A 110,783-nucleotide genomic window follows, 5' to 3' on the forward strand; every position below is an offset into this window, starting at 1 on the left:
TAAAATGTAGCTAAAGCGGCGAGAGTAATAAAATTGCGAGTGAAAATCGGCGCGTGAATCTTTTATTAATTTTATTTTCAACAACGCTCTTTTGCATAACTACGCAAAAGCACACAGTAAGGAATTGCAATGAGCACACAATGGCACACATTTAAAAGTAAAGTTGAGCACTGTTTATGTCCGCCGGGCGATGGCGTTTTTACGGTTAATACTGCAAAAGAACGAAAAGCGGCGCTGCGTATGAAACTGTATGGGCAAGAAGATAATGTCGATACGCTATGGCGTGCATCACTCGATACACTTAGTCAAAGTGAGCATAAAGCGGTGACTTTAGGCATTAGCTCTGACTGTGGTGGTGGCATTTTACGCGGCGCCAATTGGGGGCCGTTGTTTTTACGTTCAGCATTGATTGATCAGCAGCCTCAGGCAAAGTCGTTTGATTTAGGTGATGTAAGGGTTATTCCACATTTATTGCATGATAAATATTTAAACGACGCGACTATCAGTAATTGCCAACAGGCATTATATGATAATCCAAGCAGTGAGTATTATGTCAGCCCGTTGTCTATCACTGAAGATGTATGCGATAGCTTTTATGCAACGTTTACTGATAAAGGCATTTTTGGTATTGGTGGTGATCATTCAATTAGTTACCCGTTAACTAAAGCGTATTTGAAGGCAAAGCGTGCGCAAGGTAAACGCACTGCGATTATTCACTTTGATGCGCATACCGATTTACTCGTTGAGCGTTTAGGTATCGATTTATGTTTTGGCTCGTGGTGCACGCATATTTTAGAGTTTTTACCTGCACCACATCATCTGATCCAATTTGGTATTCGTTCAAGCGGTAAGCCAAAAGAACACTGGGAATCTACCTTTGGCGTTAAACAACATTGGGCCCATGAGATCATCGAACGAGGCGCACCGGCAATTGCCGCAGAAGTCATTGCTCAGCTTAAAGCTGATAATGTTGATGAACTCTACGTCAGCTTTGATATTGACGCCCTCGATGAAGAGTTTGCATCAGCAACAGGCACACCCGAAGGGAACGGTTTAACGCCGCAGCATGCTTTGGATATCTTGGTTGCTTTGGCTGATGAATTTCCGATCACTGGCGCTGATATGATGGAAATTGCCCCATTTACTGACAGTTCACTGATTGGTCAATCGAGTTCAGATACAACGCTTAGAGAAGGTGCAAAAATTTCAGCATTTTTAATTAATGCCATGAACCGCGCATAGTCAATAACAGTTAATATAAGCAGCATGCTGAGGCATGCTGCTTTTTTAATTCACAAATCAGCTATTTGCCGTTATATTTAATTTACATCAAGAGAGGCTTAAAATAATAATCGGTGGGGTAAGAGTGGCTAAGTGGTGTTATTTTTTATTAATAATCTTAAGTAGTCAAACTGTAGCTAAATTAAACATAGTTACAGAAAACTTTCCGCCTGCTCAATATATTGATGAAAATGAACAGCTTGTTGGCTATATCGCTGATAAAGTTCAAATGGTGTTAGCTTCTTCAACACTCGATTATACAATTTCAGTGCATAGTTGGAGTACTGCATTTAATATGGTACTGCGCGATCCGCAAACGTGCATTTTTTCTATGGCGCGCTCAACTTCTCGTGAAAAGCAATTTATTTGGATTGCAGAATTAGCACAGTTGAACACTTATCTTTATGCTTTGAATTCGAAAAGCATCGTTATCGATTCCCTAGAGCAAGCAAAGCAATACCGAATTGCGGTATTAAAAGATAATTACAGCCATCACTTTTTATTATCACAGGGCTTTGAAGAAGGTGTAAATCTAATGCTGATGAATAGTTTTGATAATATTTTTAAAATAGTTCAAAGCCGTCAAAGCACTATCGATATCGTCGTATTACCTGAACAACGCGTTAAATTTGAACAGTCTAAAAGGCAGGTTACTGACAAGTTAACACCAATTTTAAGACTCAAGATCACGCAACCAGCACTGTATTTTGCTTGTAACAAAGCGCTAGATAAGCCAACTCAAACCAAACTCAGCAACGCATTCAACGCGTATCAGTAAGCTTTTATTGTTGGTAATGTACTGATATTTAATTACTTTTAATATTAATTAAATTTAAATTGCCCAACCTTTAAAAGGGGTTATAATCCAGCTGCTTTTGCTTATAAAAGCGCTTATTTTTGGAGTTATAAATGGGTGACTTAATCGGGATTGGTTTATTAATCTTGATCAGTGCGTTATTTGCTATGTCGGAAATCGCCATCGCAGCATCACGTAAAATTAAATTAAGAGTCATGGCGGACGAAGGCAATGCTAAAGCGGCTGCAGTATTAAAGCTGCAAGAGCAACCCGGTGCTTTTTTTGCCATGATCCAAATTGCCCTTAATGCAATTGCTATTTTAGGCGGTATAGTGGGCGAACAAGCGCTTTCACCTTATGTTGAAAGTGTACTTGTGTTGTTTTATCAAGGACCGTTACTTGCGCAAATTAGCTTTTTACTGTCGTTTTTGACAATTACTTCATTGTTTATTTTATTTGCTGATTTATTACCAAAACGCTTAGCTATGATCCTGCCAGAGGCTGTTGCGGTTCGCGTAGTCACGATTATGCGTTGGGTAACGTATGCATTAACACCGTTGGTATTGTTTTTTAATGGTGTAACTAATATTGTTTTACGCTTATTCAATGTGCCGGCAGAGCGTGAAGACATTGTAACTACCGAAGACATAGTCGCAATGATGGATGCAGGCGCAGAATATGGTAGCTTACAACAACAAGAATATGATTTAATTGGTAATGTATTTGATTTAGAAGCGCGCTTTTTATCGAGTGTAATGTCACCTAGAGATCAAATAGTCTACTTTGATATTAACGAAGCCAGCGATGGTATTTCGGGCAAAATCATTGATCATCCACATAATCATTTTTTGGTATGCAATGGCAATTTAGATAAATTAATTGGCTCAGTTGAATCAAAAGATATTCTTCGCCAAGTGCTCAAAGGCGATGCAGCGAATATTAACGACGAAATGCTCGAAAAAGAGATTTTTTATCTACCAGAAACACTGAGTTTGTCAGAGGCATTAAATGCCTTTAAAGGCGCAGCAAAACCCTTCGCTGTGGTGGTAAATGAATACGCACTTGTCGTGGGAATTGTGACAGTTAAAGATCTGATGAAAGGCTTTATGGGAGATTTGATCACCCATAATGGTGATGAATTAATTATCGCACGTGATGCAAATTCATGGTTAGTTGATGGTTTAACCCCAGCCGTTGAGTTGGCAAAAGTACTCGGTGTGGATGAATTTCCAGATCAAATGCATTATGAAACTGTTGCCGGATTTTTAATTTATACCATGAAGCGAATTCCTAAACGAGCAGAATATATTCAATACGCAGGTTTTAAATTTGAAGTTGTGGATGTTGAAGGGATCCGAGTTGAACAGTTATTGGTGTCTAAAATACTACCGGTAGAACCAGCCTTATAATAAACGTGAGGCGCTATGCGCCTCATTATTTATTCAAAAGCGCCTTTTATTATTGCAAAGCCGTGCTCAACCATATGAATGCCATTACTCCATACATGTTGTGGCGCTAAAGTGTTGCTATCAAGTAAAACTAAGTCGGCGTCTGAGCCTTTGCTAATAGTGCCTTTTTTAATCCCCAGTACATTAGCGGGATTAGTGGTTATGGCCATTAATGCGTGCTCTATACTCACCTCATATTGACGTATAGCTTGTTGGAAAGCACCTAACAGAGATGCTTCTTTACCAATTTCAAGCCCGAGCAAATTAAATTGCTCGTCAAATATTGGCAGGCTGGCATGGCCATCTGAACTCATAGTCAATTGTGTTGGCTTAACATTGTGTGTTAAACAGTAAGCTAACGCTTGCGCGGCAGCATATTCGCCATGGGCAAGATCATACTCAGTTGTGCTGGTGGTAAAATCAATTGTACCGCCGGCTTCACAAAATAAAATCCCAGCGTCAAGCAGCGCTTTATTTCTATTCATGTGTGTTGGATAAAACTGACTCAATGAAATATCAGTATTTTTATCAACCTCATGCAGAATCGCTAAGTGACTATTAACGGGGCCGACATGAATGCTCACGGTGCCTTTTTTTGCGCTTAGCATGCCGGCGACTTTTGCTTCTGCTGCCAGCTCTGCGAGTTGTTGAACGGTGGGTTGGCTGCTACGGTGATCTGAAATCGCCACTTCGCCTACGCCAATAAACTCGTCAATATACATTAGGTCATTTGTAATACTACCCGTCAGTGTTTTAGCGGGTAAGTGATAAGAGCCAGTATGGCAAAATACATTAAGACCAAGCTCTTTTAAGCCTTTCGCTTTAGCAACTAAGTTGGTTAGTGTGCGACTGCTTGAGTCAGTGCCCAGCGCTGCAATAACGGTTGTAATACCTGCTAAGGTGGCATCAGTTAAGTTCATTTCTGGCGTTCGACTAGTAAAACCTGCTTCGCCGCCACCGCCTGTAATATGGACCAGAGAGTCAACAAAGCCTGGTACTAGAATGTTTCCTCGGCCATCGATAATCTTTACTTCGGTATTACTTTCTAGTTTGATCTCGGTTCGAAAATCAATCACTTTAGAACCAGCGATGAGTACATCCATCTGCCCTTGAGGGCTTGGAGTATAAAGGTTTGCACCTCGAATTAATGTCAACATAGTGAAGTCTTTTTATTGATAATTGATAAAATAAGCAAGAAATATGAAGCCGCTTGCTAAAGTAAATAATGCTAAAGTGAAACGCCAAATAAAGGCTGCCCATTCGCTCCAATCAAGCTTTACAATACCTAAGCAACCGATCAAGCTGGCTGAGGTTGGAATGAATATATTCGTTAAGCCATCGCCAAACTGAAAAGCTAATACCACAATTTGTCGTGAGACATTGAGTAAATCGCCTAATGGAGACATCAGTGGCATAGTGATAGCGGCTTGGCCGGACCCTGAAGAAACAAAAAAGTTAAACACACTTTGAAATAATAACATTCCCCATGCCGCAACAAAGTCTGGTACCGCAGCGATACTACTAGCACTATGATAAAGTAATGTATTTAAGGTTGACGGTGCATTTAAATCACTGCCGCCAAGTAATAATACCACCCCTTTGGCAAGAGCGACTAACATAGCTGCGGGCAACAATTCTTGTGCACCATGTTTAAATGCATCTGCACTTTGGTTGGCTGTTTGTTTATTAAAAATACTGGCTATAAAAGCACTGATCACACCAATACAAAAAAACTGTGCTGCGAGCTCTGGAATATAGTATTGGCGCGCCATCACACCCCACACAACCCAAGTAATACCCGTTATAAAAGTAATCAAGATAAGTTTATCGGCGGTATCTAATTTTATATCAGTATGGGAGTCGCTTTGCGCGGTGTTAATGGTTCTGATCGAGTTGGCATAACGTATAGTAAAAAATAAACCAAATAGTGTAAACACAACCCATGCGATCATTCTAAAGCCAGCACCAGAAAAAACTGGTATTTCAGCAATAGATTGTGCAATTGCAATACTAAAAGGATTCATCCAAGACGTTGCAAAGCCAATTTGTGTGGCAACATACGTAGTTAAAACCGTTACTTTGGCATCATAGCCGAGCTGTTTCATGATCGGTAGTAAGACAATACAAAAAGCAATGGCTTCTTCGCCCATACCAAATACTGCGCCACCTAACGAAAATAACACAAATAATAATGGTAGAAACAGCCATTCAACTCGCTGAGTTTTATTGATAAGCGCCATAATACCGTTATTAATTGCGCCTGTTTTCATAATGATACCGAACGCGCCGCCGGTAATTAATATAAATGCCATGACACCGATGGTTGCGCCGTACTTGTCACCCGATACTAAACCTTCAAACAACACATTTGCCAGGCCAATTTCACCGCCTTCAGCAAACAGCGGCGTTTGCTCGCTTACAGCCACTGTTTGGTATTGAGAAAGTTCAACACTGTGGCTATCTTTTTGGGCGTTAAACATCCCAGGAGTAATAAACAAGGTTGCCAAGTAGGCAATTAATGCAACTGATAACAAGATGATACTTGCATCAGGCATAGTAAATTGTTTGTTTTTCATAATTTCACTTTTCGCAAAGAAATAGGTTGCTTAGACTAAGCCGCACACCTGCTTATTTTAACACGAAGTTTATTTGAATAAGTGACCTTACTCTACAAAGCAAAGCCACTTAGTACAATTTGGATGGTGTTACGCACAGCGACTAGTGCTGCGCGTATAATTTTTAGAAACGATAGCTGACACTAAATGTATAACGCGCGCCATAAGCATTATGGTTTATAGAATCAAAACCACGACTTGAGCCGTATAGCTGTGGCGGCTCTTTGTCAAAAATATTATCAATGCGCGCTCTTAAGGTAAGGGCTTTATTTACGTAGTAACCTGCAGATAAATCCCATACGAGCCAATCGTCAACTTGATGATTACCTTGTGAGTCAAGTTTACCTAAACTTTCCAGTTCATCAATTTCACGGCCTCGAAGTCCTTCAATGTCATCATCATAGCTGCTGGTGTAATTTGCGCCAAGGTTCAGGTAGTAGCTTTGAGCTTCCCAATCGATTGACATGCGACCGATGTTTTCAGGGTAGCGATACGTGCCAACTAACTTTTCAATTGCATCAGACCCTGGTTTACTGCGCTCAAATTCAAGATAGTGCGTGCCATCAAATGCAAAAGTTAAATCGCCACCTGAAAGCCTAAAACGGTGATCAAACTTAATATCAATCCCTGCTAATGTTTGTGTGCCGGTATTTTCAAGTGGGATAACATGGTCACGAAATAATGGTAAAAATAGCTCATCATCACGTGGGTTAAACTCGGTAATATAGTTATCTAAAATTTCATTTAGATTGGCACCATCTTGCTCGATACTTAAACCACTATTGTCATAGACACCACATAACCTATTATCGTAAGAAATACCTTGTTGACCTTCTGGGACAATACCGCAATGGCGCAGTGATGCATCAGTAATGGCACGATCTAGCACCGCAGTCATATTAGTATCAATCACTTCTTCGTGATCAAACTGCCAGTAATCAACGGTTAGGTTAGTATCAGCGCTTGGGCTCCAAGCAAAACCAACACTAATAGCTTCTGATTCTTCTGCTTTAAGATTTTTATTTCCAAGCTCGAGTGAGTTAACACTTACCTCTGTTCCTTGGCCCATACAATAAAGATCAGATACTGCTTGGTTAGCACCGCAATCGAAGGTTGATTGAGTGGTTCTTAATTTAACACCAGCTTGCGTAAGAGAAGGGGCACGGAATGACGTAGACCATGAGCCACGTAACACTAACGAGTCGTTAGGACGATAGCTTAAGCCTATTTTTGGATTAAAGGTGCCGCCAAAATCGTCATAATGATCGTAACGTCCTGCCGCCTGTAGCTCAACTTGATCGGTCAATGATACACTTATTTCTGCGAACGCCGCGTATTGAGTGCGATCAGCCTCTGATAAGCTCGAGCCAAAACCAAATACATCCACTAAGTAGCGGTTTTCAGGGCGTGCTTGCGAGTCAAGTGATGGAATGTCAGTTAATTCTTCACGGCGAGCTTCAACTCCAAATGATGCATAAGCGGGTAAATCATTAAAGGTGAATAGCTCACCGTTAAAGTTTGCATCCCAGCCGTATACGGTGCTTTCGCCACTGCGTGTTGGACGTGCCTGTGCCGTTGCTAAAACCGCATCGTTGGCGGCATCGCCTTGCACAAATGGATTATAAAATGGCAGTAAATCGCCTGATACACAGTTAAGGTTCGCGCCGTCGTAGTTTGCTAATGTACCGTCTGAGCATAGTTCACCAGTAATGGCGGCATGAAATTGATAGCGATTGTAAATACCATCAATGGCTTCTTGCTCAGAGCTTGAGCGAGAAAAGGTTACGCCTGACTCCCAGCTCCAGTCACCAACATCACCTGCAAGGCTACTCACTAAGCGGAAGTTTTTAGTTTCTACTTCGACAGTACGTGGGGCATTAAAACGCGCATCAAAGCCAAAGCCGTAAACTTCGCGGCCAGCTTGCGTATCAAATTCAAATGGGTCAATAAACACTTGATCCATCAAATCATTACTGCCATCTGCATTATCATAAATGAACAGCGCATCTTCTAAAATGAAAGGACCATCTTCATCATTTATTTGATTAATCGGTGAGGGTGACGAGTACGCTTTTGCCTTTGTTTGGCTATAGAAAAAGTCAGTATGCCAATCAACACCGCCTAAGCTGCTATTGAACATAAAGCCAGTCGATAGACTCTCAAATGGCGTATCCAGATAATCGTCTTGATTTGGGTAATAGGCACAAATGTCTTCACCAAATTCAGTTGTAACTAATTCAGTCTGGCAATTTGGCGCTGGCAATTCATTCCCATCACGCGAGCTGTAATAATAAATATTTGGCGCGTTTTCAAGTTTTGGTAAGTATGAATAACTATTCACCAGTGGTGATGATGCAGTGAAATCTCGATCGGTTGCTTTAAATGCGTTACGGTCAAAAATATCGGCAAAAACCGTTAAGTTACTCTCACCAATTTTTGTACCGTATACTAGGTTAAGTTGTTTTTTACCTTCATCATGACTGTTAAAGCTGTTTGCGTAGGATGCGTTTACTTCAGCGCCTTCAAAGTCATCTTTTAAAATATAGTTAATTACACCTGCTACGGCATCTGCACCGTAAACCGCTGATGCACCGGTTGCAAGAATATCAATGCGCTCGATAGCTGCAAGTGGAATTGAGTTCACATCGACAAAGTTTTCCGTGCCAGCGGCAAATGAACTGGGCGCAACACGACGACCATTAATCAGTGTTAATGTGGCTGATGGGCCCATGCCACGTAGGCTTGCTGCAGATTGTCCCGCAGGTGTTGAGGTGGATGTGCCACCGCTTTCTGAAGTGGAAAAAGTGCCGCTACCACCTTTGAACACGGATAAATCCTTTAGTAATTCGTGAATCGTGTTGGCGCCAGAGCGTTTGATGGCATCTTGGTCTAATACCGTTAGTGGAATCGTTCCTTCAAGATCGACGCCTTTTAAACGTGATCCGGTGACTTCTACTCGTTCAATGTTTTCAGCTTTAGTGTTTTCTTGCGCATACAAAAAAGTTGGGCAAAGCACTGCGCTTATTGCCGTTGCAATTGTTAATTGACGAAACATATTGGTTTACCTTTGTCTTTATTTTAAGCACAGGTGTACTGTACAGTGCTTATTTTTTGATTATTTAGACAGGGCCGTGATCGATAGACACAGTTAGCCCCTCACAGAGAATGTGAGGCAGTGGCTACTCGTCAAACCACTCCGAAAGGTAGTGAGGAGAGTAGAAATATGTACACAGCGATGTTGCGTTTTTAAACATAATTCCAATCCAAAAGGTTTTTGACAAAGCTAGTATTTGGGTGCTAGCTTACTCGCGATTTAAAAGTTCCTTATTTTTATAGCAAGCATAAAGTTTTACTGCAAGCTATTTTTTATCATTTTTTACATGAGTATAACATTATGGAAAACTTTCGGGAACATCTTGCAAAGAGCCCTAAATGTGGTTTTTTTGCTGCTTTTACACTGGTAATGACCGCTTTTTCGGCGAATATATCTGCAAATCAAACTGAGCAAACCTTGCTGTTAATTGGTGGCGCATTAACGACTTGTTCAAGTTTAAGTCCTAAAAATTGCATTGAAAAAACATCATTAATAGGAAAAAAAGCGAATCAATTTCAATTGACGGGCAAAGCACTAAAAGAAATAAAAAGCCAATGGCCTGATGATAGTACTAATAACCGCAATGAAACCTTGCGGGTTTTATCAAAAATTGCCAAGCAACAGCCTAATCTTATCGATAAAGGGTCTTTGCTATGGGCTTGGCGGGATTTAGATAGCCGCTCGCTCAATAATTTAACTGATCGAGAATATAACTTTGTCACTGATATGCTGGAAGTGGCGGTTGTTGATGCTAAAGGCCAGCGCATAAAAGAAACGGTGCAAAGTAAACAAAATAATGAGCCGGCTGCTAATGATATAGTTAATTTTATTTCTGCAACAGCTAAAGTAAATAGTAAACAGCCGAGCTTATTAGCTATCACAGCATCGAGTCGCGACCCTTATGAATCGGCTGACTTTTACGAAGGCTTACTGGATTTTGATCGTATTAAAAGTTCATGGCTGGCATTAACTCCGGCATTAGCGCAAGCAATCACAACTGGGCAATGTGAAAAGCTAGCGCAATTTCGCCAGCAAAACATGCAGGTGTTTAATCGCCACAAAATCTATCCTGACCGTATTCAAGCTGAGCAACAACTATGCGACGCGGGTGTTGATAATTTAGTTGCAAAAATCGAATCTGCAACAGGTATTATGCTCAACGGTGGCGATCAAAGTTTAACTCGAAAAGTGTTATTTGATGGTACGGGCAAGCCTTATCCATGGACCAATGCTATACGTTCACGTCCGCTATTGGTAGGTACAAGTGCAGGCACAGCCATTCAAAGTGGTGGCAGTAACCAGTTTGGTAGTGTTGCGATGATCACTAATGGCACTAGTTTAGCTGCATTGCGCGATGGTGCGCACGCAGTTTCTGCACCGAGTGAACGTTGTGAAGATGATTGTAATCAAGGGCTAAGCGCAGATACATTAACCTATCAAACTAATGGTGGGCTGGGCAGCTTTAGTGCAGGTATAGTTGACACCCATTTTAGTGAGCGAAATCGCACTGTGCGTTTAGCGACATTGCTTGCAAAAACAGGGCAACAGTATGGCTTTGGTGTTGATGAAACGACAGCCTTGGTGATCATAAAATCACAACTGAGTACGATTGTGACAGTGTTAGGTAAGCATGGGGTAGTGCATTTAAATAAGGGCAAAGATAAATACAGTTTTGATTATTCATTTTGGCCAGCTGGTGCAATTATAGATGTAACACCCCAAGGGTACCAATTAAGCCAACGTACTATAGACAGTGCTTTGCCTGCAATCAAAATACCACCTTTGCCAATGCAGCGTTTCAATAACATACTCACCGATGCTAAATTGCGCTCGCTTACTCAGGCAATGTGTTTAACTAATGAGCAGTCAGCGGTAGGTCAGCAAGATGAGTTTATAGTGACTTTAAATGCCAGCAAAAATACCCAGTATCAGAGAATAAGTCCAAGCAGTTATGGCTGTGCAATTGAACGACTTAGCGTTAATATTACGACGATTCAATGATGCTTTGATGTAGAGCTACTGTTACTCACAGTAGCTCTTCTTTAAATGACAAAGTAATGTGTTAAATTGTCAACAACACCAATTTGGATATATTAGCTACCCATTTCCCCTCAAATCTCACAACCGATGATTGAACATCTGCTTGCTGTGTCGCTTTTCGTTCCAGACGTACAAAATGACTATTTTTAATATTTACTGCAGCTGCATTGTTATGCTCATTAAAGATAAAATTAACTCTTTTTGTACCTGCAATTAGCAATCGAGTTGTTCTGTTTTTTAGCTCACCGTCAAGTCTTTTTACATCACTTTACATGCTCTTAGATCTTTTAAAAATAATTCTCAATTAACATTGGAAAATGTAATAATTTAATTTAGAATGATCGTTCATTCTAAATTAAGGGTAGTTAACATGCAGCGTTCTCGCGTCGTTCTTTTTACTGTCACCGCTTTGGCAAGTGCAGTTGCTTTATCCGGTTGCGATCAAACTCAGCAGGCGAATGCGCCTGCTGCGCAGCCAGCTCCTGTTGGCGTAATTACATTAAAAAGCCAACCATTAACACTTACTAAGGAGCTTCCAGGGCGAGTAACTGCGTCTCAAGTGGCGCAAATTCGTCCTCAGGTAAGCGGTATCATTCAATCACGTTTATTCACTCAAGGTGCTGAAGTCAAAAAAGGTCAGGCTTTATATCAAATCGACCCAGCTACATTCGATGCGCAAGTAGCAAGTAGTAAAGCTGCTATTAGTAAGGCACAAGCAAGCATTGCTAATGCAAAAGCTAAATCAGATCGTTATGCTGAGTTACTAGCAATAAAAGCAGTCAGTCAACAAGATTTTGATGAAGCAGACGCAAGTTATAAAGGCGCGCAGGCTGATTTATTAACAGCTCAAGCGCAGCTTAAAACCGCACAGATCAATCTTAACTATAGTAAGGTTTCATCACCTATTAGTGGTCAAATTGGCAAATCGAACGTGACCGTAGGTGCTTTGGTAAGTGCTAATCAAGCAACCGTATTAGCAACCGTCACTCAGCTTGACCCAATTTATATTGACCTTACCCAATCAAGTAGTGAGTTGACTCGTTTGAAAAAAGCGATTGCTAATGGTGAGCTTGATAAAGATCTTACTGCGCAATCAAAGGTTGAACTCACTATGGAGGATGGCTCTGTGTATCCGCACACTGGCACTTTGCAGTTTTCTGAAGTAACTGTAGATCCAGGTACTGGCTCAGTAACGTTACGCGCCAAATTTCCAAACCCTGAAAAGCTACTATTACCAGGTATGTACGTCAGAGCTGTGGTTGTTGAAGGTGTTAAGTCTAATGCTATTTTAGTGCCGCAACGCGGTGTTAGTCGTAATAGCAAAGGTGAGCCTACAGCTATGGTGGTGAGTAAAGATAATACTGTTGAAGCGCGAGTATTAAAAACTGACCGTACAGTAGGTGCTAACTGGTTAGTGACAAGTGGCTTGAACGACGGCGATCAACTAATTGTTGAAGGTTTACAAAAAATAGCACCGGGCGCACCTGTTAATGCAGTGCCTGCCGAGTCAGCTACTAAAACTCAATAACGGAGTATTTTAATGTCGAGATTTTTTATCGATAGGCCAATTTTTGCATGGGTTCTGGCCATTGTTGTTATGTTGGCTGGAATACTTGCAATAAGGAGCTTGCCTGTAGCGCAGTATCCTTCAATTGCGCCGCCAGCCATTACTATTAGCGCAAGTTATCCTGGTGCGTCAGCACGCACACTTGAAGATTCAGTAACCCAAGTTATTGAACAAAAAATGAAAGGTTTAGATGGCTTGTTGTATATGTCATCAACTTCTGAATCCAGTGGTACAGCAACACTGACACTGACGTTTGATGCAGAAACTGACCCTGATATTGCACAAGTACAAGTACAAAATAAGCTAGCAACAGCTACGCCGTTGTTACCTGAAGAAGTACAACGCCAAGGTGTTGTTGTTGCTAAGTCATCATCTAGCTTTTTACTGGTAGTGGGTTTTGTGTCGCAAGATGGTAGCATGACCAATATTGACATTGGTGATTATGTGTCATCAAACGTGCAAGATATTGTAGCGCGTGTTGATGGGGTGGGCGAAGTACAATTGTTTGGCTCTCAATATGCAATGCGTATTTGGCTCGATCCGGCTAAGTTACAAAGCTATAAACTAACACCAGCGGATATATCTGCGGCGATAAAAGCGCAAAATGCACAGGTATCTGCAGGTCAACTTGGTGGAATGCCGGCGATAGCAGGTCAACAGCTTAATGCGACCGTTACCGCGCAAAGTCGATTACAAACACCTAAGCAGTTTGAAGATATTTTAGTTAAAACCAACAGTGATGGCTCTGTAGTTCGCTTAGTCGATGTCGCAAAAGTAGAGCTTGGTGGTGAAAACTACGGCGTGGTTGCGCGCTTCAACGGCAAACCAGCATCTGGTTTAGGCGTGAAGCTAGCCAGTGGAGCGAACGCCTTGGATACAGCGCAAGGTGTAAAAGATGCACTTGAAGAACTTAAACCATTTTTTCCACAGGGCTTAGAGGCGGTTGTTCCTTATGACACCACTCCTTTTGTTGCATTATCAATCGAAAAAGTAGTGCACACCCTAATAGAAGCGGTTGTTTTGGTATTTGTTGTAATGTACTTATTTTTACAAAACTTCAGAGCAACTATTATCCCAACCATTGCGGTACCTGTCGTATTGTTAGGTACGTTTGGTATTCTATTTACTTTCGGGTATTCAATTAATACCCTCACGATGTTTGCGATGGTATTGGCTATTGGTTTACTCGTAGATGATGCGATTGTTGTTGTAGAAAACGTTGAACGTTTAATGACCGAAGAAAAGCTTTCTGCGGTTGAAGCAACGCGAAAATCGATGGATGAAATTAAAGGGGCACTGGTAGGTATTGCTATGGTGCTGTCGGCTGTATTTATTCCGATGGCATTCTTTAGTGGCTCTACTGGGGTTATTTATCGTCAGTTCTCTATTACCTTAGTGTCGGCGATGGGGCTGTCGGTACTGGTTGCGCTTATTTTAACTCCCGCACTGTGTGCTACGTTATTAAAGCCTAGTCATGTACATACTGATGGTAGCATTATTGGTCGTTTTTTCTCAGGCTTTAATCGTGGTTTTGATAAAACCAATAAAGGTGCGCAAGGTTTTGTTGGTCGTATGATTAAACATTCCAAGCGTTACTTACTAAGCTATGCATTAATTGTAGCTGGCATGGTGGCTATTTTTTCAAGCTTACCAACTGCATTTTTACCTGATGAAGACCAAGGTATTTTGTTTAACCAAGTAATGCTTCCTGCAGGCTCTACTACAGAGCAAACGCTTGAAGTGGTTAAAAAAGTTGAAAACCACTATTTAGAAGATCAATCTGAAGCTGTTAGTTCAATTTTTACGGTAACGGGTTTTAGTTTTGCAGGCTCTGGGCAAAACTCAGCAATTGGTTTTGTTAGCTTAAAGCACTGGGATGAGCGCCAACGTGACGACCTATCAGTGGGAGCCGTTGCAGGAAAAGGCATGGGGTATTTTTCAACGATTAAAGAGGCATTTGTATTTGCTTTTCCACCTCCAGCGATTGTTGAACTCGGTACCGCAAATGGTTTTAATATGTTTTTACAAGACCGTGTTGGTTTAGGCCATGATGAGCTATTAAAAGCGCGTAATCAGTTATTAGGTATGGCGAGTCAAAGTCCAATACTTGCAGGCGTTCGCCCTAATGGGCAAGAAGATATGCCTGAGTTACAGCTGGATATTGACCTTGCAAAAGCAGAAGCGCTGGGTGTGTCGCAAGGTAATATTAATAGTACACTTTCGACGGCGTGGGGTAGTAGTTATGTGAATGACTTTATCGACCGTGGTCGCGTTAAAAAAGTATACCTGCAAGGTCAAGCCGATGCGCGAATGGTGCCTGAGGACTTAAATAAATGGTATGTGCGTAATACAAACGGCGATATGGTGCCATTTTCAGCATTTGCTAGTTCTTACTGGTCTTATGGTTCGCCTCGTTTGGAGCGGTATAACGGCTTTTCAGCAATGGAAATTCAAGGCAGTGCAGCACCAGGCTACAGTACAGGTCAAGCCATGGATGAAATGGAGCGTTTAGTTAAGCAGTTACCACAAGGTATTGCTTCTGAATGGACCGGTATTTCATATCAAGAGCGATCAAGTGGCGGTCAAGCGCCGTTGTTATATGGATTATCACTGTTATTTGTATTTTTATGTTTAGCTGCGCTTTATGAAAGTTGGTCAGTACCATTTGCAGTAATGATGATTGTGCCACTGGGTATTTTTGGTGCGATTATGGCCGCCTTTATGGGTAATTTATCAAACGATATTTACTTACAAGTGGGTTTATTAACCACTATAGGATTAGCGTCAAAAAATGCCATTTTAATCGTTGAGTTTGCGATTCATAAAATGGATGAAGGCTTGAGTGTAGTAGACTCGGCCATTGCGGCTGTGCGACTTCGCTTACGTCCTATTTTAATGACTTCAATGGCATTTGTGTGTGGTGTGCTTCCGTTAGCTATCGCCTCAAGTGCAGGCTCAGGTGCACAAAATGCATTAGGTATTTCAATTATTGGTGGAACACTTGCCGCCTCGTCACTGGTTGTTATTTTTGTACCTTTATTTTTTGTTTTAGTTCGCAGAGCATTCTCAGACAAAACTAAAACAACGTCACAGGAGCAATCATAATGACATTCAAAACGTTAAGCTTAGCGAGTCTAAGCGTATTTGTGCTCAGTGCTTGCCAAATGGCACCTCCGCGTGAAGATATCGTGTTGCCGGTGCCTGATAGCTACGCAATACAGAGTGAGCAAGGTAATACAGCTGATTTAAGATGGCAGCAGTTTTTTGCGAATGAAAAACTGCAACACTTGATTGAGCAAACATTAGTTCATAATAAAGACCTTAAACTTGCCGCACTTAATGTGCAGCAAGTTCGTGCGCTTTATCAAATAGAAGACTCTGCCTTATATCCGTCAATCGATTTTGCTGCGTCGGGCACGCGTCAGCGCTTACCGGGAGACTTAACGTCAACCGGTAATGCACAAATTAGCGAGAGCTACAAAGCTACCGTGGGAATGACCGCGTATGAGCTCGATATATGGGGCAAAATTCGTAATCAATCTGATCAAGCTCTGCAAACTTTGTACGCGTCAGAGCAAACTCAAACGAGTGTAAAAATTAGCTTAATTTCTGAGTTGGTAAGTGCGTGGCTAAATTACGCTGCTGATAAAGAGCAGTTAGCGCTTGCTACGCAAACCCTAAAAAGTCAGCAGGCATCACTGGCGTTAACCGAAAAAAGCTATGCACTTGGCGCGGCATCAAAGTTAACGTTGGCACAAATTGAGAGCACTGTAGCCACCGCAAAAGTTGATATTGCTAACTATCAGCGCTTGTTAAAGCGTGATAAAAATGCCCTTGATTTATTAGTAGGTCAGCCGGTTTCAGCGCAGTTGTTACCTGTTGAGAGTTTAGATGAAGTACTAAATTTCCCGACCGTGCCTGTAGGCTTACCATCCGAGTTACTTGAACAACGTCCTGATATTAAAGCAGCAGAGTTTCAGTTATTAGCTGCTAACGCTAATATCGGTGTTGCAAAGGCGGCATTTTTTCCAAGTATTAGCTTAACGGCTAATGCCGGGAGTGCGTCGAGTGATCTAGATAATTTGTTTTCAAGTGGCACTGGCACTTGGAGCTTTATGCCATCGATCACGATACCGATATTTAATATGGGTCGTAATCAAGCAAACTTAGATGTTGCGCAAACTCAGCAACAGATTGCGCTAACAACCTATGAACAAACGATTCAACAGGCATTTAAAGAAGTCTCTGATGCGCTTGCCGATAGGGAAGGCTATATGCAGCAGCTAAGTGCGCTTGAAGATCTGTATAATAGTAATCAAGTGTCGTTTACACTCTCTGAAGCTCGCTTCGAAAAAGGCGCCGATAGCTATTTACAAGTGCTGGATGCACAACGTAATTGGTACAGTGCTGGGCAACAACTCATTAGCGGTAAAAAAGCCTATATTACGAGCCAAATTAGTTTGTATAAAGCGGTTGGAGGCGGTTGGCAACGATCGGCTCAACAGAGTGAATAGCCATTAGGCTGCGCCATTGTATAGTTTATCACTAGTTTATTAAGTTCTTTGTGGTAACCGACAAAGTTGATGTCAAAGGGCATATAAGCTAGTGATAATTATTAGGTTAAAGAAAAGCAGTGCTTTTCGGAGTTACTATGAAAGAAAAATCTAAGAGACAAACCGACCCTGCACTTGTGCAAGCACGCCGTGAGCAAGTGCTTAGTGCTGCGGCCGATTGTTTTAGACGAAAAGGCTATCATGGCGCAGGAATGGCCGAGATCTCAAAGACCGCAGGGATGAGCGCAGGACATATTTACAATTACTTTGCCAGTAAAGAAGCGATCATTGAATCGATTATAGAACAGGATATGGAAAAACTGTTCTCTATTTTTCAGGAGTATGAAGATCAACCTGGTGACTTAGTAACGATTTTACTCGATGGTTTAGACCACGCAGTGGATCATCATACTGATGTAAACCAAGGTGCACTGGATTTAGAGATGTTCGCTGAAGCTGCGCGCAACGATAAAGTGGCAGAGCAGTTGCGAAAGTCTGATTGTTACGCCAGAGAGAAAATGCGAAATCTTTTATTGAGTGAACGCAGTTTGATAAAAGACCTTAGTGCAACTGAACTTGAAAGTCGTATCGAAGTGATGTTTGCAATGATAAATGGGATTACCATACGTAAAACCCTGAATCCACATGTTGATAAAGCCACGCTATTATTAGCGCTTCGCCCGGCAATGCGGGTGTTGCTCATACCGTTCTAATTAGAGCCGAGGCCTTAAGCGCAAAGAGGTGTCGTTTAATCCTCTTTGCTGCGTTATTTTGGGGCTTAAAGCGTAATACCTTAAATTATAAGTTAGGTATATTTTAGTTTGTTCAGTAAATGATTCTTCACGGCTGGCCACTCTGATGCAATAATTGAATAAACAACAGTATCGCGAATCGATCCATCTCTTGTTATTTGATGGCTGCGTAAAATACCATCTTGTTTAGCGCCTAGCCTTGCAATTGCCTTTCGCGACTGTTGATTAAAAAAGTGTGTTCTAAACTCAACTGCAATGGCATTGTGAGTATCAAATAAATACTTCAACATCAAAAGTTTACATTCAGTATTTACAGGACTTCTTCGTACAGCCTTGGCATACCATGTGTAGCCTAGTAATGCGCGCTTATGCTGTGCGTCTACGTTATAGAATCGAGTTGTGCCAACTATTTTATGGCTACTATTACACCTTACGGCGAAGGCGCTATTGCCGTTTTTGGCTTCAATAATTGCCCGCTCAACATAACTGTGCATTTGTTCTGGCGAAGGAACATTGGCATACCATAATTTCCAAGACTCTCCATCAAGCACCGCATGTTTTAATTCATCAATATGATGTAAGCTTAACACCTCAAGCGTTATAAAGTGCCCAACCAATGGCATTGGTTTTAACCACTGCATATATTTCCCTTACTCCTAGGGCCATTGTTTAATATCTCAACGTTTTGTACATAGAGATGATCCTATAAGGATTCAATGATAGCAACTTACACATTGAATTTTACAATTAATCTGTTGATTTCAGCTATAAATCAATAAACTCAAATCCGCTCCATTGACCACTGTACCGCGATTATTGCGATGGCGAGTGAGCCTGCAGGCATCACCCATTTTTGATACCAGTGATAGTTTCTTGCCCAAATAAGGACTGGTAATGTAACTGCTAATATAGCCAGTTGGCCTATCTCTACACCTAAATTAAATGCTAGCACGCTGAGTAATTGATAGTCACTGGATAGCCCTAATTCACCTAATACACTCGCAAAGCCCATGCCATGCAATAAACCAAAGGCGAATGTGACCCAACCTAAACGCACAACTAATGGCCAAATATTGTTAAGAGCTGCAAACAACACCGATATAGCGATTCCCAATTCTACCCAGCGACTGTTAGGTGTAACTAATTGCATTGCAGTGGCGGTCAGAGTGATTGAATGCGCCAAAGTAAATGCGGTAACTATCCATGCGGTTTGTTTGAAGATCGTGACTTTTGATTCTACACCTTGCCATTTTGCTGATTTTTTTACTAATACACAGGTAAGCAACAATGCAATTAAAAATAAGATATGGTCAAGTCCGAGCCAAATATGCAGCACTCCTTGGTAAACATATTGATTAAAAGTGGTGAGGTAATTGCTTTTAGTAAAATCAAAAGTTTGAAGGGCATTATTTTTACTCATCACGCGAGTTTGTTCATTGATAGTGACAATTGCTTTATGATTGGCATCAGTATCGAAAAATGCCTGATAATGAAATGCTATGGCGCTGTGGTTCGTGTCCAGAGCTGGGCAGGATAATTGCAATTTAACAACCACATAGGGTTGATTAAAATGACTATCAAGTTGCAACGGAGCGTCGCTGGTAAGCGTACATACTTGCTCGTCCGCTGATGTTACCGTCAGTGAGGTCAGGACAAAATCACTTATGGCGCTATGTTTTGCACTGATCTCATGCCATGCGATAGCCCCATCTTGGTTTAAATCAAACGCCACCTGTTGCTCTAAATCGGCAACGTTGATTTGCCAACTACCTGTAAAATGGCTGTCATCAATTGCGTTTAAATTAATATAGCTGGTACTTAATTGGTGTGCTTGAGCTGTTCCTTGCAACATGAAAAATAAACACAGGTTACAAAAAAACGCAGTTACAAATGCGTTCATAAAGAGGCTCCTTGTGCACGTGTAAGTAGTTGCTGATCGGCATCAAGCTTGGCTTGTTGCCAATTTATTTTTGCCCAGTATAGGGCTTTTTCTGGCTGTTTATTGATGTCTAAATAATAGTGAGCTAAATCACTGGCATGGAAACTGTCTTGGCGTAATTCACGCAGCGCCACTCTTTGCGCCATTAAATTTTGCCATTGCGTCAGCGAGGTATCGTTGTAGTGTTGCTCTGCAATTGCTAAGCGCAGCAACAAGGCATCCTCTAAATTTTGTTTTTCATTTACCAGTGCGGGCAAAGTGTTAAGCACTTTTTGATAATTCCCTTGCGCTAAATAAATATCTGCCCATAACACTACAAGGCTGACTGGGGCTGTTTTTAATGGCAATGACTGGATATGAGCGAGCGCTTCATTGGGTTTATTGAGTCTCAGTGCCATTTCAGCCAATATATGGCGGGTATTATCGCTTTGTTTATTACTTGTAATACTGTTTGCTAAACTTTGATAACTTTGTGCTAATTGACCGTCTTGGCTTAGTACATCAAATGTACAGGTATTAATTACATCCATTGCTGTTAGAGCCAAGAGTTTTAAGCATTGTTGTTTGGCGGCTTTAAAGTCACCTTGAACCATTAGCATATTGGCGCGTAATAGATGGGTGTTAACATGGTTAGGATCGCGTTTTAGTACTGCATCGGTGATTGCTAAGGCTGCTGAAAATTGATGTTCACGTTGTAAAACGCGTGCATACATGTAGCCAATTTGTGGTGTGGGAGATTGCGCATAGCGCTGCTGTAACTGGTTTTTTAATAAGCCTTGGCGAAGCTCAGTTTGACCTACTTGTTGGCTATTTATCAGTAACGTCATTAATTCGTCTTGATTAAGGTGTGCGGTATTTATTGCGCGGGCTTTTGCGATGATCTCGTCATCTGCTGGCGTATAAGGTTCAGCCCCTGCATTAACAGAGATCAATAAACAAAGGTAAGTAAAAGCACGGGTGATCATAGCATTCTCCTTAAAAAGGCCATCCATGGCCTGCAAGTTTTATTGTGTGATTTAGTTGTTACCTAACAAATCGTCAAATGTGGCATTTTCATCCGCATTTGTGAATGTACGGCCGTTCACACTCAGTGGCTTATCGGTAGCCGCTTGGTTAAATGCTGCACGGCCTAGTTGTGCAAAATCGACTTCAAGTGCTTCAATAGTGATATCAACCATTGCGGTAACTTGGCTGTTTACCCCATCACTGACTGCAAAGGTAAAGCTATCAGAGCCAGTCGTTTCAAGGTTCGGCGTATAGGTGTAACTACCATCACTATTAACCACTACCATGCCTAGCATTGGCTCAGTAACCAGACTGAAGGTAAGAGTATCTCCTTCAGGATCAGAACCTTGTAGCATGTCTTCAATTACAACTTCGGTTTGTGTGGTTACCATATCAGCTGTTGCTATGGGTGCTTTATTTACCATCGGTGGTATCTCGACGGTGTTATGGTCGTCATCATTGCTACAGCCGCTTAGTGTAAGCGCAGCGAGCAATAACCCAAGATGTGATAATTTAAAATGTTGCATGAGTGTTCTCCTTATTTAGACCCTGCAAGTGGAGTTGCTAGATATGGGAAGCTTGCATCCATCATCGTAGCGTTCACTGGTGCACCATCAGTAAATGGTACGTTACCTACACTGGCATCATCAGATGTGCACAGGCCTAAATCAGTATTTGTACCATTTACTGGAATTGGATAGCATAAGCGACCCATTACCACACGTAGCGCAATATCAACTACATCATCACCAGGACGACGGCCATTTGGGAAACCCGCTAAATCATCGCCAGCAACACCGAATGCTGATTGATCTGCTTGTGCTTTTGCAGCGATATTGGTATTTAGACGCAGCATTTCAGCGCCTGTAACAGTGGCCAATTGATTAACGCCTGGGAAACCAGTTAAAAATGCAGTTACTAAGTCATTACGTGGAAAATTCGTTGGTGCAAGGGTCGCTAGATTTGCCCCTAAGGTGGTGTTAACCGCATCTTTGAACAGAATATTTAATAGCTCTGGTAAAGATGGGTGGGTAACATAATCAATAAATTGACCATCGTCTTTAGGCTGTGAACTTGAGAAGGTATCTTTGTCTTTTAAACCAATTACCAGCTCATTAACAAGTGGATTACCTAAACGAGATACTTGAGTAAGCGCACCACCGTTTACCGCATTGTTCGCAAATTTAGCATTTGGGTTTAAAATACGCGCCTGTGGTAAGCTAGCTGTAGTCCATGTGCCAATAGTGCCATTGCCATTACCAACTACACAGCTTTTAGGTACTTCAATAGCAATTGCGGTCACATTTTTATCTGCTAAGTCATCATTATCTGCCGATTGTGTAATGCCTCCAGGGAAGCCCTCGCCATCACCTGCGCCCGGCGCACTGTCGCCTTCTACCGGCACATAGTTCACTAAGTCAAAGGTTTTGCCTAGGTTCACCACGAATGGATCTTTACGTTGGCCAACAAATACTTTTGCCATACCGTCACAGCCCGGGATCGCTACTTGATATACAAATTGCGCTGCGTAGCTTTTATAGCCATCCATCGATGAAAACGTTTTATCGCCAATATAATCAAGTGGCTTGTGGAATTCATTACTGCTGGTCATGGTATTAGTTAGCATGGTTTTGCTACCTGTACGCTGATCACCTGCGATCATCGTCATAGTGTATGATTCGCTAAAGTTAACTGCGGCATTATTGCCAGCTGCAACACCACCAACATTTTTAAGTGGTACAGCAACGGTACGTTGGTTGCCTTCAGGGCCAACGGTTAATGCAACGCCTTGATTGTCATTAGGCAGCATACTTTTGAAGTTAAAGGCGAAACTAATATCTTCAATCGCATCGCCATCGTTATCAATATGGATGCTGTAGGTTGCATCAGGATCCATGGCAAAATAGTTAGGTCCACCATAGCCATCTTGCAGTGGAATATAGTTTGCAATCAGGGTGACATAATCACCACGGCCTTGTTCATAACTGTTAAATGCATAAAAATCTGTTGAATCTAAAGTCGGGAAACGACTGATATTTGGAGCTTCACGGTGACTTGACGCCTCTGATGGGGCGCTTACTAAGGTACTGCATACTACAACTGCTAATATTGACGGAGTTAAAGCTTTCATGACTTTGTCCTTTAGTTTTAATAAATAGTGGTCATAGTTAATAACGCATGGTGGTCGTAATTAGATGCAAAGAAACGTAAATAAAGTTAATAAAATGTCTTTTTATTTTTATTGTTTTGATTTTAAAACAATAAAAAACCAGCTTGCGCTGGTTTTCAACTATCTTTTATTGCTTTACTACAATAAAATTAATTCAGTAGTGTAAAGTACTTCGCTAGGTAAGCCGTTTGGTGAGCCACCTATTGGCTCTATACTAATTGCTAACAGGGCAATATCTTGCGCGTTAAAACGTGCGTCTTTCAATATTGATTTAACGCCATCTTTAGGAAGTAGCCCTAATGATATTGGTATATCTTGCCCTTTTAAAATCATCCACAGCTCATAATCTTTATCCGTCCTTGCCGTAAGCTGCTCGCTGGCTTTTATTGATAAGCCTTGCTCGTTGATATCAATAAACCATAATGGTTTTTCGCTGGCATCTTTAAACAGTGCAATTTGCTGAGTGTTTTGCCCTACAGGCGTTTGTGGCTGCCAAATAATCAAAGCTAATACTACACAGGCTGCGGTAGCAATTAACGACCACGCTTGCCAAATACCAGTTTTAGGTTGAATAACATTGTTCGATACTACTTGCTGTGGGTCAATACGTTGTGAAATTGCTTCCCAAACATGGCTATCTGGCGGCACAGATTTAATTGAGCTGGCTAAATTATTTAAATGTTGCTCCCACATCCAGGTCGCCTCTCGAACACGATTTGATGAGAGCATCAAACGTTGAAAGCGTTTGCGAGCAGAGCCTTTTAATGTTCCTAACACGTATTCAGCCGCCAACATATCGATGAGTTTTTGATTGTCATAATTCATAACGTTAAGCACCTTTGCAACTGTTGCAGGCCGCGTCTGATCCAGCTTTTTACTGTGCCAAGCGGAGTATCAATATGATCAACTAACTCACTGTGAGTCAAGCCTTTGTAGTAGGCTAAGTGGATCGCCTGTTTTTGCTGTTCATCTAGTTGCTCTATACAATCAACGAGTTTACTTTTATCTTCGTAATCAATAGCTAAAGGTGAGTCAGTTAAATCATCTGAGATTGCTGAGTCGTCATCTAGGGCTTGCTCTTTACGGACTTTATGATAGCGCAAAGAGTCTAAGCTACGATAACGAACAATGCTGATCATCCAGCTGATGACAGTGCCTTTAGTTACTTGATAATCAGATGCATTGTGCCAAATTTTCACAAATGCATCTTGTAGCGCTTCTTCAGCATGTGCACGATTGCTTAACATTTTTAAGCTGATCGCAAACAGCTTTGCACTTGTGGCATTATACAATTTAGCAAATGCCTGTTTATTGCCCTGTGCGGTTGCACTTAGTAGAGGTAATAATTCGTCGGTTTCCATAAAGTTCCTATTTTTATTGTCAGTTGGTAAACGTTTCAGGATGTAAATTGGATGCAAAAAACCAACTAAATGATGGGTGCTTACTATTATTTTCATGCTTTTCCACCAGTTAGCCTAGCAGCAAAATACGGCTTATCAAGTTGAGAAGCTCCGTCGGCTATTTGGTAGCAAGGTTTTACAATCGAAGTTTTGAAGTGATTAATGACTCTTTTAAGTAAAACAATATGGCTGACAAAATTGAAATTTTACCAAATTGCAAAAAAATCCCGTTGCTTACAATAAATGCCTTGTTTTAGTTATGGTTAAACGGTGCATGAATGTCATACAATGGGGTAAAAGTAGACCACATAAGAGAGATTAAAATGGCCGCATTCGGTACCGTATTTATGCCGCAGATGATTCAAGCACGTTTTACTGATAACGCTTGGAGCGAAAGCTCTGTTGTTCCGTCAGATAAAATTGAACTTCATGCTGGTGCACATGTTCTTCACTATTCAAGTACATGTTTTGAGGGGTTAAAAGCATTTCGCCATGAAGACGGCTCAGTTTATATTTTCCGTATGGACGCTAACATTGCCCGCATGAAACAAAGCTCGCATTTATTAAGTTTACCTGAAGTTGATGGAGCCATGCTTGAAAAGATGATCATTGATATTGTTCGCCAATATGCTGATGAAACGCCGTTACCACCGGGCTCTATGTATATTCGTCCAACTCATATCGGTACTGAAGCTGCAATTGGTAAAGCGGCTGTGCCGTCATTAAGTTCATTATTGTATGTGCTATTATCACCTGTTGGTGATTACTTTGCTGGTGGCGCGACTGCGCTGCGAGTATTGTTAGAAGAAGATGGTATGCGCTGTGCCCCACACATGGGTATGATCAAAAGCGGTGGTAACTACGCTAGCGCATTAGCACCCATTACGGCAGCACGCTTGCAACATCAAGCCGACCAAATTCTATTCTGTCCAGGCGGTGATGTACAAGAAACTGGTGCCGCAAACTTTATTTTAATTGATGGTAATGAAATTATTACTAAAGCGCTAGACAGCACCTTTTTACATGGCGTGACGCGCAGCAGTATTTTAACCATCGCTAAAGATTTAGGTATGACAGTATCCGAGCGCAATTTTACAGTCACTGAATTACTTGAGCGTGCTGCAAAACCGGGTACTGAAGCTGCTTTATCTGGCACTGCTGCGGTATTAACCCCAGTGGGTACTTTTATTCATAATGATAAAGAATACAAAGTGGGCAGTGGTGAAGCAGGGCCAACGACAATGCGTTTGCGCCAAGCCCTTAACGATATTCAATGGGGTAAAGCACCAGACACCCATGGCTGGTTAACCAAAATCGACGTGTAAAGTTAAACGATATGTTTTTATAAAAAGCCTAGGTTATTTATAACCTAGGCTTTTTTATGGTCTAAGTTATTTAATAATCTATACTTTCAACTGTGTAAGTTAGCTGCAAAGGTGTGTAAAAATAACGTATGTAAACACAGCAAGTATCACTAAACTAATCAGTTGATATCTTAATGCTATGAAATATATATGAATATTTATTTCTGTGAAATTTTATTAGTGGCGCATAGATTGCATTTCTATTTGGGTATAACTAACGACAAAAGGAGCGTTTATGTGGGCCGCAATAAGTTACTTATTATTGGCAATTGTATTTATCATTATGGGGTGGCAGGTTAGTCCTAGCTATTTTTCGCTGCTATTCTATTGGACGGCTTTATCTTTATTACTGGTAAGCGGTGCCTATTTTTTTAATATTGCAAAAATTTTTCGTAAACGAGAAAACGGTGTTATCCCGTTTTACATTCGTTGGGCTTTCATACCTTTTTTATTGGGGGCACAAGTTTATAACGCGTGGAGCCGAAAGCACGATAAAGTACCGCCATTACAACAAATTAACGAACACTTATTTTTAGCCTGTCGGTTATTCCCTTCAGATATAGATACTTTAAAAGATAACGGTATTACCGCGATTTTAGATGTAACCTGTGAATTTGATGGACTTGAATGGTCATCAACACAAGAAAACATAAACTATTTAAATATCCCTGTGCTTGATCATCGAGTCCCAACACGTTCGCAGCTTAATCAAGCGATTAACTGGATTGCCCATCATATTAAAGATAATCGTCGAGTGGTGGTGCATTGTGCGTTGGGTCGTGGTCGATCGGTGTTTGTGATGGCGGCTTATTTACTCAGTCAAAATAAGGAGGCTGATGTACATCAAGTGCTTGCGCAAATAAAAGAAACACGCGAAACCGCTAATTTAAATAAACACCAACTACGTCAACTAGTTAAACGCCATAGAAAGGGTGAGTTATTAATCAAAAATAAAGCGGTATTAATTGCTAATCCAGTTTCCGGCACTAAGTTATGGCAGCAAAAAGAGCATTTAATTGTTGCGCGTTTATCTGCTTATTATAACTTAAAAGTGATGATCACATCAGTCGAGAAAAATGGGATTGTGTTGGCCAAACAAGCGATAGCTGATAAGCCAGATATGATCATCGCCTGCGGAGGCGATGGCACAGTGGCAGAAGTGGCAAGTGTTTTGGTAAACACAGACTGTAAATTAGGTATTATCCCATTTGGCACAGCCAATGCTCTAGCACATGTTTTAATGGGAATTAAGTCAAAGTTGATCCCTGTGGAAGTAGCATGTGATTTGATTATTGAAGGGCAAACCAAGCAAATGGATACAGCATATTGCAATGGTGAGTTAATGCTGCTGTTAGCAGGGATTGGCTTTGAACAACACATGATTGAAAAAGCCGATCGGGATACTAAAAACGAGCTTGGTCAGTTCGCATATTTACAGGGCTTCTGGCAAGCTTTAGGCGAACAAAAAGCCCAAGATTTCACAGTACAGCTAGATGATAACGAGCCGCAGCAAATACATACCAATAGTTTAATTGTCGCTAATGCTGCACCTTTTACTACTTTACTAGCGCAAGGTGGGGGACAGCCTGATCACTATGATGGCTTGCTCGATGTTAATTGGCTTACTCCAAACCAAGACGCATCAGCCAATGTATTAAGTATTGCTGAGCTGGTATTTAGCAGTATTACCCAAGCACATTTTGCGATTAATTCACATCATACCAATGCGCGCCGCGTTGCAATATCGGCGACTCAGGAAATAAAATATGTACTTGATGGTGAAGTTAAAAGTGCTGATAAATTGATCATTGAAATTACTCCGCAATCACTGGCGGTGATCTGTGCAGAGCAGGTCGAGTAACTGAACTTGTTGCGCGTTATAAGCTATAACGCGCAATGGCTGTTACTTCTTTTTAATACTAGGCCACACAAAGCCACTGTTTTGCGGTTGTGCATCGACACAGTTATCGAGGTATAACTGCTCGACCTTGGTACGAGCCCAAGGTGTTTTACGTAAAAATTTTAGGCTCGATTTTACACTTGGGTCTGATTTAAAACAGCGAATATCAACATGCTCACCCATCGCTTTCCAGCCAAGTGTTTGCTCGAGTTTTACTACTATTTGTTCGAGTGTAATGCCATGTAACGGGTTGTTTGCTTGCTGATTCATAATTCACTATTGCTTGATAAAAGTCGCTGCTATTGTAACGTAACTGTGCGTTGATACCAATTCTATTAATTAACGCGAATTGTTTTAGGAGCGGTTGGGTAAATAATTTCATTTTGCTCGTTGAGCATTAACCAATTTAACGCGCTATTATTGTGATGAGGGTTTTTTGCTGCACAAATCACCCGCACATTAGCCATTATAATAATCGCACCTTCGCTGTAGCGTTGATCTTCAAACCAACAGAGTTGTTGCTCGCTAACTATATTTTTTGCGTCAAGAAACAAGGCTGGTTTTTGATTATTACTGAAACTATTAGCCGAGTAAATTACACTGATAAAACAGATGCCTATAATCGTTATAATTCGCATATTTAGCCTTTGCATTAAAAAATAACTACACTAAGCTTATACCTAAGTTATCCCAAAATACTAGTTTCAGTTGCAATTAAATGCGTTTAAACCAGCCCACTTAGGGTTTTAGGGTGACTTGGCCATAAAATGTGTTAGGGTAAAATCCACAAAAATAATTTTCTAAAGACAAGGTGAGCACATGCAATTTAAACAAACGATGATTGACGAATTTACACTGTTAGCAAAATTTCCATTAACCAGTAAAATGCAAGGTATTAAGTTACATAGTGATGCTGATGAAAGCTTATTAAGCGCGGCACAACGATTGTTTGATAAAGGTATTATAGATAGCCCAGATGGCGGTTACTTAACCGATCTGGGCTTAGATCTGATAGAGCACGTAACCGTGCTACACAGTGCGTTGGGTAATTAAAAAATATCAGGCTGCATCCGGTTGGTTTTGTGGTGCAGCATCAATAAATGCATCAAGCTTGTTACAACGTTCATAAATGGCTGCTATTTTCGGATACGCAGTCATATCAACGTTAAAACGATAAGCATTAAATACTTGCGGCACTAAACACACATCAGCAAGGCTAGGTTTATCACCCACACAATATTCATTTGTATGATCAAGTAGCTGTTCAATTTTTTCAAAACCAACCTCTACCCAATGACGATACCAGGTATTTTTGATTGCATCGTCAGCACCAAGTTCACCGCTTAAATATTTCAGTACCCGTAGGTTATCAATAGGATGAATATCGCAGGCAATGGCATAACATAAATTACGGATCTGGGCTTTTTGCCAGGCATCACCAAATAATAGTGGTGTGTCGGGGTGTGTTTCTTCAAGGTATTCTAAAATTGCCATCGATTGTGCGAGTACACCGTCATTGGTTTCCAGCGCAGGTAATAACCCTTGCGGGTTTTTATCTAGGTATTCAGGTGCTTGTTGCTCAGATTTTAGTAAGTTAACAGTTACTAACTCATGCTGAATATTTTTTAAATTAAGCGCAATACGCACGCGATATGCGGCAGATGAACGAAAATATGTATAAAGTTTCATGGTTCAATTATCCTTGTGGGCCACTGTAGTGTTTTTTAATAGTACGCCAGCAGTCAGTGTAGTTAGGTTGGCGCTCTTTGCCTTCTAATGCGTATTTTGTTGGTGAAATAACGTAACGTGATTCAAACATAAACGCGAGGGTATTTTCGTAGCGTTGCGGTTCAAGCTCTGCGTTAGAGGCCTTTTCAAATACATCAGCTTCTGGGCCATGCGGTGACATACAATTATGTAAACTCATGCCTCCTGGTACAAAACCGTGCTCTTTGGCGTCGTACACGCCTTCAATTAAGCCCATAAATTCACTCATAATATTGCGGTGATAATAGGGTGGGCGAAAAGTGTTTTCTGCCACCATCCAGCGTGGAGGAAAAATTGCAAAATCAATATTAGCAACGCCTTCTGTGCCTGATGGGGATGTCAGTACTGTGAAAATAGACGGATCCGGATGATCAAAGCTCACTGTATTCATTACATTAAAACGTGCTAAATCATATTTATAGGGTGCACTGTTGCCCGTCCAGGCTACAACATCTAAAGGGGAGTGGCCTATATCACAGCGGAACATATTACCGTTGAACTTAGCAACCAACTCAAACTCACCTTCTTTATCTTCAAAGGCAGCAACAGGGTATTGAAAATCACGGTCGTTAGCGTAGCCGTTGGCTCCCACTGGGCCGCGCTCAGCTAACACATAAGCATGACCATAATTTTCACAGATATAACCACGAGCAGTATCAGAGAGCAAAACGACTTGGAATTTAATGCCACGCGGGATCACTGCGATTTCACCCGCTTTAATCGTTAAATTACCACATTCTGTTTTCAGCAGTAACTGACCTTGCTGCGGCACAAATAACATTTCGCCGTCGGCATTATAAAAATAACGATCAGTCATTGATTTATTCGCTACATAAACATGGATGCCAATTCCTGTTTGGCCATTGGCGCTGCCGTTTGCAGCCATAGTGATCAAACCATCAATGAAATCGGTTGGTGTGGTTGGAATATCAATTGGATCCCAACGAAGCATTGTAGGTGGAGTCGGGACTTCGGTAATTGGGGCGGTGCGAATTAAACCGTTATCAATTGCGCTGTAATCACCTTGGACAACCGATGGGCGAATACGGTACATCCAAGTGCGGCGGTTATCAGCACGCGGCGCGGTAAATGCGGTGGTACTAAATTGTTCAGCGTATAAATCGTATTTTACTTTTTGCGGGCTAAACTGCCCAATAGGCAATGCGCCAGGCAGAGCTTCGGTTTCAAACTCATTGCCAAATCCTGTCATATATTTTAATTCGCTGGTCATCACTCGACTCCTTTATGTTTTACTGTAAGATACTCTCAAGTGAGACTAAATTCAAACATCGTGCTTTTTGTCACTGTACATATTTATGGACACTTAAACATGATTGTAAATTAAGAGGACATAGCCGTTATGGCTCTCGATTTAGAGACATTTTTACCTTATCGTCTGGCTAACTTAGCCAGTAAAATGAGTGAACAGTTTGCACCCGTATATCAACAACAAAGTGATTTAAGCATTCCTCAGTGGCGTATTTTGTTTAATTTAGCCCAGTTTGGACAAAGCAACGCGAAAGCATTGTGCGAGCAAGCAGCAATGGATAAATCCACGGTATCGCGTGCTATTAAGGCATTGATAGATAAACACTATGTAGTGAGTTTAATCGATCCAGCAGATAAACGCGCCAGCTTGTTAGCGTTGAGTGAGCAAGGGTTGGGCTTGTATCAGCAATTAGCCCCAGCTGCTTTAGCGTGGGAGAAGAATCTGTTGGATGTTTTAACTCAAGCCGAGTATCAAACCTTGCTTAGTTGTTTAGATAAGTTAACTAGTAAATTAGATGAATAAAACAAAAAGCCCATCAAAAGATGGGCTTTAAAATTAATTTAATTTGTAAGTTACTTTAGCAAATTAGAATGTGTATTTAACACCTACACGCATTTCCCAAAGTGACGGCTTAGTTTCTACACTTGCACCTGCTGGATCATTAAAGCTGGTGTAAACGTATTGACCATTAACAATTTCAGTCGTTACAGCGTTTTGTAATGCGCTGCCGCTTTTCAGCACGCCCCAATCGTCATTTAGCATGTTACCGATATTTTTGATAACAAAGTATGCTGAGCCTTTTTGATCATCAGTAAAGCCCATAAATTCTTGCTCAACTTTGAAATCGAACGTAACCCACCAATCACCATCAATGCTGTTACGGTTATTGATTTTACCGCGAGTTAGGCCTTCGCTTTCAACCCACTCATTAAAGGCTGCTTGATCAAAATCTGCACCATAAACAACTTGGCTGTCGTCAAGTGTTGGTACATACAATAATTGACGAGCAGCATCGTTGTATCCCATACCACCTGATCTTGAGTCAAATCCATATGAGTAAGGTGTTGTTTGTTGTGCTTGACCAAATAGGTTGAACTTAGTCTCGTAACCATCAAATAACTCATGGCTATACGCTAAACTCATCGTAAAGCGGTGCGGAATTTCATAGTTAGATGTTGCCACACCTGGGTTTTCAGAATCAGACACCGCAACGTAATGATAGTTAGAAAATGCTACAGAGCTAGTCATCGGGTTAACATCTTTAGACACTGTATATGCATAAGAAAGAGCAAAATCGATGCCATTATCAAATGACTTGTTCATTGCAAGAGACAGAATATGCGAGTAAGCATCATCGCCTTTAACATTGGTTAACAAGAAGTCTGAACCACCATTGTAAATTGGGCGACCATCTGGCGCTACACCAGTTTTTTCATATGCTAAGTTTTTAACAATGGCTGAATCTTGCTTATCGGTATAAAGGTAGTCAACATTAAACACATAATCGCTTTCAGTGATATAAGTACCACCTAGTGAGAATTTCCATTCTGATGGAATTTCAAAGTTAGGATCCGTCACATTTACATCAGCATCAGCACCACCTTGGCCTACTTTATCATATAAGCCTTGTGGAATATCGTAACCAGGTTGACCTGCGCCATTGAATGCTATTGCATCAGGACCAAGGATTTGGATATTTCTTTGATTAACTTGAACATTACGAACACCATCGTTTGAATAGCTGTTAGAAATCCATACGTTAGGGTTACCACCTGAATATAAGCCAATACCGCCGCGCAATTCTAACTGATCATTATATATCCAGTTAACACCTAAGCGTGGTTGAAGTAAGTCAACCCCATCAAGATTTTGGCTATTTGAATAGCCATAACGTTCTTCAAAGTTAGCATTATAAGTTGGTGTATCATCACTGGTATACCAGTCATAACGAAGACCTGCAGTAAATGTTACATCATAATCAATAAGTGCAAACTTATCTTGGAAATACACTGTATTCAGTGCATATTTGAATTCACCCGCGGCATCATCAGGATTTTGGCTTGAAGCGTTACCATAGTAAATTCTGTCTACAAAGCCGCTTTCAAACTCTTCAATAGAACCAAAACGGTATTCACCTTCATTATGCTGTACAAATAAGTTGAAAACATCAAGCTCTTCACGCTCATAGCCAAATGATAGCTCATGGTCTTCAAGGTAATATGTACCACCTAATTTAAGTGATAAATTATCATACTTAAGTTTGTTCGCTTGGCGAGAGTCATCAGGACCCATGTAAATATCAATATCACCAGTATCGATTCTAAACTCACCAAAACCAGATGCTGCATCAAGTGAATTTTGACGATTATCAAGTTTTGAGTAACCTACGCGAACTTCAGTTGAAAAGTTATCAGTCCAATCTGAATATACTGATGCTACGTAAGATTGTAGCTCAGCACCACGCTCATAAAAATGATTAGATAAAGCGATTTCGCTAGAATCTGCGTCTGACTGGGCTAGGCTGAAGCCGTCGTTATAGTTATAAACAAAGCTTGCACGGTGAGCTTCGTTAATATTCCAATCTAGCTTAACTAAGATTTTTTCATCTTCAACTGGCATGCTAGGTACCATAGTACCTGGGTCATAATTATATTTATCGATAGCAATTTGGGTAACGCGATCAATAGTTGCCTGATCAATTCGACCGTTAGCAAATGGCGTATAATTAAAAATTTGTGCGCCTTCAAGCTTCTCATAAGAAGTGAATAAGAATAGCTTATCTTCAATAAGAGGAAGGCCTACGTTAAAGCCGTAACGTTTTTCTGAGTAATCACCAAGCTCTTGTTTCTCGCCTTCAATTGAGTCACCTGACATTGAGTCATTGGTATAATCATAGAAGAAACCACCAGTGATTTCGTTGGTACCTGACTTTGTTACGGCGTTAATGTTACATGAAGTAAAACCACCATATTGAACATCAAATGGTGCAAGTTCTACTGCAACTTGTGCAATTGAATCAAACGAGAAAGGCATTCTTTCAGTAGGGTAACCACTTGAGTTTAAGCCAAAGTTATCGTTCATACGAACGCCGTCAACAGTTAAGCTGTTAAAACGTGGGTTACCGCCGCCACAATTGATAGCACCAGCGTTTGTTTCATCGATATAGATACGTGGATCAGCGCGAATAATATCTTTTAAGTCACGGTTAATAGCTGGTTTGTTTTCTAAATCATCTAAAGTGAAATAAGCAGCTGGACCTGTGCTGCCTGATTGAGCGCTAATTGGCGCGCCACTAACAACGATTTGTTCCATTTGTTGCGAGCGAAGTGCAACAGTTACTGGGTAAGTTTGACCAAGTGTTAAATAAACATCATCAAGTTGAGTATCTTCATATTTATCAGAATCAACAATGATTTTATATGGGCCGCCTACGCGTAAACCTTTTGTAGAGAAGTTACCTTGTTCATTTACTGTTGTTGTTTTTGTTGAACCAGAAGGTAAGTGGATAATAGTAATTTGAGTACCAGTGGCTGGGTTGCCATTTGGACCTGTGATTTGGCCTTTTACAGATGATGCAGTTTCATTTGCAAACGCTGCGCCACTTACGCCAACACAAGCTGCGATAGCAAGTGAAAGTGCTGTTTTGCGTAGTTGAATTTTCATTATTAATTTCCCGTGTAAGGTGTAATATTTTTTAGTTTTGGTATTAATTTGCTCGGATTTTCCAAGCAGCTAAATTGTACCCTATTATTTCATTACAAATAAGTTACATTGCACATAAATTTGTAATAAAAGTAGTTTAGAACAAAATTGCGGTTTTTCGAGCAATTTAGTACCCATGGGTCAATTTACTCATTAAATATGACAAAAGTATGAAACCCAGTGCTTTATGCATAAAAAAACCCGCTAAAAGCGGGTTTTACATAGAGTTTTAAAAATTAGAACTTGTAGCTGATACCAATCTTAGCTTGCCATGTTGATGAGCTCGTTATTTGGCTATAGTTTCTTACATCAGCTCCACCAAAGCTATTATCAATAATATAGCGTCCTTGGTCATCAAGACCACCAAAATCATAAATAGATTGGTCTGAATAGCCCAAGCTTTTTTCTATACCCCAATCGCTATTAAGTAGGTTAGCGAAATTATCAATCATAAGGTATAGCTCGCCACTATGGCCGTTAGCAAAGCCAGGGATTTCTTGTTTAATGCTGATGTCCATGGTGGTAACCCAAGGCTGCGTTCCAGTATTTTTACCGATAATGCCGCCACGTTGAGAGATACCTGCGCGGTCTAAACGCTCTGCTAATTGTGCCCAATTCATTTCAGAATCAGCCCAATTGACATTCGCGTCATCAGCACCCGTTGGAATATAGGCCAAATAAGCACTGTTGGTAAATAAAGAACTTGTGTCGCCTAAGTGAGCATCTTTATACATATTCATTGTATAACTAAATGGACGACCAGAACGGCGTTCAAAATACATATTAAATTTAGTCGCATAACCGGCAATAAATTCAGCATTGTAGCCTAAGTTAATTTTGAAACTATGCTCAACTTCATAAAAGCCACGTGCTGCCACATCTTGGTTACGATTAGCCGTAATATTGTGCTTATAGTTACCTTCGGCTTGCGACGCTGATCCAACAGAAGACTCAGTAACATCTTGATGAGCATAACTTGCAGAAACAAATAAACCGTTATCCCATTCTTTAGCAATACCAGTAGAGATAATGATAGAGCGACCATCGTCGGTTGAATTAGTCATTGCAATATCAACATTATCTTTCAATGCACCACTGTAGATGGTTTCATTAATTACACGCTCGCCGTCAGCAGCTAAACCAATAGGACGGATAGAGGTATTATGCCATACAGCTTCATTTTCTTTTTTGTGGTAAGCAATTTCGGCCTGCCATTTAAAGCCATTACCTAATAGTTCAGAATCAAATTCATATTCAAAGCCAACTTGGGCACGAATACTTGAAGGTAGCTTGAAATCAGGATCAATGTAAGCGGTGCTTCCAGCGCCTTGCACTAACGAATTTTTAATAACATCAGGGACCTGAGTGATATCTGCTGGGTTATTTTGGTAGTAGTCGTTTATTACACTATTTGGTGCAGAAACGAGGGTAATACCATCTTTTTGAAATGAGTTGTTATACCAGACATTTGGAATGCCACCTTGGAAACGACCAATTCCACCGTTGATAGTTAATGCTTCAGTTGCATAATATTTAAAGCCAACTCGAGGTAGAATAATATCTAAACCATCAAGGTTCTCTTGATTACTAAAACCATAGGTGCTTAGAAAGCTTTCATTAAGAGTCGGTTTATCATCAGATGATAAGCGCTCATAGCGAAGGCCAGCTGTCACTTCTAAGTCATCACTTAAGTAAAAAGTATCTTCAACGTATAAAGCAAATTGACTACGTGTAGCATCATAGGCGGTATCTGCTGAATTATTAGTGTACGCATTTTGATATGAGAAGTTGTATGCACTCACTTCGCGGTTAGCAAAATTTTCTAGACTAGTGAATTTCCATGTACCTAATGAGTTTTCAGCAAAGAGGTTATATAAACGAAGTGACTCATATTGAGCCCCAAAGTTTATTTCGTGCTCGTCCATTAGATAAGTTGCATCAAACATCAGTGTTAAGTTTTCAGTTTCAGATTTGTTCGCATGGCGATATCTATCAGTACCAAAATTAAAATTAGGGCCATTTCTGCCATCTTCTTCTACGGTAATGCTGCCTAAGTTAGAGCGAGTAATACTGTCAGAGGTTACATCTTTATAGGCAATACCAATCTCTGTTGAAAAGTCTTCAGTCCAATCAGAGTAAAGTTTAGTGGCAAAATTATTAAACTTAGTAACATATGCATATGTATTTGATTTTAAGACTACTCTATTTCCACCTTTACTCTCATTTTTCTCAGCTTGATCGTCTTGCCACTGGTATGTGAAATCTATGCGATGCTCATCACTGGCATTCCAACTAAGTTTAACCAATAAATTTTTATTGGTGTCTTCAGGAGCCCCGGCTAATGAGTCTGTTAAACCATATTCGTCATTTAAAATAGCAATAAAACGATTGTAACTGTCTTCGGTTATATTAAATTCATTTGCAGCACCAGAATCTTTAAAGCCATACTCTAAATCCTGCTCACTTGACCACTGTGCGTAGTTTACAAAGTAAAACAGTTCATTTTTAACAACTGCGCCACCGACATTAAAACCAAAACGTTGTTCAGTTTGAATCGGTTTTACTTTATTTGTTGAATAAGTTTTATAACCGGCTTCATCAGTACCTCTTTCGTTAATTGTTTGAACATCGCCGGCCATATCTGGTGTAGATGTTTCATAGAAACCTGAAAATTTGAATTCGTTAGTACCAGACTTCGTTACGGCATTTATTGTACCGCCGCCAAAGTTACCTTTAGAAGCTGAAAAAGGTGATACGTCTACTGAAACTTGCTCTATTGCATCAAGTGAAACAGGAGGTTGAGACGTTGGGTAGCCCTTAGGATTCAAACCAAAGTCATCGTTTTGACCAATACCATCAACAGTCAGGCCATTAGTACGAGGGTTGCTCCCCGCAAACGTTAACTCGCCATTACCATTGATACTTGCTAAAGGATTTAGACGGGCAATATCTTTAATGTCACGGTTAAAGCTTGGCATATTTCTGATTGTATCTTCGCCAAATGTACTGCTTGAACCACCAGATTGTTGAATAATTTTATAGCCTGATACTTCAATTTTTTCGATGTTAGCTGCTTGAAGCTGAGAATTAAGACGATATGTATCGCCCAGCTCTAAATATATATTTTCAAGCATGGTATCGGTAAATTGGTCTGAATCAATAAACACAGTGTAAGGGCCGCCAACACGTAAACCATTGGCAATAAAGGTACCGCTTTCATTGGTTGTTAATTCGCTTACAGTGCCAGTTGGTTGGTGAATAACTTTAATTTTCACATTTGCAGCTGCAGTGCCAGAAGGTGTAGTAATTTTACCACGCATAGCGGATGAGGTATCTGCTGCCATTACGCTTGTAGAAACACCTAAGGCTAGGATCACAGCCCCAGTTAATTTCGAAAGGCGAAGCTTATTCATTTTGTTGATTCCCGTGGAAAGTTAAGGTTTATTACTTGTTTGTGTTAGCTGACATCTTAAGTGCCTTTGCTAACGGTTTTGCTGAACTATCAAATAACGTATTTAATAATCCTGCTAATCGAATACCGGCTTGTTGTAAGCGAGTTTTAATAATCGGTGTATTTTCGTAAATGTAGCTAAAGCCAATCTCGTCATTATTTAGCTTGTATAGTTTGTCAGCTAAATTGTGTGACTCTGTTACCCATTGCTCTGGTGAACTGGCTAGGTACTCGGTAATTATTTCTGCATTATTTGTATCAATAAACTGCGCGAATTCAGTGAATGATAGGTTCTCATTTTCGATTAATTTAGTGTCCCACAATGAGTGCAGGTTGGTTGGCTGGCCAAAAAAGGTAACGTTAACACGGTTACCACCTCTGTCTTCTGCACGTCCTGCATGAAACGGCTGATGGCTATCGCCAACCAAATGAACAAGAAAGCGTAAGCTAAAACGTTTGGCATCTATTGAGCTGTTTTTGTTTTGTAGTGTATCGATGGCAAAATACATCCCTTCAAGAATGTTGCTTACATTATCTTTATTTAAATTTTCATCGTGGCTGTGAGTAAATGTAGTTGAGTTGCTTGGCGCGTTAATGTAATGCCAACGAGAAGATTTTTTTTGCCAAAAAGGACTCGGATCAGAGCGCATTTCATCAGCCCAAGTAGCAATTTGCGCTAGGCTTTGCCCTTCTAAAAGTGCTTTAAGCTCTGCTTTAGTTGCGTCTGTTATGTGATTTTCGGCAATTTTACCGACAATTCTGTGGCCATTTTGTCCCCAAGCCAATACATTTTGTGATGATAAAAGTACTGCGCCGACTAAAAGATAACTAAATCCATGTGTAATTTTGCGTAACATTTGTGTTTTCCTCAATGATCTTATTTGGCAAGAGCGGCCTCTTCTATGGCGCGAATTGTCCTGATTTTGAGATAAATAGGAAGGACTCAAAGAAATTCATAATTTCCCATTGATAGTTCTTTTAATTCATAAGCTTAACTGTTTTGGGTAAAATTACTTGTTGTAATAAGTAATTTAAATTGGTCAAATAGGAGGATGAATCGTTTTGGATTGTTGAACTTTTGAAAATTAAACAGCTGCTTTTGCAACACAGCTTCTTTGTTACTGTTTTGTTACTGTTTTTTTTGTTGGTTTGGCTCAGTGGCCAGCTGAGTGTGGTTACATCAACGGGTACCTTGAAGCCTTTAATTGAAACATCTAGTCGTTGTCAGACGAGGGCAACAGAAAACCAAGCGCAATTAATTGTCTATGCCTCGTCGCAAAAGGTCGCTCGTTCTTTAATACAAAACCTGTGTGAAGATCCCGTTGTAGCAAAACAATATGGCGAAGTGATCGCTTTATGGGGTTACCGTACTGCCGATAGCATTGAGTTCATTGGTAAAGGTATTGCTGATTTAATTTTAGCAAAAAACAACATTATGTCAGCCTTCAAAGCTGAATCGACCTATAACTACCAGCCTGTGGTTGGCTTTCCAAGTTATACTGCGTTTTTTATTTCAGCTAAAGAAAAGCCAAAAATTAACAAGCAATACTTTTTGGGGAAACGGATTGGCTTACTTGATTATCCTACAAGCCGATCGGGGCATATACTACCTAAACAAAAGTTTAAAGATTTAGGGATCAACCTTGAAAATTTAAAAATTACTTACGCCAGTTCACATAATGAGCTTAGGGAGTTATTAGCCAATGGACAGGTTGATTTAATAGCCTCTTTTTGGAAGGAAGCAGATCAGGCGCATTTTTCTAAAAATTATATAACTCCAATCAGCGATAATGTAATAGGCACACGTTGGTACTTTAAAATGCAGCATGAGAACACTGATTTGCTGTGCGCTATCCAATCTCAATTAATCCAATTATCTAAGCAGCAAGTGTCGACTTATTTTAATCATGTTGAACCATACTGGCATTGTTCAGCGGGTAAAGCTGAATTCTTAGGAGAGCAACGTGATGAATAATAAGCGCTTGTTTGGCGTGACACTGCTTATTTTTAGTGCGGCGCTATTGACGTTTAAACTCTCTAGTTATCTGCAGCAGGCGCAACATAACGATTTAATAATGGCTGATATTGAAAACCGAATTGCACTAGATTTACCTCGGTTAGACTTATCAAATCGTTTTTTGAAACACTCGGGTAATCATGATGCTATTGTTGGTTATCTAAAACGTTTGAATATGCAATTGATACAACAGCCAATTCAAGTTAATACCATCAATGATGTCTCACTGGCATTAACAAATAATGGCCGCGAAAGTCGGATAGAGTATCTTGAAACAAGTGATCAAAAAGTTGCGATTACATTTTTAATTGAGACGCGTTGGTGGCATACAAGCGATATTTATACCTTTATTGTATTGTTATTATTGGCTTTTTTATTTTCTAAGTGGGCTGAACTTATTAACCGAACATCGCTGAAACACTTAGCATTAAAAGAACAAGTAGAGCAACTTCCACTGATTAATGTACAAGTGAAACTAGTGATTGATTTGCAAGATAAGGTTTTGGCTATTAATGATAACGCTGAGATAAAAGCTGGCTTAGCTAACAAACCACTGTGTTTTTACTTGGCTTTAATCGAGTTTTGCGTTGAGAATCCGGACGTGACACTTAATCAAAACAAAGATGTGCCGGATGAGTTAATTGAACTTGCTAATAAGTATTTTTACCGATTAACACAACTTGGCCATACTATTCGTAAACGGCCTAATTTTACTAACAGTCTAGAAAAAACCTTGAGTGAAATTAGGGCTGCATTGGATGAGGTACTTATTGAACACTCACAGCTGAAGGAAATATATTACCCTCCTAAGGCACATGGTGAAGGCTCTCGGTCACGGTTACATAGTTATGGTTTATCGAATATCAAAGCAGATGATATAGAGGTGATAGGCAAATAACCTTAACCTGGTTAGTGAGTTAGTTCAGAATAAAAACCTCACACTGCTAATACTTAAACTGTGTGAGGTAAGCTCTGATTATTTAGGAGCAAATTCAATGGCTTTGACTGGACTATTTTCAATAAAGAAGCGTTTTAATGCCTGTGCATCTGTTTCGTCAGTGCTGACAAATCCTTTATGATTTATCAGTATCGGGTAGCCGTCACCGCCAGATGCATTGTAGCTATTAATGCTCATGCGATAGGTTTTGTTTTTATCCAAAGCTTTGCCGTTGATCATCACTTTAGTCAGCGCATTATCGTTACGCTCGAAGCTTAATTTGTGGTATTGCAAATAAGCACCAGAATCCGGTGGGAAACTAGTTACAGTCTCAAGGTAATCCCAAAGCTCTTGGCCTTGCCAATCAATATACGCGATGCGATTTTTAAAAGGGTGTACTTTTAAAATATCTTTATAACTAACTGCACCTGCAGCAATACTATCACGTACGCCACCGCCACTGATGATACCAAAATCGGCGCCAACAACATTCATTTGTGCTTGCACAATAACGCGCGATAAGTTGGTTTGTTGATAACGAACTTTATTGCGATCGCCCTCAAGCTTTGCATCAACATAACCAATTTCACCTTCAATTTGTTTTGCACCTTTGGCTTGGTAATCAGCTAAAAATGTTTTTAAGGCAGCGTCTGGTTTGATGTATTCGTTGGCAAGCTCAGGCTTAATTGAACCATCAGCTTGCGTTTTATCAACGTATAAGTTAACTGGCAATAATTTATAATCTAATAAGGTTAATACGCCGTTTTCTTGTTTAAACTCGGCTTTGCCGACATATTTACCCCATTCATGAGCTTGCATTATCCACGTACCATTTTGTTGGTCTGGTTTACATGTCATACCGGGTTTAAAGTTATCGTCATTTTTATTTTCGCTTGCCATGCACACAGGTTCTTGTGAGTGACCGCCGATGATCATATCAAGGGTATGAGCCGGTAAAGAGCGGGCAAGGGTAACATCGCCAGGTGCATTTATGCCATAATTCGCATCAACATAATGACCCATATGAGTTACTGCAATCGTGATATCCGGTTGATATTGTGCTTTGATTTTCTCAGCTAAAGCTTGGGTTACTGCAACGGGCTCTTGAAATTCAAGGCCGCCGATATACTGCGGGTTGCCTATTTTAGCGGTATCTGTGGTTGTCAAACCAATAACGGCGATTTTCAGCCCCTGTTTGTTAAAAATCTTATAGGATTCGAAGGCATTTTTACCGGTTTTTTTATCAATTATATTAGCCGAAAGAAGCGGGAAATTTGCCCACTGCTGCTGTTGTTTTAAAACACTCAGTGGATTATCAAATTCATGATTACCAATCGCCATCGCATCGTAACCAATTAATGACATTCCTTTAAAATCAGGCTCTGCAAATTGCAGGTCTGATTCTGGAATGCCTGTATTTATATCACCACCAGATAGAAGTAGCACTGCGTGACCTTGTTGCTGCGCATCAGCACGTAACTGGTCGATTAAGGTTTTACGTGCAGCCATACCGTATTCACCTTTTTCGTTATGCCAAAAGCGGCCATGATTATCATTGGTATGTAAAATGGTGAGATAGTGAATATCTGCTGTGTCAGCTTGTTGAACGGAGGTTTGATGATTACTACATGCAGTAATGCTTAGTAATAGGAAAAATGAAAGTAATATGCGCATAATATGACCCGTGTTGTCAGTGTTGTGCTATTTATTAAGCGCATAGTTTAAACTAGTTTTATTGCAAAATAACGTAATTATTCTATTTTAATGTCATCTTGGAAATTTAACTTTCCAGTTGCCGCTAATTGACGTCGCTGTAACTCTTGTTCTGCTAATGCTGATTTTTCATGGTTATTACCCACCATCCAGTTTAAAAAGCTTGCCGGTAACTTAGTGTACGCCTCTCCTTGGTGTAAGCCAAAATCACAGATGTGTTGCTCTTCATACGACATAGTTGTTAATCCTGTTGTGTGTGTTTTATTGTTATAAATAATACTAACAAAATAAACTCGGCTATTAAGACGATTTCGTTTTAAACAAAATTTATTTATAACGTGAGTGAATAACAAGATAATGTAATTACATGTAATTTAAATGTAATCAATTCGGTTTGATTTGTTTAAAGGTACGTTTTGCTATCGTAATCTCCACAAGAGTTCTTTATTATTTGCATTAAATTCACATCACCACAACATTCTTCAGGATAGATATAATAATGAAAAAACTATTACTGTGCGGTTTGTTAACCGCAACCTCATGTGCAAGCCATGCCACTGTAGTTGAAATGCAAACTTCACAAGGCGCTATTAAGGTCGATTTGTTTGATCAACAGACTCCGAAAACAGTCGAGAACTTTTTAAGTTATATACAAAGTGATGCGTACAACCAAACCGTGCTCCACCGTTCAATCAAGGACTTTATTATTCAAGGCGGAGGCTTTACTTTTACCGATGATTTTAAAGCGATCACAACGTCACCAGCTGTTGTGAATGAGCCAGAACTATCGAATGTAAAAGGCACGATTGCCATGGCAAAAGTCGGCGGTGATAAAAATAGCGCCACCAGTCAATGGTTTTTTAATCTCAAAGATAATAGTGCAAATTTAGATAAGCAAAATGGCGGTTTTACCGTATTTGGTCAGATTACAGCAGATAGTTATGCAGTGCTTGATAAGATCTCTGCTTTAGTGCATTGCGGTGAAATACCGGTAGTTAATCTCACTAAAGACCAATGTGCAAGTGCAGATACTACGCTGACTATTGCTAATTTAGTGTCGATCAATAGTGTTGTGGTACTGGATAATGATCCAAATTCGTCAGTAAATTTATCTCCAAAAGAAAATACGCTAATTGACGATCCAACTCCAACTCAGCCTGATGATGGGGATAGCTCAAGTGGTAGTATGAGCTGGTTACTACCATTATTATTGCTTGGCTTTAAACGCCGCCGCGCAGCTTAAAGATATATACTTGCTATCGGGTTATGTGTCCCGATAGCAAACGTAACGCTTTAGAGTGCAAATACCCGCATTACTAATAACACCCACATAGTTAAAACCAGTAAACAGCCAAGCAAAAAGCTATAATAGCGAGGTTTTACGCTATTGCTGCCTAAATGAATAATACTGTGAATGACGCGCGAAATCACAAAACCCCAGGCTAAAGTAATAAATACATAACCCGCTGCATTGAGCTGTAAAGCAGCTAAACAGGCTACAAAAAATAGCACTGGTATTTCAAACTGATTAATAAAGTTTCTACCGGCAATATGTACATCATCACCCGCATTATTTAATTGCATAGTGGCAAAATCTTGCATAGTAATCGTTTTGTTACGCGCCGCACTAAAACGGCGGCGGCCCATGACTACCATTACCGTAAAAGTGAGTAGTACCTGAGAAAACATCGCGAGTAATACATATTTTTCCATTAAGAGTCTCATTTGATAAATAACCTAGCTTTAAGCCTAGCAGTTTGTCTTTATAATTCACAATGTGTTACAAAGTATTTAGAAAAATGATTGCAAGCGTTTTGAATTTTACCGATCATTCAAACAACAAATAAGTATGGATCACATTCTCAATATGAAAAAAATAATTACTTTAAGCGCTATTGCTTTAGCAGTATTAAGTGGCTGCGGCACTACCACCACAGCGGTACAGCAGCAAACGTCATTACTTTCAGATACGCTGGTAATAAGTCCCAACGATACTCGTCAATATAAAACCCTTAAACTTGCGAATGAGATTGAAGTAATTTTAGTGTCGGATCCAACTGCTGAAAAATCAGCCGCTTCATTGAGTGTGGGTGTTGGTTTATTACATGATCCAATCAGCCAGCAGGGAATGGCGCATTATTTAGAGCACATGCTATTTTTAGGCACAGATCGTTACCCAGATACCAAGGGTTACTCTGATTTTATGACTAAAAACGGCGGCGCCCACAATGCTTATACATGGTTAGATATTACTAATTACATGTTTGAAGTAAATAACGATGCTTACGATGAAGCATTGGATCGTTTTGCTGACTTTTTTAAATCCCCTAAGCTTTACCCAGAATACACCGATAAAGAAAAAAACGCAGTAAACGCCGAATGGTCAATGCGTCGCGAGATGGATTTTTTTGGTCAGTTTAAGCTTGCCCGACAAATGATGGGCGATCATCCAGCTAATCGTTTTTTAATCGGTAATCTTGAAACATTAGGTGATAAAGACGGTAGCTCTCTACATAAAGAAACCGTTGATTTTTATAATAAATACTACTCTTCTAACATTATGAAAGTAGCAATGATTTCAAATCTACCACTTGCGGAAATGGAAGCGAAAGCACAAAAATACTTCGCTGATATTGAAGATAAAAAGATCGACAAACCAACTGTTACCACAAAGCTAGATTTTGATAACGTAGGTGGAAAACGCGTTCACTACGCGCCGAATGAAGACGTAAAAGAGTTACAACTTGATTTTACTATTACCGATAACAGCAATGAGTTTGCCGTTAAACCTAACCGTTTTGTAGCATACTTATTAAGCAATGAAATGCAAGGTAGCCCGGCGCAAATTTTGCGTGATAAAGGCTGGGTTTCACAACTTTCAGCCGGGGCAGCACCAACCCAATATGGTAATTACGGTGCGCTGACGGTTAATGTGCAATTAACAGACGAAGGCATGAAAAACCGTGAAACGATCGTTGCAACAATAATGCAATATATTGATTTGATCAAAAAAGAAGGTGTAGATAGTAAATACTTTAATGAAATTCGCACTTCACTTAATAATGAATTTCAATTTTTAGAAAAAGGTGATGAATTTGGCTATGTCAGTAATTTAACTGGTAGCATGCAAGATTATCCACTAAACCACGTTATTAATGCGCCTTTTTATTATGCTAAGTTTGATGCAGCTGCGATCAACAACGTACTTGCGCAACTCAATGCTGATACTCTACGTATTTGGTATACCTCACAGCAAGAGGAAACTGATTCGCAATTGCATTTTTACGATGGTAAATACCGCATTGAAGATATCAGTGATGCTGAAATTGCCAGCTGGAGTAAGCCTAGTCAGTTTGCCTTAGCATTACCCACGGTAAACCGTTTATTACCAGAGAGTTTTGCGATTAAAACAGCACAATTTGCAGAGCAAAAACACCCTAAGCTGGTATATGATAAAAATGGCGTAAAAGTATGGCGTCAAGCGAGTCAAAACTTTGCCGAGCAACCGAAAGGTTTGGTCGAAGTTTACTTAAATACCCCAGATGCTCTGACGGATATCAAAGCTAAAGTACTTTATTCAGTATGGTCTGACTTATTTAATTTACAACAAAGCAAGCTAAGTACCGAAGCTGCCGTGGCAGGTATGAGTGTTGGCCTTGAAGCAAGTAACGGACTTATCCTTTCAATGAGTGGTTTTACCGATAAACAAAATGTTTTACTCGCGCAAGCACTGACAAATATTGATGTGCAAGTAACTGAGCAAGGTTTTGCTCAAGCGCTTGATCGTTACCAACGTGATTTATTAAACGCCCAAAAACAATTCCCTTATTATCAAGCATTTGGTGAGTACTCTAAATTAATACGAACAGGCAGCTTTGACACCGATGCACTGATCAATACGGCAAAAGCATTAACCATTGCAGATTTTGAGCAGCTTAAACAGCATACCTTTGCTAATAACGAAATGCGGGTGTTCACTTATGGTAATTATAACCAATCAGATGTTGAAGCGATAGCTAAAGAGTTAACGGCAGTTTTACCAGCGGCGCATAAAAGCACTGAATTTGCGCGCAGTAAAGCGTGGTTACCGCAACCAGGCGAAACGATTGTATTGCAAAAAGATATTGATGTGGCTGATGTAGCTATCATTGATATGACCGTACACCCGATTGCAGGCTATAAGCAAAAAGCGCAAGCGCAAGTCTTACAAGGTCACTTTAGTACCGTCGCGTTTGACAAGTTACGTACTGAAGAGCAATTAGCATATGCGGTTGGTGGCTTAGCACGGCCAATTGAAGATTACTCAGCGATTGGCTTGTTTATTCAAACCCCAGTAAAAGATGTAAAAACCATGCAAGCGCGTTTTGAAGAGTTCAAAATGCAATATGCAGTAGAGCTTGATAACATGAGTGAAGAAACCTTCGAGCAGCTTAAAAATGCCGTATTAGTGTCGCTTAAACAGCAGCCTAAAAATCTTAGCGATGAAATGGGCCCACTGATTGGCGATTGGTATCGTGAAAACTTTGATTTTGATTCAAAGGATAAGTTAATCGCTGAAGTTGAAAAAGTCACGCTTGCAGATATTAAAGACTACTACCAGCAAACTATGTTAAACCCACAAGCTGCGCGTTTAAACGTACAGCTTCGTGGTAGCAAATTTGCCGACAAACCGTTTGCAGATTTACCAAAACAAACATTGGTAACAGACTTACGAGCACACTTTAATGGCATTAAATTGCAAAAGTAATTTAGCACATTGAAGCGTTGAAAAAGATCAAAGCCCAAGCGATTTGCTTGGGTTTTTTTATGAAAAAATAAAAATACAGCGAACCTTTTACATTGCTAAACCGTCTTGTAGAAAAGATATTAAGGAGAGGCATGAATTCGACGCAAATAACGCTTGCTGTAATTAGCGCACAGCAAGGGGATGAGGCAGCTTTTAACTCATTATGTACTTATTTGTATAATCCTAGTTTTCTATTTGCGATGAAACTTTGTAAACAGAAAGACTTAGCAAAGGATATAACGCAAGAAGCGTGGACTGTGGTAGCAAAAGACATTCGTAAATTAAAAGAACCAAGCGTGTTTAAAGCGTGGCTATTTAGAGTGGTATACCACAAGTTTGTTGATGTCACCCGTAAAGATAAGTACATAGAAAGTTTTCAGCCGGATAAGCATGAACAATCAATAGATACTACACATTTTAATGAGCAATCTATTGATTTAGCAAAATTAATAAATAACCTGCCAGATAGTGAGAGGCTCAGTGTTTATTTGTTTTATTTAGAGCAAATGTCAATTAGCGACATTGCTTTAATAACAAATGTTGCTGTTGGCACAGTTAAGTCACGTTTACACCGAGCGAGAGCACAGCTGGTAAAATGGTTGAGTGAATAATTGGAGAGAGTGATGAATTTAGATGAGAAAATAAAAGAGAGCTTACAGGCTGAACAACACAATTTGGAGTCTGTTTTAGAGACTGATTCTGGTTTATTCAAACAGTTTACACGTATATATCGCGGAAAAATGCGCAGTTGGACAGTTTTAGGTACGATGTTGGCTTTTATACTCACGGCAATTTTTATACTATCAGTCTATCAATATTTTAATGCTGAGCAGATAGCACAGCAACTGTTTTGGGCTGTGTGTTTTGTAAGTAGTCTAATGATGCAAATTGCCGTTAAACTCTGGCTGTTTATGGAGATGAATAGGCAATCTATTATTAAAGAAATTAAGCGAAGTGAATTTGAAATAAGGCTGATGCTCAGTGAACACTCAATTTCAAAGATTAAAAACTAAGTTTTAATCTGAACGTTAAAAGGAAGTTTCATGAAATACATAACTTGGTCTTTGTTGTTATTGTATTCAGTATGTAGCTACAGCAGCAACTCATTTGCTGATGATTTTGTAAACGCTGCAAATGATAGAACAACACAAAGCGTGCGCTATGACGGCGCTTATCAACGCATTGCCTATCCAAATGGCGATGTACCTGCCAATATTGGCGTATGCACAGATGTGATTATTCGCAGCTACCGAGCACTGGGTATCGATTTACAAAAGTTAGTTCATGAAGATATGCGCGATAATTTTTCAGTCTATCCATCAACAAGAATATGGGGGCTTACTAAACCCGATAGTAATATTGATCATCGTCGCGTGCCTAATTTACAGGCTTTTTTTAAACGCCACGGTACAGTACTGCCCATAACTAATAATGCTCAGACCTATAAAGCAGGCGATATTGTCACGTGGATGCTGCAGGGCAATTTGCCGCATATCGGTATCGTGGTAGATACATACACTGCAGATAACAAAACCCCATTGATAGTGCATAACATAGGCGCAGGGCCGCAACTTGAGGATGTACTGTTTCGTTATAAGATCACCGGCCATTATCGGTATGAGCCAGCCGTTAATTGATTGCGGGTATCTGGAAACATTCAGAAAAGCCAGCATGGTTTGCTAAAAAACCGAAGTGGCAGGGCAAAATTTACTCAGCACAGATAAACAAAGTAAAAATACTTGAGTTAACGAAATAGCCTAATTTTACGACTCTTTAAGGAGCGTTAAATGCATCAGAGTGTTAAACAAAAATTTACGATGTACCCTGAAAATATCGCGGTTGTATTACATGAGATCAGAAGTCTGATTTTGCAGGTAGCTGTGCAGGATGGCATCACTGAACTTGAAGAAACACTCAAGTGGGGAGAGCCGAGTTATATTTCAAAAATAGGCACTACCATTCGTTTTGATCACAAACCAAAATCAGCTGAGCAATTTTGTATTTACTTTAACTGTAAAACTAAACTTATTGAAACCTTCAAAGAGCTTTATGGTGATACGTTTAGCTATGAAGGTAACCGTGCTTTGGTGTTTAAGCTTAATCAAACCGTGCCAGTTAAAGAGCTAGCCCATTGTATATCGTTGGCTTTGCGCTATAAAAAAATAAAGCACCTGCCATTGCTAGGTGCTTAAATTTAAGAAGTTATTGTCCGGCAGAAAGAGCAACAGCGCGATATAAACTCCCGCCTACGCAAATCTCGCGCTGACAATAGTTATTTGGCTCTTGCAGCGCGAGCCCCATGCAGTTTTTTATAGCTGTCGATCAAACGCTGATGACGATCTAACCCTTCAAGTTGCATATTGGTTGGAGTTAAACCGTAGAACATCACATCACCATTGATAGAGCCGACGACTGCATCCATTACTTTTTGGCCAAACATGCGGGTGAAGCTGTGAATGTAGTCTTCAATTTCTAAGTCATCATTTAGCGCAACTTCTAAAGTCGCGTGCATTGCTTGGTAGAATAACCCGCGTTCAACAGTGTTATCGTTAAACTGTAAGAAGGTTTCAACCAGTTCCATGGTCGCTTCTAAATCGCCTAATGCTAAGTAAATTAGCAGCTTTAGCTCAAGAATAGTTAACTGACCCCACACGGTGTTTTCGTCAAACTCAACGCCAATTAAGGTGATGATATCGATGTAATTATCAAGCTGGCTGTCTTCTAAGCGCTCAACTAAGTCGGCAAGTTGGTCTTCATCTAAACTGTGCAGATTTAAAATATCTTCACGGTATTTAAGGGCTTTATTGGTGTTATCCCAAATTAAGTCTTCGACAGGGTAAACTTCTGAATAATCAGGCACTAAAATACGGCATGCGATGCCAAGATCTGAAAATTCAGCAATATAAGCTTCTTTACCTAAGGCTTTTAAAATACCAAATAAGCTAGCTGTTTCTTCTTCATTAGTACCTGAAAAATCCCATTCCACAAAGTCATAATCGTGTTTAGCACTGAAAAAGCGCCATGAGATCTTACCGGTTGAATCAATAAAGTGTTCAACAAAGTTTTCAGGTTCAGATACTGCCATGCTGTTGAATGTTGGTTTAGGTACGTCGTTTAAACCTTCAAAGCTGCGACCTTGTAATAGCTCTGTTAAGCTACGTTCAAGGGCGACTTCAAAACTTGGGTGTGCACCAAATGAAGCAAATACGCCACCGGTTTTCGGGTTCATTAACGTTACGCACATGACAGGGAATTGCCCGCCTAGAGATGCGTCTTTTACAACAACCGGAAAGCCTTGCTCTTCTAAGCCTTTAATACCGGCAACAATACTAGGATATTTAGCAAGTATCGCTTCTGGTACGTCTGGCAATACCAGTTCTTGCTCGATGATTTGGCGTTTAACAGCACGTTCAAAAATCTCAGATAAACATTGTACTTTGGCTTCGGCAAAGTTATTACCCGCACTCATGCCGTTACTTAAAAACAAGTTTTCAATCAAGTTTGATGGAAAGTATACAGTTTCGCCGTCAGAGTGACGCACATATGGGATCGAGCAAATACCTCGCTCAACATTACCAGAGTTAGTGTCGATAAGGTGCGAGCCACACAGCTCATCTTCAGGGTTGTAAATGCTCAAGGTATAGTCGTCTAAAATACCTTCTGGTAGTGAGTCATCATCAGTGAGCTGAAACCATTTTTCGTTCGGGTAATGAACAAATTCGCTGTTGGCAATTTCTTCACCAAGGAACTGGTCATTGTAAAAAAAGTTACAGTTTAAACGTTCAATAAACTCGCCAAGGGCTGAACATAATGCGCTTTCTTTGCTGGCGCCTTTACCATTGGTAAAGCACATCGGTGATGCAGCATCACGAATATGCAATGACCAGACGTTTGGTACAATATTACGCCATGATGAAATTTCAATCTTCATGCCTAAGTCAGCCAAAATCGCAGTCATATCAGCAATGGTTTGCTCAAGCGGTAAATCTTTACCTAAAATAAAGGTGTTTTCGCTGCCTTCTGATTTTGCCATTAACATGGCTTGCGCGTCGTTATCTAAGCTTTCTACGGCATCAATTTTAAATTCAGGTATGGTTTGAATAACACGCTTTACGGTACAACGATCAATAGAGCGTAAAATGCCGGTGCGGTCTTTTTCTGAAATACTTTCAGGGAGTTCAACCTGGATTTGGAAGATTTGGTTATAACGATCTTCAGGATCAACAATGTTGTTTTGCGCAACACGAATACCGTCAGTCGAGATATCACGGGCATTACAATACACTTTAATAAAGTACGCAGCACATAAAGCCGAAGATGCTAAAAAGTAGTCAAACGGACTTGGCGCAGAGCCATCGCCTTTGTAACGGATTGGTTGATCCGCAATGACTGAGAAATCGTCAAACTTAGCTTCTAATCTAAGATTATCGAGAAAATTAACTTTAATTTCCATTGAGTTGGTCCACCTTCGTGCGCACTAATAAGTAAGGCCAATAGGTGTTTGCGCCAGACTTTGTCAGTGTATTTTCATTTAGCTGCAATTATCCGCTTTTTAAGGGAGCACATACAAGTAATAGTCGAGGTTAATTAAAATAAATGCTATTTGCAGCGCATAAATTGGTAAAAGTCACGTGGTTCGCTGGTTTTGAACTCTTTATGAGGCTGTAAACTTTATACTCAGAGTAAGCCTAAAGTTTTTACAGTAAGAGGTAGAAAAGGTCGTGAACTCCAAATAATTTAGTACTAATTAATTAAATCGATTATCACTGATGTTTTAATTTTGTTGTTATTTTGTAATTAATTTGGGGCGGAAGCTTAGGTATAGTAGGCAAAATTTTCATCTGTGGTCTAACTTTAATAATGCATATTGCAAAAGACTAATATCATAAGGTAACGCAGATGATGAAAAAGCTGTATTGGTTATTAACTGTAAATTGCATCCTGTTTACAGGTGCTTCTTATGGCGAGATCAACTTATCAGGGTTTACTAGTATTAATGCTGGTAAAGTTTTATCTGGAAGTGGGGTCCCGCAGTACGATATACCACCTACTTTTTTGGCCGATTATCCAATAGTATCGTCTTACGACGAAGATGTTTCGTTTAAACCAGAGAGCTTATTTGGGCTACAAATTAGCGCTGATTTAGCTGATGGACTATCGGTGACAGGCCAACTAGTTGCTCGAGGCGCTAATGATTTTGATGCAAAAATTGAATGGGCTTATCTCTCATATGAGATTAATGAAAATTGGACTGTTCAAGCAGGTAAAAAACGATTGCCCCTGTTTTATTATTCGGATTTTTATGATGTAGGTTACGCCTATGTATGGATGCGTCCGCCTGCGGATAATTATACGTGGCAAATATTTAACTACAACGGCGTAAATGCACTATACAGCGGTGAAATTGGTGATTGGTCTGTAATGGGCAACCTTTATTATGGAGAAGAGGATGATACAGAAAATAAGCTCCTTAGTGAGTTTTTTTTCAAAGAGCCAACACGTGAAATTTGGCGTGATATGTTAGGTGGGGTATTGCAATTAAATAAAGAGTGGTTCGAAGTTAGATTAACCCATATGACTTACAAAAATGAGCGCTACCGTAGTGGTGAGCGAGTATTATTTGACGGTGAAACTAGCCGTACAGGTAAGTTTTATGGTGTTGCAGTTAACTTAGACTTTGAAAGTTTATTTATATTAACAGAGTTAAACCGGTTGGATTTGAATGGCAACCTTGACACTTCAATGATTACGCTAGGTTACCGTTTAGACACAATTACTCCTTATGTTTCTTACTCTCAATTTAAAGAAGATGCCGATGATGGTGAACAGCACAATACAACGTCAGTCGGAATACGCTGGGATTTTCATTCTTCAGCGGCTTTTAAAGTCCAGTTTGATAAAGTGAATGATAAATCATTTGATTTAGCTGTTGCAGGTGATAGTGAGTCGATCACACTTGGCATTGACTTGGTATTTTAAGGAATACGCTATGATGTTGTTAAAAAAGATACTTTTACCACTTTTATTGCTTAGTTGTTATTCAGTAAACGCGGAAGTAGTTGTTGTTGTTCATCCTACAAATAATAGTAGTTTTGATCAATCTGAGATTTCAAAGCTCTTTTTAGGCAAGGCCAAATCATTTTCTGATGGCAATCAAGCTGTTCCATTGAATCAAGAGGAAGCCTCTACAGCACGCCAAGAGTTTGATGCGAATGTTTTATCAAAATCAGGTAGCCAGTTAAAAGCATACTGGTCAAAGCTTATTTTTACAGGTAAAGGCTCGCCTCCTAAAGAAGTGACTAATGATGCAGAGGTAATTGATTTAGTAGGTAAAAATCCAAGTATGATTGGTTACATTAATGCTGCATCGCTAACCGATTCAGTGAAATCGGTTGGGAAGTTTTAGTAATAATTTAGATAAAAACGCAAAACGTTAAAATCGATTACAGGAAACTGTAATCGATTTTTTTTAGATTTATGCACCTTAAGCAATCACTAAAAACCCGACAAATGCACAGGCAGCTGCGATGAGTGTATAGGGCAATTGAGTAATTGCGTGACTCATTAAGTTACAGCCTGAACCTTGGGCTGCAAGGACAGTTGAATCTGAGTAAAAACATGCTTGGCTACCAAATGATGAGGCAGATAACAGCGCACCAATCACCAGCGGTATATTTGCATCAACCGCGACTGCCAGAGGCATCACAATAGGAATTGTTACCGCAAAAATACCCCAGCTTGAGCCTGTAGCAAACGCCAAAATTGCCATTGCTAAAAACACCACTGCAGGTAAATAGCCTGCGGTCATGAATGGGCTTAAGGAATCAATTACAAACTGTGGTAATAGTAGTTGGTCGCACACATCTTTAAAAATAAATGCGGCGATCACAGTTCCTATTGCTGGCAACATGCTTTTAAAACCATCGAGCATTTTTTCAATCATTTCGGCAAATGGCATTAGCTTTTGCAGCATATAAAATGGAAGCGTCACGGCGAATGTCGCTAATAACCCTTTGTATACATCAATGTCAAAATACACAGTGAACGCAACGAGCAATAAAATAGGCAGTAAAAAGTTGTACAGTTTGCCGTGGCTGTCTGCGCTTTCAAAGCTTTCTTCAACGGCTTTTACTGCGTATTCATCGGCAGTTTGCACTTCGTTGTACTGTGCAGGATCTACTTGCGGTTGTTCTTGCATTGCCTGTAATTGGGCTTTTTTCATCGGCCCAAATAAAGGGATAACACCAAGTACCACTAATGGCACAAGTAACACGGCAAACCATGCATACAGCATATAGGGGATTGCTTGAATATACACGGCAATACCTTGGCCTTCGACGGCGATGTTGTTATCAACCAATAAGCCACCAAAAAATACTGCCCATGTAGACAGTGGTACTAATACGCAAATTGGCGCTGCGGTAGAGTCAACTACGTAAGCAAGCATCTCACGGCTAATTTTGAATTTATCGGTAATGCGTTTCATGGTTTCACCCACGGTAAGCGCATTGAGGTAGTCATCAATAAAAATAACGATACCAAGTAAAAAGGTCATGAGTAAAGATGAGCGTGGGCCTTTACAAAAACGCAGCGCAAAACTACCAAATGCTGCTGCACCACCGGTTCGCACTAGTAATGCGATTAACGCACCAAAGCCACCACACACTAAAATAAGCCAGCCGATTGTTTCATCTACCATTACTTTTAATGATGCCGCAGCAAAGTTGCTAAGCATTTCAACAGGATTTAGCATAGCAAGGCCAACAAGGGCACCGATCAGCAAAGATAAAATAGGACGACGTAGCACGATCGCCAAAACCACCACTACAACTGGCGGCACAAGACTTAACGCAGAAGGTTCGAGCATTTAAGTATTCACAAAATAAAAAGCATTTGAGTAATTGGCTCAAACTGCTTAACAAAAACAAAGAATGTTAGCCCAACGGCTGATATTCCAAGTCACTGCTTTTGCACGCAGAAGTCACTGTTAGGTTTCGCGGTGGGTTTAGCACAATTGCGACACAGTAAAATGCGTTGGCTTGGCGCCAGACGGTGCAGGGGATGCATGCCGCTATTGTTATGCCGATAAAAACATCAGCGGGAAAATAATCTGCAATTGCGTTCGAGTCAATAAAAACTTTTAATTTAGTTAAAAATTCTTAATAGATGAATATTAATGCTTGCATTGTTTAGGTGAAACACCAAATTTTTGCTTAAACAAACGGCTAAAGTGACTGGGGTTGGTAAAGCCAAGATCGTAGCAAACTTGACTTATTTGTTGTCCTGATTGTAGAAGTTGGCGAGATTTCTTTAATCTTAGCTGTTGTTGCCACATGGCCGGACTTTGCCCAAAGGCGAGCTTGAATTGCTGGTAAAATTTACTACGGCTCATGCAGGCTATTTTACATAAAGTATCGATATCTAAAGTTTGATTAAGATGTTCTTTAATAAAATGCAGGGCATCGGTTAATGGGCATGCAATAGTTTGTTGGCAATTGGCGAGCATTAAATCGCGGCTTTGTTGTTGTAATAATCGAGTGATTAACTCATTTACTGATAGATCAATTAGATAATGACGATCTTGCTCGTTTTCGCTAAATAACCCAATCATCCGTTCAAGTAATTGTTGGGTTTGTTGATTGTGTTGGGTATGCACCAGCTTTGGAATGTAATGAAAAAAATCATCGCTGCTTATTTGCTGCTGCATATTTAGCGCGTCAGCTACTTGGCTGATTTTATCGCGGCTAATTTCGATAGCCAAACAGGTGGTAGGTTGCTTCATTGATGCTTCTGGGAAGTCGATTAAAACCCCTTGTTCGGGTGCTAATACAAATGATTGCTGGGGTAAAAACTCTTCATGGTAGTTACTGTCAGCAACGTGCATCACTTTTTTACCGCTGATCATGCCGCAAAACAGCAGTTCGCTGGAATGCAGTGCTACTTTTTGTGCGTCTTGGTAGGTGTCGTAAATGCTCAGCTCGGCGTTGTCTGAGGCAAAAGTAATTTTATTTTCGATCAGTACATCAACCGCTTGGCGCTTTTTAGTCAGTTTTTCAGTCAATAACGTGGTATTCATTTTATTTCCTTTAAACACGACCAACAGAGTTTGGACGCACAGACATGTTTTTTGGACAGCTAATCAAGTTTTTATGCTTCTTATAAGCTAATGTCAACAGGTGACGGATAAATAAACAACAATCTCCCGTCAAACTTAGTCAATTTGATTAAATTTAAAAAGCAACATTTTGAATAAAGGACACACACAATGATCTATGCAAATCCTGGCAGCGACGGCGCACTTATTAACTTTAAATCCCAGTACGGTAATTACATTGGCGGACAGTGGGTCGAGCCTGTAAATGGTCAGTACTTTGATAATATTAGCCCCGTTAATGGTAAAGTATTTTGTAAAGTACCACGCTCTGATAAAGCGGATATTGAACTTGCCCTTGATAAAGCCCACGCTGCAAAAGCTGCTTGGGGTACAACTTCAGTAACGGCTCGTAGCAATATATTATTAAAAATAGCTGATCGGATAGAGCAAAACCTTGAGCTTCTTGCAGTTGCAGAAACGTGGGATAACGGTAAAGCCATTCGCGAAACATTGGCGGCAGATATCCCACTGGCGGCAGATCATTTTCGTTATTTTGCCGGTTGTATTCGCGCCCAAGAGGGCAGTATTGGCGAGATAGACGAAACCACAGTCGCGTATCATTTTCATGAGCCACTGGGCGTTGTTGGACAAATCATTCCGTGGAACTTCCCAATTCTAATGGCCGCATGGAAACTCGCACCAGCGCTTGCCGCAGGTAACTGTGTGATACTCAAACCGGCTGAACAAACACCAGTATCTATTTTAGTGTTGATGGAAATTATTGGTGATTTATTGCCTGCAGGCGTGCTTAATGTAGTAAATGGCTACGGTAAAGAAGCGGGCGAAGCGCTGGCAACCAGCACGCGTATAGCTAAAATTGCTTTTACCGGCTCAACTCCTGTTGGCTCACACATTTTAAAATGTGCCGCTGATAACATTATTCCATCAACGGTTGAGCTCGGTGGTAAATCACCGAATATTTTCTTTAACGATGTAATGGAAAAAGACGATTCCTTCCTAAGTAAAGCCATTGAAGGCGCAGTACTTGCGTACTTTAACCAAGGTGAAGTGTGTACTTGCCCATCGCGACTATTTATTCAAGAAGATATTTACGAGCAGTTTATTGAGCGTATTTTAGAGCGCACATTAAAAATTAAACGCGGTAACCCGCTTGATAGTGAAACCATGGTAGGCGCACAAGCGTCTAAAGCACAGTTTGATAAGATTCTCAGCTATATTGAAATTGGCAAAAAAGAAGGCGCACAAGTACTTACTGGCGGCAATGTAGAGCAACTAACAGATGAGCTAAATGGCGGTTATTACATTCAGCCAACGCTGTTAAAAGGCACTAACGATATGCGGGTATTCCAAGAAGAAATTTTTGGCCCGGTGATTTCAATGTCGACCTTTAAAGACGAAGCCGAAGCACTCGAACTGGCTAATAGCTCTGAATTTGGTCTAGGCGCAGGGGTATGGAGCCGCAACATGAACCGTGCTTATCACTTTGGCCGCAAAATAGAAGCAGGCCGTGTATGGACCAACTGTTACCATATGTATCCTGCACACGCTGCGTTTGGTGGTTATAAAAAATCAGGCATCGGCCGCGAAACCCACAAGCTTGCGCTTGACCATTACCAACAAACTAAAAATTTATTAGTAAGCTACAGCGAAGATCCGCTCGGCTTCTTTTAAATAAAGCGGTTAAGCTTAAACAAATAATTTTTATGAGTAATGAAAGCGCTGTATTGTTGCAGCGCTTTTTTACTTTTCTAAAGCACTGCGCTTTATATCCTCAAACACCTGTAATACCTTCCAAAATGCCAATTAAAACAACACCAAGTCCTCTTTTTATATTTTTCGTGAAATAGAAGTAACCGATTGAATCAAAATAGGAATTCGACTGTGGTTAGTACATCAATAAAAAATAAATTAAAAACGAATTATTCTTCAGGCTCGTTAGGTTTTTATAGAGGCTGGAGTGCAATCTAAGCTGCTAAAAATTAAATCCCAATTCCTTGAAGTCATTTAGATATTTTGAGCTCTTATATGCGCAAAAATATTGAGTTTGCAAAAAGCGAGGCGGAGCAAAAGGATCCCTTTGGGATGTCATATTTTATGAAAAAGATGATGAATTTGAATATATTTATGCAAACATCTTTTAATGTCCTAAACTTTGTGAGGCTAGATATGCACTGTCTTAGGCAAAGATATTTATGCCTGTTGCTTTTTCGTTTTACCCAACACACTTAAATTTAATGAGTTTAATGAGTTTAATGAGTTTAATGAGTTTAATATAGCAATGAATTAAGTTGTTTGTTAAAACACTTTGAGTGTAAGTATGTTATCGGCAGTACTATGTGCGATTATTTTACTATTTTTTGAACAGCTGAGGAAAAGTATGAGAAGAATCATACATCTAACTTTAATAATTTTATTTTCTACGATCTCAATGTCGGCGTTTGCAAGTGCTGATGTTGAAATAAAAAAGATCGCTTCAGGAGTGTGGGTTCATACCTCATATTATACATACCCAAATGGAGTAAAATTTCCTTCAAGTGGATTAATAGTTCAAGATGGGGAAGGCGTTGTTTTAGTGGATACTGCTTGGGGAGAGCTTGCTACGTTAGAACTCATGGAGCAAATTAGAACGAAGATTAAACTACCGATTAAAACATCAATAGTAACTCATGCTCATGGTGATCGGATTGCGGGTACGGATGCTTTAAAATCAAAAGGAATTCCAGTTTATTCGCATCCTCTAACGCAAAAATTTGCTACTGAGTATGGCTTGCCAGTACCAGATCAATCTTTAGAAGCAATTATTTCACCTGGAAGCATGGTTAGTTTAGGAAAAATTGATGTTATTTACCCAGGTCCAGGTCATGCAATGGACAACTTGATGATTTGGTTACCACAAGAAAAAATTCTGTTTGGTGGTTGTGCCGTTCGCGCTAAAGGAGCAACCTCTTTAGGCAATACTGCACATAGTGATATTGGTTCATGGCTTCAGGGAATGAAACATATTAGCCAGGAGTATAACTCTGCACAGATAGTAGTCCCAGGTCATGGTGAGCTAGGTGATTTTTCATTAATTTCAAACACATTAATGCTTTTAAGTGAGTCTGCGCAATAAATATACACTAATAATCACATAAAAGATCTCGTCAAGCTCTGATAGAGCGCCTTTTATGTGGGGAGAACGTAGGATTATCCTTTATAGGAACTAATCTTACGCCTCCTAAACTCATTGGTTAACTTTTTTAAAGCCACCAAAACCAACCTCTTACTGTCATCTAAAAAATACTAAACTACGTTTAGAGCTATCAACTTATAAAACTACTAAATAATTTAGCAAAAAAGTAGAAGTTAAAGATTATCAAATTATCGAAAATTGCTGTAAATGAAGATGACCAGGTTGCTGGAGGTTTAAACTTTGCTTAGGAGCTTTATAAAATGAGCAATCATTTTATTACCTAAGGTAGGCTAAGCACTTTGGTTGGATTATTGTTACCAAACCTTTAATCAGGTGAGGTGATGGGGCAGCTAGCAGTGAATATAGTATGCTGATTGCTCCAGCAAAGAAATTCAACAAAGAGCCTGCACAAAGAAATGCACCTTGATACTATATGTCTAATGATAATGGATATAGCAAGTAATATGTGAGGTTATAGCAATGAATCAATTAACTGAAAAAACGATAGCATGTCCTTATTGTGGTGAGAATATTGACGTGCTGCTCGATCCGGCAGATGTTGATCAACAATATATTGAGGACTGCCAAGTCTGTTGTAAGCCTATTAATTTTTTGGTTTTTGAAAATATAGATGAAGAGCTTTCAGTGACGGTTTTTAGTGATGACGAAGCTTATTGACTATCTTTATAGGCACTTACACTCAGCAAGGTTTGGGCAGTATGTTTAGCTGCAAAGCAATGCAGTAATATATAAAAGAGTATGACTAACCAACATAAAAAGCGCTGCAATTAATTGCTGCGCTATGGTTGCATTACTTAATGGTTATTAACGGTCTAAGTTCATTACTTTAGTCCATGCCGCAACAAAGTCTTCTACAAACTTTTGCTTTGATGTATCAAAGGCATATACTTCTGCAACTGCACGCAGCTCTGAATTTGAACCAAAGATAAGGTCAACTGAAGTGGCTGTGTACTTTTGCTCACCTGATTGACGATCAAAGCCTTGATAAATCCCCGCATCTGATGACTTTTTCCAAACCGTAGACATATCCAATAAATTAACAAAGAAATCGTTATTTAGAGTGCCTGGCTTGTCAGTAAATACGCCGTAGTCAGTGCCTTTATAGTTTGCATCAAGCGAACGTAATCCGCCTACTAATACCGTCATTTCAGGCACTGTTAGATCAAGTTGTTCTGCTTTATCTATTAGCATTTCAGTTGGCGATTTGTAGCTTTGTTCAGCATCAAAGTAGTTTCTAAAGCCATCGGCAGGCAGCTCTAATAAACTAAATGCATTAACGTCAGTTTGAGCTTGCGTAGCATCGCCACGGCCAGCATTAAACGGTACGTCTATTGTGTAGCCTGCATCTTTCGCTGCTTTTTCAATCGCAGCATTACCAGCTAACACAATCAGGTCGGCCAGTGATACTTGGCTTTTACTAAAGAAACTATCATTAAAGTCGGCTTGAATCGCTTTTAATACTTTAAGTACTTTTGCAGTTTCGGCCGGATTATTTACCGCCCAATCCTTTTGTGGAGCAAGCGCAATGCGTGCACCGTTGGCACCACCGCGCATATCGGAATGACGGTAGCTTGCAGCAGATGCCCATGCAACACGTACTAGCTCTGATACGCTAAGACCTGAATCTAAAATGCTGGCTTTAAGCTCTTTTACTGCGCCAGCATCAATGTTTGATTGAGTCTCTGCTGAAATAGGATCTTGCCAAATTAAGTCTTCTTTAGGAACTTCTTTACCTAAGAAGTTACGTGGTGGCCCCATATCTCGGTGAGTCAATTTGTACCATGCTTTAGCAAATGCCAGTTGATACTCTTTAGGGTCGTTTAAAAAGCGTTCAGCAATTTTGCGGTATTCAGGATCAAATTTTAACGCTAAGTCGGCCGTGGTCATTACTGGTGCGTTAAACTTACCTTTAATATGAGCGTCAGGTACAACGTTATGTAACGATTCATCCGTTGGGATCCACTGAATGGCACCCGCTGGGCTGCGAGTTTGTTTCCACTCAAAGTTAAGTAGATTGCTAAGGTACAGTGATGACCAGCGAGTAGGAGCTTGTGTCCATGCGCCTTCTAAACCACTTGATACGGTATCTTCAGAGTGGCCTTTACCACATTTGTTTTTCCAGCCTAACCCTTGTTCTTCAATGCCTGCTGCTGCGGGCTCTGCACTCACACAATCTTTAGGTTTGTGCGCACCATGCATTTTACCAAAGGTGTGGCCACCTGCGATAAGTGCAAGAGTTTCCTCGTCGTTCATGGCCATGCGAGAAAACGCCACACGAATATTTTTAGCTGAACCGATTGGATCAGGTACGCCTTTAGGGCCTTCAGGATTTACGTAAATTAAACCCATGTGAGTTGCACCCAATGGGCGTTCTAATTTGCCGCTGGCATCTTCACGGTCGCTGGCAAGCATTTCTACTTCTGGACCCCAGTAAACCATGTCTGGTTCCCAGTCGTCAGTTCGGCCGCCGGCAAAACCATAGGTTTCAAATCCCATGTTTTCTAGAGCAACGTTACCGGCTAATACGATTAAGTCTGACCATGAAAGTGCTTCTCCGTATTTTTGTTTAATAGGCCAAAGTAGGCGACGCGCTTTATCTAGGCTTACGTTGTCTGGCCAGCTGTTGAGTGGTTCAAAACGTTGTTGACCGCCACCAGCACCACCGCGGCCATCAAGCGTACGGTAAGTACCTGCGCTGTGCCATGTCATACGGATAAAAAATGGCCCATAGTTACCAAAATCCGCCGGCCACCAATCTTGAGATTGTGTTAGTAGGGCATCAATATCACTTTTTACTGTGTCTAAATCTAGGCTATTAAATGCCTTGGCATAATTAAAGTCGGCACCGTAAGGGTTTGAGCGTTCATCATGATCACGCAGAGGTGAAAGGTTAAGTTGATCTGGCCACCAAAACTGGTTTGTTCTGGTTGCGCCCATTTTAGCTTCACCCATGCCAACAGCACCTTGTGGCTTTGACATTTGTGGTTTTTCTTGGCTAACAGCGGTGCCAGATATAAGTGCCATACTTATAAATCCAACAAGCGCTTTTTTATTGAATGAACGGTTTTTCATTGTCAGCTTCCTTAAAGTTAACGAATTTCGTTATACAAAGCGTATTACTACTTTAAACAGAGATCTCAATCGCTTTAAAAATTATTGAGTTGTAAATTTGTTTGCTCAAGTGAGGCTTAATCAAGCCTGAATAACAAAGCAATGAAAAGAATATAGCATCGGGCTGAAATGTGTGTGCGAAATAAAGCGATTACTACAATCTATAAATGTGATTGATTTTGTTGTAGTGATTAGATAAATAGATTGTTTTTACTTAAGACGGAGAGAGTAATACAGATAAAAAAGCCCAGCCAAAGCTGGGCGACTACAAAAAATCTAGTGCACTTTAATTAATTTACTCGTTATAACACCTGAGGTCATTGACCCTGATACGTTTAATGCGGTGCGTGCCATGTCTATTAATGGCTCGATTGAGATCAGTAACGCGACTATCTCAACCGGTAAGCCCATGGTTGGTAATACAACCAATGCAGCAAACGTTGCGCCACCACCTACTCCGGCAATACCAAAAGAGCTTATAACAACAATGCCAATTAACGGTAAAATAAATTCGAATGTCAGCGGATCAATTCCTACGCTGGGCGCTACCATCATTGCCAGCATGGCTGGGTAAATACCGGCACAGCCATTTTGGCCAATAGTGGCGCCAAAAGAAGCCGATAAGTTAGCTATAGCAGGCGGCACTTTTAGCTGGTTAATTTGTACATCCACATTCATAGGAATAGAGGCTGCTGAACTACGCGAGCTAAATGCAAAGGTCAGTACTGGCCAAATTTTTTCAAAGTAACTCTTAGGGTTCACACCAACTAGGCTAAGTAATAAACCATGAGCAATAAACATTAATAATATAGCGACATAGGAAGCCACAATAAACGCCAGTAAATTAACAATATCATTGCTACTTGAGTTTGCCACAACGCTTGCCATTAACCCTGCGACGCCATAAGGCGTTAGCGCTATCACCATTCTTACTAAGTTCATTACTATGGCTTGTAAGGCGTTAACACCGTTGCGAATTGGATCTGCTAGTTCGCTACGTTCAAGCATCACCTTGCGTGCGGCAATCCCCACAAGGACACCAAAAATAACGACGGCAATTATAGAGGTTGAGCGTTGGTTACTTAAATCAGCAAATGGATTTTCTGGAATAAAGCTCAATAGCATTTGTGGCACACTTAAATCAGCTACATTAGCTGCTTTACCCTCTAGCGTGCTCATTTTTGCTGCCTCACGGGTTCCCGAAACTAAGCCTTCAATACTTAAATTAAAGCCATAGGTTACGGCAATACCAATTAAGGCTGCAATTGCCGTAGTAAAGAGTAAAACAGCAATACTAATGAACGATATTTTGCCCAAAGAGCCTTGGTTTTCTAGTTTCACCACGGCGGCAATCATAAACACCAATACCAATGGCATGATGATCATTTTTAATAGCCCAACATAGCCTTTACCAACAACACTTACCCAACTTAAAACGTCATTAATAGACTCCGGGGAGTGGGAAAATAAAAATTGTAAGGCTAAACCAAAAGCACTACCAACAACTAAGCCAAATAAAACAGTGCGAGATAAGGTTTTACTTTTTTGCGAAAAAAGATAAATCGCAAACAGCAAACCGACAAATAATGCCAGCATTAATAAAACAGCAAGCGACATAACATCCTCTTTAAAGCTGTGAATAAGCGCGGCACTTTAGCGTTTTGTATCGGGTTACGAAAATACACTTTTGATATGCTATAGAACAAATTGATATGTGCTAATAATATTTGAGTATAAAAAATACTATTGCACACAAATATAACCGTTGAGCTTCTATTTAAAGGTGCTAATAATGAATGCTAAATTAAGCAATGATAAAAACAGTATGAATGGACTTCTTTGGTCGTTATTTAGATCTTAATAATGTGTTTATTCGTATCAAAAAGTTGTATTCAAAAGAATTTTTCCTAATTATTAATTAATAGTGAGAACAGAGATGTTGCGATCAGTTGTTGGTTTAATGTTTTTTATTTTTTTAAGTGGGTGTTCGAGTCAATACCCAAATCAGAACTTAGTCGGTAAACAGTTTCCAACTATCAGTGGTGAAAGCTTGGAGCAACAGCAATTTACTATCCCTACAGACTTTAACAACGCACAGACATTACTGTTAATTGGGTATAAACAAGATAGTCAATTTGATATTGATCGCTGGCTTATTGGCTTGGATATGAGTGGCATAAACGTCACCGCTTATGAGTTACCCACAATTCAAGGCATGGTGCCGCGTATGTTTAGTACTTTTATTGATAGCGGTATGAGAAAAGGCATTCCTAAAGAACTGTGGGGCGGGGTGATCACTATTTATAAAGACGGTGATGCAGTACAAGCGTTCACTGGTAATGAAAATCCGAATAATAGCCGCATCGTATTAATTGATGGTAGCGGTAAGATTATTTACTTTTATGATCGGGGTTTTTCGGTTGCTGCATTAAATGAACTAAAAATGGTGATAGATAAAAAGCAGTAATACCCTGTAATGACCCAAACATGGGCTGCATGTTTGGGTCATTTATTTTTAACTTAAGCTGCCTCTTACTCCGTTATTTTTATCAATCATTTTTGTAGCAAGGATAGTCACTGTAACCTTGCTCAGTGCCGCCATACATGGTGGCTGCATCGGCTTCATTTAATGGCCATTGATTTTTTATGCGCGCTGGTAAATCAGGGTTTGCGATAAAAGGGCGACCAAAAGCAAATAAATCACCGTAGCCCTTAGCTAACATCGCCACCGCTTTTTCAACGGTGTACTTACCAGCGTAAATAATACGCCCAGAAAATTCAGCTCTGACTGCTTGATAAAATTGCTCTGGTAAATCAGGGGCATTGTCCCAGTCAGCTTCTGCAATTGAGAGGTAGGCAATACCGGCTTGTTCAAGTACTTTAATTGCTTCAATGTAGGTATGGTGCGGGTTTGATTCTACTAACCCTAAATAAACACGGGTTTCATCAGTACTGCTAAATAAGGGCGCAAATCTAACCCCTAAGCGCTCAGGGCCTACTACGTCACTTACTGCCGCGACAATTTCTTTTAAAAAGCGCAGGCGATTAGTAAGAGAGCCGCCGTATTCATCATCTCGTTTATTGGTGTGCTCAGAAATAAACTGATTTACTAAATACCCATTAGCACAATGCAGTTCTACGCCATCAAACCCCGCTTCTAGCGCATTACGGGCAGCTTGTGCATACATGCCAACAAGCTCTTTTACTTCATTGGTTGTTAAAGCTTGTGGTTCACTTGGATCGGCTAAAGCGCCTTGAGCCGGTCCTGTTTCAATAAAGACTTTAACGCTATCAGCTGTTAGAGCTGAGGGAGCAATAGGTTTGGCTTCATTAGGCTGTAAGCTGGTGTGTGAAACGCGGCCAACATGCCAAAGCTGGGCAAAAATAACTCCACCTTCTGCATGTACTGCATCAGTTACTTTTTTCCAACCAGCTATTTGTTGATTAGAATGAATGCCCGGTGTCCAGGCATATCCTTGTCCTCTTGGTTCAATTTGAGTGCCTTCGGTAACCATAAATCCAGCACTAGCACGCTGTGCATAATATGTGGCCATCACCTCGTTGGGGATATTGCCAGGAACCGTGCTGCGTGAACGTGTAAGTGGCGGCATTACAATACGGTTTTTAAGCGTGTGTGGGCCTAAATTGATTGATGAAAATAGACTGTCGATATTTTTGCTTGGTTGACTCATTTTAATACCTTTTAAATTAATAATGCTGTTTAGCGCCAATTACAATGCTGGTGAGCATAGGGATTAAAAGGTACAATTTGAAACAATGCTTTTTTGTTTAAGATACAATTATGAATGGTATATCTCGGCTTGATATAAAACAATTACGAATATTGAGTGCATTACTTAAACTAAAAAATGTGTCGGATGTGGCACGCAAAATGGGCTTAACCCAGCAGGCTATTAGCGAGCAGCTGCGAAAATTGCGAGACTTATTTGACGATCGGCTTTTTATTCGCCAAGGCAATACAATGGTTGCAACACCTAAAGCAATTGCACTAGAGAAGCCCATTAATCAAATATTAACTCAGGTAGAAGCGTTATTAATACCTAAACAATTTACCCCAAGTAGTTACAAGGGCGTATTTACTATAAGTGCGACTGATTACGCTATAGCAGCTCTTTTGCCACAATTATTAGAAATAACAAGACGCGAAGCGCCAGGATTAAAGCTGATTATTCGTGACTTTGCCTCTGATAATGTTAATCAATTAATAAGTGCAGGAGAGCTGGATTTATTAATTAGTTTTCCTGAATTTATCCCTGCAAACTTAATCTATGACACATTATTTGAAGAACAGCATATTTGTATTGCAGGGAAAGACACGGTGTTTTCTTCATCGACATTGAATCTTGCTGAAGTGGCGGCACACCCTCAATTAGTGGTTTCGGCGTCCCGTGCTAACTTACGAGGCTCTCACGACCAATGGTTTGCTGATAAGGGCTATGCGCGCAATATTGTAATGTCAGTGCCTGGCTTTTCATTTGTCCCCGATTTGCTTTGCAGTACTGACTTAATTGCTTTTTACCCATCGCGTTTACTGCCAAACGCCAAAGTGAAACAGCTTGAGGTTGAATTATTACCACCGCCATTTAAGGTGATTGCTGCATGGCATCCACGTTCAAATAACAGCGATATTCACCAGTGGTTAATAGCGCAATTAAAACGGATTTAGTGACTATTTAATTAGTTGACGAATATCGTTCCCTGTTGGTGCCTCATGGGCACGTAACGAAAAGGCGGGTAATATCGCTAATATATGGTCAAATATATCTGACTGAATATTTTCATATTCACCCCAATTAGTTGTATTGGTAAATGCATAAATCTCAATGGGTAAGCCATTTTTAGTTGGCTCTAGCTGCCTTACCATCAGTGTCATTCCCTGATGAATATGTGGGTGATGTTTTAATAGCGCGACTAAATAATGACGAAATGTGCCAACATTAGTGAGCCGGCGACCATTTAAAGTACAGCTCATATCTATTTTTTTCGTGGTATTTTGCTCGTTAATAGCCGGTAGGGTAATTTCGAGGTAGTGACTTAATAAATCTGCTTTTTTCAGCGCGGTGATTTCTTGTTCATCTAAAAAGCGCACACTGCTCATTTCTATGTGAATACTCCGTTTTATGCGCCTGCCACCGGATTCTGACATACCGCGCCAGTTTTTAAATGAGTCAGAAATTAGCGCATAGGTTGGGATAGTGGTAATAGTTTTATCCCAATTTCTTACTTTAACTGTGGTCAAGGCTATATCAATCACATCGCCATCTGCGCCGTATTTGGGCATTTCTAACCAATCACCAACCGCAAGCATATTGTTTGCTGAGAGCTGAATACCGGCCACCAGCCCTAAAATAGCGTCTTTAAACACCAGTAGCAGTACAGCCGATAGCGCACCTAAACCACTGAGTAATATTAACGGGGATTTATTCATTAATAATGAAATCGCTAAAATACCGGTTAATACGCTGGCGATCAGTTTAATTGTTTGTAAAAAACCACGTAATGGAAAGTGAGCTGCAATGGGTTGTCTATCAGATATCGCTTGAAAAATATTGAGCAAAGAGAACAGCGAAAGTAGTGCAAATAAAATGATCCACTGATCAGTAAACATCTCAATGATATGTAAAAAAGCCGTTCCTTCGGGAACCCAGAGCCTTGCTTGTATAACAACCACAGCACCTTGTAAAACAAAGGAAATATTACGTGTTAATTTAAGCGCTAAGTCGGCAGGCGTGTGGGTATCGGTTTGAACAACTTTATCACTAAAGCGGCCTTTAAGTAGTCGTTTTGAAACTGACCTTAAAATGAGGTGCAATATGAGCGCAAATAAGCCAACCCAGCACAGTACTAATATGTCGTACCATAAATACGCACTCCCAGGAAAATAAAGACTAAACCATTGCAGTAAAAATTCTCGCAGCTGCGATCGTATTTCAGTCATTTATATTCCCAAGAGATTTATTTGCGTGAGTTTCACTATTTAATGAAATCTAGTTAAGCAGATGGGGCGTGAAAAGTCTATTTAAGCCGCGCTTAAATAGACGTTTTAGAAATAATATTTATATTTTATTTTCAGCAAGTTGCAGAGTTAATTCCTCAAAAATACTCGGATCGTCAATGGTTGATGGAATTTGCAGTTCTTCACCATCAATAAGTTGACGTAAGTTTTTGCGTAAAATTTTACCTGAGCGTGTTTTTGGTAAGCGTTCTACACACATAATATTTTTAAGACACGCAATAGCGCCGATTTGATTACGCACGGTTTGCACCAATTGCTGTTCTACTTCTTTATGCGAGCCATGAAAATCATTTTTTAACACTACCATGGCCATGGGGTTTTGACCCTTGAGCGCATCATTAATACCAAATACGGCACACTCAGCAACTGCTGGGTGAGCGGCTACAATTTCTTCCATTTCACCAGTTGATAAACGATGCCCCGCGACATTAATTACATCATCGGTGCGGCCCATAATAAATAGGTAGCCATCATCATCAATATAACCGCCGTCGCCAGAAAGATAATAGCCTTCATATTCACTTAAATAACCGGCTTTAAAGCGTTCGGTATTTTGCCAAATAGTGGGTAAACATCCTGGTGGTAAAGGCAGCTTAATAACGACTGCACCTTGTTTATTGGGGGCGCATTGGTCACCATTCATATCTAAAATACGTACGTCAAACCCAGGAGTAGCAACCGTTGAACTGCCTGCTTTTGTAGGCAGGTGCTCAATGCCGACAGGGTTACAGGCTATCGCCCAGCCAGTTTCGGTTTGCCACCAATGATCAAGTACAGGTAGGCCTGTTTTTTCTTTGAGCCAATCGTAGGTGGGGGGATCTAAGCGCTCGCCTGCTAAAAACAAGCGTTTCAGACTTGAAGTATCGTATTGTTTAAACCCATCGGCATTGGGGTCTTCTTTTTTTATCGCTCTAAAGGCCGTTGGTGCGCTAAATAAAGCCGTTACTTTATACTGTTCAACCACACGCCAAAATGCACTGGCATCCGGGGTTCTTATTGGTTTACCTTCAAATAAAATAGTGGCGCAGCGGTACATAAGCGGGGCATACACTATGTACGAATGGCCTACAACCCAACCAATATCCGAAGCGGCCCAAAACACGTCACCAGGTTTCATTCCGTATACGGTTTCCATGCTGTAATGCATGGCAACGGCATGGCCGCCATTTTCACGAACAACCCCTTTGGGAGTACCCGTTGTGCCTGAAGTGTATAAAATATAAAGCGGGTGATCGCCACTTACCGGAACAGGATCAACGCCAGTAGCTGTTTGCATTGCAACAGCCCAGTCAATATCACGCTCAGGCATAAGTGGTGCAGTTACTTGCTCTCGCTGATAAATAATACAATGTTCTACTTTATACGAGGCTGATTCGAGGGCGTTATCAAGTAACTCTTTGTATTCAATTACGGTATTCACTTCTACACCGCAAGAGGCACTGAGTACTAACTTAGGCTTGGCGTCATCAATTCTTACGGCAAGCTCATGTGCTGCAAACCCGCCAAAAACGACCGAATGAATAGCGCCGATGCGAGCGCAGGCTAACATGCCAATTACGGCCTCGGGGATCATGGGCATATAAATAACCACGCGGTCGCCTTTTGTTACGCCTAAAGACTGCATTAATCCTGCGAATTTAGCGACTTCTTGTTGCAGTTCAAAGTAGCTGTAGCTGCGCGCGGTATTGGTTACGGGTGAGTCATAAATTAACGCTGTTTCATCGCCATGGCCGGCAATAACATGCTGATCTACGGCTAAAAAGCAGCTATTAAGTTGGCCATCGGCATACCAGTGATATAAACCGTTTTCATCTTGTGTGTAAGCTGTTTCGGGAGCCTGGTACCAAGGGAGGCGTTTACTTTGCGATAACCAAAACGCTGCCGGGTTTTGTTTAAACTCGTTGTAATGTTGTTTGTATTCACCTGACATAAAGGCTCCTGAGCAAAATTTAATATAACTTTATTTAGGGTCTGTTGACCTTTGCAAATTAAAGCTTGAAAGATCAACAGACCTTAAAACTAAGCGCTTTTTATCAGGAGTGATATTCGACTATGGTCGGTTAAATAATAAACGGATTGTGTGGTTTTTAGCTAACGCTATGGTTTATAACGAACTAACGACTAGTTTGATGATTTAAATGAGGTAACATATAAAAATGATGAACTATTTAATGTGGTAATAATGAGTCAAGTTGTCAGAGTAGGCGTTGCAGTGATAGTAATGCATGATAATAAAATTTTACTCGGTGAACGGTTAGGCGCACATGGTGCAAATACCTGGGCAACCCCTGGGGGGCATTTAGAATTTGGTGAAACGGTAGAGCAATGTGCAGTGCGTGAAGTCGCTGAAGAGACTGGGCTTACTGTTACTAATATTCGTAAACTCGATTTTACCAACGATATTTTTAGCGCTGAGAACAAGCACTATATTACCTTATATGTACAGGCAAAGTATGAAGGTGGCGAGCCTGTAAATAAAGAGCCTAACAAATGTTTACAGTGGCGTTGGTGCGATATAAATAACTTACCTTCACCTTTATTTACTTCATTAAAAAATTACTTAACACAGGGTGTTTTACCTACTCGATACTAAAGGCGCGTTGGAATAGGGAGTTGCCATTTATTTAAAATTTGTTGGTATTCACCGCTTTCTTTTATCGCGTTTAATCTATCAGTAATAATTTTCGCTGTTTGCGGGTTAAGCTGCTTACTTGCTGCAAAGTGAAGAGAAGAAGGTAGCTCATCTAAATGTATACGCTTAGTAATTAAGCTTGGGTCGAGCCCTGTTCGCTTTAACTCGTTTTCAAGTGTGAGGGTGTTAGTCACCACAAAATCGATACGATTTTTATACAGCATTTTCCATAGCTGCTGGTAGTAACTCACTAAGACTAGATTCTCATTTTCAGTAAAGCCTTGAGCTTCTAGATAAGCCTGTGCAGAATAACCGCGAATAGTGGCTACTTTGTATTTTTTGGCAAAGTTTAAGTGAATCACTTCATCGTTATGACTACGTAAACTTACTAGGTATGCATCTGCAAAATACACTTTCCCCAGCCACTTAAACTGGCTATTTCTGTTTGGAGTTTTTAACAGTGACAGCATGATTGCATTAGGATTGGCTTGTTGTTGTGGAAACATACGCGCCATCGGCATTATTTCAAATTTTGCAGTTAAAGCCGTACCTTTTAATACTGCTTTAGCGATATCTACTAAGGCGCCCTGCGTTTCACCTTGAGGGTTTTTAAAATGATAAGGCGGTAAATCTTCAGCGATGAAGGTAACCGGGTTTGCGTGACAGACCGCACTATAAAAAACCAATACAAAAACAGCTAACACCAAACGCATAAATAATTGTCTTTAAAGCAACACCATAAGGTTAGTGTAAAGAAAGTTAGTAAGAAGGTATACGACAAATGTATTTTTTGAGTAAGCAAAGTGTTTAATTATTGTTTTTTATGAATTGGCGAGGTGAGCAATGATACCAGCGCCTAAAGGCACGATTAAAAGAGCTTTGATCATTAAACCCCAACATAGTTGCAATACTGCTGAGCGAATAATGAGGAATATAAGTTAACAAACGGCGTTTTTGCTCTTGCTCAAGAAGATCACCAAAATTGGTGTTTTCTTGCTTTAGGTGGCGTTGCACTGTGCGCGGGGTCATATTTAAAGCACTAGCCGTTCTGATCAGTGAGCAGTCCTGCAAATCGTATTTAGCCATTAAAATATGATTAATTTTTTCTGTTAATAATTGCTGACTTTTAAACTGGGATAGCTGTTGCTCTGACATTTGCTTAAGCACAGCGTTAATCTGGGAGTTATCGGTTTTAAAAGGCAGGGTTAAGTAACTACTTGGAAACTCTACTTGATTAAAGTTAGCGCCAGCTTTTACTGGGCAATTAAACCATTGCGCTAATTGTTGCAACTCACTATCTGAAAAACGTGCTGTAAAATAAACGCAACTAGGCGAAAGCTGAGGATTAAGTAGTTGGCGTATAACACTTACCCACGCGGTCATATTTCGTAATACGGCCTGTGGGCTGCACTGTGGGTCTGCTAACCAGGTTACCTTGCAAAGTGTTCGTTGCTGTTCAAACTCAGCACGCCCTATGTTGGCCACTAAACTGTCGTAACTCAGTAATGCAGTAATGGCAGTGGCTAGATTAGTACTCGATTCAATTAAATACCCAAGTACACCAAAATCAGCGGTACGTATTTGTTTTCCTAACTCAAACCCAAATAAGGAGTCGTTTAGCGTTTGCTGTGCATAACTAAGCAGCGCATTGTAGCTTTTTAAGCTAATACGTGGTGCTAATTGTTGTGTTTGCTTATTTGTATATTCATCAAATTCAATGGTAGTTAGTATCTCTTGGCTATCTAATTTTTTGCTTTGAAGATAATCCAAACAGCTAGAAAAGTAATGATCGGCTAAGGTTTTCATTTGTCGCCTAAAGCTAAAAAATAGTCATCTAATCGCAAGTTTGCCATGCAATATTTTTATATGCTAGAGATCTATAAAAATAATAGGGGGCACACAATGATTGAGATAAATGTTAAACATAGTGTGGCAGCAACGCCTGAACAATTACGCACCTTATTATTAGCGCATGCTGATTTGGGGCGCTTTTTTAATGCGCAGTTTAAAGTGTTAACACCGCAAGACTCGGGTGAAATAAGTGGCGGAAAAGGCACTATTAGACAAATAAAAATGCAAGGTACAACATTTAAAGAGCAAATAATAACGGCCGATAATAGCCACATTAGTTACCGTATTTTAGGGGATACACCCGTTGCACAGCACCGTGGTGATATTTACTTAAAAGCCAATAATGCTCAGCCATCACTCACCGAGATCAGCTACCATATTCGTTGCATTGCGCCTTTGTGGTTACCCAATTTTATACTGGCTTTTTTTATAAAAAAAGATGTTAGCCAAGCACTTAAAAAAATAGCCAGCTATTTTCAGGAGAAACGCCATGAGCATTGAAATTATTTTATTGGCACTGAGCCCTATTTTTTTGCTGTTTGTAGGGTTTGAGTTTATAAAATTTAGACGTTACTACGATATAAAAGACAGCTTAGCCAACGCGTTACTTGCTTTATTACATCAAGGAGCTGATGCCATTGCGTTATTATTATTAATGCCGTTTTTTTATTGGCTGTATCAGTTTCGACTATTTGATATTGAATTGACAGTATTTACTGTATTAGGCGCTTTTTTACTGCAAGACTTTTTATACTATTGGTTTCATCGTGCATCACACCATATTCATTGGTTATGGGCCGCTCATGTAGTGCATCATAGTTCTACTAAAATGAACTTTACCACGGCATTTAGGCAAAGTTTAATGTATCCGCTGGCGGGAATGTGGCTATTTTGGTTGCCGATGATATTAATAGGCTTTGAGCCTGTGATTGTTTTTGCTGTGGTGGCACTTAATTTGGCTTATCAATTTTTTGTACACACTCAAGTGGTAAAAAAGCTCGGTTGGTTTGAAGCATTATTTAATACCCCATCGCATCATCGGGTGCACCACGCTATAAATAATGGCTACTTAGATAAAAACTTCGCTGGTGTTTTAATTATTTGGGATAAATTATTTGGCACTTACGTCGAAGAAGATGAAAACAAACCCTGTAAATACGGCATTATTGGCCAACTAAACAGTAATAACCCGATCAAAATTACCTTTCATCAGTGGCAGTATTTATTTAAAAGTACCTACAGGGCAAACGGGTTAAAAGCTAAATTAAAAGTAGTATTTGGTTACCCAACAAGCTCTCAAAGTAGTAATAAGTAAGCCTATTTTTTATATAAAAAAGCCAGGAGCAAATAGCATCACTCCTGGCTTATCTCACAGTAAAATTTAATTATTTGGCCGTTGTGATCACTGTATCAATTAAGTGTACAACGCCATTGCTAGTGTAAATATCAGTGGTTGTTACATTGCTGCCAGCTACTTGTAGTGATGTAGCCGGTAAGCTTACTTGCCACCAAATATCGTTCACAGCTTGACCATTACTCTGACCGGCTGCCGTATCACCTGAGAAGGTATATAAAGGGCGGCCAAGGTAAGCTACTTGCATGCTGTCATCTGAGCGAGCAATCAAGGATAAACCCGGAATATTTTCGATAGACGCCGCAGTGCCTAACACGGGTGGCCACGTTGTTGCACAAGTTGCTTCACATACGCTCATTGCTTCACCTAAGTCGTTATCAAATACATACACCGTTTTACCTGGCATTGCATCGGCCATACCCGTTACTAAACGATTATTAGTTACATCATAAGCTACGCTGTCTGTTGCTGTATTTTCGGTACTGGTAAAATCTACCACGTTTACGCTTAGCATATTCTCAGCAAGTGTAGTGACCATTTTACCGTTAGCAGCAAACGCATCAGTACTACCTACTTGGGCAGCTAATACATGTTGAGTAAGTACGCCAGTAAGTGCAGTAGTGTCAGCTAATAAAGCATTTAAATCAGCGGTAGGAATTTTACTAAATGCCGCATTTGTTGGTGCGAATACCGTAAACGATTTAGTGGTATCGTTAAACGTATCCACTAACCCTGCTGCTTGCAGTGCAGTTACTAGTGTAGATAATGCAGATGTTTCTGTGGCAACTGTTGCAATAGTTTTGGTCGGTGTGCCTACTTCAGCGGGTGGCATAATCACTTTGTTTAATACATGAATAACGCCGTTGTCAGCAGTTACATTCGCTGTAGTTACCGCCGCATCATTAATAAACAGTGAGCTGTCTACATACGATAAAGCAGCCATATCACCATTTGCCATTTCAACTTTGTTGTTCTCGCTGTTTGCAATGGTGGCTGCTGCATCAGATAGTACATTTGCATCTGCTACTACATGGTAAAGTAAAATATCACGAAGCGTGTCGGTATCTGCCAATAAAGCGTCAATAGTGTCTTGACCAAGGGCAGCAAATGCTGCGTCAGTAGGTGCAAATACCGTGAATGTGCTGGTTGGATCGCTAACCAATGCGTCTAAACCTGTTGCTGAGAGTGCGGCGAGTAATGTAGTAAAGCTGCCATTTTCACTTGCAACATCCGCAATTGTGCCAAAACTCTCTGGTAGGGCAACGTCAGCAACAATCACAGAGTCAATTACGTGAACAATGCCATTAGTTGTTTTTATATCAGTTATTACCACATTAGCGCCGCCAAACATCAAGATGTTGGTGTCTGCGTTAATTGAAATAGGTAAAGTATTACCAAGCAGTGTTTCAGCTGATTGACCGTTTAGAGACATTGCGGTTACTGAATCAATAGAGCCAGTTAACACATGTTGTTTTAGAATATTGCCGAGTACATCTGGATTAGCTAATAGGGTGTTTATCATTTTGCTACCAACAGCTTCAAATGCAGCGTCTGTTGGGGCAAATACAGTATACTCCTTTGAATTATCAGACAATGCAGCTGTTAAACCTGCAACATCAAGCGCTGTGAGTAACGTACTAAAATTACCAGCTTGTTGCGCTGTTTCAATAATATTTTTCGTTGGCGCAGTTTCAGAAACTTCTTTAGGCATTAAAACAGCATCAATGACGTGGATAATACCGTTATCAGTTTCAATATCAGTCATGGTAACGGTGCTTGTGTTTACTAACAGCGTATCGCCATTTAAAGATAGAGCAATATTTTGACCATTGACAGTTGCAACCGTTGTGCCTGCGAGGCTAATTGCTGTTTGTGCATCAACACTACCTGATAAAACATGATAGGTTAATATTGAACTAAGCTTGTCAGTATCAGCTAATAAAGCGTTGATTTTGTCTTCACCTAGTAATGCAAAAGCCGCATCGGTGGGAGCAAATACTGTGTAACTATTCGTTGCATCATCAAGAGTCTCGTCAAGACCTGTTGCTTCTAAAGCTGCAACGAGTGTAGTGAAATCATCAGAACTTTGTGCAGCATCAAAAATGGTAGTAATTGGTTGTGGGTCAGTACTTACAGGTACGTTATCATCGTCATTACAGCCTTGGATCAGTAACAAGGGAAGTATGACTGCGCATAGCTTAAATACTTTATTCATAATTTTTCCTTTAATTGAATGTTACAGTGTTATAGCTGTGTGAACATTACGTAAGGGAAGCTGTAACTGATCAAAAAAAGGCCTGTTATTTTTTGTTTTGGGATATCGTTAAGATTTTATTAGACTATTTAGAAAAAATTCAGGTTACTAAGGATTTGGCGCCCCTAATAAAAATAAATACGCTGCAGATATACACGGATGAAGAATACACATTCCTAAAGCGCCAGTAAAGTCATCAACACTGTGCTCGATGTAATAACCATAAAATATGATGACAGAGCTTGCAAGAAAGCCAATGGCAAAGCTGTCGGCTAGGCGTATATTGATAAATAAGTATTGCTACTATGACTCTTCGGGAATGACATAAACTAGACAATAAGGCCTATCAAAGCTGCTGATACCATGATAGGAATTAATAATTTTGGATTGACGAATTTTAATAATAAAAATTTACTTTTAGCGCGCACATCACAAACCATAGCCCTCGCATTTAATAGCACAAAACAGATGTTGTTAATGTTATATAAATTGCAATTTATGTATAATGCAGCATATTTCATATGTTAAAAGTTATTAATGAAGGTAATTTATGTCCAACTGTTTGCACTTGGCAATACCGGCAGGTGATCTCGAAAAAGCGAAAACATTTTATTGTGACGTACTTGGCTGTAAAACGGGCAATAGTGAAGCAGGGCGATGGGTAGACATTGATTTTTGGGGTAACGAGTTAACGCTTCACCAAAGCGAAGAGCGCTTACCAACGGTACGTCATGATGTTGATATGGGCGCGGTGGCAGTCCCTCACTTTGGCATTCATCTATCAGAAGATCAATTTCAAGCTTTAAAAACGCGCATTGCGGCTGCTGGTCTCGAATATTTAGATAAACCATACCGTCGTTTTGTTGGCAATGAATTTGAACAAGAGACGTTTTTTATTGAAGATCCAAACGGCAATGTTTTAGAAATGAAAACTATGGTAAACCCAGAAGTCTTATTCAAAAAAGACGAGTAATGATTATGCGCCTAAACGATTACTTTAGGCGTTTTCTCTTGTGTAGGTTTGCTTAGCCTGCGCGTTTCGTAATGACTTTTTTTGATACATTGCTTCATCACCGGCTTTTAAAACCTCATCTAAATTTTTAGGCGCTTCGCTATAGTTTATTTGCCCTACGCTTGCGTAAATAGCGATGGTGTTGCCTTGGTGCTCTAAGCTAAGCGCATTTAACTTTTGTTCAAGAGTCGCAACTCGTTGGTTAATTTTATCTTTGCTGGTAAATAATGCCATAGCCACAAACTCATCCCCGCCTAAGCGTCCAACCGCATCTTCACTGCGCATATGGTTATTAATCAATTGCGCTACTTTGCTTAACACTTTATCGCCAACATCATGGCCATAACTATCATTTATTACTTTAAAGCGGTCTAAGTCTATATATAAAAAACACAGGATACCGCCTTGTTGAGCATGTTGAGTTAATAAGTCGTTTGCTTTTAAGCTCCAACCGCGACGATTATGTATATGACAAAGGGGGTCGTAATTAGCGTGTCGTTCAGCCTGTTTTTTTGCATAACTGAGTCTTTGTATTCGCTTGGCGACGGCGATGGCCAGTAGTAATGACTCAAGAGTAAAAGCAATCACAAACCCATAACGTTGAATAAAAGGGCTGTATTCGGTGAGTAATATTCTAAAAGTCATACTAATAAATACACAGCTTAAGGCTATAAAAACTAAGCCTGCCTCATTCACACCTTGCTTAGCTTGCACGGCTGAGAGTATAAAAATACTCATTACAATCAATAATGATAAGTAGCCTGTAATCGCTGAGGTGATATCAGCAATAGCGGGTAAATCTAAGGCTACTTTTTGTAAGCACAAGGTAAGTACACATAAAGCGGCAATTTTTAAAAATTTACTCACTTTTGGCCAATATTGCGGCAATTCTAATATTGCGCACATAAACCAAGTCGCACTTAATACGGTTAAACCAATGCTTAATGAATAAAGATTTCTGATAAACTCAGAAAACTGATTTTGAGCAAATAAATAGGGTTGACCTTCTTGTAAAAAGATAAAGCTAGCAATACAAAAAAGGTATGCACCATACTGTTTGAAAATAGCATCTTTAATACCATAACCTATTATTAGTACATAAAAAATAAGTGTGGCACACAAGCCATAAAACACTCCGAAAATTAAATTATATAACTGAACTCTGCCAATAAACTGTTGTGTATTTAGCCATGTAAAACGAGGAGTGTAGTTATTTGTTACTGTTACAATGAGCTGCGCGTTAAAGCTGCCTTGCTCCATTAAAACGGCTATCTGATTCGTTTTTAAGGGGGTCTTTGATACGCCATCTTGTTGCCACGAAAAACTCTTAAGTGCAGGACGAGTAAAAGTGAATACACCACTTTGGCTTAGGTTACATACTAATTCAAATTTGTTAACCCCTTTTTCTAGTCTTATGTCTGATGCAACACCTTGCAACAAGGGGGTTGATACATTGTTTGCAATAGCTGTTAAATAACAGTTATCTTCAGCGAAAGCTGCGCCGCTCAATAGCAGAGTAATAAAAGCCAATATGATACCGTTGAACCTGAGGAAGCGGGAGCTTGGGAAGAGGAAGCTATTCCTTATTTTCACGGTAGTATTGCGCATAAGTGAGACATAAAAATAATAATTACCTCATACTAGCAAAGCTAGTTTGCTTTACTAGTAAATATTGATAAGAAATAGTGACCTAGGCTGCAGTTAGTTGAACTTCGACTGGCTTCGGGTTAAGTTGTTCTGATAAGTTATTGCTTTAAAATAAACTGGTAGTTTTTTACTTGCTTGAGATCGGGGGGTTGATCACCCTTGGTGGATCTAAAGTAATTGATCGCATTAAAAAGGATTTTCATGAAAATAAAAACAACAATAGTTAATCGTACTTTATTATGCGCTTTATTAATTGCGCCTACCTTAAGTGTGGCTGAATTACCGGTTTCTCCTCAAACCCCAGAACAATGGCGCAGTGTTAGTGAGCGTGATATTGAAGCCGCTTACGGCATATCGGTACAAAACCACCCTGGTATGTTTGATGTTAACAACCCAGCCTTTCCTGAACTATTAAAGCAAGCAAAAGCAGAGGCACTTGCACTGTCTGCCAAAGCGAGCGGGCCGCAGGTTCATATTGCGGCAATTGCGCGTTTTAGTACTGTGCTACAAGATGGTCATGCAGGTGTGTTTTCAAGCGTTGAACGACCTGCTCGTCGTTGGCCTGGTTTTAGTGCCGTTTGGCGGGGTGATGCATTAAAAGTGTATTACAGTGAAACAGATAATATAAATAAAGGTGATGTGATAAGTGGTTGCGATGGGCAAAGTACCGAGACTTTAATGCGACAAAGAGTGTTTAAATTTCATGGACAGGTTACACAACCTGGGCATTGGTGGCAGCAAGGTTGGCGGTTACTAATTGATGATGGTAACCTATTTTTAACACCTCTAAAAGAATGTCAATTTATTAAAGCTAATGGGCAAGCTTACAGTAAAACCCTTGATTGGTCTGTTCGGCCAAAGAGTGTAACTAAGCATTTAACACATGCCTATAATGGGGATGAGCTTACAACCGATTTAACTTGGCCTGCGCAAAACATAGCGTGGATTGCTATGCCCAGTTTTGCAAATAACGATAAGCAAACTCATGATTACAATAACCTGTATAAAAAAGTGACTGATCAACGTACTAAGTTACTCAGTGCAAAAACGGTGGTTTTAGATCTTCGTCATAACCAAGGTGGCTCGTCTTATTGGAGCTTAAAGCTTGCAAAAGCGTTGTGGGGTGAGCAAGTTGTTGAACAAAAAATGGATAACTACTCACAAAATAGCCGAGTTTGGTGGAGAGCGTCAAAAGATAATACTAACTATGTTAAATCGTTAATTGAAGTGGTGAAAGAGCAACCTGAAGTCCATAAAGAGATTAAAGAAATAGCTGCAGGTATGGCAAAGTCACTTGAAAACAATAAGCCATTTTATATAGAAGCAAAGCAAAGCAAATCAAATCAAAGCGAAAATACATCGCTAGTGAGTGACTTTAAAACACAGGTTTTTGTTATTGTGCCGCCACAGTGTGCAAGTGCCTGTCTTGGCGCCATTGATGTATTTAAGCAGTTTTCAAACACTCAGTTATTTGGCGCGCCAAGCAGTGCTGACTCATTGTATATGGATGTTCGACTAGCCGAGTTACCCTCAGGGTTAGGTAAAGTTATTATCCCTAATAAAGTGTATGTTGATAGAGCAAGAGGAAAGGGTGATTACTATAAGCCCGATATTGCCTATAACGATATTGATTGGACAACCGATAAGCTATTAGAAAAAATTAAACAGTTATAAAAAAAGCCGCTCAATGAGCGGCTTTGACTTTTCAACTATAAGGGGTAATCAAAAACTGTGTTTGGGCAATGTATTAATTGCCCATAGAGTATCTAACGCCAAAGGCATAACGAGGGCCGTATTGAGCCGCACTCAAGAACTGACTTTCGAAACGGCTAAATGAGCGCTCAGTTTCGTTGGTTAAGTTTACACCTTCAAAGAATACCGTTGTGCTTTCGTTAACTTCATAGTTCACACTAATATCCCACTGCAAGTACTCTTTCGCGTATTGTGGAGGAGCCGTAGCACCTGAATCAGGTAAACCTTGTGCAATTAAGTATTCATCACGCCATGCACCAGTTATTTTAACTGACAAACCATCTTTCTCATAAAAACCTTGTAGGTTTGCAGAGTCACTTAGGCCAGCCAATACAGCTTGAGACGCAAGGTAGTAGTTATCGTACTCTACATCACCATCAACAACGGTGGCATTGAAGCCCGCACCAAAGCCCGAGTCGCCAAACAAGTGCTGAACAGCAAATTCAAAACCGTTTACTTTACGTTTTCCGACGTTTTCAGGTGACTCGATAGTCCATTCAATCAATGGATCGGTTGCTGGGTCTGGTAATATGCGGTCGTTTTCACCAATGCCCACACCATTAGCTACAATTTCATCACGAATTGCAGTATCAGTTGCTTGATCTCCACGAGCTTCAATGGCGGCTACGGCGTTGTTCCAACGCTGACCTAAATACACATCGTGTAAGCCTTCAAAGGTGGTTTTTATATTAGTTTTATCGATCCAGTCATCCACATCTTTCCAGAATAAGCCAATTGCAGCATAGCTGCCTTCGCTGTAGTAATACTCAAGGCTTAAATCTAGATTAGTTGATTTAAATGGCTTTAAATTCGGATTACCACGGCTACCGCTTCTTGAGTTTAATTTAGGTGATGGGGTTAAGCTTAAATTTCCAAGCATATCACCGAGTGTTGGTCTGGTGATTGTTTGACCCCATGAGGCGCGAGTCACTAAGTCATCAGTAAGATCAACTTTAATATCAATCATAGGGAGTAGTAAGTCGTATTGGCCTTCATAGTCAACTTCAACAAAGTCCCCACCGCTTGCGAACTGGGTTATCCATTCTGCACCGCCAGCCCAATACACTTGCTCAGCCACTCGGCTTTTAGCTGGGCTTACAATATCAGTTTCTTCATAGCGAAGGCCTAAGTTTACAAACACGTCGTAGTCGCTAACGTTAAACGCCCAGTTGCTAGAAAGATAAACGCTAATGGTTTCTTCTTCTACCTCATTAACAGGGAAGTTATCAAAGTTACCAATTTGATATACATCACTGCCAACTACGTCTTCAGTTAAATAAGCACTTTGACGAGCAAACGCTTCATCAAGATCATAGGTATAAGCATAACCTGGCGCTACGCCATTAGGACCAAATGAAAATTCGTCAAGGAATCCGCTTAAATCAACCCTTTCGAACATCGCATCCGGGAAAATTTCAGCGAAAGTACCATTACCAAAACCGGGTGAATTCGCGTTATTAGAACCGCCCCAACCGCTGAGTGTTTGCTTGGTATAGGCTGCGCCAAATTTAACGGTTTCAAGACCAATATCGGTATAGGTGAATAACTTACCATCTAATTGTACTTGAGAAACTTCTGACTCCCCCGGCGTTCTAGTGAAAATACTGAAGTTAGAACCAATTTGATTTGGGCTTACTTCTTGTGTGCCGTTGTTCCAATTAATATTAAAACCCGGTACATCCCCTTCGCGGAAAGAGTATTCTTTAGTAGAGAGATCTGCTGAGCCTAAAATAATACGGGCATTAGAGTTTAAGCCAGGATCTTTACCGTTATCAGTGGTGGTTTTTGAAGTATGCGCATCAAAATTAAAACTTAGGTTTTCTGTTGCTAACCATTCAACATTAATACCAGTTGCTTTTGAGTCTACTTCAGCAGTTTCACGAAATGCCGTGAATGAGGCATCATCACCAGCTGAGTTGTAGTAAATGGCTGTGCCATTTTCATCAAGCTCGTATGCATTTGCATTACCGCCAAATGAGCCGTTCCAAATACCCCACGATAACGAATTATTACCCGTTGTGGCTTGCGAAATTGTATGGTCAAGTGTGAAGGTTAAATTATCAGTAGGCGCAAATTGGAATGTTGCTTGGGCATTTAAACGCTCACGCTTAATATCATCTTTTGCAAAACTTACTTCTTGTGGGAAGAAGGCTGCTGATATGTATTCGCCTGAAATAGGTTCGAAAAATTGTTTCGCTGGGTTGCCATCCGCATCCATTGGACGATTATCAATAATATTTTCTGCATCAACCGATAGGTTAGGGTTAACTAACCAAGAGCGTACATTCGCAGACTGGCGTTGAAAGTCACGGCGGTGGTATGAAAAGTTAGCTGAAAAACCAAACTTTTCGTCAGCGAAAGTATTGCTGTAAATACCTGCAATTTCAGGTGTTACCTCATCACCTTCTTCTACCGATGTATCGTGAATGCCTTTAGCCATTAATGAAAAACGCTGACCCGGCTTTTGTAGAGGTTTAGCGGTAACAATATTTACAGTTGCACCAAGGCCACCTGTTGGTGTATCTGCACGCGCTGTTTTCATAACTTCAAGTGAACTAACACCTTCAGATGATAAGTTCTCAAAGTTAAATGAACGTGTAAAACCGGTGCCCGCCATTTGACGGCCGTTAAGTGTTACAAGGTTAAATGATGGGCCAAAACCACGCACTGTAATTTGGCTACCTTCACCATTTGAACGACTTACTGATACACCCGTAATACGCTGTAGCGATTCAGCTAAGTTAGTATCTGGAAATTTACCCATTTCTTCAGCAGAAATGGCATCGACCACGCCAGATGCGTCACGTTTTACATCCATTGAACGGATTAATGAACCGCGAATACCTTTTACTTCAATAACTTCTAGTTCAGGTTCGGCAGTATTTTCTTGCGCAGCATAAGCGAAGTTAAATGTGCTTGCAGCGATGATAAGTGATACAGAAGCCGCTAATTGGCTTTTTTTAAACTTATTTGTGTTCATAATTGCTCTGCTTTTACTTAATTTATTACGGTAAGTAGGCGCTTATAATTTAGCACCTACCACTGAATTAGGGTTTATGGGTTAGCGATAACGACATTGTCGATACGATAAACTGCACCTTCACCTGTTCCCCATGCTGGGAAAACCATCAGTACATTGATATCGCTAATGTCCAAACCTGCATCAAATAATGATTGCACTGTAAACGTGTATGTTTGCCATTGCCCAATAACCGGTACTTCACCTTCAACGCTTTGTGCAAGTTGAAGTTCTACCGCCGTTGCTGCACCTGTTGACTCGATTTTGAATGTCCATACTGAGTCAGGATCATTTGGTGGTGTCACCATTTTCATTTCAAATTGCACAACACCATTTGCTAATATTGCTGATGCATCAAAAGAAACACCTTCGTCAGCTAAAAAGCCCATTACTGTTGGTGTAGCACCAATGACAAACTCAGCCACTGTGCCATGATCAGCATCGTCAGTGTCTTCAGTCGGTGTAGAGCCACCACAACAGTCCCAAATACTCCACTGATCTGCCGCAGTGTCTTGGAAGATGGTAATTTCGTTGCCTGCTGGTGATGCTGCGCTCGGATCATACATTTTAGCGTTATCTACACGGTAAACTGCACCTTCGCCTGTACCCCATGCTGGGAAGATCATCACAACGTCAATGGCACTTACATCTAAACCCGCACCGGCTAATTCTTCAAATGTGAAGGTGTATGTTTTCCACTCACCTGCAACAGGTGCATCGCCTGCATCTGTCAGTGGAACTTCTACTGCGGTATCACCTTCATTAGATTCTATTTTCATTGTCCAAACAGCCGCTGGATCATTTGGATTTGACATCACTTTTACATCAAACTGTAGTACACCATTTTCTAAAATACTTGTTGCATCAAATGGTTTACCACTACCACCGGCTGAGGTGCGAGTGTTGAAACCCATTACAGTAGGGGCTTCGCCAATGCTGAACTCTGCGGTTAAACCGTGTTCTTCATCGTCCATTGCTTCAATTGGCGTAGAGCCGCCACAACAATCCCACATTGGCCAATCTAAGTTTTGTCCGTCTGTGAATAGGTCTACAGATGGTGATTCACCGACATCGCCTTCAATAGCAACATTGGTAATTAAGTACTCAGCGCCTTCACCTGTTTGCCATGTTGGAAATACCATTAATACATCAATGGCACTTAAATCTAAGCCTCTTTCTTGTAGTAAAGAAAGTGGGAATGTATAGGTTTGCCATTGGCCTGTAACCGGTGTTACGCCTTCATTACTATCGCTAAGGGCTACATCGCCTGTATTAGGACCACCATCACCCGCTTCGGCTTTTAATAACCAAGTAGTTGAAGATGTTGGAGGAGTAACTACTTTCATATCAAAAGTTAAACGACCATTAAATTCAAGTAATGGTGAAGCATCAAACGGAGATGATGTCCCTGTAAAATCGTCAGGAAAGTGACCACCACGGGTAGAGAAACCTAATACGGTACCGTTATTATCGTTGATATTAAATTTAATAACGTCGCCTTTATCAGCGTCGGTAATGGTTTCTGGTGTGGTTCCGCCACAGCAATCCCAAGCGATCCAGTTTGCGTTTAAGCTACCATTGAAAATATCAAGGTTTTTTGCAACGCCATCACTTGGTGGAGTAGGTACAGGGGCTTTACCTTCAACAAGTGCATCTTCTAAGTTATCGTAACCTGGGCGTACTGTTTCACAACCCTTACCTGTGGCTGGGTTAGAGGCACATTCATAAACACGAACGTAATCAATCTCAAAGCTTTGACCTTCTGCAAATGCTGCAGCGTCAACGCCTAAGTTATTTACGTTTTCCGGCCAATCACCACCAACAGCATTGTTTAAAATAAGATAAAAATCTTTATCAAATGGTGCTGTATCCCAATGAGTTGTTAGCTCGCCGCTACCTTGTTCAAAGTATTCAGCAAACCAGCCTTTATGCTTTAAGCCAACAGCTTCATCTTTTGAATTGTAACGAACTTCAGAGCGACGTTGAGTGGCGTATAAATAGCCATCTACGTACCAGCGAATCTCACCTTCTTGCCATTCAATCGCGTAAGTATGAAAATCGTCTGCAGGATTCATCCCTTCAGGGAATGTATACGCTTTACCAGAGTTCGAGTTGTTAGGCCATTCACGACCATAGTGAAGTGTGCCATGAATATTAGCTTCAACGGTGCCATCTTCAGCAACTGTTTTTAAATTTACCGCTTCTAAAATATCAATCTCACCAGAGCGCGGCCAAGTACCATATTCTTCATCGGTTGGCATCATCCAAAATGCAGGCCAGCTACCTTGTCCAGAAGGTAATTTTGCACGCATTTCAAAACGACCATAAGTAAAATCTGCATTGTAACGGGTGTTTAAACGGGCTGATGTGTATGGTTTTTCTGCACCTTCATCTGCAGGTAAGGCGACTATGTTTAGTACACCGTCTTTAATGAAGGCATTTTGTTCACTGTCGGTGTAACATTGTTTCTCGTTGTTACCACCACCGGCACAATTTAATTCAAAGTTCCACTTGTTAGTATCAATACTAGTGCCATCAAATTCGTCACTCCAAACCATTTGCCAATCAGAAACAGGCTCTTGTGGATCGACTTTTGTGAAGTCAGATTTTGTCTCGGCACTTCCACCACAGCCAAATAGCATGGTCATGGATATTGCCGCAACAAGGCGGCTTACTTTGGTTGTTGTCATGTTCATTAGTTGAACCCCAGTATCGACAAAGAGTTAAAAGTACTTCGTTGTGGTTGTTATTGTGTCTACAAGCGAAGTTGTAAGCGCTTACATTTATCAATGTGTGTGTTGTAAGCGCTTACATAGAGTATGCTAAGGTTGTAATTTGGTCAACAACAGACTGCTTATTTTTTTAACTTTAAGTTTACATTACCTGCTTTTTTAGTTTTAAACTGAAAAGTTATTTAATTTTTAAATAACTTCAGAATAGCAATATATTAATGGAGATAGAGTTTTAGTCTAATAATATCAGTGAGTTGTTATTTTTTAGTGCCATCAAAATATTAAAAGTGAATCCACATGCTAATTAACAATATTTTTCTGTTATCGCTCAAAGGTATCTAATAGTAGGCATTTATGTTTATTAATTGGTTTTCAAAGGTCAGCGTTGAGTAATCAAATCAGCAGTTAATAACTTTAACAGCTGAACTGCCTATATATTACTCTAGTGGCTTTGAGCCTGCTTCTAAGACTTTTAACAATACAGTTTTAAAGCGCTTAAAATCTTCAATATGGGGTAAATGACCTAAATCAGTCAGTTCAAATAGTTGGCTGTGAGGAATTAATGCCGCGGCTGATTTACCTAATTGATCGTAGCGGCCAAGTTCATAATCTACTCCTTGTTTCTTCCAGTTACGGCCAGGTCCTGTTCTGTCTCTTGTACCTATAATTAGTGAAACAGGCATGGTGAAGTTTTTAAACTCGGTGATAACGGGTTGAGTAAAAATCATGTCGTATGTTTTTGCGTTAACCCACGCTACTAGCTCTTTATCTGGGCCTTGAATTTGTCCGGTGATAAAATTCGTCAGAGCAGCAAATTGGTTATTCCATTTTCCGTCATAGTAATTTTTTTGCTGGTATGCTTTTACCCCAGCAGGTGTTTTAGCTAACTCATTTTTATAAAAAAAGTTAGTGTCTTTGTAATCAACATATTGCAGGTAATTTTCAAGGCCAATAGGGTTGAGTAAAATTAATTGTTGGGTTGTTTGTGGATACATAAGCGCAAAGCGACTTGCTAGCATACCGCCCATAGAATGACCCAATACAATTGATTTATTTATATTAAGTTGGCTCATTAAAGCATGGGTGTGACTAGCTAAGGCTGCAAAAGAGAACTGATAATCTCGTGGTTTAGATGATTTTCCAAAACCAATTTGGTCAGGTATCAGCACGCCATAACCGAGTTTTTGTAGCAATAGTGCAGTTTCAGTCCAGTAATGAGCGTTAAAGTTTTTACCATGCATTAAAGTCATAACGGGTTTACCAGCCTTTGCAGGTAAGTAAATATACGCCATTTTTAACGACAGCCATTGTGAGTCAAGGTTAAAATAGTCAACGTCGAAATCGTAATTATAGTTGCTTAATAATGCGTCATAACTCAGTGGTTGCGGCGCTTGTGCATTTGCAATACCGAAGACAAAACATAAACTTAATAGCCATATTCTATACATAAGATCCCTCAATGATTTAAATTAAATCTGTCAAAACATATCTTCACATACTAAGCGAATAAACTCTAAAATTTAATACTATAAGTTAAGGCTTCCTTTGCTTATTCATCGGTAACCCTTATTGAGTATACGCTTTAATCTGCTTCGGCCACGAATCTGTGTTGGGTGATGAAGTATAAAAGGCACGGTTAAATCGTAATAATAAAAAGCCCAGCATTGTTGCTGGGCTTTATTTTTATAGCTTCTTATTCTAGAAACTGTAACTCATTGATACCCACAAGCTGCGTGCTTTTTGGGTGGTATTGTAATCAGATGTACATTCGTACTCTTCCTCTGAGGTTGCTAATAAGCAAGTACGGCTTGATAAGTCGTCATCTAACAGATTATTAATACGGGCATTTAATGCTAGGCTATCATTAATTTTATAACTTGCTGCTAAATGATATAGATCATAGGCTTTGTAGTAGAGCTTTTGTGTTTCAGGGCCCTGTGGACCAGACACATTTGCCGTACCACGGTAACGATCGCTGCGGATTTCAGAAATAAGTGAAATACTCAAATCATCCAATGGTTGCCATGCAAGCGTTAAGTTATACATATTTTTAGGTGTATTAACTAAAGGTAGTCCTTCATCACGGCCACTTTTCACTTCACTATCGGTGTAAGTAAAGTTCCCACGTAGTGACAACTGTTCAATAATCTGCCAATTAGCAGCAATTTCAACACCACGAGTAGCTGATTTATCTACGTTAGCAGCTTGCGTAAAGGTGGTGCTACCGATGCCAGCCCAACCTGCGCCAATTTCAACACAAGGTTCATCAGCTATGGCCACTTCACAGTTTGGTAAGTTATCTTGGTTAATGATTTTGTCTTTAAAATCATTGTAAAACACCGTTACGTTACCACTAAAACTATCACTGCCATTAAAGTAAGCAGCCATTTCGTAGTTTACACTGGTTTCTGGTTGTAAGTCTGGCGTGCCAACAAAAGGTTTAGTACCTTGGCCACCAAAACCTGTAATACCAGAGAATAGTTGGTTTGGCTCTGGGGTTTTGTAACCTGTGCTGATACCACCTTTGAAAGTCCATTCATCAGCAGGAGAGTAGGCTAAATAAGCGCGAGGACTAACTTGTGAGCCAAAGATATTATGATGATCATAACGAGCGCCGAAAGTTGCAGTTAGATTTGTGGTAATTTCCCAGTTATCTTCAGCAAATACAGCTGTTTGACGATGATCTTGAGTCGTACCTTCACGGAAGCCATCCCCGTACATACCAAATACACCATCTTCCATTTCGGCATCAAAATATTGTGCGCCTACTACAAAATAGTGGTTATCTATATTTGATTCAAACTTAGTATCAATAATTAAGTTATCAAGTTTTAGTGTACGCATTGGGCGTGGTAAAAAAGTCTCATCAAGTTGAGCGTAAATTGCATCCGTTAGTTCTGGCTTGTCCATGCCTTGATCTTGTACTGCTTGGTCCCAAATGGCCTGCACACCTAAACGCTCTTGTACATTAAGAGGTAATGAGCGACCAAAGTTTTCACTGCTGCTTTGGGTAATGCTGCTGGTCAGCGTACCAACATCGTATCGACCAACATGTGCAAATACAAATTGCTCACGTTCAACACGTTGATATGGAGTATAACCAACGCGTGGCTGTACAATGCCTTTGCTAACACGCCATAAACTGACTGGGCTATCTAACGTACCTGTTTGACCTTCGGTGTTATCGTAACGCTGTTTGGCTATGTCGTACTCAAAGGTGATTTCATTCTGATTATTGATCAGGTAGTTTATTGTTGCGCCGGCATTCCAGTTACGTGCTGCAACGATTTTTTTATCGCCAAAGCTACCATCATCAACCCACATGCTGCCATCTGGAAGTGGTAAACTTTCGCTGTAAGTTGGCTCACTTTCTTGACGGTCATAAAAACTACCACGGATCCCGTAAGTTAATCCCTCAACGCCGCTTGGTCCGGTCAAATATATATCGACTTTATTATCGTTACCGTATTGATCGTCTTGTTGGATATTACTGCTTACCGTGACGCTACCATGGGTGCTATCAAGATTTTTACGAGTGATAATATTGATTACACCACCGATTGCATCAGCGCCATATAAAGTGGACATTGGGCCACGAACGACTTCAATTCGCTCGATAGCCTCAAGTGGCGGCATATACATAAATTGGCTGTTACCAAAGTTGTTTGGGCCTATATTACCTACGTCACTTTGACGGCGGCCATCAATAAGCACTAGAGTATAGCTTGCGGGTAAACCACGCATGGTAATACTAATATTACCGTTTTTATCTTGTCCGGCACCAACATCGATACCTTCGATATCACGAAGCGCATCAGCAAGGCTAGTAAATGGCTTATTTTGTAGATCTTCGCGAGAGACAACTGAGACACTTGCAGGTGCATCTATTAATTTTTGCTCATAACCAGAAGCGGTGACAACCATCACTTCCATATTTTCAGCTGTGTCATCATCAGCAATAAGTGTTGTTGATGTTAATAATGCACTGATCAGTGAGGCCAGATAAAGCGGGCGGGATTTCATTGTACTTCCTTCATGACAAGAATAAAGATTATTAATCTAATAAGTAACCAAGGTGGGTATGATAACAATTATCAGTTGTATATTCAATTGCGAAATATTTACATTCAATGAATGATTTTCATATTAAATAAATGTGGGGATGGAGCATGAGCATTAAAAAACCCAGCGTTTGATGCCGGGCTTAGTTAATTTAAGAGTGTTTGCTTAGCCAAGTATTGACCGTGTTAGAGGTGCCTAATAAATGCAAATGGTATAGAGTTGTTGCTATTTAGAGAGCTTTATAAATTAAAGCGGGCACATATAGCAGTTAACTCATCGCATCATTATACTTTTCGGCTAGACTTTCTTTTTGACTTTCGGTTAGCGCTTTACCGGCTAGTTGAAATACTTCATGCTCTTCTTCAGCGAGATGATGATGTACAAGATGATGTAATTTTTTAGCGGTCACAAGCCACGCTGGTGAGCTCATATCAGTTTCTTCAAGTTGCTCAATCAATTCATCAAGTTCATGATGCTCTGCAATACTATGACGGGCTTTTTCATGGGTTAAATCATCAAACATCAAAGGATTGTAGAAATAACGCTCTTCAAATTTAGCATGTTCTACTAACTCATGTTTTAAATTATCCATAAGAGACTGTCTATTCGGTGACTCCCCCTGGGTTTTTATCAGCGCATCGACAAGCGAACGTTGTTTATCGTGATCATTACGAAGTGCTTCAAAAATATTCATGGGTTTTCCTTGCTTTACTCATTAATTACAATGAATACTGCAAGACGGAAGCCAACTTTTAAGTTGTTGTAATATATTGATTTAATTTTTATATTTTAGCTTGTTAGGATGTTTTCTTGTAAAAATTACCGAGTTAGGTCTTTATATTACATCCATATACATTGTTATTCAAAAGCAAAAAGGCCAACATGAATGTTGGCCTAAAAGCATATTTACACAAAATAAGAGAGTTATTTATTGGCGTCTTTTACCGCTTTTAACTTGCCTGCATGGTCAATCTCGAATGCTGGCATGTCTTTTTTGCCGTCAATTAAATAGTTATCCATCCAACGCATTAAACGTAAACTGTAATCATATTGCGCGGCTACTTTACGGTTACCATGACCTTCGCCTGGATAGTATACAAGGCGTACATCTTTGCCTTGTACTTTCATATAACGGTACAGTTCCATTGATTGTGCAGGGTGTACGCGAGGATCATCTTTACCATGCATGATCAGTAATGGTGTTTTAGACTGGCCAGCCCAGTAAATAGGGCTGCGCTCTAAATACCACTGCCATTTATCCCATGGGTATGAACGTGCATGCACAAGATTCATTTCGTTGGAAATATCAGTAGTTCCAAATTTAGATAGTTGGTTGGTAACACCTACAAACATTACGCTCGCAGCAAAGTGTTCAGTCAATTTTGTTGCGGCCCATGCTGATGCATAACCACCATAAGAGCCACCCGTAATACCAACACGTTTAGTATCAACTAAGCCCATTTCAACAAGATGCTGTTTAAAGTCAATTAAGTCGTCAAACTCTTTACCTGCATAGTCGTTTTGACCAAGCTTTGAATAATCAACGCCTTTACCTGTAGAGCCACGGTAATTTGGGTAAAAGACAGCATAACCACGTGCAGCCCCCATTTGACCTGGGCGCGAGTAGTTTGTTACCCAACCGTCTTTGTCATGGCTTTCAGGGCCACCGTGCACTGACATGATCAATGGATAGCGCGTGCCTTTATCATAATCTAATGGGTAGACTAATATGCCATCAATCTCAACACCGTCGCGGGCCTTAAGTGAAATAGTTTCTTGCTTAGCAAAACGTTTGTCATTCAACCAGTTGTTTGAATCCGTTAAACGTTGTGCTTTAGAGCCACGAATAATGAATACTTCATTTGGGTGCTTTGCAGTGTTTGCACGCAGCGCTAAGGTTTTATCTGAATCAGAAATACTCAGATTTGATGCAATAAATTGGCCTTCATTAATAATTTTTTTGTATTTATTAGAGCCGGTTTTAATGCTTGCGACAAAACTTTGCGTACCTACATTGGCAATAAAATTAAGCGTGTTGCGTTTATGTGACCATTCAAAATCAACGATATGACCCATGAAATTAGGTAACCAATCACTTACTTCACCTGTTTTTGTGTCAGCTAAAAATAAACGACCAGCTGCTGGATCATGCTTATCTTCGGCACCTAGAATTGCGATGTAACGACCATCATGAGACAGTTCAGCACTGTCTAATTTACCTTCAGTAGCAAACGACATCGTCACTTGATTAGTCGCAATATCAAATAAGTGCCATTGTGATTTAGTGTATTTGTCGTCAATTAGCGCTGTAGGCTGGGTTTTTACTAATAACTTATCGCCTTTTGCGGCCCAGTTTACATCACTTACATAGTTCGCAACGTTAAGCGCTGTTGGTGTCAGAGGTTTATCTGTTTTGGCTAAATCGACAATAAATAGTTGTTTATCTTTTAAGCCTAGCTCATACACCTCAGCCATAAAGCCTAATTTTTTTAGCTCTTTTTCAGATTTATCAGCCGCTGGCATAGCTAAAATAGCGAGTTGTTTGTTATTCGGGCTTAACTGATAGCTAGAAATTGATGTGTCTTTAAGCGATAGTACTTTTTGCGCTTGACCACCATCCACTGGAATTTGATATAACGCGGTAAACTTGTCGTCTTTAAGTTTTGCTAAAAAGTAGATCGTTTTGCTATCGTTTGACCATTGAATACTCTTGATACTTACAGAGCCGGTAATGAAAGGACGCTCGACACCTTCATCATCGACGACATAGAGTTCGCTGTAATTGGCGCCATTCTCGTCGACGTATAATTCACGTGGCACTGAGCGGGTAAATGCAACATTGTCACCATCTGGACTAATGCTGGTTTGAATAACTGACTGAATTTTAGGGATATCTTCTACAGTAAGCGATGTGGCTGCAAATGCCAGTGAGCTTGAGAGTCCAAGAGCCAGTGCTAGGCTAGTTTTTATCATGAATTTTCCTTCGCATGTTTTAATTATCGAAGGATTATAACAAGGTGTACCTTAAATGCTAAAATATGCGATTAATACGCAAACATTGTCGGCTAATGGCTGTAGCGCACACCAACATAAAAGCGACGGCCATTTTGATAAATGCCCGTTGGCGCATATTCATTACGCTCATAAAGGTAAGTGATCTCATCGGTGAGGTTTATCGCTTCAATAACAAAATCAAGGCTATCAGATATTTTAAAAGTGACGCTACCATCAAGTTGGCCAAAATCATCCATCATAGTCTCTCCCACACCCGTGGCAAAATGTGTGCGATAGTTATACGCCAAGCGTGAGCTTAGCCAATCATTTTCATAATAACTGGTTAGATTAATAGTGTGTTTTGAGGTGCCGGGTACATAATCGTCGCGCGCTGATGTGCTATCTGTTCGGTCGCCATCAACAAACGTATAGTTGGTGATCAAGCCAAAACCATAGATAAGCTCTTGTTGATAGCCAATCTCAACACCGCGAATAGTACCACCACTGCCATTGATTGGTCTGTCAATGGTCATTTCAATGCCTTCATGTTGTTCAATGGTACGTTTAAATTCAACAAATGATTCGACATCTTTATTAAATAACGCCACAGAAAGGAGGGCAGCATCATTAAAATACCACTCAACGCTTAAATCAAATTGATTGGCTCGATAGGGGTCTAAGTCAGGATTGCCTCCTTGACCCTGTGCTTGAGTGACATTGTAATTAGTTGAAGGCATTAAATGATTATACTGAGGACGTGACATTACGCGTGCGGCGCTGATACGGGCGATCAGGTTCTCATTCAAATCAATACTGATATTGGCGCTGGGTAATATATCGACATAATTTTTATTATGTTGCTGCCATGCAAAACTTTCTTGTTGTTCAACTGGTGAACCAATACGTTTATAAGCACCAGCGTCTTGCCTAGTATTTACAAGCCTTACGCCAAGGTTAGCACGGTAGTCATCACCATCTAGCATCAATTTAACATAACCTGCGGTGGTGCGTTCTTGAATATCAAATCTGCTAGCTTTTTCTTGTTGTTTTATAAAGTCGATAGTTTGGAAGTCTTTTGATAACGCACTAATATTGGCGAAGCTATAATTTCTGAGGGTATATTGATCACCAATATCGGACAAAAAGCCATGGGGAAAACTAGCAGGGTAATCCGCTAACGTCCAATCAAGCTGTTGAGCTATACCATCAAATGCGCCATTGAATGAACGGTAACGAATAAAATCGCGTTGATGGTCGCGGTATTTTGCACCTACTTTAATCGCGCTGATGATAGAATGATCAACTGCGCGTTCAAAATCACCTTGTAAATAGAGCTCTTGATCATTGGAATCTTGGCTGTCGTTACGTGCTTCTGTCAGTTGCCAAGCCTGTGCATCAAGGGGAGAAACATCATAATTGGCAATAATATTTTTACGCTCAGTGGTGTTTACGCTAAAAGCAGTATTGGCGGAAAATTGCGATGTGTGATCTTGCTTAGAGCCACCACCGCCTTTGGTAAAACCAATTTGGTATTGGTTCTGCCAAAGGTGTGCTTGTTGACTGACAATTAAATGCACACTGCTGGTATTTATTTCAGATTCTCGCCAAATAGCTTCCATAGCAGTACTAAAAGGCAGGTTTTGTGCATTTTGCTCAGGCACTTGTGAATAGCGGGCGTAAGTTAATGTGTTATCACTTATACGAGCATCACTGATATGGCCACCTCTGGCAAACACGCTACTGGGTTGCCATAAAAAGTTTTGGTTACTGTTATCGGCATTAAGTACTGAATACAAGGTATTAAGTTGAATATTCCAATCTAAGTTTGGTTGATATTCAAAATTCGCAGTTGCACTAGTCAAAATACGTTGTTGCTGGAAAATAGCTGAGCCACCTCCGCCAGGTGTCCAAATATTTTTTATATCTGCGGTGTTATCGTCACTTGCTGTGAGCGTACCATCTGTATTTTGTTGGAAGTTTTGCTCATGCCAACCCCAAGATTCAAGACCATCACGACGCAATGAACGTTGATTACGCGTGAAAGTTATCAGAGCACCAAAATTTTTATCTGGATTAGTCCAGTTATAAAATGCAGCCAGTTGTGGGTCAAACTCGCCAGATAAATCATTGTATTGTATTTGTGCGTTGGCAACAAAATGATTACGTTCGGTATGCAATGGACGCTGAGTTTTTATATTGACAGAGCCACCGAGTGACCCCTCGTTATGGTCTGCTTGCGGGGTTTTATAAACTTCAAGCGAAGATACTAAATCAGCAGGTAATAATGTGTAGTTAAAACCTCGGTTTGGCTGAGTTGAGATCCACCAATCGGCCGAGGCAATGGCTTGGCCATTCAAAAAAGTACGATTTTGCTCAGGTGTTGTGCCCCTGACACCGACACGCTCACCTTCACCTTGTGCACGCGATAGTGAAATTCCGGTAATACGTTGCAATGCTTCGGCAACATTTTTATCTGGGAACTTACCAATATCTTGTGCACTAATTGCTTCTATGATTGATTGGCTATCACGTTTATCTCGAAGTGTTTTGATAGCGCTGTCATGAAAGCCCCTAATTTGAATTGTTTCTAATTTTTTTTCGTCGCTGGTAACAGGGGGATTCGCCATACTCATAAATGAGCAGAGTGTGAAGATAATCGTCATGTTAACAAAATTGACTGCTTTTATCGGCATATTCGACCCAGTTGAAGCGACATTAAAAATTATGCTGCAGCTAAGTACTTATAAGATAAGTGCTTAGCTGCGGGCTATGTTATGATTTACTGTACTTGCTTATAATACGCCTTCTTGGCTTATTTAACCATAGATTAACGTGTGTAAAAAACGAACGATGCCAACACCCGAGCTAAAACAGTTATTACTTAATGATGTACTCGTTGACTTTACTGCCTTAAAAGTGAAAGTGGCAGGGCGTTGGTGCGCGGTTGAAGCAAAGCAATTGATGTTGCTAAAATTATTACTTGAGCATCAAGGCCAAGCGGTTCCTCGTGATATAATTATGGATAAGATTTGGCCAGAAGTGGTGGTCAGTGATAACTCGGTGAGCCAGCTGGTCACCCAACTGCGTAAAAGTTTAAAGGATGATAAAAACACCGCGCTCTTTATTCGAACTGTCCCGCGAGTTGGCTATCAATTAATAGCACAAGTAAGCGATGCCCCGACATTATTAGACAAAGTCACACCAGCAACGCCACGTACATCCGTTTTATTTATTACGCTTGGATTAATTTTTGGCACCATCATTACACTTATTAGTCAGTATTTACTTGCACCTAAAGCGCCGAGTTTAAATTATGAGTATCAATCACGGATCACCTCAGCTCCTGGTGCAGAAGTATTTTTACGTTATTCCCCAAATGGTAGATATTTAGCGTTTAGCCAGTCAAACGAGCAGCAAAGTCAGTTTGATTTGGCGGTTTATGATCAACAAAGTAAAACTGTCCACAGTATTAAAAACTCAGGTTATTCTGAAGAAGCGCCAGTATGGTCTCCGGATGGTAAATGGCTGGCATATTTTAGATATGATCCACTGAGCTGCGATATTCGGGTGATCCCTGTATCTAACGCAATTGAAACGTGGCGTTTGAGTCCCGAGTTTAAATTGACCCGCTGCCAACAACGCCACGGCCCAACCAAACTACATTGGGTTGATGAGAATACGATTTACACCACTCATTGGCAGGATGAGCAGCCACGGCTAGTAAAATACACCTTAGCATTTACACCTACGCCAACTTTATTAGAGCAGCAAATCGTAGGGGATTTTAAACCAATCACTTTTGATATTAACAAGCATAATAAAATGCTGTTACTGGAAAAAGATCAAGGCTGGTTTAGCGTTAGTGAAGTTGATTTAACACAATCACTTAAGCGTACTGAAATAAAGCGCAGTCGTCATAGTCATGCGCCGTTATTATTTGACAGTGAAGACAATTATTATTGGCTCGGGGATGATGCATTACGCCGTTATGACTATCAAGGTAATGAACAACTAGTTCACCAACCGCTAGGCTTTGTTGCCGATTTAGCGGTTAACCCGCAAACAGGCGATATTGCCCATGCCGAGGGACAAGCGCGCGTTAATTTGTATCAAATTGAACTCGATTTTACTCAGGATTTGCCTCAGATCCGTAATGCTGTACAACTGTCATCGTCGGCACGAATGGATATTTTACCTGCGGTATCCCCCGACGGGCAGCAAAGCGCGTTTATTTCATTACAGCGCAGAGGGATCACGGGCTTTACTCATATAGAAGTATGGCTTAAGCATAAACAACGTAAAACCGCGAACTTGATCGCTACTCTGCCCAGTGATATTACGCCAAAATACCTGCTTTTTTCTCCTAATGGTGACAACGTATTATTGGCTGACGAGCAACAAAATGTGTATTTGATCAATACTTTTTCGCGGCGCTTAGTACCAATAATTTCGGGTTTTGAGCAGCTTAATGCAGTGCATTGGTCGCCAGATAGTCACAGTATTTATTATCAAGTTAAAAAGCAGCAAAGCACGAATGAACAGGCACAATGGCAAGATTGGCGTTATGATATTCAGCAGATGAGTAACTCATTGGTTGCTGATAGCGTTAAGTTTGAAACCTTAGACGAAGAACATCCATTGTGGCAACTTAATAGCTCGTATTTAGAACATGATTTACACGTGCGAACTTATCTATCAGCGGTGTTAGAGCAGCAATTACCATTAGCGCAATTATTGCCATCACTTGAGTTATTTAAGCCTGCGGTATTTAAACATGGTATTTATTATGTACTCCGTCAAGGGCATCAATTATTGCTGTATTGTTATTTAACAGAGCAAAAGCGTAATGTGTTTATAAAAGAGCTTGGTGTTTATGGTTACGACATTGATATTAATTTAAATATCAGTAGTTCAACAGACGGGCGTCAAGTGGTATTTAGTCAAGTGGATGGCATTGAAACTGATATTCTATTACACAAAGCAGTTAAGGTAGTGTCGCCATAAATTGTTTGATTCGGCTTTGATCCCAGTTACGAGCATTCGCTTCTTTTAGAGCACTATTAGCCAGTTTTTTAGCGTGTTGCGGTTTATTACTAGCAGCTTGAATTCGCGCTTTTAGTAATAATAATTGTGGGTGTTCACTATCATCTATCAGTGCTGAATTTAATGCGGCAGTTACTTGTTGGGCGGGCTTTTTTAACTCAAAAAGCAATAAGGCGAGATCGCGTTTGGCACTAAACAAGCCTTGCTCTGCTGCAGCTTTTAACCATTTTAAGGCCTTATTAGGCGCATAATCCACATATTGGCTATTGAGTAACTCTCGGCCTAAACGGTATTGCGCATTAGCAAAGCCACTTTGTGCTGCGAGCACAATCCAATTCAATCCTTTTTCACGATCAACTTTACCGTACTCGCCGCGAAGCATATTTGCGCCAATACGATACTGCGAATTAGCATAGCCATTGACAGCTGAACGCAGTAGTAATTCACTGTTAGCATTTGCTTGTTGCCAGTGATATTTCAATAATCTAGTTGCGTTGTAGTCGTCAGAACTTAGCCAATTGGCAATATAATATTGCACTAAGGCGTTACCTTGTTCGGCGGCATCAATTAAGTCTGAAATTTTTTCATTGTATTCACGTTGTTGGCTTTTGAAGCTTTGTTCGTACTGTTTACCTTTATAGGTCGTAAAGTGATACAGTAGAGAACGGTTGTAATAGGGCAATGTTTGGCTATCACCTTGATATTTCCAACGTTTAACTGCGTTGATAATGGCTTTATCAAAGGTTTTTTCAGGGTATGAATCAATTAAGGAAACATCTGTTACTGCGCCGCTTTTATCTATATCAAACTCTAACCAGACCCAGCCTTCGATACCATTTTTATAGGCATGTTCTGGGTATTTTGGCTCTACAGTATAGCTACGTTGTGGACTCGCATGAGGGGCTGGACTGGCGTTTAACTCTGGCCGTAATTGTCGGTCATACCACTGAAAGCTGAGTTGTTTTAGCAGTGCATTATAGGCATCATCAAGAGGTTGTTGATTGTTACTCTGTCTGGCTATCAGCATTGCAGTATCGCGTGCATCAAGTAAGCCAAAATCTGCCGCTAAACTAAACCAGGCATAGGCTTGGGCTTTATTTTTTTCAACCCCTTGGCCATGTAAATGCATAACAGCAATATTGTAAATTGCATCGGCATTACCCAAATAGGCTAATTGTTGGAATTCGCGCTTCGCATCGTTGAAGTTTCCCTGATGGTAATCGAGAGTTGCACTCAGTAAGTCAGCTTTAGTCTGGAACACAAAAAATAGGCAAAGCAATACAATTAAGAATTTGTAACGACAAAATCTTGTTGTTTGTTTACTGTAATGACTAACTGTGCTTTCTGACACGTATTATGCTTCGCCGATGTTGATCGAGTAACTTTTTTACCTATTGATTGTACTTGTTTTGTTTATTATTACTAGCGCCTTTGTGCTACTAATAATGGTAATTTCCTAAGCATGAAAAAAAGCAGGCAGTCAAATGACTACCTGCTTTAAACCCCTGGGCATAGGGGCGATGCCGTCCTTGGCGAGAGTCGAATACCTGTGTTAGCTTGGAGTTCGACAAAAATGGATATTAAAAGTTAAAACGTACTCCGGCTACAAAACGACGACCATCCGCGTAAACACCGGTCAGTGCTTGTTGCACACCTTTTTCTTGATAGCTAAAGGTATGCTCGTCTGTTAAATTAATTGCCTCTAACACAAGCGCTAGATTATCGTTTACGTTATAGGTAAAGTTCGCATCCACCTGACCATAATCATCAACATAACCATGGCCTTGGCCTGAGTTGTAACCAGTACGGAAGTTATATGAAATACGGGTACTAAAGGTTTCTGTTTCATAGTAAGTACTTAAATTGACTGTGTGTTCAGAGTTACCTGGAATAATCGTATCATTGCCATCTGCATCTTTTGCTTCACCATCGACAAATGTGTAGTTAGCATTTAAGCCAAAACCATCAAGGATTTCTTGTTGATAACCAAGTTCAAGACCTTGGATACGACCCGATCGACCGTTAGTCGGGCGGTTTACTAAGATCTCAACACCTTCATGTATTTCAAGATTTGGTGAAACATCTAAGAAAGATTGAATATCTTTGTAAAATACAACAGCAGAGAATAAACCTGCGTCACTGAAATACCATTCAACCCCAGTATCAAACTGGGTTGCACGATATGGGTCTATATCAGGGTTACCACCGCTGCCTGTCTGTGTTTCGAGGTTATAAGAGGTTGAAGGAGTCATTGATGCATAATCTGGACGCGACATAACACGTGCTGCACTGAAGCGCAGTAGTACATCGTCATCTAAATCAATTGCTAAATTGATGCTCGGTAAAATATCAAAATAGTCACGGTCATCATTGGTCCATACTTCCGAGCCACTTTCACCTACATAGGCTGCCGTTGATTGCTGAGTTTGCACCAAACGAACACCTAAGTTACCGCGCATACCTTCAACATCTATATCTGCTTTGATATAACCTGCGGTAATTTTTTCTTCAACCTCAAAGGTACTCGCTTTGAGTACACGGTAGTTCCAATCAAGAGCATCACCTTCACGGCGAACTTTATCTGAGTCGGTGATTGCGTAATTACTCAGTGTACCGTCAGAGCCTAGGCCTGATAAATAATCTGATGGCATTGATAGCGAATAGTCTGCTAAGTTCCAGCCCAAATCGGTGCGGTTATCAGTGGTGTGTTTAGTATTAAAACGTGAATGGTCTCGGTACTTTAAGCCAAACTTAACTTTACTAAAGACAGCGATGTCAATTGGGCGCGTAAAATCAACTTGTAGGTAAGTTTCATCATCCTTGGCATTATTATTATCGTAACGTAAAAAACCTAGATCCCAGTTTTTACCATCATCTGGATCTGCACCATAGCTAGTACGCACATCTTCTACATTTGAGGTGTCGAAACTATGTATATAGTTACCTTCCCAACCAACACTGCGATCAGCTTGCGAGCCGCCGCTGCCTTCGGTATATCCAACATGTACACTGGTCAACCATAAATCACCTTGGTAATCCGCTTTTAAATCGTATGACTTAGTGTTGATTTCAGAGTTACGTACTTTGGTCTCATCAAGAATATTATTAGCCGTCGGTGATAACCCTAAAGTCCCGCCAACGAGCATAGTACCAACTTGATCATTTTCTATTAATGTGACATCAGTGTATTGTGAGCCACCGTAACCAGGCAGCCAAAGAAAGTTTTGATTTTCATTATTTGCTTCAAGGGTCGAATCAAGGGCATTGAAGGTTAAATCTAATTGCTCAGTAGGTCGATACTGCACAGCTAAATTGATACCGGTACGGATACGCTCTTGTAAAAACATGGCAGAACCACCACCGCCTGGGCTGTATACGTCTTTGTACTCAGTACCATCTTCTAAGGTGATATCACGTTTTGCCCAGCTCCATGATTCAATACCATCACGGCGCAAATTACGCTGTTGGCGAACCAATGAAATAAGTGCACCGAAGGTGTCGTCTTCAGTTTTAAAGTTGTACATTGCAGAGAGTTGTGGGTCGGTTTCGCCTGAAATTTCACTGTATTGAGCAAGTACTGAGCCGGCAAATTTATTCGCTTCTAAATCAAGCGGCTTACGAGTTCGTACTATAACAGTTCCACCTATAGAACCTTCATCGATGTCGGCTTCAGGTGATTTATAAACTTCTAATCCAGATACAACTTCAGAGGGCAGCATCGTGTAGTTAAAACCACGGCTTGCGGCAGAGTTTGTCCACCAATCGGCAGAGCCAACAGCTTGGCCATTCAATAATGTGCGGTTTTGGCTCTCGCTCGTACCACGAATACTAACACGTTCTCCTTCACCAAAGTTACGGCTAATTGATACGCCAGTTATGCGTTGCAGTGATTCTGCAACATTTTGATCGGGGAATTTACCGATATCTTCCGCAGTTACTGCATCGACTATGGCATTTGAATAGCGTTTAGTATTTAGCGATTTAACAACGCTGCCACGAATACCACGAACTTGGATTACTTCAACTTCATCTGTGCTTTTAAGCTCGGCGCCGTGGGCTACCATAGGTAAGCTCAATGCCGATGTAATAAGTGATGCGCTAACTGCTAAATATAGCTTATTTATTTTTACTTTTAACATCCTCGATTCCCCTTGAATCAAAACTTTATTTTGTTGTATCAGATTGTGTATATGTTATTCGTACCTATGTATTCACTTTTAAGATCCGAATTACATTTAAGACGCTGTCTACAAACTTAAGCTGGCAACTAAGGGAGATTAGTTTATGGCTACCTTTATTTGTAAAAGTAACCTGTACCAGCTTTGTTTGTGCCTCTATTAAACGCCTTTTTAAAAATAGAGTCTTGAATTTGGATGAATAGTTGTGAAAGTGACAAAATTGAAAATAAAATGATGCAGTTTGCTTTTTAATTTATTTATATCAATAGTTTAAATTTATTATTTATTTTTGTTTTTTAATAAATTAAGTTTACTCAATCTATTTTGTAACTTTAATTTTTATAATTCACAACTAGTGGATTAAAAAATGAAAGGGAAAAGGTAATTGAACAAGATTATTGGCATTAGTACCCCCGACGTTTATTTAGAACGTTTAATTACGAGCGTATTTTTGTGGCTAAAAATGAGTGGGAAAATTATAAAGATTGATGCAGGACGGATCTGATTATCTTAGATTTATTGAAAGTGCTTATACCAATCGTGTTAAGTTACTGACCATTTAGCTCGCTAGAATGGTTAAATATTTAAGTCGATTGGTATTATAACCCTTTAAGGTTTGATACTTAAGAAGAGTTGATCGCAGAGTTTTTTAGCAACTCATTAACGGCGAGTTAAGATTTCACGATAGGGAAGTAACTAAGAGCAATAGGTTCACGTTTACTTTTAAATTAAGCGCCTAGCAGGCTAGACACTTAATTGCTTTATAAACTCTTTTTCGGTGGGAGTGCAACGTTGGCAAAGATTAATCCAGCCACCAATGACATAAATATTAGGAAGGTTTGTTGGCCGATGTGCTCAGCATACACAAAGTCTTGCCCTTCAATTAATGAGTTTAGACCTATGTAAGTTTTGCTACCTGGAACTAATACAATCAAGCCTTGCATGGCAACAATTGAGGCAGGAGCGTTTGCTACGCGGTTAAATAGGTTACTAAATACACCCACCGCAAATGCACCTACAAATGTTCCTAAGGTGTAATCTAAATACATCGCAGAGCCAATACTGCTGCCATAAGCGATAAAGCCAGAGGCGATAGACCATGTAGCATGTTTTAGTTTGGTTCTAAAAATAACGATTAAGCTGCTACAGAGTAAAAAGATTGCCAACCAAGCCGTCCATTTAGGTAAAGGGTCAGGTTGTACGAAATCGGCTTGGCCGAATAGTGCAAAACCAATCGCAATGCCGATGAAGGCACCAAAATACAGTTTAAACAACAGCATAAAAGCATCCATCACACGCGCTGTACCAGAAACTAAATGCCGCGCTGCAAGTTCTGCTAGGCCCAGTGCTAATGCCAGCCCGGGTATAAACACAATAATCGCAGACAATACCACTAAACGAATATTAATCCCGACGTCTAAATGCACGCTTACAGCGCAGGCCAAAATAGCCGAGACTATCGCCACTAATGGCTCTAACATATGGCCTACGCGTTTTGAACGCGCTGACCACAGTACAAATAAGTAAACGACAGAGGTAAGTAGCGCTGACCAAAATACGTCATTCCAGCTGGTGCCCATCAGCATTGCAAATGCGCCGCCAGAGGTAGCAAAGGCAACCCCTGTGGTAAAGCGATTATACGGATTTGGCATAATAAAAATGGCGTCGAGTTGAACGTCAACTTCTTGTAGCGTGAGTTCGCCATTGAGCATTTTATTAACCAGATCATCGGTATCGGCTAACGACCCTAAATCGTGATCACCAGGATCAACACGGGCAACGTGAGTATATTCATCTTCATGGCCATCTGTCCAAATCACAAAAGTTACGGAAGTGGGTGACATTACAAATGAAGATTTAAGATCAAGGTAAGTAGCCACTTCCATTAAGTGAGCTTCGAGTCGATAAGCTGGGGTACCATACTTATGAAGCATCTTACCCAGTTTAACGATAAATTTGCGCTTTTCTGTAAACGTTGCGGTTTTCAAATTTGTATTGAGCCAAAATTTAAATTATTCAGTTAAAAAATATAGACAATACATCTAAATTTGCCTACCTAGTTTGGCGGGAATTTTAAACACTAATCACCGCCTGTCTAGTTTTTTTTATTTGTTTTTAGCTTCAATCCACTGTGCCATATATTGAGTGCTGCGCATTGTGTGATGTTTGAGCATTTGGCCTGTGAAATTTGCTTCGCGGTGAGCTTGCAATTGCTCTTTAATTGATTGAATTTTAATGATTAAATTATTAGATAAAAGCTGTTTGTCGTAGTGCGTTTTTAATATCGTATTACCGGCTGTTTGTGCCTGCGTAAATAAACTTTTATTTTGATACAGTGCCACAGCGGCATCGGCAAATTGCTGTGGCTCATTTTCAACCACACCACTCCAAGGTAAATCATGGTGCATGCCCTCACTACCAATTGTCGTTGTAACACTGGGTGTTTGCATGATCATCGCCTCTAACAGCTTTCCTTTAATGCCAGCACCAAAACGCAGCGGTGAGATACACACACGCGCACTTTCCATTACTTGATAAGCATCAGTGGCCCAACCTTTAATTAAAAAGCCAGTTTTAGGGTTATTGAGTGCCGTGGCTTTTGGTGGTGGGTAAGAGCCATAAATATGTAACTCAGCCTGCGGTAATTGTTTACGGATCAGCGGCCAAATTTGCTGTAAGTACAACACTGCATCCCAGTTTGGGGCGTGGCGAAAATTACCTATGGTCATAAAGTGTTGGCGTTGCTCAAACGATTTAGTTTGTTCAGGGAGTGAGCTTAAATCGACCATAAAAGGCAGATGATGCAATAAGTTACTGTCGACTTTAAATACATCAGCAAGTAATTGCATTTCAAAACTTGAGATAATCAAACTTAAATCACAGCGTAAAATAGCGGCTATTTCTCGTTTGGCGATGTCAGAATGTAAATCACTATGATTAAATGCTCGGTTGCCTTTATGCGCTTCATGGCGGGCATTGCGTAAGCATTGTAAATCTTCAGTATCAAGGATTTTTACTGCGTTAGGGCAATGTTTATCTACTCGCCAGCCAAATTGTTCTTCCATCATAAAACGGTCAAACATGACGATATCAGGGGCGTAGTTGATAACATATTCATCAAAACTTGCACAATTAAGGGCAATAGTTGCGCTGCTGATCCCGTAGTCATCCAGATTAACCATATGCTCGGTTTTTTGTGCGGGACTGGCAAATTCAACCGCCCAATTTTCATTTTTAAACGCTTTTAATAGCGACATCATATGAGTGCCGGCCGCTGATGAATTTGGTTCTGGCCATACATAGCCAATTACTAAGACTTTTTTCATTGACTTGAAGCTCTTACTTGCAGATGAACATCGACTAAAGTGCGCACCGCAGGGGTGCCTTGATTAAGTAATTCTTGCAGTACTTGGCAAGTATGTTTACCAATATCGTCTGCATTTATGGTGACGCTGCTTAATGATGGAGACATTAAACATGAATCAGCTAAATCATCAAAACCGACTACTTTTATATCTTTACCGGGGATCAAACCATGTTGGCGAATGGCTTCGACGACACCGTATGCAATAACATCATTAAAACAAATAATCGCTTTAGTCGCAGGGTATTGCGCATACAACGTAGCAAAGGCATCGCGCCCGCCTTGACGGTTCGTGGCGGCGGTGATCGTTGGTTTGTGTTGATGGATATTAAATTGCTTTAAGGCACTGTGAAAACCACTTAAACGTTCATGATGATCAGAAATATCATTAGTTCCACCTATAAAAGCAATATCCTCAATACCTTGTTGTAAAATATGGCTAGTGGCTAGATGAGTGCCTTTTTTATTGTCCGGTAATATTGTCGGGGCGGCACAAAAAGGCACTTCGCGCATAATGTGAATGACCGGGAAACCACTATTGATAAGTTCATCAACCCACTGCTGGGTAGTTCCCGGGGCAGGGCACATGATAAATGCGGCAACATTATATTCTTTGAGTGTTTTAACAACTTGTGTTTGGCGCTCCACACTTTCGGCGGTGTTCACTAACATCGGCAGCATGCCAAGGGTATGAATATGGTTTTCAAGTCCTACCGCTATTTGCGCAGAGTAAGGGTTAGTTAAGTCATTAATAACTAACGCCACTAAATTAGAACGGCGACTTCTCAGTGCTGCCGCATCTCTATTATATACATAGCCAAGCTTATCAATGGCATGCAATACTTTTTCTTTGCTTTTATCACTGACTTTGTCACTGTGTGTAAGCACTAACGACACCGTTGACTTAGAAACTTGTGCTTCTCTGGCAACGTCAAAAATAGTTATTTTATCGGTTTTTTTTTTCATTTTAATGTATGCGTCAGCAATTGCTTGAACGAAGGATCCAGTTTAACGCAGTTTGAGCTAATAAGTCATCTATCGGCGTTATTGAAGGTAGAATCGTAAAAACTTTATGAATGTTGCAAAACATGTTTATATACAGGAATTAATAAAAAATACCAAGGATACACTATGAAAAGCATGCTGCTTTTATTCGCCCTCTTATTGAGTGTTGGCTTTAGTCATTTTAGCCATGGCGCGCAGGGGTATCAAACCCCATCAAGTGATTTAGCCGCGCTGGTTGATGCTAAATTAGCACCGAGTAGCTACCTATCTGCTGATGGTCAATGGTTAGCGCTGTTTGAGCGAAAACGTATTGAAACATTAGATGATTTAGCAAAAGAAGAATTGAAATTGGCGGGTATAAAGTTAAACCCGGCAAACTTTTCACGCTCACGTCCTCGCACTAAATTTAGTGCGTTACAAGTTAAACATATTGCGACTGGCGCTGTGATTACCGTTAATAATTTACCTCAAGGGGTGATCCGCTCACCTAAATGGTCAAGTAATAGCGAATATTTAGCGTTTATTGTTGAGCAACCAACTCAGGCGCAATTGTGGGTGTATAACGCCGAAACTAAACAAGCACGTCAGTTGTCAACTGTGGCTCTTAATTCAGTGCTAACAGCCACCCCTTATCAATGGTTACCAGATAGCACGGCAATTGTTGCTAACCAAGCGGTTAACCTTGGCAAGCAGAAATTAGTTAGTGATGCAAATAGCGTTGTGCCGGTTATTCAACAAAGTAGCGGTCAAAAAGCGCCAGCACGGACTTACCAAAATTTATTAACCAGCCCGTTTGATGAGTTGCAGTTTAAGTTTTACGGCCAAGGTCAATTAACTTATATTCCCCTGAGCGGTGTTGCGTTATCGATTGGCAAACCAGCATTATTTAAATCATTTTCGATCTCGCCTGATTCAACCAATATTTTAGTAGCCACTATCGACGAACCATTTTCGTATCAAGTACCCTATAGCCGCTTTGCGACAACGTGGCAGGTGCTTGGCATGCGTGGTTATACGTTAGCGCAATTGTCTAAACAGCCACTGGCCGACAACATTCCACAAGGTTATGACAGTGTGCGAACGGGTCGTCGTGATTTTCAGTGGCGTGATGACCAAGGTGCTGAGATCATTTGGGCAGAGGCGCAAGATGGCGGCGATATGAAAACCGATGTGCCGTATCATGATCATCTATATAGTTTACGCTCACCTTTTAAACGTGAACCAAAACTATTTGCTAAACTAGAACGACGTTTTTCAGGTATTGAGTGGGCGAATGAAAACGTTGCGTTTTTAACCGAGTGGCGTTTTAGTGATCGCCAGTTACGTACCTATGTGATCCAACCACGCGATGCGGATAATAACCGCGTATTGTTTTCACAGCGCAGCTATAACGATGCTTATAAAGATCCGGGCGACGCTATTTATGAGCGAAATGATCTCGGTGTAAACGTTATTAAAGTGGTTGGTGGACGTTATATATTTTTGCGCGGTGATGGTGCGTCAGAGCAAGGGAATGTGCCATTTTTAGATCAGTACGACATTAAGACCAATACAACCAAACGTTTATGGCAATCAAAAGCGCCATATTACGAGCGAGTTCGTGCCATGCTTGATGATGAAGGTGAGCGATTAATTACTATTCGTGAATCTAAGACCGAACAACCTAACTTCTTTATTCGCGATTTAGATGCCGACACTCTGACTCAGCTCACTACCTTTGAGCATCCATACCCGGCGTTTAAAGGGGTGACTAAAGAACTTGTGCGTTACCAACGTGATGACGGTGTTGAACTCTCTGGTACGCTATATTTACCTCCAGGTTACGATAAAACGCAAGGTCCATTACCTGTATTAATGTGGGCATACCCACTGGAATATAAAGATAAAGCAGTTGCATCGCAAGTACGTGAATCGCCGTACGAATTTACCTACATAGGTTATTGGGGGCCAATGCCTTACCTCGCAAAAGGTATTGCTGTATTTGATGATCCGAAGATGCCAATCGTCGGTGTTGATGGTAAAGAGCCAAATGATTTATTTAGAAAGCAGTTAGTTGCAAGTGCCAAAGCTGCGGTAGATGTGCTGGTCGAAAAAGGCATTGCAGATAAAGATAAAATCGCCATTGCAGGCCACTCATATGGCGCCTTTATGGTAGCAAACTTATTAGCTCACAGTGATTTATTCAAAACCGGTATTGCCCGCAGTGGCGCCTATAACAGGACCTTGACACCGTTTGGGTTTCAAGGAGAAGAACGTGATTTTTGGCAAGCACAGGATGTATACGCCAATATGTCACCGTTTTTTCATGCTGAAAAAATTAACGAGCCGATGTTAATGATCCACGGCCAAGAAGACCCGAATTCTGGCACCTTCCCAATGCAAAGCGAGCGTATGTACGCTGCGTTAAAAGGTTTAGGTAAAGAAGCGCGTTTAGTGATGTTACCTTACGAAGCTCACGGCTACCGTGCTCGCAAGAGTTTACTGCATGTGCTTTGGGAACAAGAGCAGTGGCTGGATAAATACTTGTTAAGTGACGAAGCTCCTGCAAGCGATGCTCAAGTAAATACTGAGCCTTCTTTAACAGAATAAATTCAAAGCGCGGTTTATGCCGCGCTTGTTGATTTAATTATATGGGGATGAAGACCCACCCTTAATCTCACGGCACCTTCCCGATGCAAAGCGAGCGTATGTACGCTGCGCTCAAAGGTTTAGGTAAAGAAGCGCGTTTAGTGATGCTACCTTACGAAGCTCACGGCTACCGTGCTCGCAAGAGTTTACTGCATGTGCTTTGGGAGCAAGAGCAATGGCTCGAAAAGTACTTGTTAAGTGACGAAGCTCCTGTAAGCGATGCTCAAGCAAAT

The 110,783-nt window shown here is 40.3% G+C and carries 78 protein-coding genes and 1 pseudogene; 35 read left to right on the forward strand and 44 right to left on the reverse strand.

Annotated elements, in window-relative coordinates; all coding sequences use genetic code 11:
- Positions 1 to 129 precede the first annotated feature (129 nt).
- The 3 genes from H5163_RS00745 to H5163_RS00755 all read left to right on the forward strand — a co-directional run bounded on the left by H5163_RS00745 (position 130) and on the right by H5163_RS00755 (position 3,486).
- On the forward strand, positions 130 to 1,242 hold the full coding sequence (locus tag H5163_RS00745) for an arginase family protein (RefSeq protein ID WP_145234417.1): 1,113 nt from the start codon (positions 130 to 132) through the stop codon (positions 1,240 to 1,242).
- Between the two features lie 124 nt (positions 1,243 to 1,366).
- The gene (locus H5163_RS00750) at positions 1,367 to 2,059 is read left to right on the forward strand and encodes an ABC transporter substrate-binding protein (protein WP_145234415.1); all 693 of its coding nucleotides are present in this window, start codon (positions 1,367 to 1,369) and stop codon (positions 2,057 to 2,059) included.
- 131 nt (positions 2,060 to 2,190) lie between these two features.
- Positions 2,191 to 3,486 carry a hemolysin family protein gene (locus H5163_RS00755; protein ID WP_145234413.1) on the forward strand — a complete coding sequence of 432 codons (1,296 nt, stop codon included), beginning with the start codon at positions 2,191 to 2,193 and terminating at the stop codon, positions 3,484 to 3,486.
- 29 nt (positions 3,487 to 3,515) lie between these two features.
- Here H5163_RS00755 and iadA read toward each other — a convergent pair whose 3' ends face one another.
- From iadA to H5163_RS00770, 3 genes are all read right to left on the reverse strand, one after another.
- Positions 3,516 to 4,682 carry a beta-aspartyl-peptidase gene (gene iadA / locus H5163_RS00760; RefSeq protein ID WP_182730782.1) on the reverse strand — a complete coding sequence of 389 codons (1,167 nt, stop codon included), beginning with the start codon at positions 4,680 to 4,682 and terminating at the stop codon, positions 3,516 to 3,518.
- A gap of 12 nt (positions 4,683 to 4,694) precedes the next feature.
- Positions 4,695 to 6,101, reverse strand: coding sequence for a putative basic amino acid antiporter YfcC (gene yfcC, locus H5163_RS00765; RefSeq protein ID WP_182717600.1), 1,407 nt, complete (start codon positions 6,099 to 6,101; stop codon positions 4,695 to 4,697).
- A 163-nt stretch (positions 6,102 to 6,264) separates the two neighbouring features.
- The gene (locus H5163_RS00770) at positions 6,265 to 9,195 is read right to left on the reverse strand and encodes a TonB-dependent receptor domain-containing protein (RefSeq protein ID WP_182730780.1); all 2,931 of its coding nucleotides are present in this window, start codon (positions 9,193 to 9,195) and stop codon (positions 6,265 to 6,267) included.
- Positions 9,196 to 9,534: 339 nt separating this feature from the next.
- Between H5163_RS00770 and H5163_RS00775 the strand changes: the two genes are divergently transcribed.
- The 5 genes from H5163_RS00775 (at position 9,535) to H5163_RS00795 (ending at position 18,107) form a co-directional block, all read left to right on the forward strand.
- Positions 9,535 to 11,235, forward strand: coding sequence for a cyanophycinase (locus tag H5163_RS00775; protein WP_182730779.1), 1,701 nt, complete (start codon positions 9,535 to 9,537; stop codon positions 11,233 to 11,235).
- 409 nt (positions 11,236 to 11,644) lie between these two features.
- Entirely contained in the window at positions 11,645 to 12,802 is a 1,158-nt protein-coding gene (locus tag H5163_RS00780; protein WP_182730778.1) for an efflux RND transporter periplasmic adaptor subunit, read from the forward strand.
- 12 nt (positions 12,803 to 12,814) lie between these two features.
- Positions 12,815 to 15,946 (forward strand): efflux RND transporter permease subunit, encoded by a 3,132-nt coding sequence (locus H5163_RS00785; protein WP_182733972.1) that lies wholly within the window; start codon positions 12,815 to 12,817, stop codon positions 15,944 to 15,946.
- Positions 15,946 to 17,355, forward strand: coding sequence for an efflux transporter outer membrane subunit (locus H5163_RS00790; RefSeq protein ID WP_182733974.1), 1,410 nt, complete (start codon positions 15,946 to 15,948; stop codon positions 17,353 to 17,355). The genes H5163_RS00785 and H5163_RS00790 overlap by 1 nt, the downstream gene beginning before the upstream one ends.
- 137 nt (positions 17,356 to 17,492) lie before the next feature.
- Positions 17,493 to 18,107, forward strand: coding sequence for a TetR/AcrR family transcriptional regulator (locus tag H5163_RS00795; RefSeq protein ID WP_182730775.1), 615 nt, complete (start codon positions 17,493 to 17,495; stop codon positions 18,105 to 18,107).
- A 92-nt stretch (positions 18,108 to 18,199) separates the two neighbouring features.
- Here the strand turns inward: H5163_RS00795 and H5163_RS00800 are convergent, their stop codons facing one another.
- The 7 genes from H5163_RS00800 to H5163_RS00830 all read right to left on the reverse strand — a co-directional run bounded on the left by H5163_RS00800 (position 18,200) and on the right by H5163_RS00830 (position 24,621).
- Positions 18,200 to 18,787, reverse strand: coding sequence for a GNAT family N-acetyltransferase (locus H5163_RS00800; RefSeq protein ID WP_182733975.1), 588 nt, complete (start codon positions 18,785 to 18,787; stop codon positions 18,200 to 18,202).
- A gap of 140 nt (positions 18,788 to 18,927) precedes the next feature.
- The gene (locus H5163_RS00805) at positions 18,928 to 20,046 is read right to left on the reverse strand and encodes a HupE/UreJ family protein (RefSeq protein ID WP_182733977.1); all 1,119 of its coding nucleotides are present in this window, start codon (positions 20,044 to 20,046) and stop codon (positions 18,928 to 18,930) included.
- The gene (locus tag H5163_RS00810) at positions 20,043 to 21,050 is read right to left on the reverse strand and encodes a hypothetical protein (RefSeq protein WP_182733979.1); all 1,008 of its coding nucleotides are present in this window, start codon (positions 21,048 to 21,050) and stop codon (positions 20,043 to 20,045) included. Before H5163_RS00810 ends, H5163_RS00805 begins: the two co-directional genes overlap by 4 nt.
- Positions 21,051 to 21,101: 51 nt before the next feature.
- Entirely contained in the window at positions 21,102 to 21,617 is a 516-nt protein-coding gene (locus tag H5163_RS00815; protein WP_145234389.1) for an Ig-like domain-containing protein, read from the reverse strand.
- An 11-nt stretch (positions 21,618 to 21,628) separates the two neighbouring features.
- Positions 21,629 to 23,221 carry a DUF4331 domain-containing protein gene (locus tag H5163_RS00820; protein WP_145234387.1) on the reverse strand — a complete coding sequence of 531 codons (1,593 nt, stop codon included), beginning with the start codon at positions 23,219 to 23,221 and terminating at the stop codon, positions 21,629 to 21,631.
- Positions 23,222 to 23,398: 177 nt separating this feature from the next.
- Complete coding sequence (locus H5163_RS00825) at positions 23,399 to 24,085, reverse strand: anti-sigma factor domain-containing protein (protein ID WP_145234383.1); 687 nt, start codon at positions 24,083 to 24,085, stop codon at positions 23,399 to 23,401.
- Positions 24,082 to 24,621: a sigma-70 family RNA polymerase sigma factor gene (locus H5163_RS00830; protein ID WP_182734204.1), complete on the reverse strand. Its 540-nt coding sequence runs from the start codon at positions 24,619 to 24,621 to the stop codon at positions 24,082 to 24,084. Before H5163_RS00830 ends, H5163_RS00825 begins: the two co-directional genes overlap by 4 nt.
- Before the next feature lie 362 nt (positions 24,622 to 24,983).
- Here H5163_RS00830 and H5163_RS00835 point away from each other — a divergent pair, with 362 nt between their 5' ends.
- Positions 24,984 to 25,985, forward strand: coding sequence for a branched-chain amino acid aminotransferase (locus H5163_RS00835; protein WP_149979978.1), 1,002 nt, complete (start codon positions 24,984 to 24,986; stop codon positions 25,983 to 25,985).
- A 274-nt stretch (positions 25,986 to 26,259) separates the two neighbouring features.
- Complete coding sequence (locus tag H5163_RS00840; RefSeq protein WP_145234378.1) at positions 26,260 to 27,885, forward strand: diacylglycerol kinase family protein; 1,626 nt, start codon at positions 26,260 to 26,262, stop codon at positions 27,883 to 27,885.
- Positions 27,886 to 27,927: 42 nt separating this feature from the next.
- On the opposite strand, the gene H5163_RS00845 is transcribed toward H5163_RS00840, so the two are convergent.
- Both H5163_RS00845 and H5163_RS00850 read right to left on the reverse strand, forming a co-directional pair.
- Positions 27,928 to 28,194 carry a VF530 family DNA-binding protein gene (locus tag H5163_RS00845; RefSeq protein WP_145234376.1) on the reverse strand — a complete coding sequence of 89 codons (267 nt, stop codon included), beginning with the start codon at positions 28,192 to 28,194 and terminating at the stop codon, positions 27,928 to 27,930.
- A gap of 65 nt (positions 28,195 to 28,259) precedes the next feature.
- A complete protein-coding gene (locus H5163_RS00850; protein ID WP_182730768.1) occupies positions 28,260 to 28,562 on the reverse strand; it encodes a DUF1496 domain-containing protein in 303 nt (100 codons plus the stop codon).
- A 181-nt stretch (positions 28,563 to 28,743) separates the two neighbouring features.
- On the opposite strand from H5163_RS00850, the gene H5163_RS00855 reads away from it, so the two are divergent.
- Positions 28,744 to 28,977: a TIGR02647 family protein gene (locus H5163_RS00855; RefSeq protein WP_145234371.1), complete on the forward strand. Its 234-nt coding sequence runs from the start codon at positions 28,744 to 28,746 to the stop codon at positions 28,975 to 28,977.
- 6 nt (positions 28,978 to 28,983) lie between these two features.
- On the opposite strand, the gene maiA is transcribed toward H5163_RS00855, so the two are convergent.
- The gene (maiA, locus tag H5163_RS00860) at positions 28,984 to 29,613 is read right to left on the reverse strand and encodes a maleylacetoacetate isomerase (protein WP_182717586.1); all 630 of its coding nucleotides are present in this window, start codon (positions 29,611 to 29,613) and stop codon (positions 28,984 to 28,986) included.
- Positions 29,614 to 29,620: 7 nt separating this feature from the next.
- Entirely contained in the window at positions 29,621 to 30,922 is a 1,302-nt protein-coding gene (hmgA, locus tag H5163_RS00865; RefSeq protein WP_182733980.1) for a homogentisate 1,2-dioxygenase, read from the reverse strand.
- A gap of 129 nt (positions 30,923 to 31,051) precedes the next feature.
- On the opposite strand from hmgA, the gene H5163_RS00870 reads away from it, so the two are divergent.
- A complete protein-coding gene (locus H5163_RS00870) occupies positions 31,052 to 31,483 on the forward strand; it encodes a MarR family winged helix-turn-helix transcriptional regulator (RefSeq protein WP_149979983.1) in 432 nt (143 codons plus the stop codon).
- Between the two features lie 63 nt (positions 31,484 to 31,546).
- Here H5163_RS00870 and H5163_RS00875 read toward each other — a convergent pair whose 3' ends face one another.
- From H5163_RS00875 to H5163_RS00885, 3 genes are all read right to left on the reverse strand, one after another.
- On the reverse strand, positions 31,547 to 34,624 hold the full coding sequence (locus H5163_RS00875; RefSeq protein WP_145234362.1) for a carboxypeptidase regulatory-like domain-containing protein: 3,078 nt from the start codon (positions 34,622 to 34,624) through the stop codon (positions 31,547 to 31,549).
- Between the two features lie 275 nt (positions 34,625 to 34,899).
- Positions 34,900 to 38,076: a TonB-dependent receptor gene (locus tag H5163_RS00880; protein ID WP_182733981.1), complete on the reverse strand. Its 3,177-nt coding sequence runs from the start codon at positions 38,074 to 38,076 to the stop codon at positions 34,900 to 34,902.
- Between the two features lie 31 nt (positions 38,077 to 38,107).
- Entirely contained in the window at positions 38,108 to 38,971 is an 864-nt protein-coding gene (locus H5163_RS00885; protein ID WP_182733983.1) for a S1/P1 nuclease, read from the reverse strand.
- Positions 38,972 to 39,192: 221 nt separating this feature from the next.
- Here H5163_RS00885 and H5163_RS00890 point away from each other — a divergent pair, with 221 nt between their 5' ends.
- Positions 39,193 to 40,089, forward strand: a complete 897-nt coding sequence (locus H5163_RS00890) for a PhnD/SsuA/transferrin family substrate-binding protein (protein WP_182733984.1) — start codon at positions 39,193 to 39,195, stop codon at positions 40,087 to 40,089.
- On the forward strand, positions 40,082 to 41,029 hold the full coding sequence (locus H5163_RS00895; RefSeq protein ID WP_182734206.1) for a hypothetical protein: 948 nt from the start codon (positions 40,082 to 40,084) through the stop codon (positions 41,027 to 41,029). Before H5163_RS00890 ends, H5163_RS00895 begins: the two co-directional genes overlap by 8 nt.
- A gap of 78 nt (positions 41,030 to 41,107) precedes the next feature.
- Here the strand turns inward: H5163_RS00895 and ushA are convergent, their stop codons facing one another.
- Entirely contained in the window at positions 41,108 to 42,742 is a 1,635-nt protein-coding gene (gene ushA / locus H5163_RS00900; RefSeq protein WP_182733985.1) for a bifunctional UDP-sugar hydrolase/5'-nucleotidase UshA, read from the reverse strand.
- Positions 42,743 to 42,819: 77 nt separating this feature from the next.
- A complete protein-coding gene (locus H5163_RS00905) occupies positions 42,820 to 43,017 on the reverse strand; it encodes a hypothetical protein (protein WP_145234351.1) in 198 nt (65 codons plus the stop codon).
- A 263-nt stretch (positions 43,018 to 43,280) separates the two neighbouring features.
- Between H5163_RS00905 and H5163_RS00910 the strand changes: the two genes are divergently transcribed.
- Positions 43,281 to 44,024, forward strand: coding sequence for a peptidylprolyl isomerase (locus H5163_RS00910; RefSeq protein ID WP_182733986.1), 744 nt, complete (start codon positions 43,281 to 43,283; stop codon positions 44,022 to 44,024).
- Between the two features lie 50 nt (positions 44,025 to 44,074).
- Here H5163_RS00910 and H5163_RS00915 read toward each other — a convergent pair whose 3' ends face one another.
- A complete protein-coding gene (locus H5163_RS00915) occupies positions 44,075 to 44,494 on the reverse strand; it encodes an MAPEG family protein (protein ID WP_149979989.1) in 420 nt (139 codons plus the stop codon).
- 154 nt (positions 44,495 to 44,648) lie between these two features.
- Here H5163_RS00915 and H5163_RS00920 point away from each other — a divergent pair, with 154 nt between their 5' ends.
- From H5163_RS00920 to H5163_RS00940, 5 genes are all read left to right on the forward strand, one after another.
- Complete coding sequence (locus H5163_RS00920; protein ID WP_182733988.1) at positions 44,649 to 47,528, forward strand: insulinase family protein; 2,880 nt, start codon at positions 44,649 to 44,651, stop codon at positions 47,526 to 47,528.
- A 131-nt stretch (positions 47,529 to 47,659) separates the two neighbouring features.
- The gene (locus H5163_RS00925) at positions 47,660 to 48,178 is read left to right on the forward strand and encodes an RNA polymerase sigma factor (protein WP_182733989.1); all 519 of its coding nucleotides are present in this window, start codon (positions 47,660 to 47,662) and stop codon (positions 48,176 to 48,178) included.
- Positions 48,179 to 48,190: 12 nt separating this feature from the next.
- Positions 48,191 to 48,580, forward strand: coding sequence for a DUF6768 family protein (locus tag H5163_RS00930; protein ID WP_182733991.1), 390 nt, complete (start codon positions 48,191 to 48,193; stop codon positions 48,578 to 48,580).
- A gap of 30 nt (positions 48,581 to 48,610) precedes the next feature.
- Complete coding sequence (locus tag H5163_RS00935; RefSeq protein ID WP_182733992.1) at positions 48,611 to 49,204, forward strand: DUF1287 domain-containing protein; 594 nt, start codon at positions 48,611 to 48,613, stop codon at positions 49,202 to 49,204.
- A 150-nt stretch (positions 49,205 to 49,354) separates the two neighbouring features.
- Complete coding sequence (locus H5163_RS00940) at positions 49,355 to 49,759, forward strand: DUF1801 domain-containing protein (protein WP_182733994.1); 405 nt, start codon at positions 49,355 to 49,357, stop codon at positions 49,757 to 49,759.
- 80 nt (positions 49,760 to 49,839) lie between these two features.
- On the opposite strand, the gene H5163_RS00945 is transcribed toward H5163_RS00940, so the two are convergent.
- Positions 49,840 to 52,020, reverse strand: coding sequence for an OsmC domain/YcaO domain-containing protein (locus H5163_RS00945; RefSeq protein WP_182730759.1), 2,181 nt, complete (start codon positions 52,018 to 52,020; stop codon positions 49,840 to 49,842).
- Positions 52,021 to 52,466: 446 nt separating this feature from the next.
- Between H5163_RS00945 and H5163_RS00950 the strand changes: the two genes are divergently transcribed.
- Together H5163_RS00950 and H5163_RS00955 are read left to right on the forward strand one after the other, a co-directional pair.
- A complete protein-coding gene (locus H5163_RS00950; RefSeq protein ID WP_392352553.1) occupies positions 52,467 to 53,546 on the forward strand; it encodes a porin in 1,080 nt (359 codons plus the stop codon).
- A gap of 10 nt (positions 53,547 to 53,556) precedes the next feature.
- Positions 53,557 to 53,973, forward strand: coding sequence for a phosphate ABC transporter substrate-binding protein (locus H5163_RS00955; protein WP_310736407.1), 417 nt, complete (start codon positions 53,557 to 53,559; stop codon positions 53,971 to 53,973).
- A 78-nt stretch (positions 53,974 to 54,051) separates the two neighbouring features.
- Here H5163_RS00955 and H5163_RS00960 read toward each other — a convergent pair whose 3' ends face one another.
- Both H5163_RS00960 and H5163_RS00965 read right to left on the reverse strand, forming a co-directional pair.
- Positions 54,052 to 55,434: a Na+/H+ antiporter NhaC family protein gene (locus tag H5163_RS00960; protein ID WP_145234337.1), complete on the reverse strand. Its 1,383-nt coding sequence runs from the start codon at positions 55,432 to 55,434 to the stop codon at positions 54,052 to 54,054.
- 306 nt (positions 55,435 to 55,740) lie between these two features.
- Positions 55,741 to 56,643, reverse strand: a complete 903-nt coding sequence (locus H5163_RS00965) for an AraC family transcriptional regulator (RefSeq protein ID WP_182733996.1) — start codon at positions 56,641 to 56,643, stop codon at positions 55,741 to 55,743.
- Positions 56,644 to 56,832: 189 nt separating this feature from the next.
- Between H5163_RS00965 and H5163_RS00970 the strand changes: the two genes are divergently transcribed.
- The 3 genes from H5163_RS00970 to H5163_RS00980 all read left to right on the forward strand — a co-directional run bounded on the left by H5163_RS00970 (position 56,833) and on the right by H5163_RS00980 (position 60,532).
- Positions 56,833 to 58,353 (forward strand): aldehyde dehydrogenase family protein, encoded by a 1,521-nt coding sequence (locus tag H5163_RS00970; protein ID WP_145234333.1) that lies wholly within the window; start codon positions 56,833 to 56,835, stop codon positions 58,351 to 58,353.
- A gap of 706 nt (positions 58,354 to 59,059) precedes the next feature.
- Entirely contained in the window at positions 59,060 to 59,794 is a 735-nt protein-coding gene (bla, locus tag H5163_RS00975) for a subclass B1 metallo-beta-lactamase (RefSeq protein ID WP_182730757.1), read from the forward strand.
- 540 nt (positions 59,795 to 60,334) lie between these two features.
- The gene (locus H5163_RS00980; RefSeq protein ID WP_145234329.1) at positions 60,335 to 60,532 is read left to right on the forward strand and encodes a CPXCG motif-containing cysteine-rich protein; all 198 of its coding nucleotides are present in this window, start codon (positions 60,335 to 60,337) and stop codon (positions 60,530 to 60,532) included.
- 147 nt (positions 60,533 to 60,679) lie between these two features.
- Here the strand turns inward: H5163_RS00980 and katG are convergent, their stop codons facing one another.
- Positions 60,680 to 62,947: a catalase/peroxidase HPI gene (katG, locus tag H5163_RS00985; protein WP_182733999.1), complete on the reverse strand. Its 2,268-nt coding sequence runs from the start codon at positions 62,945 to 62,947 to the stop codon at positions 60,680 to 60,682.
- 315 nt (positions 62,948 to 63,262) lie between these two features.
- Positions 63,263 to 64,603, reverse strand: coding sequence for an L-cystine transporter (locus tag H5163_RS00990; protein ID WP_149979997.1), 1,341 nt, complete (start codon positions 64,601 to 64,603; stop codon positions 63,263 to 63,265).
- 319 nt (positions 64,604 to 64,922) lie between these two features.
- Here H5163_RS00990 and H5163_RS00995 point away from each other — a divergent pair, with 319 nt between their 5' ends.
- The gene (locus tag H5163_RS00995; RefSeq protein WP_145234322.1) at positions 64,923 to 65,453 is read left to right on the forward strand and encodes a hypothetical protein; all 531 of its coding nucleotides are present in this window, start codon (positions 64,923 to 64,925) and stop codon (positions 65,451 to 65,453) included.
- Positions 65,454 to 65,535: 82 nt separating this feature from the next.
- On the opposite strand, the gene H5163_RS01000 is transcribed toward H5163_RS00995, so the two are convergent.
- A complete protein-coding gene (locus H5163_RS01000) occupies positions 65,536 to 66,678 on the reverse strand; it encodes an alkene reductase (RefSeq protein WP_182734000.1) in 1,143 nt (380 codons plus the stop codon).
- Between the two features lie 110 nt (positions 66,679 to 66,788).
- Here H5163_RS01000 and H5163_RS01005 point away from each other — a divergent pair, with 110 nt between their 5' ends.
- Positions 66,789 to 67,673: a LysR family transcriptional regulator gene (locus H5163_RS01005; RefSeq protein ID WP_182734002.1), complete on the forward strand. Its 885-nt coding sequence runs from the start codon at positions 66,789 to 66,791 to the stop codon at positions 67,671 to 67,673.
- Positions 67,674 to 67,676: 3 nt separating this feature from the next.
- Here the strand turns inward: H5163_RS01005 and H5163_RS01010 are convergent, their stop codons facing one another.
- Together H5163_RS01010 and H5163_RS01015 are read right to left on the reverse strand one after the other, a co-directional pair.
- A complete protein-coding gene (locus tag H5163_RS01010) occupies positions 67,677 to 68,945 on the reverse strand; it encodes a mechanosensitive ion channel family protein (protein ID WP_182730753.1) in 1,269 nt (422 codons plus the stop codon).
- Positions 68,946 to 69,063: 118 nt separating this feature from the next.
- Positions 69,064 to 70,953, reverse strand: a complete 1,890-nt coding sequence (locus H5163_RS01015; protein WP_182734003.1) for an AMP-binding protein — start codon at positions 70,951 to 70,953, stop codon at positions 69,064 to 69,066.
- 252 nt (positions 70,954 to 71,205) lie between these two features.
- Here H5163_RS01015 and H5163_RS01020 point away from each other — a divergent pair, with 252 nt between their 5' ends.
- The gene (locus tag H5163_RS01020) at positions 71,206 to 71,616 is read left to right on the forward strand and encodes an NUDIX hydrolase (RefSeq protein WP_145234311.1); all 411 of its coding nucleotides are present in this window, start codon (positions 71,206 to 71,208) and stop codon (positions 71,614 to 71,616) included.
- On the opposite strand, the gene H5163_RS01025 is transcribed toward H5163_RS01020, so the two are convergent.
- On the reverse strand, positions 71,613 to 72,368 hold the full coding sequence (locus H5163_RS01025; RefSeq protein WP_182734005.1) for an ABC transporter substrate-binding protein: 756 nt from the start codon (positions 72,366 to 72,368) through the stop codon (positions 71,613 to 71,615). The two genes, H5163_RS01020 and H5163_RS01025, sit on opposite strands and share 4 nt — an antisense overlap.
- Before the next feature lie 94 nt (positions 72,369 to 72,462).
- Complete coding sequence (locus H5163_RS01030; RefSeq protein WP_182734006.1) at positions 72,463 to 73,461, reverse strand: AraC family transcriptional regulator; 999 nt, start codon at positions 73,459 to 73,461, stop codon at positions 72,463 to 72,465.
- 96 nt (positions 73,462 to 73,557) lie between these two features.
- Here H5163_RS01030 and H5163_RS01035 point away from each other — a divergent pair, with 96 nt between their 5' ends.
- Together H5163_RS01035 and H5163_RS01040 are read left to right on the forward strand one after the other, a co-directional pair.
- Positions 73,558 to 74,007, forward strand: coding sequence for an SRPBCC family protein (locus tag H5163_RS01035; protein ID WP_182734007.1), 450 nt, complete (start codon positions 73,558 to 73,560; stop codon positions 74,005 to 74,007).
- Positions 73,997 to 74,821, forward strand: coding sequence for a sterol desaturase family protein (locus H5163_RS01040; RefSeq protein WP_182734009.1), 825 nt, complete (start codon positions 73,997 to 73,999; stop codon positions 74,819 to 74,821). The genes H5163_RS01035 and H5163_RS01040 overlap by 11 nt, the downstream gene beginning before the upstream one ends.
- 70 nt (positions 74,822 to 74,891) lie before the next feature.
- Here the strand turns inward: H5163_RS01040 and H5163_RS01045 are convergent, their stop codons facing one another.
- Complete coding sequence (locus tag H5163_RS01045; protein WP_182734010.1) at positions 74,892 to 77,075, reverse strand: fasciclin domain-containing protein; 2,184 nt, start codon at positions 77,073 to 77,075, stop codon at positions 74,892 to 74,894.
- 589 nt (positions 77,076 to 77,664) lie between these two features.
- Here H5163_RS01045 and H5163_RS01050 point away from each other — a divergent pair.
- Positions 77,665 to 78,087: a VOC family protein gene (locus H5163_RS01050; protein WP_145234299.1), complete on the forward strand. Its 423-nt coding sequence runs from the start codon at positions 77,665 to 77,667 to the stop codon at positions 78,085 to 78,087.
- A gap of 24 nt (positions 78,088 to 78,111) precedes the next feature.
- On the opposite strand, the gene H5163_RS01055 is transcribed toward H5163_RS01050, so the two are convergent.
- Complete coding sequence (locus H5163_RS01055; protein ID WP_259399772.1) at positions 78,112 to 79,656, reverse strand: diguanylate cyclase; 1,545 nt, start codon at positions 79,654 to 79,656, stop codon at positions 78,112 to 78,114.
- 318 nt (positions 79,657 to 79,974) lie between these two features.
- Here H5163_RS01055 and H5163_RS01060 point away from each other — a divergent pair, with 318 nt between their 5' ends.
- Positions 79,975 to 81,447 carry a S41 family peptidase gene (locus H5163_RS01060; RefSeq protein WP_182734013.1) on the forward strand — a complete coding sequence of 491 codons (1,473 nt, stop codon included), beginning with the start codon at positions 79,975 to 79,977 and terminating at the stop codon, positions 81,445 to 81,447.
- A gap of 73 nt (positions 81,448 to 81,520) precedes the next feature.
- On the opposite strand, the gene H5163_RS01065 is transcribed toward H5163_RS01060, so the two are convergent.
- The 7 genes from H5163_RS01065 to H5163_RS01095 form a co-directional block, all read right to left on the reverse strand.
- A complete protein-coding gene (locus H5163_RS01065) occupies positions 81,521 to 84,505 on the reverse strand; it encodes a TonB-dependent receptor (protein WP_182734015.1) in 2,985 nt (994 codons plus the stop codon).
- 74 nt (positions 84,506 to 84,579) lie between these two features.
- A complete protein-coding gene (locus H5163_RS01070) occupies positions 84,580 to 87,240 on the reverse strand; it encodes a glycoside hydrolase family 16 protein (protein ID WP_182734017.1) in 2,661 nt (886 codons plus the stop codon).
- A gap of 473 nt (positions 87,241 to 87,713) precedes the next feature.
- Complete coding sequence (locus tag H5163_RS01075; RefSeq protein WP_182734018.1) at positions 87,714 to 88,724, reverse strand: alpha/beta fold hydrolase; 1,011 nt, start codon at positions 88,722 to 88,724, stop codon at positions 87,714 to 87,716.
- Positions 88,725 to 88,974: 250 nt separating this feature from the next.
- Positions 88,975 to 91,299 carry a TonB-dependent receptor domain-containing protein gene (locus H5163_RS01080; RefSeq protein ID WP_182734019.1) on the reverse strand — a complete coding sequence of 775 codons (2,325 nt, stop codon included), beginning with the start codon at positions 91,297 to 91,299 and terminating at the stop codon, positions 88,975 to 88,977.
- A gap of 307 nt (positions 91,300 to 91,606) precedes the next feature.
- Positions 91,607 to 92,032, reverse strand: a complete 426-nt coding sequence (locus H5163_RS01085; RefSeq protein ID WP_145234283.1) for a hemerythrin domain-containing protein — start codon at positions 92,030 to 92,032, stop codon at positions 91,607 to 91,609.
- Between the two features lie 230 nt (positions 92,033 to 92,262).
- Positions 92,263 to 94,311, reverse strand: a complete 2,049-nt coding sequence (locus tag H5163_RS01090) for a S9 family peptidase (protein WP_182734021.1) — start codon at positions 94,309 to 94,311, stop codon at positions 92,263 to 92,265.
- A gap of 92 nt (positions 94,312 to 94,403) precedes the next feature.
- Entirely contained in the window at positions 94,404 to 97,025 is a 2,622-nt protein-coding gene (locus H5163_RS01095; protein WP_182734022.1) for a TonB-dependent receptor, read from the reverse strand.
- A 139-nt stretch (positions 97,026 to 97,164) separates the two neighbouring features.
- On the opposite strand from H5163_RS01095, the gene H5163_RS01100 reads away from it, so the two are divergent.
- Positions 97,165 to 99,336 carry a winged helix-turn-helix domain-containing protein gene (locus H5163_RS01100; RefSeq protein WP_182734023.1) on the forward strand — a complete coding sequence of 724 codons (2,172 nt, stop codon included), beginning with the start codon at positions 97,165 to 97,167 and terminating at the stop codon, positions 99,334 to 99,336.
- On the opposite strand, the gene H5163_RS01105 is transcribed toward H5163_RS01100, so the two are convergent.
- The 5 genes from H5163_RS01105 to H5163_RS01125 all read right to left on the reverse strand — a co-directional run bounded on the left by H5163_RS01105 (position 99,317) and on the right by H5163_RS01125 (position 107,883).
- The gene (locus H5163_RS01105; RefSeq protein ID WP_145234275.1) at positions 99,317 to 100,636 is read right to left on the reverse strand and encodes a TonB family protein; all 1,320 of its coding nucleotides are present in this window, start codon (positions 100,634 to 100,636) and stop codon (positions 99,317 to 99,319) included. The genes H5163_RS01100 and H5163_RS01105 overlap by 20 nt on opposite strands.
- Positions 100,637 to 100,955: 319 nt before the next feature.
- Complete coding sequence (locus H5163_RS01110) at positions 100,956 to 103,514, reverse strand: TonB-dependent receptor (RefSeq protein WP_182734025.1); 2,559 nt, start codon at positions 103,512 to 103,514, stop codon at positions 100,956 to 100,958.
- Between the two features lie 800 nt (positions 103,515 to 104,314).
- A complete protein-coding gene (locus tag H5163_RS01115; RefSeq protein WP_149980016.1) occupies positions 104,315 to 105,541 on the reverse strand; it encodes a threonine/serine exporter ThrE family protein in 1,227 nt (408 codons plus the stop codon).
- Positions 105,542 to 105,658: 117 nt separating this feature from the next.
- Entirely contained in the window at positions 105,659 to 106,879 is a 1,221-nt protein-coding gene (locus tag H5163_RS01120; protein ID WP_182734026.1) for a glycosyltransferase, read from the reverse strand.
- Complete coding sequence (locus tag H5163_RS01125; RefSeq protein WP_182734028.1) at positions 106,876 to 107,883, reverse strand: LacI family DNA-binding transcriptional regulator; 1,008 nt, start codon at positions 107,881 to 107,883, stop codon at positions 106,876 to 106,878. The genes H5163_RS01120 and H5163_RS01125 overlap by 4 nt, the downstream gene beginning before the upstream one ends.
- A 174-nt stretch (positions 107,884 to 108,057) precedes the next feature.
- Between H5163_RS01125 and H5163_RS01130 the strand changes: the two genes are divergently transcribed.
- Positions 108,058 to 110,511 carry a prolyl oligopeptidase family serine peptidase gene (locus tag H5163_RS01130; RefSeq protein WP_259399777.1) on the forward strand — a complete coding sequence of 818 codons (2,454 nt, stop codon included), beginning with the start codon at positions 108,058 to 108,060 and terminating at the stop codon, positions 110,509 to 110,511.
- A 71-nt stretch (positions 110,512 to 110,582) separates the two neighbouring features.
- Positions 110,583 to 110,783: pseudogene (locus tag H5163_RS01135) on the forward strand (alpha/beta hydrolase family protein); the annotation flags it as partial.

The organism is Pseudoalteromonas sp. SG44-8 (genome assembly GCF_014164125.1).
Taxonomy (GTDB): domain Bacteria; phylum Pseudomonadota; class Gammaproteobacteria; order Enterobacterales; family Alteromonadaceae; genus Pseudoalteromonas; species Pseudoalteromonas rhizosphaerae.

Bases quoted from the DNA above. Each gene is read 5' to 3' on its own strand.
- H5163_RS00940 (WP_182733994.1), top strand. From the start codon at position 49,355: ATGCATCAGAGTGTTAAACAAAAATTTACGATGTACCCTGAAAATATC.
- H5163_RS00830 (WP_182734204.1), bottom strand. From the start codon at position 24,621: ATGGAAACCGACGAATTATTACCTCTACTAAGTGCAACCGCACAGGGC.
- H5163_RS00950 (WP_392352553.1), top strand. From the start codon at position 52,467: ATGATGAAAAAGCTGTATTGGTTATTAACTGTAAATTGCATCCTGTTT.
- H5163_RS00745 (WP_145234417.1), top strand. From the start codon at position 130: ATGAGCACACAATGGCACACATTTAAAAGTAAAGTTGAGCACTGTTTA.
- H5163_RS00835 (WP_149979978.1), top strand. From the start codon at position 24,984: ATGGCCGCATTCGGTACCGTATTTATGCCGCAGATGATTCAAGCACGT.
- H5163_RS01070 (WP_182734017.1), bottom strand. From the start codon at position 87,240: ATGAACATGACAACAACCAAAGTAAGCCGCCTTGTTGCGGCAATATCC.
- H5163_RS01090 (WP_182734021.1), bottom strand. From the start codon at position 94,311: ATGATAAAAACTAGCCTAGCACTGGCTCTTGGACTCTCAAGCTCACTG.
- H5163_RS00755 (WP_145234413.1), top strand. From the start codon at position 2,191: ATGGGTGACTTAATCGGGATTGGTTTATTAATCTTGATCAGTGCGTTA.
- bla (WP_182730757.1), top strand. From the start codon at position 59,060: ATGAGAAGAATCATACATCTAACTTTAATAATTTTATTTTCTACGATC.
- H5163_RS00810 (WP_182733979.1), bottom strand. From the start codon at position 21,050: ATGATCACCCGTGCTTTTACTTACCTTTGTTTATTGATCTCTGTTAAT.
- H5163_RS00855 (WP_145234371.1), top strand. From the start codon at position 28,744: ATGCAATTTAAACAAACGATGATTGACGAATTTACACTGTTAGCAAAA.
- H5163_RS00785 (WP_182733972.1), top strand. From the start codon at position 12,815: ATGTCGAGATTTTTTATCGATAGGCCAATTTTTGCATGGGTTCTGGCC.
- H5163_RS00945 (WP_182730759.1), bottom strand. From the start codon at position 52,020: ATGGAAATTAAAGTTAATTTTCTCGATAATCTTAGATTAGAAGCTAAG.
- H5163_RS01125 (WP_182734028.1), bottom strand. From the start codon at position 107,883: ATGAAAAAAAAAACCGATAAAATAACTATTTTTGACGTTGCCAGAGAA.
- H5163_RS01120 (WP_182734026.1), bottom strand. From the start codon at position 106,879: ATGAAAAAAGTCTTAGTAATTGGCTATGTATGGCCAGAACCAAATTCA.
- yfcC (WP_182717600.1), bottom strand. From the start codon at position 6,101: ATGAAAAACAAACAATTTACTATGCCTGATGCAAGTATCATCTTGTTA.
- H5163_RS01000 (WP_182734000.1), bottom strand. From the start codon at position 66,678: ATGAGTCAACCAAGCAAAAATATCGACAGTCTATTTTCATCAATCAAT.
- H5163_RS00935 (WP_182733992.1), top strand. From the start codon at position 48,611: ATGAAATACATAACTTGGTCTTTGTTGTTATTGTATTCAGTATGTAGC.
- H5163_RS00885 (WP_182733983.1), bottom strand. From the start codon at position 38,971: ATGTTACGCAAAATTACACATGGATTTAGTTATCTTTTAGTCGGCGCA.
- H5163_RS01130 (WP_259399777.1), top strand. From the start codon at position 108,058: ATGCTGCTTTTATTCGCCCTCTTATTGAGTGTTGGCTTTAGTCATTTT.
- H5163_RS01075 (WP_182734018.1), bottom strand. From the start codon at position 88,724: ATGTATAGAATATGGCTATTAAGTTTATGTTTTGTCTTCGGTATTGCA.
- H5163_RS00905 (WP_145234351.1), bottom strand. From the start codon at position 43,017: ATGTCGTATGAAGAGCAACACATCTGTGATTTTGGCTTACACCAAGGA.
- H5163_RS01040 (WP_182734009.1), top strand. From the start codon at position 73,997: ATGAGCATTGAAATTATTTTATTGGCACTGAGCCCTATTTTTTTGCTG.
- H5163_RS00880 (WP_182733981.1), bottom strand. From the start codon at position 38,076: ATGAATAAGCTTCGCCTTTCGAAATTAACTGGGGCTGTGATCCTAGCC.
- H5163_RS01080 (WP_182734019.1), bottom strand. From the start codon at position 91,299: ATGAAATCCCGCCCGCTTTATCTGGCCTCACTGATCAGTGCATTATTA.
- katG (WP_182733999.1), bottom strand. From the start codon at position 62,947: ATGAAAAACCGTTCATTCAATAAAAAAGCGCTTGTTGGATTTATAAGT.
- H5163_RS00795 (WP_182730775.1), top strand. From the start codon at position 17,493: ATGAAAGAAAAATCTAAGAGACAAACCGACCCTGCACTTGTGCAAGCA.
- H5163_RS01060 (WP_182734013.1), top strand. From the start codon at position 79,975: ATGAAAATAAAAACAACAATAGTTAATCGTACTTTATTATGCGCTTTA.
- H5163_RS01095 (WP_182734022.1), bottom strand. From the start codon at position 97,025: ATGCCGATAAAAGCAGTCAATTTTGTTAACATGACGATTATCTTCACA.
- H5163_RS01010 (WP_182730753.1), bottom strand. From the start codon at position 68,945: ATGACTGAAATACGATCGCAGCTGCGAGAATTTTTACTGCAATGGTTT.
- H5163_RS01045 (WP_182734010.1), bottom strand. From the start codon at position 77,075: ATGAATAAAGTATTTAAGCTATGCGCAGTCATACTTCCCTTGTTACTG.
- H5163_RS00980 (WP_145234329.1), top strand. From the start codon at position 60,335: ATGAATCAATTAACTGAAAAAACGATAGCATGTCCTTATTGTGGTGAG.
- H5163_RS00820 (WP_145234387.1), bottom strand. From the start codon at position 23,221: ATGAAAGCTTTAACTCCGTCAATATTAGCAGTTGTAGTATGCAGTACC.
- H5163_RS01005 (WP_182734002.1), top strand. From the start codon at position 66,789: ATGAATGGTATATCTCGGCTTGATATAAAACAATTACGAATATTGAGT.
- H5163_RS00970 (WP_145234333.1), top strand. From the start codon at position 56,833: ATGATCTATGCAAATCCTGGCAGCGACGGCGCACTTATTAACTTTAAA.
- H5163_RS00780 (WP_182730778.1), top strand. From the start codon at position 11,645: ATGCAGCGTTCTCGCGTCGTTCTTTTTACTGTCACCGCTTTGGCAAGT.
- H5163_RS01030 (WP_182734006.1), bottom strand. From the start codon at position 73,461: ATGAAAACCTTAGCCGATCATTACTTTTCTAGCTGTTTGGATTATCTT.
- H5163_RS00895 (WP_182734206.1), top strand. From the start codon at position 40,082: ATGAATAATAAGCGCTTGTTTGGCGTGACACTGCTTATTTTTAGTGCG.
- H5163_RS00910 (WP_182733986.1), top strand. From the start codon at position 43,281: ATGAAAAAACTATTACTGTGCGGTTTGTTAACCGCAACCTCATGTGCA.
- H5163_RS01050 (WP_145234299.1), top strand. From the start codon at position 77,665: ATGTCCAACTGTTTGCACTTGGCAATACCGGCAGGTGATCTCGAAAAA.
- hmgA (WP_182733980.1), bottom strand. From the start codon at position 30,922: ATGACCAGCGAATTAAAATATATGACAGGATTTGGCAATGAGTTTGAA.
- H5163_RS00995 (WP_145234322.1), top strand. From the start codon at position 64,923: ATGTTGCGATCAGTTGTTGGTTTAATGTTTTTTATTTTTTTAAGTGGG.
- H5163_RS00815 (WP_145234389.1), bottom strand. From the start codon at position 21,617: ATGCAACATTTTAAATTATCACATCTTGGGTTATTGCTCGCTGCGCTT.
- H5163_RS00925 (WP_182733989.1), top strand. From the start codon at position 47,660: ATGAATTCGACGCAAATAACGCTTGCTGTAATTAGCGCACAGCAAGGG.
- H5163_RS00870 (WP_149979983.1), top strand. From the start codon at position 31,052: ATGGCTCTCGATTTAGAGACATTTTTACCTTATCGTCTGGCTAACTTA.
- H5163_RS01085 (WP_145234283.1), bottom strand. From the start codon at position 92,032: ATGAATATTTTTGAAGCACTTCGTAATGATCACGATAAACAACGTTCG.
- H5163_RS00915 (WP_149979989.1), bottom strand. From the start codon at position 44,494: ATGGAAAAATATGTATTACTCGCGATGTTTTCTCAGGTACTACTCACT.
- H5163_RS00965 (WP_182733996.1), bottom strand. From the start codon at position 56,643: ATGAATACCACGTTATTGACTGAAAAACTGACTAAAAAGCGCCAAGCG.
- H5163_RS00875 (WP_145234362.1), bottom strand. From the start codon at position 34,624: ATGAAAATTCAACTACGCAAAACAGCACTTTCACTTGCTATCGCAGCT.
- H5163_RS01065 (WP_182734015.1), bottom strand. From the start codon at position 84,505: ATGAACACAAATAAGTTTAAAAAAAGCCAATTAGCGGCTTCTGTATCA.
- H5163_RS00825 (WP_145234383.1), bottom strand. From the start codon at position 24,085: ATGAATTATGACAATCAAAAACTCATCGATATGTTGGCGGCTGAATAC.
- H5163_RS00850 (WP_182730768.1), bottom strand. From the start codon at position 28,562: ATGCGAATTATAACGATTATAGGCATCTGTTTTATCAGTGTAATTTAC.
- H5163_RS00990 (WP_149979997.1), bottom strand. From the start codon at position 64,603: ATGTCGCTTGCTGTTTTATTAATGCTGGCATTATTTGTCGGTTTGCTG.
- H5163_RS01020 (WP_145234311.1), top strand. From the start codon at position 71,206: ATGAGTCAAGTTGTCAGAGTAGGCGTTGCAGTGATAGTAATGCATGAT.
- ushA (WP_182733985.1), bottom strand. From the start codon at position 42,742: ATGCGCATATTACTTTCATTTTTCCTATTACTAAGCATTACTGCATGT.
- H5163_RS00840 (WP_145234378.1), top strand. From the start codon at position 26,260: ATGTGGGCCGCAATAAGTTACTTATTATTGGCAATTGTATTTATCATT.
- H5163_RS00955 (WP_310736407.1), top strand. From the start codon at position 53,557: ATGATGTTGTTAAAAAAGATACTTTTACCACTTTTATTGCTTAGTTGT.
- maiA (WP_182717586.1), bottom strand. From the start codon at position 29,613: ATGAAACTTTATACATATTTTCGTTCATCTGCCGCATATCGCGTGCGT.
- H5163_RS00790 (WP_182733974.1), top strand. From the start codon at position 15,946: ATGACATTCAAAACGTTAAGCTTAGCGAGTCTAAGCGTATTTGTGCTC.
- H5163_RS00770 (WP_182730780.1), bottom strand. From the start codon at position 9,195: ATGTTTCGTCAATTAACAATTGCAACGGCAATAAGCGCAGTGCTTTGC.
- H5163_RS00960 (WP_145234337.1), bottom strand. From the start codon at position 55,434: ATGCTCGAACCTTCTGCGTTAAGTCTTGTGCCGCCAGTTGTAGTGGTG.
- H5163_RS00805 (WP_182733977.1), bottom strand. From the start codon at position 20,046: ATGAACGCATTTGTAACTGCGTTTTTTTGTAACCTGTGTTTATTTTTC.
- H5163_RS00775 (WP_182730779.1), top strand. From the start codon at position 9,535: ATGGAAAACTTTCGGGAACATCTTGCAAAGAGCCCTAAATGTGGTTTT.
- H5163_RS01035 (WP_182734007.1), top strand. From the start codon at position 73,558: ATGATTGAGATAAATGTTAAACATAGTGTGGCAGCAACGCCTGAACAA.
- H5163_RS01025 (WP_182734005.1), bottom strand. From the start codon at position 72,368: ATGCGTTTGGTGTTAGCTGTTTTTGTATTGGTTTTTTATAGTGCGGTC.
- H5163_RS01110 (WP_182734025.1), bottom strand. From the start codon at position 103,514: ATGTTAAAAGTAAAAATAAATAAGCTATATTTAGCAGTTAGCGCATCA.
- H5163_RS01015 (WP_182734003.1), bottom strand. From the start codon at position 70,953: ATGTCAGGTGAATACAAACAACATTACAACGAGTTTAAACAAAACCCG.
- H5163_RS00800 (WP_182733975.1), bottom strand. From the start codon at position 18,787: ATGCAGTGGTTAAAACCAATGCCATTGGTTGGGCACTTTATAACGCTT.
- H5163_RS00920 (WP_182733988.1), top strand. From the start codon at position 44,649: ATGAAAAAAATAATTACTTTAAGCGCTATTGCTTTAGCAGTATTAAGT.
- iadA (WP_182730782.1), bottom strand. From the start codon at position 4,682: ATGTTGACATTAATTCGAGGTGCAAACCTTTATACTCCAAGCCCTCAA.
- H5163_RS00845 (WP_145234376.1), bottom strand. From the start codon at position 28,194: ATGAATCAGCAAGCAAACAACCCGTTACATGGCATTACACTCGAACAA.
- H5163_RS00930 (WP_182733991.1), top strand. From the start codon at position 48,191: ATGAATTTAGATGAGAAAATAAAAGAGAGCTTACAGGCTGAACAACAC.